Here is a 111949-nt window from a genome sequence, read left to right on the forward strand (position 1 = left end):
ACCGGCTCGGCGAGCTGGTGGCCGCGAAGCGTGCGCACCCCACCGACGACGTGCTCAGCGAGCTCACCGACAGCGACCTCTCCGACGAGGAACTGCGGGGCATGGCCCTGGTCCTGCTCGCCGCCGGCCTGGACACCACGGCGAACATGCTGGCGCTGGGGACCTTCGCGCTGCTGCGCCACCCGGAGCACCTCGCCACGCTGCGCGCCGACCCCGGGCTCGCCGACCGGGCCGTGGAGGAACTGCTGCGCTACCTCAGCGTCGGCAAGACCTTCATGCGGACGGCACTGGAGGACGTCCGGCTCGGGGACCACACCGTCGAGGCCGGTTCCTCACTCATCCTGTCCTACAACACGGCGAACCGGGACCCCGAGCGCTTCGCCGACCCGCATGTGCTCGACTTCGGGCGGCAGGACGGCGGGCACGTGGCCTTCGGGCACGGGATCCACCAGTGCCTGGGCCAGCAACTGGCGCGTGTCGAGATGCGCGTCGCCTTCCCCGCGCTGGTCAACCGCTTCCCCTCGCTGCGGCTGGCCGTGCCGGCCGGGGACATCGCGCTGCGTACGGAGCTGTCCGACATCCACGGGGTGAAGAGTCTCCCGGTCACCTGGGACGGGTGACCATGCGGATCGAGGTCGACGGCGAACGCTGCATCGGGTCCGGGATGTGCACCCTGACGGCGGGTGAGGTGTTCGACCAGGACGCGGACGACGGCCGGGCCGTCGTCCTGCTTGCCGAACCTCCCGCCGGCCTGCGGGAGGCGGTCCTGGAGGCCGTCGGGCACTGCCCGACCGAGGCGATCAGGCTGCGGGCCTCGGGCGCGTGACACCACCGTGCCGTGCGGAGCGGGGCCGGGGCTGCGTCCGGCCGCCCGTCCCCCGCTCCGTCCGTGCCCGGGCTCCGGCTCACCCCGCCAGGGGCCCGGAGCCGGCGGTGGCGCGCAGGGTGTCGGTGACGAGGGCAGCGATCTCCGGCTCGTGGTCGGTCAGGAAGAAGTGGCCGCCGGAGAAGACCCTCATGTCGAAGGTGCCGGTGGTGTGCTCACCCCAGGCGGACACCTCGTCGAGCCGGACATGGGAGTCCCGGTCCCCCGCGAGGGCCACGATCGGCGTGCCAACCAGGGCGTCGGCGCCGGTGTGGTAGGTCTCAGCAGCACCGTAGTCGGCGCGGATCGCGGGCAGTGCGAGCCGCATCAGCTCGGGCTCGTCGAGGACACGGCTGTCGGTACCTTCGAGCTCCCGGAGCACCTCGACGATGCCGTCGTCGTCGAGGAAGCGCACGCCTCGGTCGCCGGAGACCGACGGGGCGCGTCGGCCCGAGGCGAACAGGGCGCTGGGCGCGGCGGGACCCTCGCGTTCGAGGAGCCGGGCCAGTTCGAAGGCGACGGCGCCGCCCATGCTGTGTCCGAAGAGCGCGAAGGGACGGCCCACGACGCGTGCTCGGAGCTCCGCGAAGGCGCCCCGGGCCATTTCCTGGACGCTTTCGAGGCAGGGCTCGCGCAGCCGGTCCTGACGCCCCGGGTACTGCGCGGCGATGACCTCGATCTCGTCGGGCAGGCGTGCCGACAGCGAGAAGAAGGCCTGCGCGGCCCCTCCGGCGTACGGCAGGCACACCAGGGTCGTCCGGGCCTCCGGGCGCGGGTGGAACGTGCGGAACCACTGGCTCCGGTGCGGAACGGGGGGTGCCATGGTGGGGCTGCTCCTTTCGACTCGGCGGGTCGCCGTACCCGCCGACCTTTTCGGGCCGGGTTCGCCACGGCATCCGTGCATGCCACCGTTACGCGGCCGGTCGGGTCTCTCCCATCCCGCGACCGGACACGGAGGCACGCCCGTGTCCGCCGTCGGCACCGCGCGGACAGACGGCCGGTGGCGGTCCACCGGTCGGGCGCGCGGCCCGGAACCGCGGTCGCTGACCGGTTCACTCCGTTAGGGGCAGGCACTCGGCGAGCAGGGCGACGACGTCGTGCCAGACTCGCTGCGCGTGCTGTGGGTGGTGGCCGACGCCGACGACCACGGGGTGGTCGACCGGCGGGTGGTGGAAGGCGTGCAAGGCGCCGCCGTAGACCGTGAGGCGCCAGTCGACGCCCGCGGCCTGCATCTCGGCGGCGAACGCGTTGCGTTGCTCGGGCGGCATGATCGGGTCTTCCGAGCCGACCCCGGCCCACACCGGGCAGCGAATGCGCGCCGCCTCGCCCGGTCGGCCCGTGGTCAGCGCGTTGACCGTCCCGATCGCACGCAGGTTGACGCCATCACGCCCGAGTTCCAGCGAGACGGCGCCCCCGGTGCCGTATCCGACGGAGGCGATCCGGTCGGGATCGGTCCGCGGTTCGTTGAGCAACACGTCCAGCGCCGCATGGCCGATGCCCCGCATCCGGTCGGGGCCGGCGAGCAGCGGCGTGCAACGCGCCAGCATCTCCTCGGGGACACCCAGATAGCGCCCGCCGTGAAGGTCGAAGGCCAGCGCTACGTACCCCAGCTCGGCGAGCGCGTCGGCTCGACGCCGCTGAGCCCCGTCCCCTCCGGCCCCAGCAGCACCGCGGGCCTGCGGTCGACTCCGGCCGGGAGCGCGAGATGCCCGATCATCGTCAGGCCGTCGGCCGGGTACTCGACCGTGCGCGTGGTAACCGTCGTCATGAGGCGGGACCGCAGTGATCGTCGAGTCCGGTCGGGCCGGTGTTTCCGCTGGCAGAACGGCGGCGACTACTCCCACCCGCCGCCGGCCTCTGCGACCGCCCCCTGCGCGGGTGCCTCGGCGGTCTCAGCGGCCGTCTCCTGCGCGGCCCCCTCGGGGAGCGCCGCCTCGATCGCGGCTGCCTCCATGGCGTAGGCGAACGCCTCTGCCTGCGCGGGCGAGACGTAGTGCGTGTCGACGCGGATCTCGAAGCGCAGACCGCCCTCCGGGGTGTCGTCGACGTGGACGAAGAACCGCTCCGCCTGGGCCTCCTCCCGCGCGAACCAGCGGAAGACGGTGTCCCGGCGGGCCGCCCGGAGCTCCCGCGCCAGCTCCCCCGGGTCTGCCTTCTGTTCGGAGCCGGCCGGCGGGGCGTAGGTGCTGCGGTCGTTGAAGTAGGTCCTGATGTTCGCGTCCTCGCCGCGCTCGATCGAGACCCGCCCGACCAGCTCGTCCAGCGCCTCGGGGTCGAAGTAGGCGTGCCTGTACGCGGTCATGCTGCCCCGCCCGGCCCGCTCGACGACCTCCGCGGCGCTCGCCCCCGCGACGTCGACGGCGCACACGCCCGCCTGCGAGACCATGCAGACCACGTCGGCGAAAACCGCCCGGAAGCGGTTGCTGACCACCGGCCGCACCACCACGGGGCTGATGCCCGTGGCCCGGTACAGACCGACGGCGAACAGGCCCAGCAGGATCCCCGATCCCCCGGTGCCCGTCCGCGCGGTGATCGCCGGCAGCGCCGCCGTCAGGGCCGACGACTGGAAGTGCGCGCGCCAGTGCCGTGGCTCGCGCGGGTCGGTGGGACCGGGCAGTTGCAGCGCGGGCATCGTCCGCAGGACGCCCTCGAAGTGCCGCAGAGCCCGCTCACTCTGCCGCTGCCCTGCGGCGGACCGCTGCCAGCGCGCCTGCTCCAGTTGCTGCATGCCGCTGACCGGCGAGGTGTCCCGGGTCCGCATCTGGCCCAGCATGATCGCGCTGCCGAGGCCGTCGGTGACCAGATGGTGCATGACGGTGACCTGCTGGACCGGACGGCCGTGCCGGCGTACGACCGCGATCCGGACCGGCCACTGCCCGGCGAAGTCGAAGGGCTCGCTGCGGTAGCGTTCCTCGACCGCGGCGGCGACCTCCTGCGGGTCGGTGTCCGGAGCGGCGTCGTACACCTCCAGCGTGACGCGCCCGGTGGAGAAGAGCTGCTGGAGCGCCCGACCTCCCGGGGCGAAGCGCAGCCGGGTGCGCATCGAAGGGAAACGCTCCATCAGATAGCGCAGTTCGGCGGCAAGGTCGTCCAGCGTCGTGCCGGGCTCCACCGCGACCCGTCCTCCGATCGGCAGCTGGCTACGCTGTCGGCCCATCGCTTGCCAGATCTCCCACATCCCCCAGGACATCTCCTCCAGACCCTCGCCCTCGCCGGCGAAGTCCACCGCCACGCGCTCGGCGACGGCGGGCACGACGGGTACCGCCCGCCCGGCGGCCTCTTCGCCGGCGCCCGCAGCGGGATCGGCCTGCCCGGCAGCGCCCACCTCGGCGGCGTCCGCCGCCTCCTCCTCGGTCCGCATCTCACACCCTCGCCGTCTGCGCCCGGTGGCGCTGCCGCAATCAGGAACTTCCGCGCCTTACCCGTCGGCCCGGTGACCAGGTCCGCTTCCGAGATCACGAGCCCGCTGCGCAGCGTCGCCGCAGCGCCCGTCAGGGCGCCCCGCGCCGCGGCCGTACGGCCCAGGTCCGCGTCGGGGTGCAGCGCCCGTCACTGTCCGCCCTCCGACCTGCCTCCGCCGACACCACAGTGCAGTCGTGCATGTCGGGACAGGTGGCGAGGAAGCGCTCCTCGGACATGGTGGTGTACAGCCACTCACCGTCTCCCAGGGCGACGGCGTCCACCGCCCGGTCGACATGGAAGTATTACCCATCCGCGTCGCAGTGCACCAGATCCTCGGTCGAGTTCGGAGGGCGGGCCCTGCTTCCAGGCGGTGTTGTCGCTCAGGCCGGCCTTGGGCCGGTCCCTCATGCCTTGCTCGCCCTCTCGGTCAGCGAGCCGCCTACGGTCTTGGCGGTCCGCGCCGACCAGGGCCCACGAACCAGCCGACTCCCGCGCCCTCGACCCCCGTTCCCCGCCCTCGCCCCCGCCTGCCTTCGCCGGGGCGGGCCGGGCCAGGGGCGTGAGGAGCGGAGCAGTACCGGACGTGCAACCGTTCGGGGCCGGCAGGAGTCCAGCGATCGAAGGTCTGTTTCCTGTGAAGGACAACGTCCGTCTGCCGGCGTCCCACCGAGGGTTCCCTCCATGCCGACACCCCCACGCAACCGTCGCGCCTCCCGCGCCGCCGTCGCCGCTGCCGGCCTGATCGCGATGGCATCTGCTCCAGCGGCCTTCGGCGACGAAGCCGCACCCGAATTGGCCGTTGGAGGCATCGAGCCGATCAGCGGAGTGCAGCCTGGGAACAGCTTCGCTCTGCCGGTCACCGTGGCGAACAAGGGCATAGGTGCCGCCGACAAGGTATGGGTGTCCTACGCCGTCACCCGGGGACTCGACTTCACGGAGATTCCGCCCACTGCCTTTCACAGCAGGTCTGGTCCTACGACGAGATGCCCGAGAGGTGGCTCGCGGTGTGCGCGTTCGACCAGGCGGTGGAGCCGGGCGTCTTCTACACCCCCGAGAAGCCTCTGCGTATCAAGGCACGGGACCGCGCGCTCAACGACCGGCTGCGCGTGCAGGTCGGGGATGTCGATCCCGGAGCGGACGAGAACGGCACGGCGCCGAACTTCTGGTCTTCCCGGACGACCCCGACGGCCTGCCCTACGTCTGGCCGGCCTCGGACCGGGCGCGGTGCCTCACTCTTTCGGAGTGGCACGAGCGGCCGGGGAGGGGGCTGGCTTCGGAGAGGTCGGTTGCGGATTTCTGATCGCTCCTCGCGTTCGAGATCGACCGCGAAAATGCGCTGACGGTAGCTGGGATGTGAATTCCGACGCGCCCGGCAGCTCTGGGTGATCCAAGGCTTGATGGGCTGATCGGGCGCCTACTGGAAGTCGGTTGAGGGTCCTCCTCCACAAAGTAGGACCTGCGTGCCCGCCATGGTGGTACGGCTGATGATTGGGTACCCGCCGGGGTGTCCGGTCGCCCGTCCAGCGGAGGGTAGCGAGAATGTCGAGCAGGAAGAGTGCGGAGCGTGAGGGCGCGATGGCGGGTGAGCGGCCTCGGAGCCTCCAGCTGCCGGGGGTCATCCTCGGTGTGGGGCTCGGTGGCTTCGTGGACGGGATCCTGCTGCATCAGCTGTTGCAGTGGCACCACATGCTGACCAGCACCAATGACGACCGGATCGGGGTGAAGTACTACCCGGCCAACACCGTGTCCGGTCTGGAGATGAACACGGTGTGGGACGGGATCTTCCACGCGATCTGCTGGGTGGCGGTGCTCGCCGGTCTGGCGATTCTGTACGCGCGCGTGACGCACCACCGGCGCCGGGTGTGGACGTCTGCGGCGTTGTGGGGCTGGATCCTGGTTGGCTGGGGCCTGTTCAACCTCGTCGAGGGTGTCCTCGACCACCATATCTTGGGGATCCACCATGTCTACGCCGGTGACCAGCAGATCTGGTGGGACCTGGGCTTCCTGCTGCTGGGCGCTCTCCTGGTTACGTCGGGTTGGCTGATCCAGCGCCGGGCCGAGCCCTTCGACCCGGCAGTCGACGGGGCGGTACGGGAAGCGCGGCGCGCATGACCGGGCATCCGGCACATCACCACCAGGAGGCCGGTGGCCTGCCCGTGGATGTTCTGCTGCCGGCGGTGCTCGTCATGCTCCTGACCGGTGGATACGTGCTGCTGACGGTACGCGCGCGGCGGCGCAATGCGCAGGCCGGGTGGGGCCGGTGGCGCACCGGATGGTTCCTGGGCGGGTGCGGGCTGCTGGCGGCGGGGCTGCTGCCGCCGATCGCGCCGTGGGCGCACGGCGACTTCCGCGGCCACATGCTCCAGCACTTACTGATCGGCATGTACGCGCCGCTGGGCCTGGTGCTGGGTGCTCCCGTCACGCTGCTGCTGCGGAACCTTCCCGCCGAGCAGGGTCGGCGCCTGACCGGGCTGGTGCGGAGTCGGCCGGTGCACGTGCTGGTCAACCCGGTCACCGCGCTGACGTTGAGCGTCGGGACGCTGGGGCTGCTGTACTTCACGCCGCTGTACAACGCGATGTCGGCGAGCACGGGGCTGCACTGGCTGCTGCACGTGCACTTTCTGCTCGCCGGGTGCCTGTTCGCCTACGTCATCGCCGGCCCCGACCCGGCCCCGACCCGACCCGGTGTTCCGGTGCGGTTGGTGGTGCTGGGCGTGGCGATCGCCGCGCACGCGGTGATCGCCCAGCTCATGTACGGCGGCTTCGGCATCAACATCCATGCTCCCATCGACCAGGTCCAGGGCGGGGCTCAGATCATGTACTACGGCGGCGACGTGGCGGAGCTGCTCCTGGCCGTTGCCCTGGTGGAGACCTGGCGCCCGCAGCCCTCCGCCCGCCGGGCCCCGCGTCCGCGGCGTGGAGCGGATACCACCCGGCCCGCGGTGCTCTGACGGCCCGCTCCCGGGGCAGCCCGCGGGTGCGAGGGCGGGCCGGTCGAGCAGACGGGCGGTGTGAGCGCTAAGAATTCCTGAGTGAGCGCCAACTCACGCACCCTAAGGAAGCACCACCTACAGCACCTGACACGGCTCCGACGCCGCGCAGGAATCGGAGCCGCGGACCGCGCAGGACCCAATGCGGGGGTCCAGCTCCGTGCACGTGTCGAGGTCGAGGCAGAAGCCTCTGGACAGGGTCTCAGGCCCGGCTTGCAGGCGGCTAGGCGGCTGTCGACCTTGACCAATGCCTCGGTTCAGGAGCGCTTCCACAGGGTCACGGCAGCGGCAGGGTTCCAGCTGACGTTCGAGGTGTCTTCGGCCTGCCGACCGAAGGGACGAGCAGAGCAAGCCGACCTCCACGCTCCCCACTACGGACCGGGGAGAGCCCGGCCATTCGATGCAGCCGTGAGGGGTGGGGCCTGTTCCGACCATACTGTGCGCGTTGATGGTCCAGTGAGGATGGCGCTCTGCTTACTGCGTATCAAGTTCTTGCAGCATCTTCTGCTGATGGCGGTGTCCGATCGTCTCGTAGCCGACCACGGTGACGAACGGCGCGAGCATGACGACCAGCAGGCATACCGCAATGTCCACGCCGGCGGCGGCCAGGAGGACTGCCGTGAGCAGTACGGCGATGGTGAGGGCGACCAGAAGGATGTGGAAGCGGTCGGCCGTGGACAGCAGCAGGGTGTGCAGGAGGTAGATCATGAGCATGTAGAGGCCGACAGGCAGCGCGAGGGCGAGGACGACGGCGGTGCCGGAGATCTTGGCGTGATGTTCCATGTACAGGCCCGCGACGTGGAGCCCGGCGCCGGCTGCGGCGACGCCGATGAACAAGGGGATGTGGCCGTAGCCGAAGAGGTATCCGCGCTTGCGTCGGTGTACCAGGATGTCGCCGAACGGCGTCAGGAAGTACATCCACCACATACCGAAGGTCAGGCCCACACCAGCGATAACCACGGCGATGGCGTTCCAGGTCCAGTGAGTGCCGTCCCCGCCGCCCAGGAGATCACCGGAGGAGGCGACTGTACCGACGACCCCCTCGCCGAGGACGATGATCGCGAAGAGTCCGTACCGTTCGGCGACATGGTGCGGGTGCCAGGGCGTGCCTCCCGCGGAGCCCTGCGTCAGCACCGGCAGGACGAGTTCGAGGGCGCCTAGGATGCCGAACGCAACGAAGACGACGGCGATCGGCATGTGGACGAAGGCCACGACGATCCAGCCTGCCTGGACGATCAGCGTCCAGCGGATGTTGGCCATGCCGACATCGTGGAACGAGGGGGACTGCCGGGCGGCGCGCCACCACTGGAGCACCATCGCGATCCGCATCACGACGTAGCCGATGACCATGGCGCGTAGTTCGAGGTGACTGCCCTCCTCGACGGAGTGGAACATCGCGGGCAGGCCGAGCGAGAAGATGACAACGCCGATCATCTGCAGCATCGTCAGGGCCCGGTAGAGCCAGTCGTCGGTGGCGAAGGCGGAGGCGAACCAGCTGAAGCTGATCCAGGCGACGCTGATCGCGAACATCGCCAGCACGAATGCGATGACCGCCTGGCCGGCATGCCCTTCGGCGACCATCTCGGCGAACTGAAACGCCGCTGTGCCGACGGCGACCACGAAGGTGAGGTCGAACAAGAGCTCCAGCGGTGAGGCGGTTCGTCCGTGCTCTTCCGGGTCACGGCCGGTCATGGGGACCAGCCGTCGCGACAGTCCGAGCTTGCCGGACGTGCTGGTGGGTCGTGGTTCATTCATGTGCAGCAGTATTTCTGACGCTTCTCGTGCCCGCCCGACCGCACTGCCGGGGCAGCGGCGAGGTTGTGTACCGGCGGGCCCACCATGATGGAGCCCTGGAGGAATCCTGCCCGCCGACGACCGGGGCAGGGAGGCGCATGGTTTCGTGTGGAGCTGACGTTGGGGGGCTTTGCGGTGGGCACGGTCGATGAGGTGCTGCGCAGCGCGGGCGATGCTTGCGAGAAGCAGCTGCGAGGATGGGTCGGTTCGCTTGAGGGGCCCGCCGCTCAGGTGGCTGCCTATCAGTTCGGCTGGTCGGGGGAGGGTGCACGGCAGGGCGGTAAGTACGTGCGTGCTGCCTTGACTCTGGCGTGTACGCGTGCGGTGGGAGGTGTGGGCCGGCGGGCGGTGCCGGCGGCCGCGGCGGTGGAGATGGTGCACAACCTGTCGCTTCTCTACGACGATGTGCTGGACGGTGACACGGTGCGGCGCCACCGTGCGGCCGCGTGGCAGGTCTTCGGCCCGTCGTCCGCAGCCCGGTCCGCGGACGCGATGATGCTGACCGCGTTCGACGTGCTGTCGGAGAGCGACGGGCCGGATGGGCCTGTGGCTCGTGAGGCGTCGGCCGCCTTGGTGGACGTGCTGATCCAGCTGGCCGTCGGCGAGAGCCTGGACCTGGTCTTCGAGGGCCGGACGCAGGTGACCTTGGCGGAGTGTCTGGAGATGGTCTCGGGCAAGACGGCCTCGCTGTTCGCCTGCGCCTGCCGCCTGGGCCCTCCACCGAACTTACGGGCCCGTGCCGTGGGCTGGTGCAACAGCGGCCTCGTCGCTTCTGCGACTCAGCTACGTGGCGAAGGGGGACCGCCTCGGCTGGCGCAGGTGCTTGCCACCTCGGGACAACAATCGGGCCATCGGCCTGTGCAGCCTCAGCCCACAGCACAAAATCGGCCCACTGACTCTGTCGGTGGACCGTCCGAAACGTCGAGGTCAGGACTCACTCCCACGTGCCGTCGGCGGCCCACATCCGACAGCCGATCACCGTGCCGCTCCGCCACCAGCTTCCCGCGCAGGGCCCTGCCGCAGGGCGGGACGGAGCCCTGCGCGGAACGCAGCACCGAAGGACAACGCAATCACTGCCGGGTGAAGTGCCACATCTGCGAAGTAGTTGGAGAGTTGGGGTTGGGCAGTTCACGCAGCGGTGCGTAGTTGTCCTCCCCGAACAAGCCGGTGACAGCAACGTCCTCGTTCAGGAAGGGCGACAGAACCCACCGTGCAGGGCTCTCGTCGGTGGACCTGAGGATCCACCATTGGGACTTGTTCGTCGTGCACGCGGCCAGGTACACCGAGCCCCCCGGCTCTCCGGCCCTGGCGTCGGCGCAGTTCCCGGTTCGGGCACTCTTCCAGTGGAAGATTCCGGGACGCCCGTTCACCTGCTCGAACTGGAATGTGCGCGGGAAGGGATGGTCGTGCCGGTAGTAGACCTGAAGGAAGGTGCCGGCGTTGCCGACCGTGTCGTCAGGGACCAGGTAGTTGGTGTGGGCGTCATTGGTGATGACAACGGACCCGGAGGGGACGGGTGCGGCGGCGGGTGCGGCTTGAGCGGACCCTGTCAGGACTGCGACGGAAGAGATGGCGGCCGCGGCAGCGGCCCAGCGACGGATAGTCATACGGGCGATCTTGACGGGCCGAATTTGTGCCCAACCGTTTTTTCGCGAGATGATCACCCGATCGAGGAGAGCCAGCTATCCGGGGTGGGCCGGAGCCGCTGTCCGGCTCGGAGCTCTCCACGGCGGGTGGAGTATCGGTACTGGCCCAACCTGACAAGCAGGATGCCACCGCGGCCTGAAGAAGACATATGGACGCGCCCCGCTGAAGGGGCTTCGTCGACCCCAGAGCCGGTGGTCGCCCGGCTGCGGCCTGGTAACGCGGGCAGCACACCACGCCACCGACCGAAACGACAATCTCTACGGACGGACGGCCTCGGGCCCGGAACCGGGGACGCCTGTATGACGTGGCCTGTCCGCTGGAGCTCGGCGGCCAGCCAGGCCGGGAGCGGGGCAGGGGCCCGGACGGCTCCCAGGGGAGCGTAAACACCAGCTGTCGTACGGGCGGTGGGGGCCACGATGTATCCGCCGTGGGCCCGCACGTCGACCTGCCAGGCCAGCGCGGTCCTGGGGCTGGATCCGGTGGAGGAGCGATAGCGCACAGCGGGTTCGAAGTTGACGTACCAGATGTGCAGCCCACCGGACGGCGTGCGGACCCGCGGTGTCCTCTCGTCACACCTTCCTACCGACTCGGACACGCTTACGGCGGTGCGGGGCCCAGCCACTGTGTGTGGCACCTGACGGCCCTGTCGGGGAACGAGGAAGCCGAGCTGTCCGGCTGGGAGGCTGCCTTCAGGAAGCACCGTCGGGCGCGCGACGAGTTCCACCGCCACGCCCGTCGTAGTCCGGGAATTGCGGGTGTCGCCGTGTCGCACGACCGGATGTGGCCACCACGCCCGCGTCGGACCCCGTCATGACGGAGGCACCTCCGTGCTCCCGCAGAGTGCGGATCCTCTGGCTCAGCCGGCCGAGAACGAAGACGCACCGGCCGGCCGGCGGAGCACGAGTCCACAGAGGTGCGGCTGGTGTCGAGGCCCTGTGTCCCCTTCTCAGCGACCTGCCGGGACGAGCCGCACGCCGGGCAGCGGCGTGTGCCGTTCAGAGGTCGCTGTCGATGCCCGTGACGGCAGGAGTTCCCAGAAACGCGTCCTCTTCGGCGAAGCCCGTCTCGTTCAGTGCGGTGGCGACGAGTCCTACGGCGTTCAGTTCCGCCTCGTACCGGTCTGCGGCCTGGACCTCCAGTCGAACGGAGAAGGTGCCCTCGTCGTTGAGGGTGAGGAGATCGAGGCCCTCGCCCTCGCTCAGGTCCGTGTGCTGCGTCGCCAGCTTGCGTTCCAGGGCTGCCCGAGAGGTCTCTGCGACGTCGACGACGAAAGTACCGGGGACGGTGATGACAAAGGTGGTCATGACAGCTCCTGACGTCTGGTGCGAACGCTTCCGTCTCGTTCCGGCTTCCCACATTTTCGGGAATCACCGCAGAGCCCGCGGCCCCTCGGAACAACGCTCCGGTCGTCGGGGCCCACGCCGTGCGAGGAGTCATCGTGGCCATGGCCCGGCCCTGCGCGGAATGAATGTGCAGGACGGGGGCGGATTCTCCCGCGGTCGCCGGGGGTCCGCGGCGGGCAGGGCGTAGCCGGACGAGAGCGGCAGAGTCGACGGCTTCGTGCACGGAAGCAGTCGGGGGCTTCCTGTTCACCTACGACGAACCGTTCGGACCCGAGGTGGCAGATCGAGGTGAAGCCAGGATGACCGGTCCCGCCCGCGAGTGGAAGCTCCTCGACGGCAGTACCCTCCTCGGTACGGTGACGGTCGTGGAAGCGGACACACCCCGGCACCGAGGAAGCTTCCTCGCAGAGGCCGCCTTCAGCCAATTCGGGCCCTGGTTCGACGAGCTCAATGCCGTAGTGGAGTCCGGGGAGTTCGAACGGTTCGACGATGCGTACGGGCGCATCGAACGTGCCTGCCCCTGGTGTCACCGTCGGGGCCTGTTGCCGCGTTCCTCCTCCATGTCGACCAGGACCGGGCCCGGTTTCGCCGGGATGCCGGGCTCTGAGCACGTGAGGGCCCGCGAGGGCAGCGCCCGGCCGGCCCCCGGCCCGGTTCCCTCCTGGCCTCGCAGGAGATTGCGCCGATCCCCCGTCCCTCTCGGCCGGCAACGGCCGGTGCCACCCGCTGGACAGGGGGAGGAACACTCGCGGTCACGCCGCCGCAGGGTGTCACGGCCGTTCCGTGTGACGGGTGGTGGCGGGAACTGCCCCCTGGGCGAGCCGCGTACCTCCGGAGCCTGTTGTCCGCGGGGTGTTGCCCGTACGCTCCCACCCAGCCGCTGACGTGGGCGGGTCCGCCGCCAGGGGCATTCGTTCGCCTGCTGTAAGGCCTGGTGCCACGGCCCCGCCCCCGCCCGGTACCCCGGGACCGCTGTCCTTGGGACGCCCCCCACACCCCCCCATAACCCCAGAGGTCGTCACCCATGACAGAGCTCGACCGTCGTAGGTTCCTGCAGATCGCCGGAGGCACCGCGGCCTTCGCGATGCTGAACGAGAGCATCGCGCGGGCCGCCGCCATTCCGGCGCAGGGCAGCACAGGAACGATCCAGGACATCGAGCACATCGTCGTCCTGATGCAGGAGAATCGTTCCTTCGACCATTACTTCGGGGCGATGAAGGGCGTGCGAGGCTTCGGGGATCCGCGGCCGGTGCTCCAGGACAACGGCAAGTCCGTCTTCCATCAGTCCAACGGGTCGAAGGACATCCTGCCCTTCAACCCGCAGGTGGCGGACCTCGGGATGCGGTTCCTGGAAGGGCTGGACCACGACTGGGCCGGCGGACACGAGGCCTACAACAATGGCAAGTACGACAAATGGGTGCCTGCCAAGACGGCGACGACCATGTCGCACATGACGCGGAACGACATCCCGTTCCACTACGCGCTCGCCGACGCCTTCACCGTGTGCGACGCCTACCACTGCTCCTTCATCGGGGCCACCGACCCCAACCGCTACTACCTCTGGTCGGGGCACACCGGCAACGACGGCACGGGCGGCGGCCCGGTCCTGGGCAACCAGGAGGCCGGCTACGACTGGAAGACCTACCCCGAGCGGCTGGAGGCCGGCGGGGTCCCGTGGAAGATCTACCAGGACGTCGGCGACGGCCTGGACGCCGCCGGCTCCTGGGGCTGGATCAACGACGCCTTCCGCGGCAACTACGGCGACAACTCCCTGCTGTACTTCAACAGCTACCGCAACGCCCGGCCGGGCAGCGCCCTGTACGAGAAGGCCCGCACCGGCACCGACGTCAAGACCGGCGGCACCTACTTCGACCGGCTGCGCACGGACGTGGTCGACGGGACCCTCCCGAAGATCTCCTGGATCGCGGCCCCCGAGGCCTTCAGCGAGCACGCGAACTGGCCGACCAACTTCGGCGCCTGGTACATCTCCCAGGTCCTGGACGCGCTGACGGCGAATCCGGCCGTGTGGGCGAAGACCGCCCTGTTCATCACCTACGACGAGAACGACGGCTTCTTCGACCACGTCGTCCCGCCGTATCCCCCGGCCTCCGCCGCCCAGGGTCTGTCCACGGCAGACGTGTCGAAGGACCTGTACGCGGGTGGCGGGGGTTACGCGGCGGGAACCTACGGGCTCGGCCCACGGGTGCCGATGGTCGTGGTCTCGCCGTGGAGCAAGGGCGGCTACGTCTGCTCCGAGACCTTCGACCACACCTCGGTGATCCGCTTCATGGAGAAGCGCTTCGGGGTGCGGGAGCCCAACATCTCACCGTGGCGCCGCACCGTCTGCGGGGACCTGACCTCGGCCTTCGACTTCACGCGCGCGGACACGGCCCCCGCCGCGCTGCCCTCCACGGCCCCGTACCTGCCGCCGGACAAGAACCGCCACCCTTCCTACCACCCGACCCCGCCGGCCACCGGCCTCCTGCCGCGGCAGGAGGCCGGATCCAAGCCGACCCGCGCTCTCGGCTACGACCCGTACGTGGACGGGCGGGCCACCGTCTCCACCGGCAAGTTCACGCTGACCTTCGCGGGCGGACCCACTTTGGGCGCCCACTTCCACAGCACCTCGGGCAACCGCACGGACGGCCCCTGGCCGTACACCGTCGACGCGGGCAAGACCCTCTCGGACACCTGGAGCACCAGCAGCTCCACCGGCAACCAGATCGACCTGACGGTCTGGGGCCCGAACGGCTTCCTGCGCGCCTGGCGTGGGCCCGCGAAGAAGGTCGGCCCCGAGGTCACGGCCCGCCACGGGGCTGCCGACGGCAACCTGACCCTCAGTATGAGCAACTCGGCCGCGGCCGCCGTCCATCTGACGGTGACCAACGCCTACGGCGGCGCGGCTCAGACCTTCAAGGTCAATTCCGGTGCGAGCGTCTCGCACACCGTCGATCTGCGCGGGAGCACCCGCTGGTACGACGTCAAGGTCGTCTCCGACGCCGACGCCACCTTCCTGCGCCGATTCGCCGGTCATGTGGAGACCGGCGCTCCGGGCATCTCCGACCCGGCGATCAGTACGGTCTGACGCAGCCCTGCGTGCGCTCGGCAGCCGCCGTTCCAGGACCGGCAGGTCCACGGGACGGCGGCTGCGTGCTGTCGTGGCGTTCCGGTACCTCCTTGTGGAGCACTGGTGTGTCGGCGGAGGTACTGGTGGGCCGGATGCTCCCACGGATCGTTCCGCAACACGCCCCCGCGCGCAGCTGATTGATTGATTTTGTTCGTAACGCCGTTCCTTCGAGCATCTATTGACACACCGCTGGCGTCACGGCCAGAGTCGTCCCCGCCAGTGCCGCCGGTCACGCATCGAGGAGTGTCTCGCCATGCCCGATATCCCTGCCGTCTCGCGCCGTCTGCTACTCGGAGGAACACTGGCCACAGGAGCCGTCGCAGCCGGCCTCGGCTCGGCCACCGGCGCGGCGGCGGCCACGAGTGAGGCGCCCTCGCCGGCGGACGGGGCCGCGGCCCCGTCCCGCCGCTCCGGTCAGAAGTCGATGATCAACGTGCCGTTCGAGCCCCACAGGACCGTCCGGGTGGGCGTGATCGGGCTGGGCAACCGGGGCTCGGGCATGACCACGGGGTGGTCCGTCGTTCCCGGCGCTCTCGTCACTGCCGTCTGCGACATCCGCGCCGACCGGGCCAAGCGCTCGGCCGACGGCCTGGCGGCCGCCGGCAAGCCCCGCCCCGCGGAGTACGGCGGGTCGGAGGACGCCTACGCCAAGATGCTGCGGCGCGACGACATCGACCTCGTCTACATCGCCACGCCGTGGGAGTTCCACTACGAGCAGGGCAGGGCCGCGCTCCTCTCCGGAAAGCACGTGGTCGTCGAACTACCCATAGCGACCGAACTCCACGAGCTGTGGGACCTCGTGGACACCTCGGAGCGCACCCGCAGGAATCTGATGCTGTCGGAGAACTGCAGTTACGGCCGCAACGAGCTGGCCATGCTCAAAATGGCGCACGAAGGCCTGTTCGGCGAGGTCACGAACGGGCACGGCGGATACCTGCACGATCTGCGCGAGCTGCTCTTCTCCGACACGTACTACACCGACGCGTGGCGCAGGCGCTGGCACACCCGGAGCACCGCTTCCTTCTACGCCATGCACGGTCTGGCACCCGTCGCCGCCGCCATGGACATCAACCGCGGTGACCGCATGACGACGCTGAAGGCCACCGCCACCGCTCCGAAGGGGCTCGCCGACTACCGGGAGCGCTTCGTGCCCAAGTCGCATCCCTCCTGGCGTGAGACGTACATCAACGGCGACCTCGTGAGCTGTGCGATCGAGACGGCCAGGGGCAGGACGATCAGGGCGGAGCACGACGTGAGTTCGCCCCGCCCTTACAGCCGCATCAACTCGCTCGCCGGCAGCCGGGGCATCTTCGAGGACTACGCCGGTACGTCGGCGACGGGCGGTCGCATCTACGTCGAGCCGGATCACAGCGGCCACTCCTGGCGGGACTTCGACACCTACCTCAAGGAGTTCGACCACTGGCTGTGGAAGAAGATCGGCGACGACGCCGCGAGCAACGGCGGGCACGGCGGCATGGACTACGTCCTCCAGTGGCGCACGGTGCAGCTGATGCGCGCCGGACTGGTGCCTGACATCGACGTGTACGACTCGGCCTCCTGGTGCGCTCCGGTCCCCCTGAGTGTCATGTCTCTGAAAAAGAAGGGGCGTCCGGTCGACGTCCCGGACTTCACCCGGGGCAGCTGGGTCAACCTGCGTTCCGGCCTCGACTCGCGCAGCACGGACATGCCGCCGGTCTCCTGACCCCGTGGGCAGGCGCGGGCACGCCGGGTGCCAGGGGCATTCGGACAGTCAGTCACTCGAAGGAGCAACGATGAGATCAGCACAACGAGCGGGTGGGATCAGAACCCTGGCGGTGGCCCTCGCCACGGCGGGGGCCACCGCCCTCGTCCCCGCCCAGGCGTCGGCGGCGCCCGGGGCCCCTGCGGCGGCCACCGAGGTCACCGTCTCGCCGGTGGACCTGGACGGCCCGGCCATCTCCACCGTGAAGGTCACGGTCAGGAACACCGGCTCCCAGCGGCTCCGATCCCTCAAGGTCGCGTTCGCCGGACCGACGGGCTGGGCCGTGCAGCCGTCCGTCCAGAGCGTGGACGGGTCCCTCGCGACAGGCGGGTCGGCCGACGCGACGTTCCGGATCCAGGTGCCGGAGAGGCGCCCCGGCTTCGTCATCAGGACGTTCACGGCGATCGCGACCTACCGGGGCGGCGACGGCCGTGGCACGGCCACCGGGACCCGCACCGAACGCTCCGGGTCCCCGCAGGCGAATCTGGCGGCGGCGTACAACAACGTCGCCGTCACGGACGAGTCCGCGACCGGCCCGGGAGACTTCGACGGGGAGGGGAACAGCTTCTCCGCACAGAAGCTGGCGGCCGTGGGCCTGTCCCGGGGGGCGGCGGTCGAGGCCTTGGGCGCCCGGCTGACCTGGCCCGACGTGGCGGCCGGGACCAAGGACAACGTGGCGAGTGCCGGGCAGGCGGTGAAGCTCGCCGGCAAGGGCAGCAAGCTCGTCCTCCTGGGTTCGGGCGTCACGAGCGGCGCGACGGGAACGGCCACCGTGTACTACACGGACGGCACGGCCGGCACCGGTGTGTTCGGCTTTCCCAACTGGTCCTTCGACCCGGCCGACGCACACGGCGCGACGCTGGTGAAGTCGACGGGCGGGCGCAACCGTCCGGACGGTTACGGCAACGCCACGGTGCAGTACCGGGTCTTCGCCCACGCGATCCCGCTCGACCCGGCCAGGACCGTCGATTTCGTGGTCCTGCCCTCGAACGCCAACATCCACGTCTTCGACATCGCGATCGCACCCTGACCGTGCCGCACGACCGGGCCGGGGGCGCACACCCGCCCCGGCCCGGTCGTGGCGTCCGGCCCCGCCGGCCGACAGCGACCAGGATCCTGCGGGAGACACGGGACCTGGACACCGACGGGAAGTATGATCAAGCGATGGCTGACATGACGGAAACCACGCCCGGCTGGCTCACCACCGACGAACTGGACATGGCCAGGGCGCGGATGCCCGTCCTCTACGTCGAGGCCGTGCCCGTGCGCGTGGACGAGAGCGGTGAGGTCACCAGCATCGGGCTGCTCCTCCGTATCGGCGCCGGTGGCACCATCAGCCGCGCCCTCGTCTCCGGCCGTGTGCTGCACCACGAGCGAGTCCGCGACGCGCTGCTGCGCCATCTGGAGAAGGATCTCGGTCCGGTGGCGCTGCCCCACGTGCCGGCCTCTCTCCAGCCCTTCACCGTCGCCGAGTACTTCCCCACCGCCGGCGTCACCCCGTTCCACGACCCGCGCCAGCACGCGGTGTCCCTCGCCTACGTCGTGCCGGTGACCGGGGACTGCCGCCCGCGGCAGGACGCCCTGGACCTGGTCTGGTTCAGCCCTCAGGAGGCGGCCTCGCCCGCCGTGCAGAACGAGATGCCGGGAGGCCAGGGGGTACTCCTCAAGCAGGCTCTCGCCCATATGGGACAGGCCTACTGAGGACCTCCGGGTGGCCGGATCGCCGGCCCTCCGCGCGGCGGCTCATTCGGCAGCACCCTCCAGCAGCGCCCGGCCGAGCCCCGTGCGGTGGTGGAGCACCCGTACGCCCTGGCGCTGCGAGAGCAGCAGTCCCGCCTCGCGGAGGACGGTGGCGTGCCGGCTGGCCGTCGACGGCGCGAGGCGCAGCGCCGCGGCGATGTCCATGGTGGTCATCGGGCGCTCCAGCATCCGCAGCAGTTCGGCACGCGAGGCGCCGATGAGCTGTGCGACCGGGGCGTCCCCGCCGTGGCGGCTGCGTTCGAGCCAGCCGGGCGCGGGCGACAGGGGGTGGACGAGGACCGGTGGCAGTTCCTCGTCGACGAGGGCGAGCGGGGCGCGTACACAGAAGAAGGCCGGGACCAGTGTCAGCGTCCGGCCCCGTAGGCCCAGTTCACGCTCGACGGGGTACGGGGCGCGCAGGCTCCTGTTCCGGTAGCGCCAGCCGGGCAGATGGTCGTATCCGGTGAGCAGGCCCTCCGCGCCGTGGGTGAGGACGGCCTGGGCGCGTACGGTCCGGTCGGCCGTCGCCTGTGTGCGCATGGTTCTCAGGTAGGGCTCGACGGCCACGTGGTGATAGGCGCGCAGGGCGGTTCCCAGACGGTGCAGGGCCTGGGGGCGCCCCTCGGCGAGTGTGCGCAGGCCGGCCGGGACGGGGCCCGCGGTGTGCGCGTGCAGCCGGGCGATCTCGGCACGCAGGCGGCGCCGGGGTGTGGAGAGCATCCGGTCGAGCCCGGTCTCCAGGTCCGTGTCCCCCCGGCCGGGTGTCAGGAAATCGGGGAAGTAGGAGCCGTCCGGGCAGAGTCGTGTGAGGGCGCGGGTCACGGGGACGAGGCCGGATCGCCGCAGTGCCGCACCCACTTCCCTGCGCCATGCTCCGAACGCGAGCGGTGCTTGGCGGTTCTGGAGGAGGTGCAGGCTGAGCGCGGTCTCCCAGAGCGGGTCCACGCCTGGTGCGACGCGCAGGCGGGCCAGCTCCTGGCTCGTGAATTCCACCCGTAGCACAGCGCACCCCCGGTGGTGACGGGCGCTCGGTGACGCCCGTCCAGCGGCACTCTACGCGCATCACGAGTGTGACGCATGCATGTCATTCACTTGTGCGGGCCGGTGCGCGTTCGGCCGGAATCCACGGCGGCCCGACCGGATTTCACCCCCGGCCGGGCCGCTGCGCACCACTGTCAGGTTCAGCAGAGCGGTACGCCGGGCAGCTTCGCGTCCGGATGGTCGATGTAGATGTTGCTGATGAAGCCGTTCTGGTCGCGCAGCTTGCTCCACCAGTTGTTGCTGTACCCCTCGGCGTTGACGGTGTCCCCCTGCTTCTGGCACAGCACGCGCACCGCGGTCGGCCCGGCGAGGGTGGTGACGACTGGCGCGCTGACGCGGGCGTCGGCACGGACGTTCACGCCGCTGCCCCAGGTGCTGAACGGGACGCCGCTGCCACCGCAGCCGTTGTCACTGGTGAGGTAGGCCTGGTTGTAGCTGCCGGGGTAGGAGAGGCCGACGCCGTTGATCACTATGTTCTGGCCCACGCCGTTGAGCAGTTGCTCGTAGTGGATGTGCGCCCCGGAGGAGTTGCCGGTGCTGCCGGTGACGCCGATCTGCTGTCCCTGGGCGACGTACGCGCCGCTCGCCACGGAGTAGGCGGAGAGGTGGAAGTAGTACGTCGTCCACCCGCCGCCGTGGTCGATGGCGATGTAGTTGCCGGCACCGCTGGGCTGTGAGTACCGGGTGGCCGTGCCGGCAGCGGAGGCGAGCACCGGAGTGCCTGCCGTCGCACCGCCGTCGGAGCGCACGAAGTCCAGCGCCCGGCGGACTTCGGCCGAGTGGTGGCTGTATGTCCATCGCTGGCCGCAGGGGTAGGGCGCCTTGAAGACGGGCGCGGCCGTCGCACCGGCCTCCCCGGCCTGTGCCGGGGCGACGGACAGCCCGGCCAGGGCCATCAGGGCCGCGACGAACAGGGCGGGGAGACGTCTGAGGATCCTCACGAATGCTCCTAGGTGGGGGAGGCGGCCCGGACTGAGCCGGGCCGAGGCGCGGTGAGACGTCGGGAACGTAGCTGGGGCCCGTACCGCTGACAAGCGTGCGCCGGTCTCCTTCGACCAGGAACGAATTCCTTGCGCCTCGCGCCCGGCTCCCTCCACCGTGGCGTCCACGTGCCACAGCGTCACCGGGCCGCCCGGCCCGGTGCGTCCGTGCCCCGAAGGAGCCCCACCTCCATGCCTTCGCGTTCCGCCCGCCGTCCGTCCTTCCTCGGCATCGCTCTCGCGGCCGTCGGGCTGCTGCTCGCGCCGGCCGTTCCCGCGGTGGCCGCACCGGTCGTGACCGCCCCGCCCGCCACTCACGACGGCCTGTCCGCCGCCTCGTCGGTGGCCCACTCCGGGTCAGGAGGTGCACCGGCCGGAACGGAGAACCGCAGCGCCGCGGACATCCCCGCCGACGTGACAGCGGGCGTAGCCGTGTTCGACCGGGTCACCGGCCGCCTCACCGAATCGCTCCAGGCGGACCGAGCCTTCCGTTCCGCGTCCGTGGTCAAGCTGCTGCTCGCACTGGACTTCCTGTGGGACCGGGGCCCGGACCACGACCTGCCGCAGGCGGACCGGGAGCGGATCGGGGTGATGCTCAGCAGCAGCGACGACGCCGCCGCGAACCACTACTGGTCCACGGGTGGCGGCAGCGCCGTGGTCTCCCGCATGGTGCCTCGTCTGGGCCTCACCGGTACGGCGCCGCCCCCGTCCGGCTACCCCGGTTACTGGGGATACACGGCGACCACCGCCGCGGACACGGTCCGCGTCTACCGCTACCTCCTCGACGAGGCGCCTGCGCCGGTCCGGGACCTCGTCATGGGCGCTCTGCACCGGTCCACGCGCTGCGCCACGGACGGCTTCGACCAGGGGTTCGGGCTGCCTTCCGCCTTCGACGGGCCGGGTGCCGTCAAGCAGGGCTGGTCGGGCTTCACCTCCGGGGGCTGTGTCGCCTCCGGTACACCGGGAACGGCGCGCGGCGCCGCGCCCGACTCCGGTTCGGCTCCGACTCCGGCTCCGGCTTCGGCTTCGGCTTCGGCTTCGGCCGGGGTCTCGGCGCCCGCGGTGGATCTGACGTCCGAGGCACTGCACACCACCGGAACCGTGGGTCCTGACGACCGCTCGGTGGTCGCCGTCCTGACCTTGCACCCCGACGGCACGCCCTACGGAACCGCCTACAGCAAGGTCACCGCCCTCGCCGGTTCGCTGAACGTGCCCGGAGCCGTCCGCCCCTCCGGCACCCGGTTCACCACCTGGGGCAGTGGCGTCCGTGTCCGGGCGTCCGCGACCACGTCCTCCGCCGCTCTGACCACGCTGCCCGCCGGAGTGGACGTCCTCGTCGGATGCCAGCAGCAGGGCGGACAGGTGTCGGTCCCGCCGTACGTCAACGACTGGTGGGCGTATCTGCCCCAGTACGGCGGCTGGATCACCAACATCTACCTCTCCTCCCCCGGCGACACGCTCCCTGGCGTGTCCCGCTGTTCGTGAGCCCTTCCCCGCCCCCACCGAGAAGGAGGCGCACCGTGCACCGCAGCCAGAGACCGAACACCCACTCCGTTCCCGTCCGCCGGGGGCCGGCCGTCGCCGTCTCCCTGCTGGCCGTCGTGGGTCTGACACTCACCGCCGATCCCGCCGCCGCCCGCGGTGCCGACCCCGACGACGCCCCGCTCGGGGGCATCAGCTGGCGGGCGGACCTGGCCACTCCGGCTGCGGACGTGACCAACGTCAGCCGCACCGAGGGTGGTCTGCGTCTCCGCGATCCCCGTCCGGGGCCGGCCTCGTCCCGTTCTCCCCAGGGGCAGGGCACGGTCCTGCTGCCCGAACGCGTGCTGGGCCGTGCCGTCGACCGGATCACCCCCGACCTCGAGGCCACCGTCCCCACCGGCGCGCAGGTCGCTGTCGACGTGCGCGGACGGGACGGGCTCGGGCGGTGGACCGAGTGGCGAGAGGCGCGCGACGACTCGCCCGCCCTCCTGCCCCGGGCCGTCACCCGCGTGCAGACCCGTCTCACCCTGGTCACCGCGCCGAACGGCAGCGCGCCGACGGTCAGCGGTCTGCGTCTGGGTGCCGAACTCGACGACACACCCGTGCGGGCCGAGGCGGCGGAAGCCGTCACGGCCAGCGTCTACGCGACCCGTGAGGGCCTGGTCGGCGGCACCACCGCGAACGGACACGTGATAGTCCCCAACGATCACTTCGTTGCACTGCCCTCCCGGCGCGGCCTCTCCCCGAAGGGCAGCGGCGAGTACTCGGTGCGCGTCTGTGGCCCCGCACGCTGCGAGACCGCCCCGGTGTGGGACGTCGGCCCCTGGAACACCCGCGACGACTACTGGAATCCGTCCTCCGTCCGCGAGAGCTTCAAGGATCTTCCGCAGGGCACACCCGAGGCGCAGGCCGCCTACCAGCAGGGCTACAACGGCGGCCTGGACGGGTCCGGTCGCCGGGTGCTCAACCCGGCCGGGATAGACCTGGCCGACGGGACGTTCTACAACATCGGCCTGAACAACAACGGCTGGGTCACCGTCACCTACCTGTGGACCGGTACCGGTGCCCCGACCAAGTCCTTCCCGACGTGGGGCACGGCCGTCAACATCCGTCAGCAGGCCACCAGTGCCTCCACCCGCGTCGCGCAGCTCCCGGGTCCCACGACGGTGCGGGTGCAATGCCAGGTGCACGGCCAGCTCGTCGAGGCCGACGGCCACAGCAACGACGCCTGGTCCTACCTGCCGGACTACGGCGGATACATCTCCAACATCTTCATCGACGTGGCGGACAGCTGGCTTCCCGGCGTTCCTAACTGCTGATCGCACCGGGCCGGATCCCACGGGCCCGCACACCTTGTGCGGGCCCGTGGGGCAGGGGCTGCACGCAGCCGTGGCCGGGCCTCCGCCCCCGGTGAGCCCGGGGAAGGCACGTAGACCCAGCCCGACAACCGCTGGGAGCTGCCGGTCACCGTCCCCTCGGAGAAGAGGCTCACGTACTCCTTCAACTACCAGCCAGACCAGCCAGACCAGCCAGGTGACCATACCCACCTACCGCTGGACTGCCTCCTGAGCCGCCCGCTCCCGTGCCCTACACCCCCACCACGGAGAGTGCGGCACGCACATGCTGATCGGACGACCACTCAGGGCCGCGCTGCGGCCCGCGGCCACCGCGGCTCTCGCCGGGCTGTGATCTGGCCTGGAGCCGCGAACGCGGAGGCCACCACCGGCGCGGCGACCCCGTGCACCGATCGTTCCGAGCCTGCGGCCGAGTGGCCGCAGGCCCTTCAGGGCCCAGGTGCCCGGGGGTGTCCGACACCGACCTGCGGGCCGGGACACCCGCGAGGGGTACGGACGCCAGGCGTCGGCCACGGTGGACGAGCGGCCTGCGCCGGGACGTCGGCCGCTCCGGTTCACTCGTCGATCGACGTACCGAAGAGCGCGTCGGTACCCGAAGCACCGAGCGACCCTCCGCCGTACGACCACGAGCCGGTGCTCACCGTCCCTGTCGTCGACGCGGCGAGCCACCAGACCACCCCGTCCGACGTGTTCTCGCCGGGTGCGGCGGCCAGGAGCTCGGAGCGGCCGTCGGCATCCGTGTCGGCCAGGCGGACCTGTCCGCCCCAGCGGTCGCCCTTCTCGGCCGTGCCCGGTACGCCCGGTGCGTCCTGGTCGAAGGACTTCGCACCGGTTGCGGTCAGCCCCTCGTCCGACCCGCGCAGCACCCGCACCCCACCGGCGTCCGCCACCGAGCCGATGTCCTCACCCGGCACACCCACAGCGAGGTCTTCGTAACCGTCCCCGTCGATGTCGGCGAGGGAGACGTCGGCGCCGAACCCGTCGCCGAGCTCGGCCGTGCCGGGTACGCCGGGGGTGGCCTGGGTCCATACCTGTGCCGGTGTGCCCAGGTCGTCCACGTCCGCCATTCCCGCAGCCGTGCCGAGGAAGACGCCGACGACGCCGCCGGTGAGTGGTTCGTACACGTCCTGCGGCCTGTCGGGCCGGCCGAAGACCAGGTCGTCGTAACCGTCACCGTTGATATCGCCCGAGGCGTTCGCGGTGCCACCGGCAAGATCTCGGGCGAACACAGGTCCGTCGGCGCCGCCCATGAACACGGCGGACCAACTCCTGCCGTCCTCTTCCAGGCTGCGACCGGACACGACGAGGTCGGCGTATCCGTCACCGTCGTAGTTCCCTGTCGTGAGGGAGGCCGGCCGAATCGGTTCGTGCCCGGGGACGCCCTCGGTGTCGAGGCGGCCCGTCAGTTGCAGCGAACCCGCCCCGTAGGTGAAGAGGGTGACGCCGGAACGGCCGGCCACGGCGAGCTGGTCGCCCGGCGTCGCCCCGCTGAGCCGCGCGGCGCCGAGGGCGAGGCCGAACCGGGCGTTCCCCTCGGGTGCGGCGGACCGGAGTGCGGCGCTGCGGGCAGCGGTCAGGCCGTCCTTCGACCCGTAGAGGACAACCACCCGGCCCGCGTCGCTCACCGAGCCCTCGTCCTCACCTGGCGAGGAGACGATCGCGTCGTCGAATCCATCGGCGTCCAGGTCGCCCGTGGCGACGGCGGTTCCGAAGCCGTCACCGGGTTCGGCCGAACCCGGTACACCTGCGGTCGACTGGCCGAAGACCGCCGTCCGGACACGCGGAACGCTCGTCGCGGTGCCGATGCCGCTTGCGGAGCCGTACTGCACGGTGACATACCCCGCGCCCTTCTTCCCGCCGTCGGTGCCGCCGGGCGCGCCGGTGAGTACGTCGTCGTAGCCGTCGCCGTCGAAGTCGCAGTTGCGGTCATCGGCATAGGTGCCGCCGGGTGTTCCGGCGAAGGCGCTGGGCGCGGCGGTGATGACGGCACCGCCCAGCAGGAGGAACGTTGCGGCAGCAAGGGTTCTGGAACTCCTGTGGGTCACGGTCTGCTCCCTGGGGCGGATCGGAATCGGGTCCTGGCATGGGTTGGATGCACGACACCTTGGGGAGGTTGCGGCCCGACCTGTTGTCTGTGGCAGATCGGTGACAAAGAAAGGCGAATCGGCTGCCGAACGTCTTCCGGAACACGAATCTGCGGTCCGGTCGGAGAACGAGCGAATCGGTGAAGCCGCCTTCGGGTTCACGACGTCGATATTCGTGACGTTTGTCGAGCGCATTCGTGGCGGGTGGCCGCATCTACGCCCCGACGCTCATTCCGCTGCCGCACCACCCATCACGCCCGGCAGGCTTCCGGGCGGGGCGAGCCGGGGCGGCCTGGGCCGCATCTTGCCGATCGGGTGCCGGTGACGGCTCCGGCTCCGGCTCCGGCTCCGGCTCCGGCTCCGGCTCCGGCTCCGGCTCCGGCTCCGGCTCCGGCTCCGGCCAAACGGTGGGCCCGCGTCCCGCATGCCCCGGAGCACCGCCGGTCCGCGGAAGCCACGCCGCCTCGCGCGCACCTCCGCAGACGGAAATCTCGGACACGAACCGGGCGTCGTCCGGTCCGGCGGGATCATCGCGCCGACGAGCTCCTTCGACCTCGGGCCGAGGGGGTGAGGCGAGGGACCATCGCGAAGATCACACTGATCGGACTCCCCTCCATCTGAGGGCTCACTTACTTTACTGCGCCGCAACCTCTGAAATACCTCAGATTTGTTTTCGTCAGGCGGGGTGCACTGCCAGAATCGCAGGGTTCCTGATCATGCGCCTTCGAGCCATGGCCGGGCCCCTCCCCCACGGGCCCGGTCGGGACCGACCATCTTCCCCTCACAAAGGCGACCCCCCTCCATGAGTGACGGCAGCATCACAGCAGCCGATCAGCCGGCCGCTGACGCGCCGGCGGCGAGCTCCCCCCACGTGGACGCCGGCGACGCCGGCTACAGCAAGGACCTCAAGTCCCGCCACATCAACATGATCGCCATCGGCGGTGCCATCGGCACCGGGCTCTTCCTGGGCGCGGGCGGGCGTCTGGCCGACGCCGGGCCCTCGCTCGCCATCGCCTACGCCGTCTGCGGTGTCTTCGCGTTCTTCGTCGTGCGCGCGCTGGGTGAGCTGATCCTCTACCGCCCGTCGTCCGGCGCCTTCGTCTCGTACGCCCGTGAGTTCATGGGCGAGAAGGGCGCCTTCGCGGCCGGGTGGCTGTATTTCCTCAACTGGTCGACCACCGCGATCGCGGACATCACGGCGGCGGCCACGTACGCCCATTTCTGGGGAATGTTCAGCGATGTCCCGCAGTGGATCCTCGCCTTGATCGCCCTCGCCGTGGTGCTCACCGCGAATCTCATCTCGGTGAAGTACTTCGGCGAGATGGAGTTCTGGTTCGCGATCATCAAGGTGGCGGCCCTGGTCGCCTTCATGGCGATCGGTATCTTCCTCGTGGTCACCCAGCATCCGGTGGACGGCCACACCCCGGGGCTCTCCACCGTCTCGGACACCGGCGTCTTCCCTGTCGGCACGCTTCCGATGCTGCTCGTGATCCAGGGCGTCGTGTTCGCCTACGCGTCCGTCGAGCTGTGCGGTGTCGCCGCCGGCGAGACGGAGAACCCCGAGAAGATCATGCCCCGGGCGATCAACTCCATCATGTGGCGGGTCGGCCTGTTCTACGTCGGCTCGGTGGTGCTGCTCGCGCTGCTGCTGCCGTACACCTCCTACTCCGGTGACCAGAGCCCGTTCGTCACCGTCATGGACAAGCTCGGCGTTCCCGGCGCTGCAGGCGTGATGAACCTGGTCGTGCTGACCGCCGCACTGTCCAGCCTGAACTCCGGTCTCTACTCCACCGGGCGCATCCTGCGGTCCATGGCCCTGTCGGGTTCCGCGCCCCGCTTCACCGGCCTGATGAACAAGGGGCAGGTGCCCTACGGCGGCATTCTGCTGACCGCGAGCTTCGGCGTGCTGGGCGTCGGGCTGAACTACGTGGTGCCCGGGCAGGCATTCGAGATCGTGCTGAACTTCGCGTCGATCGGGATCCTCGGAACCTGGGGCATGATCATGCTCTGTTCCCTGGTCTTCTGGCACCGCTCGCGGAGCGGCGGAGTCTCAAGGCCCGCCTACCACCTTCCATGGGCCCCCTACACCCAGATCGTCACGCTGCTGTTCCTAGTCGGTGTGGCCTTCCTGATGTGGTGGGGCGGCGGAGTGGGCCGGACCACGGTGATGTGCCTGCCGCTGATCGCGGCGGCGCTGGTCGGCGGCTGGTTCCTCGTCCGCGGCCGGGTACAGGAGATGGCTCGGGCACGGCAGGACGTCTGACCCGTCCTCGCCGCCCCTCGATCTGCGAAAAGGCTGTGGCCCCCACCTCCGGGTGGGGGCCACAGCCTTTTCGCCTTCCGCTGGAAGGGACCGGAAAATCGATGGAGACGTCACCCCGGACGGTCTACGTTGGCCGGGTCCAGGATCCATGCTTTCGAACGAGGTGTCTCTGATGACGGTCCGAGCAGCGGCGGTCGATCCCGGTCGGCTGTCCTCCAGGAACGCCATGACCTCATCGAACCCAGGGAACACCTCCAGTGGATCTTCCACGCATCTTCAGCATCCGCGAAAGCAGCCACCGCATTCACAACCCGTTCACGCCTGACAAACTCGCCGCCCTGGGCCCGTGACCACCGCATCACCGGGACCGGGGTGGACATCAGCACGGTGTTCACCGAATCGGCTCGCGGCCGAGCCGCTGAACTCGGCGTCGCCGACCAGGTCTCCTTCGTTCACGACGACGCCTCCGGCTTCGTCTCGGACGAACCGGTCGGCCTCGCCGCGTGCGTCGGCGCCACCTGGATCGGTGGAGGCGTCGCCGGCACCGTCGAGCTGCTGAGCAGGAGTCTGCGTCCCGGCGGCCTCATGCTGATCGGCGAGCCGTATTGGCGCCGGGACGTGCCGGACCAGAAGACCGCCGAGGCATGCCACGCCGGCGGCAAGGACGACTTCCTGGAACTGCCCGAGCTGATCGAGCAGTTCGGCGGTCTCGGGTACGACGTCGCGGAAATGGTGCTGGCCGACCAGGACAGCTGGGACCGCTACCAGGCGGCACAGTGGCTCAATCTCCGCCGCTGGCTGGACGGCCATCCCGATGACGAGCTGGCCGCCGAGGTACGGGCCGAGCTCACCACCGGTCCGGCCCGCTACGCGCGGTACCAGCGCGCATTCCTCGGCTGGGGAGTATTCGCCCTGATGCGCCGCTGACGGTACGGCGAGCGCGGGTCCGGGCATCACACCGCCCGGACCCGCGCGTTCTCAGGATCGGTGCCCGATTCCTCTTCGCCGACCTCGACGACGGCGGCCTGGCAACTCCTGGACATGCGAAGCTGCGTTCGACTCGGCGCAAGGGGAGACGTGGGACTGATCTACAGCTACGACATCTACCTGCCGCCCCGAAACCCCGCCAAGGCGGAGCACCTTGTGCCGGATCGCACCCGGCTCCGGCCGGGACGGTCGGCGCCTCACCCCGCACGACCACTCATTCCGGTGACTTTCTGTCATCACACGTGGCCAGGGAGTTAGAGTTTCCGTGTCGGTGGATGACGTGCACGGGTTCGACACCATGGAGCCATGGCGTCAGGCGAGTAAGCCATCCGCCGGCTGCCTATAGCCGTGGCCCGCCGTGAGGAACGCCTGTGAAGCTCCCCCTGACCCATGTTCATCGCGTCGCATGCGCGGTAGCTGCGAGCACCTTCGTCGCCACTGCGGTGATGACGTCCACGAGTCCGTCTTTCGCCGGATCCGCCCGCGGCCCGGCGGCGCAGCAGACGACTGTGAACGCAGCCGTACCCTGCGGATTCTTCCGGTACAGCGTGCGAGAGTCCCGGTTCGCCGCATACAACCACTGCGGAGAGACGACCGTGCGGATCCATGTGGACGTCAGAGGGGGCGGCAGTTCGAACGACTTCCATCTCTGCGTCAGCCCTGGCCGTACCCAGCTGCCGGGCGCGGGCCCGAACTACCTCAACGCGTACTACATCGGCGGGGCGGGGTGCCGGAGCGGAGAGCGCACCGGGCACACATCCCACTGAGATGCGAGACAGCGAATGACGGACTCGTGTCCACCACGGGCCTGTCGTCCCCGGACGGTGCGGGCGATCCCGATGACCTCCAGGGCTCCTGGTGTGCCCCTGGAGCGGCACCGCCTCACGCGGCCGGCCCTGGGGCGCCAGGCGCCGACATCCGTGCCGGAATCCGCTGCCGCGCCCCGAGTAGGGCCGGCTCGGCAGGTCCGGAGCACAGTCGGCCGAGGGCCACGCTCCACCGGTGACGTACGACCAGCGGCGAGCATGAGCATGGACCCTGCGCCACGACGGACCCGCCCTCACGGAGCGGGCGCCCCGCGCCCCCAGGGCAACATGAGTCCTACCCGGTCGACTCGTCCGGAGTGGGGTGCTCCGGGTGGACACCCGCGTTGCGGGCGGAGTTGCGGCCCGAGCCCGCCTCGTCGGGGTCGGCCTTCTCCGCAGCGCGCCCGCCGTCCGGCTCCCCTGCGGGGTACTCCACACCCGGCGGAAGAGTCACGTCGAGCGCGTCCTCGCTCTCCTGGACCTGCTGATCGGGCATGTCGGCGGGTATCGGCGGCGGGCTGGCCTTCGCCCCGGTGTAGGCGATCCCTGAGGGCCTGCGGTCAGTCATGCCATCACTCCCGTCGGTGCGCGCCCGCTCCCGTACGAGGGCGGGCAGGTGTCGGACCTCGCGTACCCCGCACCCACCGTACGACGCATCACCCACCGGCTGCGCTCCATCCGCCGGCTCGGGCGGCCCGCAGCGACGGGCCCACGAGCGCGTGCCGCCCGAGCAATCGACCTACATCGCGAAGGTTACGGCCGTATTGGCCTTGCAGGCACAAACTTACGGTTGTAGCGTTACACCCGTAAGCCAACGAGGGAAACTCTCAGGGGGACGTCATGGCCGACACCACTATCCGCACCACCGAGGTCGTACTGCCCGGACGCGTCGAGCCCGACGGTCTCGAGGTGCGGACGCGCGAGCTGCCGGCTCCGGCCAGGGGCCAGGTCGTCCTGCGGATGGACGCGACCGGCGTGTCGTTCGCCGAGCAGCAGATGCGTCGCGGCAAGTACTACGACCAGCCGCCCTTTCCCTTCGTGCCCGGCTACGACGTGGTCGGCACCGTGACAGCGGTCGGCCCGGAGGTGGACATCGCGCTGACCGGAGGCCGGTTCGCCGCGGTCGTCAAGACCGGCGCCTGGGCAAGCCACCTGCTGGTCGAAGCCGCGGACCTGATGCGCGTACCGGACGGGGTGGACCCGTCCGCGGTGGAGAGCGTGCTCGTCAACGGGCTCACCGCCTGGCAGATGCTGCACCGCACCGCCAAGGTCCCCGCAGGCGGGGTCGTCGTCGTGCTGGGCGCCAACGGAGGTGTCGGCTCCACCCTCGTGCAACTGGCCCGCCTCCGGGGGATAACCGTGATCGGCACGGCGTCGCCCCGCCACCACGCGACCGTGCGCGAACTGGGCGCCAGCCCGGTCGACTACAACGCCCCGGACCTGTACGCGAGGATCCGGGAGATGGCCCCGGAGGGCGTGGACGCGGTCTTCGACCACGTCGGCGGCGCCGCGGTGGAACAGTCGTGGCAACTGCTGCGCCGGGGCGGAACGCTGGTCTCGTACGGCACTGCGGTGAGCAAGAACGAGGAGGGCAACTCGCGGTTGCCCGTGCTGAAACTGTTCGGACGCCTGGCAGCGTGGAACTCCCTGCCCAACGGCAGGAGGGCGCACTTCTACAACTTCTGGGCCGGCAGGCGCCGCCACCAGGCGTCCTGGCAGCGGCGGATGAACGACGACCTCGCGCAGGTGCTGCGCCTGGTGGCCGAGGGCTCGCTGGTCCCGCAGATCGCCGCGCAGATCCCGTTGACCGAGGCTTCGTCCGCGCTCGCCCTGGCCGAGTCCCGCACCGTCGCCGGCAAGGTCGTCATCGTCCCTGGAACGTGACAGCCGCACGTCGTCACCCGCACCGCCCGCCCCCCGACCGCGGATGCTATCTGTCACCGAAGGCGCGCGGCGCCGCAATCCGCTCCGCTCACTGCGCCACGGCGCCGCCTCGGCGCCTGGCTCATCGCGACCTCGACAGCCGAGCTCCTCCTCGGCGCCCCTGGCTAGCCCCTACCGGGCCCTCGCCCGCGCCGCCGTCCTTGAGCGCCGTCGGCTCCACGCACACCCTCCGGCACCCGGCCCGAACGCAGGCCGCCGCCCCCGCCACTTCGCACAGTGGCCCCGCCCGCCTCAGGCGGGATACCACGCGACACCGCCGCGCAGAGGCGCGCCGCCGGCAGCCACCTTCCACTGCTCAGCCGTCCGATGTCGATCACCCACAGAGCGAGAGGAACACCATGCCCAGCGAGAGCCCTTCACGCCTTCCCGGTCAGCCGATCCGGAACCGGTCCCGTGTGCGTGTACGCATCGCCGCCGTCACCGCCTCCCTCGTCACCGCCGGCATCATCGTGAGCGCCGGCCCGGTCCAGGCCGCGCCCGCTCTGGCCGGATCAACCCCTCAGACCGGTGCGCTCCAGTGCCGGGGGAAGGGCGTCGACCCCGGCGCCGCCGTCCGCTACCGGTCCGACATCCTGATCAAGGCACCGCTGCGCAGCATCTTCACACTGCAGACCGACGTGGAGCACTGGCCCACGTGGCAGGCGCCGGTCCTCTCCATGAAGCGCCTCGACCCCGGCCCCCTTCGGAAGGGGTCGCAGTTCCGGTGGACGACCCCGGCGCCCGCCACTCCCACGACCCCTGAATCCACCCTGGAGATCACCTCCACCATCAGGCAGTTGGAGAACGACTCCTGCATTCGGTGGACCGGGCCCGCGGTCGGTGACGGGCTGCGCATCGACGAAGGTGTGCACGTGTGGACCTTCACCGAGGTCAGGGGCGGTGTGCGGGTACGTACCGAGGAGAGCTGGACCGGAGCCCAGGTCGAAGCGGACGTTCCCACCGCGACGTCCCTGCTCGGCGCCGGACTGGACCAGTGGCTGCGCGAGCTGAAGGCGGCCGCGAAGGCAGGCGGCGACGGACCGTGCCGGTGACCGGTCGGGCTTCGACGTGCAGGCGGTCCAAAGCTCCGAGCGGCTGACCTGCGGACCGCGCGAGGGACGTCGGCTGTCGGGCTGAGCGCATGTGCGTGCCGGCGGCACAACCGCGGCACGCACACCGCAGGAAGGGAAGTTGACCCCGAGGCACCATGCACGCGACAGATACAGCGGTAAACTTCACGGCGTAAGGTGACAGTATGGAGAACAACGCAGCAGCGGCCTCGGCGCCGTCCGGACCGACCCGCACGCGCAACCGTCGCGGCGAGGGCGGGCGCCTGCGGGACGACATCGTCGCCGCGGCGGTGGAGCTCCTCGACCAGACGGGCGACGAACGCGCCATCACCCTGCGGTCGGTCGCCCGCAGGGTCGGGATCGCCGCCCCGTCGATCTACCGGCACTTCCCGGACCAGCCGGCCATCATGCTCGCCGTCGTCCAGCGGGAGTTCGCCGATCTGGGAGACAGCCTGCGCTCCATGGTGGAGAAGGCGGGCAGCGACCCTCGGCGACGGCTGTACGCCGTGTGCACCGCGTACCTGGACTTCGCACAGCTCCATCCGCAGCGCTACCGCACGATGTTCGGCGGCCTCTGGATTCCGGATCTCGACAGCAGTTCCCTGACCGAGGCGGACATGGCCGCGCTCGGCGACGGAACCATGGAGATCCTCGTCGCCGCTCTCGCCGACTGTGCCGCCGCCGGACAGTGCGCCAGCACCGACCCGCCGGGTGACGCGGTCGCCCTGTGGCTGGGGCTGCACGGACTCGCGCATCAGCGTGCAGTGAGCCCTTCCTTTCCCTGGCCCGACGGCATCGCCGACCGCATCATCGTCGCCTTGGCCCGCTTGAACGACGGCGACGTCTGACCCGCGGGCCGTGGGCAGGCAGCAGTTGTCGGTTTGGGGGCGGCCGATCCCTCGGAGCGTTCGGGTCGTCGGCCGTCCTCGGTCGTATCCCCCGGGCTCTCGGCTCCGGTTGATCTCGGAGTGGTCGACGCGCTCTCCGATCGGGACCGTGCGCATGACGGTGTTCCTCAGGATCGCGTCGGTGCGCTCGCAGACGTGGTTGTGACCGTTGATGACCAGGTCCGCCTGGTGCTTCTCGGACGGCGGGACCCAGGCGTCACGCACACCGCCGTCCGAGGCGTGCGCGTTGGTCGTGGAGAGCGCGCAGTGGTGGGAGGACACCACGACGAAGTCGATGTCGTGACGCGCGTCGGAAGCCGGACGTCACCCGTTGGTGAGAACCATGCGGAAGCGAGCGGCGCCCGAGAGCATCTTGCGGTACGCCTCACCGACCTCGGTCAGGGGCACGGTCTCCACTGTGGGGCGGATGCCGTGAAGGGCACTGAAGTCCAAGGTGTCCTGGACGTCCTGTGCCGTGCCGGACGGGTGGCCGCGTACGCTCCTGCCCGGCAGAATCAGCTGGAGCGGGCTGATTCCCAGAGGTTCGGGCGAGACTCCGATGACCACGAGTTCGCCCCGGTGCGTCAGCCCGTCGACGGTTGCGGTGATGGCCTCGGAGTTACCGGCGGTGGCCAGCACCACCTTGGCACCGCCCAGGGCCCGCAGCGCGTCCGCGACCGAGGTCGCCGCCGTGCTGTCGATGTAGTGGTGTGCCCCGAACCCTTCGGCCAGAGCGGCCTTTTCGGGCCCCCTCGCGATGGCCACCGTCTCGAATCCCATGGCCACCGCGAACTGCACACCGAGGTGCCCCAGACCGCCGAGTCCCACCACGGCCACCCGGTCGCCCGGCATGGCGGAACTGCGCCGCAGTCCGTTGTAGGTCGTGACCCCCGCGCAGGCCATGGGTCCCGCATCAGCCGCCGAGAAAGCCCCGGGGATCCGCGCCAGCGCGTCGACCGGCGCGAGCATCGTCTCGGCGAAACCCCCGTCGTATGCCCAGCCGGGGACCTTGAGGTTCTCGCAGACGATGAAGTCGCCCTGTCTGCACGCGGTGCAGTGTCGGCAACTACCCCCGAACCAGCCCACCGTCACGCGGTCCCCCACGCTCCAGCCGGCGTTCGCGGCCCCCTCGCCCAGCTCCGCGACACGCCCGGCGACCTCGTGCCCCGGAACAAGTGGGAACCGCACTCCGGGCAGCCCCCCGCTGACGAAGGAGTCGTCGCTGTGACAGATCCCGCAGGCTTCGACCGACAGACGTACGTGATCAGGCCCTGGTTCGGTCGTTCGGCGCTCGACTATCTCGAATGATCCGTTCGCGGTAGCGACCTGCGCGGCTCGGTAGGTGCCCATAGGTGTCTCCGTGATCAGGAAAGGGAGGCGCCGGTGTGGCGGACAGCCATACCGGCGGAGCCGTACGAGGACTCGCCTCGGGGCTCAGGCTCCAGCTGTCGGGCGCCGTCCCGGGGGGGCGCGGGTACTCGTGGCCCGGCGCTCACGCTCTCCCGCGGTCCGTCGCTTGACCGTTCCATCCCACCACTGCCTGCTCGGCCCGGCAACAGATGGGCGGTGAAAGCGCCCCCTGTCGTCCCGTCTGCGTCGAGGTGACGGAGCACCGCCCGTGCACGGCTCAGTAGCCCCGCCAGACGTTGTCGAAGGCCGCGCCTTCGATCGATCGGCGTTGCCGTTCGGCGGCCAGCTGTGTGATGGCGTGATGGACTCCGGTCAGCACCGCGCCCTGATCGTCCTCCAGGCCGGCGAGCGTGTCGTCCGACACCTCCCCGATGCCGGCCGCCGCCGCGAGGACGGCGAGGACGGGTTCCCCGGCGGTCCAGCGGTCGTTCGCGCGGTGCAGCGCGGCGGTGTCGGTCCCCGCCGGCCGATCCTTTCGGAAGGGATGGCGGTGGGACCGCGCCGGTGCAGCGAGTCCCGCTGCCTCGAGGGCACGTCGATAGCGATCGGCCAGCTCCGGGCCCCGGCGCCACAGCCAGTCCTCCACGGTCTCGTAAGGAGGCCGCCCGCTGAGGGCCGATGCGGCATCGAGCAGCAGAGCGTCCTCGGTGCGCGGCGCCGCGCCGGGCACGAGCCGGTCGCCGTCGAGAGCCACGGCCCGGACATCCATGAGGTCGATCAGTTCCGCACCCGCCAGCGCGAGCGAGAGGTCGCCCCTCTCCAGGCTCGGGTCGGCGTCCGGAGCGGCGGCGATGATCGAGAGGTCCTGGGCTGTGGTCATGTCGACTCCAGGTGGGCGGGTACGGCGATGGTCCGGAACGGCACGGGTGTGCGTCTCGCGGCGTGGTCCCGAGGCGTCCCCGGCTCCCCGGCTCCCCGGCTCCCCGGACCACGATAGGCGCAGACCTGCCCGTGGTTCGCTCGAACACGTACACGGCGCCTCCGATGCCGCATGGGGTGAAGTCCCCGGCTGACCGTCTGTGCATGCACACGTCCCGGGACGTTCGGAGGCAGACGGTGCGACGGGCCGTCGCGAGCGGCGCCCACCGATGCGGGCGGGTGCCACTCCACGGGCAGCCGGGAGGAGCCCAGGGCCACCGCCGGCAGCTTCGAACCACTCCCACCGTGAGCGTTCGGTCGGGGCCGAAGGGACGTGACGGGGACGTCCCGCCACGCAGCTGTCCTACGAGTTGCTCGTCAACCGGATCCGGCTCCCGGTGCCGATTCGGCCCGGCCGGGGTGTTTCCCGTCCGGCCGGACCGGCGACCGTCCAGAGTACTCCGTATGACGACACCCGCAGAGCTGCTCCGCTCCTTCGCCCGTACCCGTGCCTCGCTCGGCGGCGAGGAGGTCACGTACTGGTGGTCCGGTGATGTCTACTCCTGGGCTCCCGACGAGCCCTATCAGCGCGCCTTCGGTTTCGAAGGGCTCAACGTCTCCCGTCTGGTGCAGGACGCCGAAGCCGGACCGGGCGGCTACCGACTGCTCACGCGCGAGGCCGCCTTCTACCTGGACCCCACCACGCGCGACATCCTGGAGAGCTGGCAGGACCTGCCGGTGGTGCACGTCTGGAACGACCCGGCGAACCAGACGTGGCGCCCCTTCCCGATCCCGACGACGGAGCTCGGCGGTCAGATCTGCTTCAGCATGGAGATCCCCCTCGCCTATCCCTCGCCGCTGCCCGTGGCCCAGTACCCCGCCCACTCGGCGGGCGACACGTACAAGGCCCTGGAGCTCTTCCAGTTCTTCGCCGACCGCGCCGACCTGGCCGGGCCGGATCCCAGCGTCCCCGCGACCATGTCGTGGTCCCGTATGTCCCCGTGGCTCCCGTGGATGGCACGCGGGCAGCGTCCCGGCGGTCTGACCTTCCACTGCAGGGGCCGCAAGCTCGGCTCCTACGCCGAGGTCCCCGAGCGCACCCGCGCCTACATCGCCGGCCACCACCCGGAGTTCGCCCACGCACCGGACGAGTGGAGCGAGCCGAACGAGACCAGCTGGACGTACTTCCGGAAGCTCAATCCGCCGACGGCAAGCGGCCGGTAGCGGCTCTCCGCCATCGGGAGATCGTGGCATTGATCAGGACACCGGGTCGACGGCGCTGCCGATGCCTGCGGCTCCGCGCCCCGGCGCCTTCCCGCGGCAGGGCCGGCGCATCCGTCGACCCGGACGAGAGTCCGTCGCTCACCCGACTCGGCTCCTGCTCAGGGCCGTTCGCCTCCGGTCAGCGCGGCTCCCGGATGCCGTCGATGATCCGGGTCCAGTTGTCGCCGCCGTGTCCGTCCTTGATCGCGTGTCGGTAGTGGGCCTGCACGGCCAGGGGGAGTGCGAGATCCAGGCCGAGGGCCGTGCTGGTCTCGACGATGTGGTCGGCCGTCGCACCCATCATGGTGACGGTGCTCAGGTCGCCGGGATGTTCGCCGGCGTCGAGGGCGACGCCGGGGTTCTCCTCACCGGCCCTCATGATGTCGCCGATGGAGTCGGCGGCGGAGAGCAGCTCGGGCAGTGCTTGCCTGGCCGTGATTCCCGCGGTGCCCAGCATCGCCGTGGCGTGCATCAACGCCGACAGCGTGGTGAGGAAGACCGCGAGCTGGGCCTGGTACATCATCTGGGCGAGACCGGGGTCCTCCCCCAGGTGCCTGGGAGTTCCGAGCAGTGCCAACGTCGCCAGATGGATCTCCGAGGCCTTGTGGCGTCCGCTGTAGTAGACATACGCGGCCTCCGTGCCGACCATCGGCGCGGGGGTCATGACACCTCCGGTGAGGAAGCCGGCGTGGTGGGTCTCCGCCCAGGTCGCCGCCTCGCGTGTGCGATCGGGAGTGTCGGAGCTCAGGTTGACCAGCGTCCGCCCTGCGAGTGATGCGGTGGCGCCGTCGAGGACGTCGTACATGGCCTGGTAGTCGGTGAGGCTGAGGATCACGAGGTCACTCGCTTCCACCGCCTCTCGGGGTGTCCCCGCGAGTGTCGCTCCGTCGGTGACGACGCCGTCGGCCCGAGCGGCGGTGCGGTTCCAGACGGTGACCGGATGGCCGGCCGCGAGGAGGGTGCGTGTCATCGCCTGGCCCATCGGGCCAAGGCCGATCACGGTGACAGGACTGTTCTGACGGGTGGTGAGGTTCGGTTGTTCGTTCACCTCTCCATGGTCGGAGAGGGCCGCTAGTCTCGGAAGTACCCACTATTTCCTGCGGTACTTACCTTTTAGTAAGGGGCTTCGTGATGGCCAAGGCGCCGAGACGCGGGCCGTACATCTGCGGGATCGACGCCGCGCTCGACGTGGTGAGCGGCAAGTGGAAGGGGTTGATCCTCTGGGAGCTCGACGCACACCGCGTACGCCGCTTCGCCGAGCTCCGTCGCGGTCTTCCGGGCGTGAGCGAGAAGATGCTGACGCAGCACCTGCGCGAGATGGAGGCGGACGGTCTCGTGCACCGGCAGGTCCACGTCGAGGTGCCACCGCGCGTGGAGTACTCACTGACCGAGCACGGGCGCACACTCAATCAGGCCCTCGGGCCGCTCGGCGCCTGGGGGGTCGCACGGATGAGTCGCGAAGGCCACGAGGCCGTTGACATGGAGACCTCACTCGGCTGAGCATCGCTGACCTGGCCGGGTCGTGAGCGCGGTGCCGGCCGTCCCTCCTCGGACAGCGGCAGGTCGCCCCTCAGACCGGCCGCTGTGCATCCGGAGACCGTCCTGCCTGCCGATGCCGTACGCCGTGGCCGGAGCCGGTGCGGGCACCAGGTCCTTCCCCGTGCGAAACGTCGCCGGTGCCGTTGATGGCGCCGTCGGGCGACCTGATGTGCCGTCCGTACCTCACCTCGTACGCCGATCGCCTCGTCCGGCGCGGGCGGGTCGTCGACAGGCACCGCGGTGCCCTGGGCCACGTCATCCGGGCGGCGACGTGAGAGTCGCGGGAGCCTCGCCGGCGGTCAGTGACGCGGCGCCGGGTACGAGGTGGGCAGAGGCAGGCCGCGGGCGGCCATGATGGCCCGCACCCGGTCGGGGTAGTCGGTGATGATCCCGTCGATCCCCAGGTCCATGAGCGCCTCGATGGTGTCGGGGTCGTCGCAGGTCCAGGGGATGACCTTCAGCCCACGGCGGTGAGCGTCGCGGATCATCTTCCTGTCGGGGTAGAACCGGAAGTGCGGGTCCACGACTGTTCCGTTCTGCGGGAATCCGTAGTTCGGGGACAGGGCGGTCACACCGGGAACGGCATCGGCTGCCCTGACGAAGTCTCCGTCGTAGTCGTCGACGTCGATACCGCCGAGCCAGGGAGAGGCTCCGTCCTTCCCCACCTGGAGGAAGTCGTAGTTGGTCAGTGCCACCAGGGGGTACGTCGGCGCCAGCTTGTGCATCGCCTTCAGCGCCCCCCAGTCGAAGGACTGGACGGAGACCTGCTTCTCGATCCCGGAGCGGTGGATCTCCTCGAAGACGCGAGTGACGAACAGCTGCCTCGGCGCGGTCTGTTCGGGCGCTCCCGCCTCCACCTTCGTCTCGATGTTCAGCGTGACCCGCTTGGCTCCGTACTCTCGCACCAGGTCGAGGACGTCCCGGAGCTCGACCATCCGGAAGCCCTTGATCTGCTCCTGCTCCGGGTAGCCGGGCAGTTGCTGGTAACCGCAGTCCATGGTCTTGATCTGCGCGAGCGTCAGGTCCTTGACGTACTTCCCGACGTACGGATACGTGGGGTCGTCCGGCGTCAGCGGGCCGGTGTCCTCGCACTTCTGCGCACTGACCTGCCGGTCGTGGTTGACGACGACTTTCCTGTCCTTGGTGATCTGGGTGTCCAGCTCCAGAGTGGTGACACCCAGGCGGAGCGCCTTGGCGAAGCCTTCGAGGGACTCCTCCGTGGTCAGTCCGAGACCTCCGCGGTGAGCCTGGAGGTCGAACGCGGACCGGCCGACCGGCCGGTGCCCGTGCCCGTGCCCGTGCCCGTGGGGAGCCGTGGCCGCCTGCGCGGTCGCGGGGACGACGAGCGCGGGAAGAAGGGCCAGGACGGCGACTGTGTGCCTCAGGGACATGCGTGCCTCGTCTGTTGCATCGGGCTGGACGCCGGGAAGCCAATCCGGTGGATCCGGCTCACACGGGGACCGCAGGTGAGGAGACCGTGAATCTCCGCGGAACGGTCGCTCGCGGAGGGGCCGCCGGACCACTCCCGGTCGCCTGGTGCTCCGGTTGCGGCTCCGGCCCCGGCGAGCCGTGCCGAGAACATGCCCTGCGATGCCGCCGCTCACGCAGCCGGGCCTCGGCCGCTGCATCCGTGGCGGTTCCGGCGCGTCGGCTCACCGGCCGCGGCGCCGAGCCGGGGCTCACCGGCAGGAGTGAGGGGCGTCGGCTCTGCCGGGCCGGACCTGCTCGGCCGCCCGGGCGGCCCGGATGGTACGAAGACCGGTGTGAACGAAGAGACCCGTCCCGCGACCGTTCGTGTGTTCATCGCCCTCGCCCCGCCCGACCACGCGAAGGAAGAACTCGCCCGGGCGCTGCGCCCCGCGTACGACACGCACCCCCGGATGCGGTGGAACCGCATCGAGGACTGGCACATCACTCTGGCGTTCCTCGGGGAGCTGCCCGCCGCCACCGTCCCGCTCCTGCGTCCGCCTCTCGCCGGACTCGCAAAGGCCCATCGGCCGCTGTGCCTGGGCCTTCACGGCGGCGGGATCTTCGACGACCGGGTGCTGTGGAGCGGGATCGAGGGGGACCTCGACGGGCTGCACACGCTCGCGGCCGACGTACGGGGCGTGGTCAGGGGGTGCGGTGTCACCTTCGAGGAGCGGCCCCTGCGTCCCCACCTGACGCTGGCCCGCGCCCGCCGGGGCGACCGTTCCTCGGCCACGGAGATCGTCGCGGGGTTCGCCGGGTTCACCGGTGTCCGATGGCCTGCTGAACGTCTGCACCTGGTCGGGAGCAACGTCGGCCGCAGCAGCGGGCCGATCCACTACCGCGACATCGAGTCCTGGCCCCTCGGCGACGGCAAGGTGACTGCCCCGTAGACGGACCCGTCCCGTGGACCGGACCCCGTTGAGCAGCCACACATCCGCCGGGGCGGGAATCCGGCTTCTCAGGCACCCCGGCGGGAGGGCGGACGGTCTCGGCGGAGCTACGCCTGAGGGCTTTCCGGGCCCTCCTGCGCCCCGAGGGGCAGGACGATCCGGGTCAGGGCATCGGCCGTGGTGGGCGCGGTGGGTATCAGGTCGCCGATCCCCGTGATGTCCAGCAGTCTCGTGAGGTGGGGTGGTGCGGCGGCCAGGGACAGCGACCCGTGCCGGTCCTTGGCGTACCGCAGGATGCCGATCATGGTGTTGAGGCCGGAGGAGTCGCAGAACTCCACGGGCGCCAGATCGAGGACGAGGTGAGGTCTTCCCTGTCTGATCAGGTCCAGGGCTCTGGACCTGAGGACAGGCGCGCTGTCCACGTCGATCTCGCCGGCGACATTGAGGACGGCGATCGAGTCCGCCGGATGCCGGACGGTGAGAATGAGGGTCGAGCTGTGCGTCATGGGTGTCAGTACTCCAGGCCGGTGGGCGGTCGCCGTCACGGCGGAAGCGACGGTGACCGCCGGAAGATCACGCATCGGATGTCGACCGTGAAACCGTACCCCATGACAACTGTTGTCATGAGGAAACATACTGGAGGCTGGCCGTGAACCCGGACGCCGTTGCGGACGGGGGTACGATATTCGGGGCCACGGACGTGTCCCGGAACCTTTGTCCTGGCTTTCCGTACGAGCGCATCGGATGCCCGGCTCGCTTGCTCGGTCCGGTGGCCAGACGGACGAGTGAGACGATCCGGATCGGAGTGTCATCAACATGGGCCTGAGCCCCGAACCCGACCATCGGTCCCGGGATGCGGCCCGCGAGGGATCCGAGTTCGTCGAACTCCTCGAAGTCCTCTGGGAACACGGCCGCGAGGCGGTCCCGACAGGCCCGGTCTCCCCTTCCCAGCTTCGCGTGCTTTACACGCTGGACCGGGAGGAGGGAATCAACCTGCGGATGCTCGCGGAGGCCCTGGGGTCGGCCTCCCCCTCGGTCAGCAGACTCTGCGACCGCCTGCAGGCCACGGGACTGGTGGAGCGCGCACCGAGCCCGGTGAGCCGCCGGGAGCTGGAGCTCCGGCTGACCAGCCATGGCAAGGCGTACCTCGTCGACCTGCGTATGCGCAGGGAGAAGGTGCTGATGTCCACGATCGACGCGATGCCGGCCAAGGCGCGGCGGTCGCTCCTCGAGGGACTCAGAGCTTTCCGCAATGCGGCCTCGGGGCAGGACAGCGGCGGGGCGAGACCCCTGCGGTCGACCGGATAGTCACCGGTCGACCGGCCGGCCGAGAGCCGGAACGGGTCACTCGGACGTGGCGCCGGTGGAGGGCTGCCGGCCGAACCAGTCCAGGCAGACCACGAGAGCATCGTCGTCCAGCGGCGCCGAGGAACGGTACTCTCGCAGATCGCGCAGCACCGCGAGCGGGACCTGCTCGCACGGCAGCAGGCGGTGAGCGGAGAGCGACCGCCCCAGAGCACGCTCCCCGTAGCGCTCCCCGCCCTCCGACGCACTGTCGTAGACACCGTCACTACCGATCAGCAACCGGTCACCCGGCTCCACGCGCAGGCGCTCCGCGACGTACTCGGTCTCTTCGAACATGCCCAGCGGGAGCTGCGCGTCGAAGTCGACGGACTCCACGTCCCGCCCCCGCAGGCGCCACATGCGGGGGGACCCCGCGTCCACGACCTCCACCTCACCCGTGGCCAGGTCGAAACGGAGCAGCAGGACCGACGCGTGCAGCGCACCACGGTGCTGGGCGTAGACCGCCTGGTCGGCGAGGCTGGCCTGGCCGGGAAGGTCGAGGCCGGCGCGCCGGGCGTTGCGCAGGGCGTTGACGACGAGATTGGTCAACAGTGCTGCCTCCATCCCCTTGCCCATGCCGTTGGTGACGGTGAGCGTGAGGTGGTGGGCCGACACCGACCAGTCGAAGTTGTCACCGAAGATCGCGTACGCCGGTTCGAGATGGGCGCCCAACGAGAATTCGGGCCGGGCCACGGAGCGGCCGGGCAGCAGCTGCCACTGCATCTCCGCGGCGAGCGTCAGCCGCGTGGCGCGGCGCGCGAGGAGATAGAGGTCGGTGTCCCGTTCGGCGACCAGGATCTCGTGGCCGAGGGCTTCGCAGATCTGCTGCATCTCCGCGAGGCCCACCCTGGAACAGCTGGCCTCCGGCCCCGTCACGCTGAGGACGCCGAGCCGGTCGCCCCGGACGGTCACCGGCAGGTGCACGGTCGCCGGGCCGGGTGCGATCCGGGGCTCCACATAGGGTTCCTGGGCGCCGAACGCCCGCCCCTGGGGGCTGTCATGGACGGCCACCGGCTCGGCGAGAGGCACCTCGGACACCACCTGGAGCGTGGTCATGCCGTAGTCGGCGAGCCGCAACTCCACGCTTTCCATGTCGTACTGTCTCCGCAGAGCCGCCGTGACGACGTCGACGAGCAGATGAGGTGCGGCCTTGCGCAGCTCCCGCTCGACGGCAGCGAATCTGTCCACGTGATCCTGTTTCTCATCGTGCCGAGCCGAGACCCGGACCGCCTGAAAGGCCCCGGCCGTCGGCCTCCAGCGTACGGGGCCTGTGCCCGGTCCAGCGCGGCGCGCCCAAGAGGTCGCACCGGTGGCAGGCGCTGCTCATCTTACGATGTCCGGAGACAACTGTTTCCACACAGCAAGAAAAATCGAGGTCATCGCGCATGGGCCACCCGAGGCAGGGCAGGGGCTCGTCACTAGGCGCGTTCAGCACGAGCAAGGGTGGGAACGAAATGACCGCTGAACAGACTGCAGGGACCATATCGACGGACCGGGCGCAGGATACGGGGACCACGCCCGAACGCGTCGGTGAGCTGCCCTGGATCGAGGACACGGGCAAGGTGACGCCGAAGGACGCCCGCGCTCTCTCGACGCTGTTCTTCGAGCAGTTGCAGGTGCTGGAGGAGGGCACGCACGAGTACCAGTACGCGCGCAACACCCTCATCGAGATGAACATCTCCCTGGTCAGATTCGCCGCGCGGCGCTTCCGCAACCGGGGCAGCGGTGACATGGAGGACATCACCCAGGTCGGGACCATCGGCCTCATCAAGGCCATCGACCGGTTCGAACTCTCCCGGGAGGTCGAGTTCGCCACTTTCGCCGTCCCCTACATCGTCGGCGAGATCAAGCGCTTCTTCCGTGACACGACGTGGGCCGTCCACGTCCCCCGGCGGCTGCAGGAACTGCGCGTCGAACTGGCCAAGGCCAAGGACGAGCTCGCCACTGTCCTGGACCGTGACCCGACGGTCAAGGAGCTGGCGGAACACATGGACCTCACCGAGGACGAGGTCATCGAGGGCGTCATCGCGTCGAACGGTTATACGGCCGGTTCCCTGGATCTGCCGACCAGCACCGGCGAGACCACGGGCACGGCGTCGCGCACCTTCGCCGACATCCTGGGCGAGCCCGACTCAGCGATGGAGACGGTGGAGAACCTTCACGCTCTGGCCCCGCTGATGGAGGAGCTCGACGACCGTGAGCGCCGCATCATCGAGATGCGCTTCGGCCAGGAGATGACGCAAGCACAGATCGGCGCCGAACTCGGCGTGTCCCAGATGCACGTGTCCCGCCTTCTCACACGCACGCTCGGGAAGCTCCGTACCGGCATGCTGGCCCAGTAACCGCGGAGTTCACACGCTCCGCCACAGGCGATTCGTCCGAGCCGACTCGGACGAATCGTGGTCCCCGCCCCGCGCCGTCAGGACCACAGAGGTCTGCGGCGTTCCGTCCCGGTTCGGTGTCGCGACGGTGGCGAAGTTCCTCGCGTCCACAGCGTGCACGTCTGTTCGTCTCACACGATTGGCACAGCGCGGACGAGGACGCTGGTGATCAGGACCGAGTTCTCCGTCCGACGACTGGGGCAGCGCGGAATACGGCACGGCGGCGGCCCAGATGCCCCAGATCGCTGGTGATAGAAGCGATGAGGCGGCAGGGACCTCTAGCGAAACGGCACTCACACTGCGGGGAGCCCAGACGCCGGGAGCCGGACCGGTGACCACGGGGTGGACGGGGCTTGCATGAGACCCTGTGCCCATGTCACCGACCTCTCCGTCAGCATCCGTTCCACTGTCATCACCCCTTCCTCGTACTATGCGGGCCGTCGTTATCACCGGCCACGGAGACCTCGATGTGATCAAGGAGCGCGAGGTGCCTATGCCCCGCCCGGGGCCGGGCGAGGTGCTGGTCCAGGTACACGCGGCAGGTTGCAACAACACCGATCTGTGGACCCGCGAAGGCTCCTACGGTGCTGCAGAGGACCCGGATGTCAAGACGGGATGGCTCGGTCCGCTCGACTTCCCGCGCATCCAGGGAGCCGACGTGGCCGGCACAGTAGTGGCCTGCGGCGATGAGGAAGCCACCGGACTCGTCGGGAAGCGGGTGCTGGTGGACCCGGCCGAGTACGACGGTCCGGGACCGGACGCGCGCCCGGCCGACGTGCTCGGGAGCGAGCGGGACGGGGGGTTCGCCGAGTACGTCGTGGTACCGAGCGCACGAGCCCACTCCGTCGAGGGGTCACCCCTCACGGACGTGGAGCTGGCTGCTCTTCCCATCGCCTATGGCACCGCGCTGGGCATGCTCGACCGCGGGGCCGTATCGAAGGGCCACACCGTGCTCGTCACGGGTGCCTCGGGTGGTGTCGGTCTTGCCGCGGTCCAGTTGGCCCGCTCCCGTGGGGCCCGGGTCGTAGCAGTGTGCGGCGGTGACAAGGGGGAGGCCGTCCGCAGCGCGGGTGCCGATGCCGTGGTGGACCGGCGGCGGGGCGAGGTGCTCGCCGACGCGGTCGCGGCAGCACCGGGGGGCTACGACACGGTCATCGACGTCGTTGCCGGCGCAGCCCTCGGCCTCGGATTGCTGAGGGCCGGGGGACGCTGGGTGGTTGCCGGTGCCCTCGCCGGCTGGGCTGTCAACATCGACGTGCGGCGGCTCTACCTCGCCAATCTCTCACTGGTGGGCTCAACCATGCACACACCGCGGATCTTCGACCGCCTGGTGGAGATTGCCCGACGCGGCGACGTCACACCGGTCGTCGCCGCAACCTTCCCACTCGGGCAGGTAGGCGAAGCACAGGCTCAACTCGCCCGGCGCAGCCACGTAGGAAAACTGATCATCGTCCCCTGACCCGAATCCTCGGGCCCAGCCGCCCGAACCGTCCTGGATCGCCCCGGAGCTGGAAACCTCACGCCACAGGGCCCACGACTGACGGACGATCCGGCCCAGGGTCGAAGGGTCTCTGGTGCCCATGGAACATCGGCCCGTCGACGGTCTCGGGGCTGGTGGGCTCGCATGTTGTGGTGTCGCGTGTTCGGGAGCCGCTCGACGAACCGGGCACGGTGAACCGCCCAACCTCTGTCTCAGTCCGAGCTCGGGCGCTGTCGAGACAACTGCGGTGACGATCCGCGACCGCTCCCCAAGATCTGTGCCAGAACCCAAAACTCGTGAACCTCACCCGACCGTGGATCCGGGTGCCTCCCGCACCCATGAACATCCAACGGCGCTACTCCTGAACAGAGCCATATGCATCCTTCCTGCAGCGAAGGGTGAGGGGCCGACGCTCCAGCAGTACCCCTGTGACCCCACCCATGGGTGGGGTCACAGCGTCCACCGCCCCACACGCGGCATCTCCCCACCGCACTCCCGCCCCGAGGCCGGACAGGCACGGACGGCTGGCGTGCGGGCAACGGATCAGGCAGGCTCGCCCCCATGGTCTCGGTGTTGCAGAACGTGGCGATCGATTGTGCGGATGCCTATGAGCTGGCCCGGTTCTGGAGTGAGGTGACCGGCCGTCCGCTGCATCCGGAGGACAGGCCGGGCAGCAGGGAGACCCAGGTGATGCTGGCTGAAGGTCCGATGCTGTACTTCAGCCAAGTACCGGAACCCAAGATCACCAAGAACAGGCTCCACCTGTGCCTGCGCCCCGAGACCTCGCGTGAGGAAGAGGTCGAACGGCTGCTGGGGCTGGGTGCCACCTGGATCGCGGACCGCCGTCATCCTGACGGCTCGGGGTGGGCCGTCCTTGCCGACCCCGAAGGCAATGAGTTCTGCGTCCTGCGCAGCGAGTCGGACCGCGCCGCGATGCCCGCCTGACTCCCGGGGCACGGCGTGGGCCGATGCTTCGACGGGCCGAAGGGCACGGGCGAACCAAGGCCGGTGCGCCGGAAGCTGACGAGGGGCCGAAGTCCCTTTGCCGGGCGCCCTCAGAGCTCGTGGTCCTGTGCCAGGTCCTCCCACCGGATTCCGCGAAGCGCAGGATCGGCGTCCTCGCCCGACGGGACGTCCGGAGCGGACTGGAACCAGGCCACAGCCAGCGTGGAACGGTGCAGGACCGGGTCGAGCTCAGGAGCGACCGCTGTGGACCGGAAGACCCCCACGCAACTCACCGGCGGCAGCACCTCGACAGGTCCGAAGGCTCCGGCGGTACTGTCCGGATACTCACGCGAGGGCTGGACGAGATGGATTGCCGTGAAGGAGAACGCCTTCTCGGCCTGGCTCCGGAGCCCACGGACCTTCATGTCGTTGATGCGTCGGCACGGGTAGCCCTCCAGCATCCCCCCGTAGGTCGACGACATCCGCAGCTCGGTGAGCTCGATCGCGCGACCGGACAGAAGGACTATGTGGCCCAGTGACATGGTCACACCCTATGCACAAGATCCATTCTCGGTACCCGGCCTTAGGGTTCACGGATGCGCATGTGCGCCTCGCGCTCCTCGACTACGTCGTCGTCGCTCACATCGACTGCCCCGGACACCCCGAGTCTGAGGTCCTGGGCCAGGTCGCCGAGGCCTACCGGACGTGCGGGACGGCCCACCAACCACTCCGCGACGGCCAGGTGATCGTGATCGACGGCGAGAGCGCCGAGGTCCGCTGACGGCTCTCACCGGCCTGCCGGGCGGGCCGTGACGGGAGCCGGCCGGTGCAGAACGCCCGGGCGTCCAGGCCCCGCCCCGGTGTGTGAGCCGGAGCGTTCGCGTTCGCGGCCGCTTCCGGAGATCGGGGCGCGTCGGCCGGAAGCCCTGCTCCTCGCGTGCCCTGTCGGGGAAGAGCTCTGGAGCGGCGGACCGTTCCCACCGTACGGTGACGCCATGAGTGATCGCTCCGGAGCACCTGTCGAGGTCGGCGTACCCCTGCTCCGGGCCGTGCTCACCGCAGTGCCGACGCCGGACCGGTTCTGCCGGAACGAGACGACGCACGCGGGGAGGCCTGGCTGCCGGACGGCCGGATTCCGTAGCGGAGCATCGGAGCGGCCCGCGGGCTGTCCGGCCGTCTCCGGTCCCGATGCCCCAGGCTCGCCTGTCCCCCACCCGATCGCACGCAAGGACGACAGATGATCCACGGACCAGACCTGCCCGCGGGTACGCGCCGGGTCCCCTACGACGACCCGGGGCTGCCGGATCACCGGAGTCCCCTGCGGTTCCTGTGGTGGCTGACGAGAAGTCAACGCGGGCGGGTCCTCCTCGGCACCACGTGGGGCAGCGCATGGATGTGTGCGCTCATGCTTCCGCCGTACCTGATGTCGAGGACGATCGATGACGGGCTCAGGGCCCGGGACACCCGGGCCCTGCTCCTCTGGATCAGCGCCGTGGTCGTCACGGGGGCAGGGATCGCGGTCCTCGGCATCCTGCGCCACCGCACCATGACGCTCGTTCGTGTGGACGCGGCCTACCGCACGGTGCAGGTCGTCACACGCCACGTCACCCGCCTGGGATCGGCGATACCCAGGCAGGTGTCCGCCGGTGAGCTCGCGCACCTCCAGGCAGGTGACATCGGCAGGATCGCCCAGACGCTGACCGTCACGGGTCCCGGCGTGGGTGCGGCCGTCGCGTACGTCGCGACGGCCGTCCTGCTGTTCCGGATATCCGCCGTTGTCGCTCTGGTCGTTCTTCTCGGGGTCCCGGCCCTGGCCCTGACGGTCGGCCCCCTGCTGGGGAAGCTGCACGGCGCCGAAAGCCGCTACCGGGAGGATCAGGGCGCCCTGACCGCTCTCGCCGGCGACATGGTGGCCGGCCTGAGTGTCCTCAACGGAATCGGCGGCAAGCCCATGTTCGCCGGACGGTACCGGGAACGCTCGCAGGCCCTGGTGCCCCTCGGATACCGCGTTGCCGCCATGACCAGTTGGGTCCAGGCGCTCACCGCGTGTCTGCCCCTGGTCTTTCTCGCGGTCGTGACGTGGATCAGTGCTCGGATGGCTGCCGCCGGGTCCATCACCGTGGGGGAACTGGTGGCGGTCTACGGATACGTCGCCGCCCTGCTGGTCCCCGTCTCGGCCTTCATCGAAGGGGCGGACGATCTGCCGCGCGGGCTCGTCTCCGCCCGGCGGGTGGTCGACATCCTCGCGCTCGAGCCGGCTCCCGAGGAGCATCGGACCCGACTGCACGCACCGGACTCCCCCAGCCGGCTGCACGACCCCGAGTCGGGCCTGGTGGTGGTTCCCGGGAGGGTGACGGCTCTGGTCGGCACGCGCCCCGAGGAGACGCGCGCAGTGGTGGAACGGCTGGCCGGCTACACCGACTCCGGCGTCTCGTGGGGCGAGACCCAGCTGTCCGACTGGGACCGCACCGCTCTCAGAGCGAACATCCTGCTCGCGGACAACGAGGCGTACGTCTTCGCGGGTTCCCTGCGTTCCGTCGTCTCCGGCGACACAGACCGGTCCGACGAGGAGATCGGGCGGGCGTTGCGTGCCGCCGCCGCGGAGGACATCGTCGAGACGCTGCCCGACGGGCTCGACACCCGCCTGCAGAACCAGGCCCGCAACGTGTCGGGGGGACAGCGTCAACGGCTGCGGCTCTCGCGGGCCCTTCTCGCGGATCCACCGGTGCTCCTGCTGATGGAACCGACATCCGCGCTGGACGCGCACACCGAGGCGACCGTGGCCACCCGCGTGGCGGAGTACCGCCAGGGGCTGACGACCCTGGTCGTCAGTTCGTCGCCGCTCGTGCTCGGCCAGGCGGACGAGGTGGTCCACCTGGTGGACGGGAAGGTGCGGGCGACCGGCACGCATGGCGAACTCCTGGCACGCCACCCCGGATACGCGGCACTGGTCTTCCGCGGCAGCACCGATATCCGTGACGAAGCCGCCGCGGCTCACCAGGGGGAAGGCGGTCCTCGATGAGTCGGTCCCACGAGACCCCGCGCCTGCCGGTCGCCGACGCGCGGACGGCGCGCCGGGCCGCCTGGCAGCTGCTGAAGGACGACCGGGGGGCCATCCGCGGAATCGTGCTGCTGGCCTGTCTTGCCGCACTCGCCGGCGCGACAGGTCCCTGGCTGCTGGGCCTCATCGTCACCGGTGTCGAGGCCGGAGAGATGACCGTGTCCCGGGTCGACGGACTCGCCGCCGCCACTCTGGGTTTCGCTGCCGCCCAGTTGGTCCTCATGCGCGCCGCGCGAGGCCTCTCCCACCGCTTCGGCGAGCGCGCGCTCGCCCGGCTCCGTGAGGAGGTCATCGACCGGAGCCTCGCACTGCCGGGGCGGATCGCCGACGAGGTGGGCACCGGCGATCTGGTCACCCGTTCCACCCTGGACGTCTCCACCGTGGCGGCCACCCTGCGCAACGCGGCCCCGGACATCTTCATCGCCGGTGTCCAGGTCGTGTTCGTCTTCGCCGCGGTCTTCCTTCTGGACCCGCTGCTCGGGCTCTGCTCGGTGGTCGGACTTCCGCTCATATGGGGAGTGAGCCGCTGGTACCTGACGCGCTCCCGTGCGGCCTATCTCGCCGAGGGCGCGGCCGCCGGTGAGGTCTCCGAGATCCTCAACTCCACTGCGCTCGGCGCACGCACCGTCGAGGCCTACGGGCTGCGCGCACACCGGAACCGCGCCCTCGACACGGCCGTGGACGCCACCTACCGCGCCCAGGTGCGCACTCTCTCCCTGCGGACCGTGCTCTACCCGGTCACCGAGTTCGCGCACACCCTGCCCCTGGCGCTCGTCCTCCTCGTGGGCGGACTCCGCCACCTCGATGGGGCGATCCCCCTGGGCACCGTGGTGGCGGGCGGCCTGTACATGTGGCAGCTGGTCGACCCGCTCAACCAGATGCTCGTCTGGGTCGAGCAGCTACAGCGCAGTGGGGCCTCGTTCGCCCGGGTCAAGGGCGTCGGGCTGGTCTCGCGCACCTCCGACGGCCCCGTCCCGGTCCCTGCGGACGACCTCATCGAGGTCAGCGGCGCGGGGTACTCGTACGTTTCCGGACACGAGGTCCTCAAGGACGTGGAGCTGCGGGTACGTCCCGGCGAACGGCTGGCGGTGGTGGGCCGGTCCGGTGCGGGCAAGTCCACCCTCGGCAAGCTGATGTCGGGGGTGGACGCCCCGGACGCCGGTCGCATCCTGGTCGGCGGCGTGCCGGTCGCCGACCTGGCGGCAGCGGGTGAGCTGGGCAACCGGGTCATCCTCATCACCCAGCAGCACCACGTGTTCATGGGCACCCTGCGCGACAACATGACCATGGCCGCGCCCGAGGCCGACGACGAGGCCGTCCTCGCGGCGCTGGCGCTGGTGGAGGCGGACTGGGTGGCCGAGCTGCCGGAGGGCCTGGACAGCCGGCTGGGTTCGGGCGGGATCGAACTGGAGGCCGCGCAGGCGCAGCAGCTCACCCTGGCCCGGGTGCATCTGGCGGATCCGCACACCCTGATCCTGGACGAGGCCACCTCGCTCCTCGACCCGAGGACGGCCCGGCAGGCGGAGCGGGCGATGGTCGCCGTCCGGTCGGACCGCACAGTCGTCTCCATCGCCCACCGGCTCCAGACCGCGCATGACGCCGACCGCGTCGCCGTGATGGAGTCCGGCCGCATCGTCGAACTGGGCACGCACGACGAGCTGGTGGGCGCTGACGGTGTGTACGCGGCGCTCTGGCGGTCGTGGAACGGCGAAGGCTGAGGCTTCGGTGCCCCGCAGGCCGTGGTCTGCGGGGCTCCCGGCCTACTCGAAGAACTTCAGGCTCCAGCCGGTGTCGGTGTGCGCCCCGGGGACGTTGGCCCGGGTGTAGGTGGTGTTGCCCCACCAGGCGAAGGTGCCGGTGTACCAGTACCGGTTCTCCCACGCGTACGGCGTCCCCTTCGGCACCGCGTGGAACATCGACGGGAACGTCGGACCGGCGGGCGGGCTCGTGCCGATGTCTCCCTTGAGCAGGACGAAGCTGTGGTGGCCGGGGCCGTTGACGTTCAGTGTCGGGTCCCAGCCGGACATCATCGTCGCGCGGTTGGAACCGAACAGGCAGCCGTTGGACTTGTACCAGTCCCACACGTACGTCGGGTCGCCGCCTGCGCGCAGCCTGAGGTCGGCCAGGCAGTACTGGTCGCTCCAGCTGCCGTTGGCGGAGTACACGATGTGCAGCTGCCCGTTCGGGTCCTTGATGGGTTCGGGGCCCTCGTTGATGAACGGGTTGCCGACGACGCGCTCCCAGCTCTCCCGGGGCTGTGAGATGAGGTACCGCGCGCCGGTCGGCGTGGTCGGGCTGCTCATCCTGGCGACGTAGAGGTTCTGCTCGACGTTCGTGTCGCCCGCCCAGCCGGACCAGACGAACCAGCGCTGCCCGTTGAAGGTGAACAGGGCTCCGTCGATGGCCCACCTGTCGTCCGGCAGGGCGAGCTTCGTCTCGGCGGTGTACCCGCTGTCCGGGGCCGGGGAGCTGATCACGTACATCCGGTGGGCGGCGCCCCGGCCGGCGGAGAAGTAGATGTAGTAGCGGCCGCCGTCGACGACGATCTCCGGTGCCCAGACCTCGCCGAGGCCACGGGTGTCGGACCAGACCTGCCGGGCGGCGGCCGCGGCCAGCCCGGCCGTCGACGACGCCTGTCGCACGGCGATGCCGCCACCGGTCGACTGCACCGAGACGTAGGTGCTGCCGACCCGCAGCACGCTGGGGTCGGCCGCCCGGAGGCCGGTCTGTTCGGCCCGGGCCGGTTCCGCGTTGGACACGGACATCACCAGGAGAAGGACGCCGGACAGCACGAGGGCCGCGGCAGCGTACAGACAGCGAGAGAGTTTCATGGCCTCGTTCCCGGGTTGGCCGCCGCCGCTTCGACGCCGACGTTTACATCGATGGAAGAGCGCCGTGACATCATCGTTACTGGCCCTGAACATGTCAACTCCTTCGCTGTTCCCCTGCCCTGCCCGCCCGGTTCCGCGGTCCGGCGCCGACGGCTGCGGCTCCGGCCTCCACCCGGTCCGCCGGTGGCCCCTTCCCGCCGCACCGCAGCCAGGCCCCCTCGCCGGCCGGAGCCTCTCGACGAACGGCTTCACGACACGCCACCCCCTCGTTGTCCGGGTGGGGTGCGCCCGAACCGGGCGCTCCACGCCCACCGCCCGTCCCCCACGCAGCATCCGACGAAGCAGGACCGTCCTCGCCAACACGGAGAACGGGACCGGCCCGTGGTACGAGATCGAATCCCCCGTGCAGATCGACGATCCCGGGGTGAACCACTGCCAGAACTACAGCTCGCCCCTGCTTCCGTCGCCCGACGGGGCCCAGGTGCTGCAGATCGCCACGGACTGGGACGGCACCGTGTGCAGGCCCTACTTCGCGTCGGGCCGCACCACAGGGAGCGGTGACGCGGCGGGAGTGGCGGAGGGCGAGGTCCACCGCCTGGTGAACGCGAACAGCGGTCACTGCCTCGATGTGGCCGGTGACTCCCGGGCCGTGAGCGGCAACGTCCAGCAGTGGACGTGCCACGGCCTCCAGCCCCAGATCTGGCGCCTCGAACGGCGCTGAAGCGGGCCGGTCACGGCGGCCGATGAGTGGAGGCCTCCCCGTCGGCGCACGGGGGGCCTCCACTCGTGGCTACGCCGGGCCCGGGTCCTCCTCGATCGCCGCCCGGCGCAGCTGGGCCGCGCGGATGCGGGAGACGTCGAGCTCGGACCCCCGGTCGAAGCGGTAGACGCCGTTCTGCTCCTGGAAGACGTCGGTCAGCTGCGTGTAGCAGTAGCCGAACGTGGCGGGATCCCCGAGCAGTACGCCGGTGAGGCCGGCGAACCGCTCGTGGAACTCGTCCTCGTCCCGGAGGCGTTCGCCGTAGCCCCACGAGGCGGTGCGGTCCTCGCCCGACTGCGCGGCGGCGGCTTCCGGGTCCCACCAGATCCCGCCGAACTCGCTGACGAAGTACGGCTGGCCGCGGTACGGCTGCGAGTAGGCCCCGCCGTTCTCGTAGGCGTTGACGAACGGCTCGTCCTTGGCCAGGCCCGCCATGAGCTGCCGGAAGGCGGCCGGGTCCTGCTCGTAGGAGTGGGCGTCGTAGATGTCGGTCTCGGCGACCCGGTGGGCGTAGCCGGACGCGTCGATCACCGGCCGGGTGGTGTCCATGGCCTTGGTGGCCAGGAACATAGCCCGGGTGACGGAGTCGAGCTGGGTGATGCGGTCGTGCAGCTTCTGGTACGTCTCGTTCAGCGGGCACCAGCCGATGATCGAGGGGTGCGAGTAGTCGCGTTCCACGGCCTCCAGCCACTGGCCGAGGTACGAGGCGTCCGGCTGCTGGTTGTCGCCGGAGGAGCCGCCGGTCTCGCAGCCCCAGTCGCCGAACTCGCCCCAGACCAGATAGCCGAGGCGGTCCGCGTGGTGGAGGAAGCGCTCCTCGAAGACCTTCTGGTGCAGCCGGGCACCGTTGAAGCCGGCCTCCATGGCCAGCTCGATGTCGCGGACGAGCGCCTCGTCGGTCGGCGCCGTCATCAGGCCGTCCGGATACCATCCCTGGTCCAGCACGAGGCGCTGGAAGACGGGGCGCCCGTTGAGGGTGACGGCCTTGCCGCGCAGGCCGACGGCGCGCAGACCGGCGTAGCTCTCCACGCTGTCGAGCACCTCGCCCGCGGCGTCGAGGAGCTGGAGGCGCAGGTCGTAGAGGTGGGGATCCTCGGTGCTCCACTCCCGTCGTCTGGCGGCCGCCACGGGGAGGTGAAGGCGCGGTGCGAGGTCGAGGTCGGCGCGGGCCTCGGCACGGCCGACCTCGCCGTCGCCGTCGCTGAGGACGGCGCGCACGAGGTGGCCGGGCCGGTTGCCGGAGAGCGGCAGTTCGAGGTGGAAGGCAGATCCGGCGAGATCGGGCGTGATCCGGGGGCGCCGGAGGTGGACCTCGGCCACCGGCTCGGCCCAGACGGTCTGCCAGATGCCCGTCACTCGGGTGTAGTTGCAGTCGTGGTTCGCGTACTGGATGGCCTGCTTCCCCCGGGCCTGCGGGCCGGAGCGAGGGTCGCGGGCCCGGACGGTGACGACGACGACGTCGCCGGAGCCCGCGATGTCGCCGAGGTCGGCGGTGAACGGGGTGAAACCGCCCCGATGGCGCGCGACCTCGGTGCCGTCGGCCCATACGGTCGTGTCGTGGTCGACGGCGTGGCCACGTCCTGCTCGCTCTGGAGGGATGTGGCGACGGCCCAGACGAAGGGCAGCAGCCACAGCGCTGCCAGGACGGCCAGTCCGGTGCCGGCCAGGACGCGGGGTGTCCGGCCGTTGCCCAGAAGCAGCGGGGAACCCGCTCCCTCGCGCGGTGGCCGAAGGCGTCTGCGGGCTGCGGGGGCGGTGGCGGTGGCGGACATGGTCAGTCCTCCTTGCGGAAGAAGCGGAGCTGCGCGACGGAGATGATGATCACGAGCGCGAAGAAGAGGTAGGAGACGGCCGAGGCATAGCCCAGGCGGTAGCCGGTGAATCCGACGTCGTAGACGTACTCGAGGATCGGACGGGTGGAGCCGTTCGGTCCGCCCTTGGTGAGGATGTAGATCTGGTCGAACACCTTGAGCGAGGCGAGGATCTGGAGCATGGCCACCAGCACGGTGGCCCTGCGCAGTTGCGGCAGGGTGAGGGCGCTCATGCCGGACCGGCAATGGACCCCGGACCGAGCGGGTCCGCCGCACGCGGCAGATGGTTGGCGCACTGGCCGAAACAGTGCGGTGGCATGCTTTTACATCGATGTACATTGGCTGTAAAGGGTTCGGTACGCACGTCTGTCCGGAAGGACGGCAGGCGAAGGCGAGCCGGGTGGCCTGGTGCGTCCTCCACGGGCCGCTGGACATAGACTCGGCGGCGCACGAGGGAAGGGAGGGGTGTGGTGGCACGGCCCAGGATCAAGGACGTCGCCCGGCACGCGGGCGTGTCCGAGAAGACGGTGTCCAACGTGATCAACGACTACACCCATGTCTCCGAGCGCACCCGGAAAGTGGTCCAGGAGTCCATCGCGCATCTCGGGTACCGGATCAACCTCGCGGGCCGCCATCTGCGCAAGGGCCGCACGGGCATCATCGCCCTCGTCGTGCCCGAGCTCGACGTCCCGTACTTCGCCGAGCTCGCCCGGCATGTGATCCGCGAGGCGGGACAGCGGTCGCTGACGGTGCTGATCCACCAGTCCGGCGCCGACCGGGAGCACGAGATGGCCGCACTGGCAGGCTTCGGCTCCGACTTCGTCGACGGGACCATCCTCAGCCCGCTCGCCCTCACCGCCGACGACCTGCGCGAGCATCCGGGCGCTCCCCCGACCGTCCTCATCGGGGAGTTGCTGGAGGAAGGCGCCGACCATGTCGCCATCGACAACGAGAAGGCGGCACGCGAGGCCACCGAACACCTGATCGCCCTCGATCGTCGCTCGATCCTCGCTGTCGGCGGACGTGACGCCACCGGGCTGGGTACGGCCGAGGCGCGTACCCGTGGCTACCGCGCGGCGCTGGCCGAAGCGGGCATCGCGTACGACCCCTCCGCACTGCTGCCCGTCGAGTCCTTCCGGATGTCCGACGGCGCCGAGGCGGTGGCGGCCGCACTGCACCGGGGAGCCCGGCCCGACGCGCTCCTGTGCTTCAACGACCACCTGGCGCTCGGTGCGTTGCGCACGCTGCACGAGCGCGGCGTCCGCGTCCCCGAGAGCGTCGCCGTGATCGGCTTCGACGACGTGGAGGGCGGCCGGTTCAGCGTTCCGACGCTCAGTACGGTGGCACCGGACAAGGCGGCGGTGGCGAGGACCGCGGTCCAGCTCCTCCAGCACCGCATCGACGAGGCGACGGGCTCCTCCACGAGCGGCGGCGAGGCGGGGTCTGCGGTCCTGTCCCCGCAGGACCGCGTGGTGGCGCACCGGCTGGTCCTGCGGGAGAGCACCGAGGGACCGGCCGGCACCTGACCGCGCACCCCCTCGCCCCGAAGTCCCGGACGGTGGGAACCGGCAGGGTGCACGGGCCGGGCGCATCCACGAGCGCCCGTCGACGACCGGGCGGCGGCGCCCGGATGATCGGGACGCAGCCGGCCGGACGGGATGCGGAACCCCTGGCACAACACCACTTCGGGGCCCCGCGAGCGTGGCGGGCCGGGGTGCGGCCGCATGGGCACCCTCGCGTAGGCTGCACTCTCACCCGACGCATCGTGACGAGGATCAGCCCATGCCCGACAGCACCGCGATCCGTCTGATCGAGCCTGTCGACGCCGCCCCGATAGCGGCCCATCGGGTGCGGGACCTGGAGGCCTTCCGGCCGTGGGAACCGGCCCAGCCGGACGGCTTCTTCACTCCGGAGGGCCAGGAGAAGCGGATCGAAGGCCTCCTTGCAGGGTACCGGGCCGGCACGGTCTGGCCGGGCGTGGTGCTCGCGGACGACGAGGTGATCGGGCAGGTCACCGTGGGCGGCATCCTGCGGCAACCGCACCTGCGGCGCGGCTCCGTCGGCTACTGGATCGCCGGCGTCGCCCAGAATCAGGGGCACGCCGGAAGCGCCCTCGGGCTCGCGCTCCGGGTAATGACGGACGAACTCGGGCTGCACCGCGCCGAGGCATCCACCCATCTGGAGAATCTGCCGTCGCAACGGGTGCTGCGCCGCAACGGGTTCAGCCCGTACGGCGTCGCGCACTCCTCGATCTTCCTGGACGGGAGCTGGCGGGACGGGCTGCTGTGGGAGCGGATCCTCGGCGACTGAGGCTCCTCGACGAAGAAGAGGCCGAGGACGTCCCGACGACGGCGCACGTGGTCGGTGCGGGTGCAAGTGACGCGTCCGATCGTGGCGGACCGGACTGCCGCAGCTCCTAGGATCTGGGCATGGCAACACGACTCGTGCAGATCAACATGAAGGCCCAGGACGACTACGCGCTGGGCCGGTTCTGGGCGGAGGCACTCGGTTGGGGTGTCGACAGCGAGGGCCCCGGCGTCACGAATCTCGAACCCCTGGGTTTCGCCTACCCCGACCCCGTGGCCGTCTGCGTCGACATCGTCGCCCGCCCGGAGCCCAAAACGGTGAAGAACCGGGTGCACATCGATCTGGCCACCACCTCGACCGCCCATCAGGCACAGTTGGTCGCGCGCCTGAAGGATCTCGGTGCGACGCCCGCCGACGTGGGGCAGGGCGACGTCCCCTGGACGGTCCTGGCCGACCCCGAGGGCAACGAGTTCTGCGTCCTGGAGCCGCGCCCGGTCTACCGGGACACCGGGCCGATCGCCGCGGTGGTGGTCGACTGCGCCGACCCACGGGCGATGGCCCGGTTCTGGGACCGGGCGATGGACTGGACGCTGCACGAGGCCACCGACGACCGTGCGGTCATGCGGTCGGCCAAGGGCGTCGGCCCTTTTCTGGAGTTCATCCGCACCCCCGACACCAAGAGCGTGTGGAACCGCGTCCATCTCGATATCTGCCCCTACCCCGGCGACGACCTGGGAGCGGAGGAATCACGGCTGCGTGCCCTGGGGGCCACCGACCCCGGAATCGACCGGTCCGCGATCTCCTGGACGGTCATGGCGGACCCGGAGGGCAACGAGTTCTGTCTTCTCACTCCTCGCTGACCTCGGTCAGCCGATCCGGCGCAGTCCCTCGGCCCTGGTCCGCCTCGGCTCACGGGGCTCCGGGGCCCCGGGGCACAGTGCGTGGTCGATCAGTGAGCCGGCCGCGTTCTCCTGTTCCAGCACGTGCTCCGAGGTGTCGCCGCGCGCCTCGGACATGGAGACCACGGCGCTTCGTCTCCCGTCGCCGGTAACACCGTTGAGGGTGATGTAGCCACCGTCCCCGCCCTCGTGCCCCCAGTAGGTTCCGCCGCAGCTCAGGGGGCGTTCGATCAGGCCCAGACCGTATCGGCCGCCGGGCCAGAACAGTTGGAACTCCGGGCTGACGGGGACGGTATGTTTCATCTCCGCCATCTGCCGGGGCGGCAGGAGGCGTCCCCCGAGCAGAGCGCGGAAGAAGTCGTTCTCGTCCCGCGTGGTCGTGACCCACGAGAAGTGCTCGTGGCCCACCGGTATCTGGTCGGTGACGTCCACCACGGAACCGGGGCCGAAGAGCTGGTAGGCCCTGGAGTGCGGCCGGGGCAGGGAGGGCGATGCTCCCATCCACCGGGTCCGGTCCAGGCCGAGGGGGCCCAGGATCCGGTCCTCGATCTCCGCGTGCGCGGATCGGCCGGTGACCTTCTGGACGACCGTGCCGAGCAGGACGTAGCCGGTGTTGGAGTACTGCCAGCCCTCGCCGGGCGAGAAGTCCGGCGCGTGGGCCATGGCGCGGGCGACCAACTCCTCGGAGCTGTGGACGTCGTGGCGTTGTTCGTCGTACTCCTGTGGCGTGCTGTATCCGGGCAGGTCGTCGTGGAGGCCGCTGGTGTGCTGGAGCAGGTGGCGGATGGTGAGCGATCTGCCGTCGTTGCCGTTGCCCCGCACCACTCCGGGCAGCCAGTGTTCGACCGTGTCGTCCAGCGAAAGGGCGCCCTCGGCCACCAACTGGAGGACCACGGTGGCGACCAGGGTCTTGGCGGTGCTGGCCATGCGGAAGTAGCCGTCGGGAAGGACCGGGCGGCCGGTGTCCAGGTCGGCGGTGCCACTGGTGGCGACCGAATGCCGCCCGTCGGGCGCGATCACGAGGGCCTGTACACCGCTGACACCCAGGGCGTGTATGGCCTCGGTGTCCTCGCGTAACTGTTCCGCCCGGGAGGGCCCGGCGGGCCGGACGGCGGCGGGGGCCATCCCGGCGGCAAGCAGCGTAGCGATCCCGAGTGCCATGCCGAGGTGCTTTCGCAGTGTCGAGGTCATGACTGGACGCTAGTTTCGCGCTCGCCGGGTCGCGATCCTGCGTACCCCCGGAGTCCCGAGGGGGATATCCCCAGGCCGACGCTGGGAGCCCGAACATCAACGGCCCTGGAGTTCCGTCCGTCCGTCCGTCAGGTGGTCCGGGTCACCAAGGGCGGCGACCTGGTCAGGATCCGGCTCTCCAACGCCTACGGCACCTCACCGATGAGCGTCACCGGCGCGGTGATCGCCCGCACCGCACGGGGCGCGGCCGTCGAAGCGGGTTCGGTCCGCCGCCTCACCTTCGGCGGCAGCACATGGGCCGAGATCCCGGCTCACGGCGAACTCCGCAGCGATGCGACCGCACTGCGCCCGAATCGACTGGAGTCGGTCACGGTCACCCTCTACCTCGCGGGGAACACGGGCCTGGCGACCTTCCACTCACAGGACGGGCCGACACCTACCGGACGGACGGCGACCACCGGGCCGATACGGAGGCAAGCGCGTACAGCAGCAGAACGCAGTCCTGGTACTACCTCTCCGGTATCGAAGTGGGCGGTGCACCGAGCGGAACCCCTGCCACAGGATCCGGCCGGCGTACGGGAGATGCCGAATCCGAGGGCGGCATCGTGGTCTTGGGGGACTCCCTCACCGACGGCTTCGGCTCCACCCCCCGCACGAACCGGCATTACTCCGATGTCCTGGCCGAGCTCACCGGGCGGCCGTCGTCAACCAGGGCATCGGCGGCAACCTCGTGCTCAACGACTCGGCCTGGTTCGGCGAGCGGGCCACAGTCCGCTTCGAGCATGACGTGCTGGACCAGAAGGGCATCTCCACGGTCGTCATCCTCCAGGGGGTCGACGACATCGGTTTCAGCGAAGCCGCCAAGGGGCCCCACCCGCCCGTCGCCTACAAGCCGACCCCGGCCGTGTCGTCCCGCCGGCTCACCGCCGGCTACCGCACGCTGATCCAGGCCGCGCACAGCAAGGGCCTCCAGGCAGTCGGCGCAACCCTGTTGCCCTTCAAGGGCTCCGACCACTGGGGTCCGCACGCGGCGCGGGTCAGCAACGAGGTCACCGACTGGATCCGCCACTCGGGCGAGTCCGACGCCCACGTCGACTTCGACCGGGCACTCGCAGCGTCGTCCGCCCCGGACTGTCTCGACCCCTCGTGTGCGAGCGCGGACGCGCTGCGCCCCGATGACGACGGACGGATACCGTGTCATGGCGAACGAAGTGGCCAGGACACGGGGACGCTGAAGCGAAGGCCGACCGCCCTGTGTACCGTGCCGGCCGTCGGCGCCGGGACCGGTCCCCTTGTCCGGGCCCCGCTCCGGTGGACAGAGCACTCCGATGGGATGAACTCCCCGCCGGTCCGGGAATAGCAGGCACGAGGTGCTGTTGACGCCACCATGACTTCTGAGACGCGTGAGACGTTCGGCCGGGTCGGCATCTGGAGCACTGCCCTGCACCCATCGAGGAGAGACCACGCGGGACGGGTGGCGCTGGTGGAAGCGCTCGCCGAACTCGAAGAGCTCAACTACGGCACCCTCTGGATCGGGGGCAGTCCCTCGCCCGCAGACGCCGCCGCCGTCGTCGCGGCCACCCGCACGGTCACCGTGGCCACCGGCATCCTGAGCATCTGGGACCATTCCGCCGAGGAAGTGGCGGCGCGGATCGCCGCGTTCGACACGAGCGAGCGCGGACGGTTCGTCCTCGGCCTGGGCGTCAGCCACGGCCCGATGGTCCCGCAGTACGCGAAGCCGTACAGCGCGATGGTCGCCTACCTCGACGCGCTCGACGACGCGGCTGAGCCCGTGGGCCCGGGGCACCGGGTCCTCGCTGCGCTCGGCCCTAAGATGCTGGAACTCGCGGCGGACAGGGCGCTCGGCGCGCACCCCTACCTCGTCACGGCCGAGCACACCGCGGAGGCGCGCACGGCACTCGGCCCCGACGCACTGCTCGCCCCGGAGCTGTCGGTGGTACTCGACACCGATCCCGACCGCGCCCGCACCACGGCACGGAGCATGCTGGCGATGTACCTGCAGCTGCCCAACTACACCGACAACCTTCTGCGCCTGGGCTTCTCGGAGAGCGACTTCGACGGCGGCGGGAGCGCACGTCTGCTCGACGCCCTCTTCGCCTTGGGCGACGCCGAGCGCATCAAGGCCCGGACCCAGGAGTACCTCGACGCAGGCGCCGACCACGTCGCCCTCCAGGTCCTCACCGCCGAGGAGGGCGGCGGCGGTCTGCCACGGGCCGAATGGCGCGAGCTGGCCGGGGTCTTCGCGGACCTGTTGTAGAGGGATGCCCACCGGCCGCCGTGGCCTCGGTCCCCCGCCGAGACCGCAGCGGCCCGCCCCCGAAGGCCGGGCGCGTAGGCTCCGTCGACAGCGTGGAGATTGCTCTATCCGAGCTCGATGGTGGTCGCGGCGAAGACACCGGCCACATCGATATCAGGAACACCCCTGGTGTACATCCGGGCGCACTCGAAGGTCGGTTCGAGCCCCAGACGCTCCGCCAGCCTGATCGCCGGCGCGTTCACGTCGGGCACGTCGAACGCCACCGGTGCTCCGTTCCTGGATGCGGACAGAGCGTTCAGCAGTGCGAGAGCGACGTCCTCGGAGTCCGCGTAGAGAGGGCCGACGCGTGCGCCCGACCGCGCCGGTCGGACCACCCCGAAGCCGCTCAACTCCCCGTCCCGAAGAGCTACGAGAGCCGTGTGACCGGGCGCTCCGACCCACAGCGAGAGAAAGGCGTCACGCCGCGCCGGGAAGAAGCGGCGGTCGTACGACGCCAGTTCGCCGAAGGGAAGGGATCCGGCGTCGGCCAGGATGATGTCCGCAGGAGGCTCCTCCCTTCCCGGTACTCCCTCGTACCGCACGTGGTTCCAGGCGGTCCGGAATCCGGACGTGTAGTAGTTGTCCTGCTGGTCCACGACACCGTCGAGGCCGATGTTCCGGCCGTCCAGGAGCTTCATGGCCGCCCGCCACGCCCGGATACCGTAACCCTGGCCGCGCACCGGGGGCCGCGCGATGTAGAAGCCGATGAATCCGAAATCGTCTCCGTACCGTACGGCGGAGATGGAGGTGACCGGCTCGCCGTCCAGCCGTCCGAGGAGAAATCCGTGCGGGTCGGCGGCGTGGAAGGGGAGATGGTCCAGCTGCCCGGGGTTCCACTGTTCGTCGTGGGCCCACTCCAGGAACGTCGTCATCTCACGGACGCCGGCGGTCGTGATCTCGTACACTGGCATGTCCCTCTTTCACTCGATTCGGTGACTCACAGGCGGCGGGAACCGTCTCCCGCCCGGCCACGCCCGGTTTCCCGGCCGCGCGGCGCTGCATCGCCGTCGGCTGTCCGCCGTCCCCCTCGCACCGGGCGGACACGGCGATGCGGACCGGCGGACGCTCGGCCGGGCCGAGCCTCCCCGGCCATGCTCCCGTGTCCGCAGGGGCCCTGCCACCACGTCTCGCCGGGGCGAACACCGTGGCCCGGCCCGTCGGCGAGACCGTGTCCGCTCCGCCCTCGCCGGTCCGGCGACCGGCGCCGCGGGTGCGGGGCGCACCGTACTACCCTCCTCGCTCGTGACCGAGCCTTCTTCGCACCTTCTCGCAACGTCCGACGCCTACGACGCCGTTGCTGTCCTCTACGCCGAACTCGTCCGCGACGAACTGGACTCCCTGCCCCTGGACCGCGCGGTGCTCGCCGCGTTCGCCGAGCACGTACGGTGCACCGGCGCGGGGCCCGTGGCCGAACTGGGCTGCGGGCCGGGCCGGGTGACGGCACACCTGCGAGACCTCGGGCTGGACGTCTTCGGCGTCGACCTGTCGCCGGTGATGATCGAACTGGCCCGCACGGCCCACCCGGATCTGCGGTTCGAGGTCGGTTCCATGGACGCCCTGGACATGGAGGACGGCGAGTTGAAGGGCATCGTGTCCTGGTACTCGGTGATCCACGCCCCTCCGCAGGACGTCCGCTCCTACGTCGACGAGTTCCGACGGGTTCTGGCGCCCGGAGGCCATCTCCTGCTCGCCTTCTTCGAGTCGGAGGGTGAGCCGGTCACCGTGTTCGACCACAAGGTGGCGGAAGCCTACCGGTGGCCGATCGACGACCTCACGCACCTGGTCGGGGAAGCCGGGTTCGCCGAGATCGGCCGCATGCTGCGCGAGCCCCGTGAGGGGGAGCGCTTCCGACGGGGACATCTCCTCATGCGCCTCGACGGACCACCCGGATGACCGCGGTGCCCACGGCCGGTGGGCGATGCAGTACTCGCACGAAGCCCAGGCGGTTGACGGGGACGCGAGCCGAGCCGAGCGAGATGAGCTCGCCGTCGCCGAACGTGTCCCCGAGCGGATGAGCGAACAGCTCTCCGACGGACGCGCCGACGTCCGGACGGGTGGGCGGACGAACGGTGATGCTCATCCCGCACCGCACGCCGGACGGCGACGTGGGCCTTGGCCCCCGAGTCGGGCGTCGAGCCCGGGTTTCGCACTCGGTCGACCAGCCCTTTCGCCCCTCGAACTCGCGAATCCCCTCCCTCGCGGCGGACTCTCGAGCCGCCCGAGGTCGGAAGGAGGAACAAGCTCAGCTCCGTCGCCCGTGACGGTACGTCGTGGCGGGGCGGTGACGAGGCGGAGCCAGCTCTCCGCGATGCCGGCGGCGGCCCGCCGCCGCCCGTGCGTCACCGCCCCTCGACGATGCCGGTCCAGCCGTTGCGCCCGGAGCGGGAGGTTCCGCCGTAGGACATGTTGAGGTGTATTCGGGGCTGATGCCCACGGTCCGTGATGCTGGGCAAGAAGTCGTGCCGGTGGATCGGGTCTGGCATGATCGCGCGGTGAGTGACGCGAGGCTGTTGACCGTGGATGCCGTTGGGTCACACGTCCGCGACGAGACCGGTTGCAGAAGTATCCGTAGCGCTGCCGCCGTTGGGGACGCCCTATGCATGTGGGAGCAGCTACGCCCCGCCGCGAAGGTCCCTGCGCATGCAGACGCGTGGCCACCGGTCGAGACCGTGCGCGGCCTCCCTCCGGCGGATGTCCGCCAGCTCGGCCCCGAGTTCGCTGTCGTCGAGCGCGCGGAAGCCGCAGCGCACGTAGTACGGCGCGTTCCAGGTAACGTCGGTGAACGTCGTGAGGGTCAGAGCGGGGACGCCCCCGGCCGCCCCATGATCCGCCAGGCGGTCCAGCAGCGCACGTCCCACCCCACGACGTGCCTGGTCGGGGTGGACCGACACCTGTTCGACGTGGAGGTTCCCGTCGACGTGTTCAGCGATCAGATAGGCCCTGGGGGAATCTGCCGCATCGACGGCGGCCCAGGCCGTTCCGGCCGTCCGGTAGCGGGCCAGTACGTCGACGGGAAGCGGCTCGTCCTCGGCGATCTCGGGCATGCCGATGTCGCGGAAGCACTGACCTGCGGCTCTCTCGATGTCCTGAAGGAGCGGCAACTCGTCGACGTTCACCAGGCGGATGCGCATGGGCCCATTGTCCCGGAGGAGCCGGTCCGGCGTGTACCGGCCCGTGGCCGGGCTCCCCGCAGCGGGAGAGCGCGGCGGGCTCCGCGTCGTCGGACACGCGCGGGACCCATCGGCGGGCTCATCGGCTGTGCTCGGATCCGGCCGGCGTCAGGCCGCCACAGCTGTGCTCGCCGATCGGTCCCGCCGGGCGGGATACCGGCACACCCGTCGCCGGGTGGTCGGAAGCGCCTGTCGCAACCGGATGGCGACGGTCACCGTCGGCCGACACGCCGCCCGTTCGCGATGCCGGCGACATGCAGGGCCAGGAGGACCAGACCGAGCAGCATGACGTTCGTGGAGGCGAAGACGTCGTTCGTCGCTATATCAGCGGCATTGATCAGAAAAGCGATGAAGAACAGTACAGCGGCAGCAATTCCCAGCATGACGTGCTCCTTTGGTTGTTGGAACACATGTGCCCCTACATTCCTGGCTCAGACCTGGATGACGACATCCGTGTCGGAGCGCTTCGCACGGGCTCGTGCGAGGTGCGACCTGCGGTTCGGACACGGTGGGACTGCTGGCTCACCGCGGCCCGGCGCGGGTTGGCCTGGTATCCGGAGCAGGTGTGGCGTACCTGCCGGCCTGTCAGTGGCAGCGCATCGCACAGGAGGAGGCGTTCCCGACCCCCTGCTTCGATGTGCGCCGGCGGAGAAGGACCATCCGGCCCGGGGAGGCACACCTGCGCTCGGCATACGAAGACCGTCGCCTCACTGCAGAACACGTCCGGTCTCATCGCTCCGGTGAACCCCGGGCGTCGCCCCTACCACGCGTGCCCGTTGCTGGTCCCGCATGCCGGGCGTTTCGCGCACGCCCTCATGCATGCCGTGACGGACCCCGGCCTTCGGACGCTGCCACTGGTGGGAAGCGTGGACCAGTGGGCCGACAGCACGAACCTGCTCGACCAGTCGGACGCCGTCCGGGCTACTGTCCGCGCGATCCGGTGACGGCCGAAACGCCTTGCCGTGGCGACGTATCGGTTGCCATGCTCACCACCATGACCACAGTCCGCGGTTCCACCGGCTCCGTCGTCGCTCTCACCCTCAGTGTGCGGGACCTCCTGCCCGAGGACCTGCCCGCATGCTCGTGGTCGGGCTCGGCCACCCACGTGCGCCGGGTGGAGGAGGAGCTGGCGCGCGCTGCTGCCGGGGAGGTGGATTACCTGGCTGTGTGCACTCCGGCGGATCTGCCGGTGGCAATCGGCGGCGTCGACTACAGGGCCTCAGAGGGGGCCGGCACACTGTGGCAGCTCGCCGTGATCCCGGCGCTTCAGTCCTGCGGCCTGGGAACACTGCTGATCCGGTCCGCCGAGCAGAGGATCAGAAGCCGTGGCCTGCTGAGGGCCGAACTCGCGGTGGAGGAGAACAATCCTCGGGCGCATGCGTTGTACCGGCGTCTCGGCTACGTCACCTACGGCCGGAAACCGGATGCCTGGGACGCGGAGGAGCCCGACGGTTCGGTGCGTCGCCACGAGACCATGTGCGTTCTCCTGCGAAAGCACCTCGATCCCGTCGGTTGACAGCGGTGCGAGTGGGCGGCCGATCGCCCGGACGGGCCTACTCGCCCGGATTCCACCTGGGCCGTCTCGACCGCCCAACCGTCGGGGACGACGATCTCGACACCGCCGGCTTGCCCGTCCACCTCGACCTCCACGTCACGCAGCCGGCGATCCGTGGGTGAAGTCGAGCCTGGCGCCGCCGAGTCCGCCTGAGGCCGTGATCCTCTCAGGGACGCCCCAGACGCCGGCCCGCACCGCACCGGCGACTCCCCCTGGACGACCTGCGGCTGGGCCGACGGCATGACGGACGGGCAGCAGTCCGACGCGAGCGGGGCCAGGTCGTCCTGGGTCCTGGCGGTCAGGGCCACCTCCAGCCGCTCGCCCGACTCGTCCAGGTCGATGCGTCGGTCGGCCGCCTCTTCCCGCAACTCCACCACCCCTCCGCGGGTCCGCGTCGGAGGCATGCAGGGGAAGGGGACTTGAGGTCTCATCGCTCATGAAGCGATGACCATCAGGGGCGGCGGCCCCAACGCCCCGGAACTTCGCGCCGAGGTCAGCGCGCGTCCGGAACCCACTCGGCGACCAGGTCCAGCAACCCCGGGAAGCGGGCGTCGAGGTCGTCGACGCGAACGTGGCTGCGGCGCTCCAGCCCGTACTGCCGCTGTCGCGTGACCCCGGCCTCGCGCAAGGCCTTGAAGTGATGCGTGAGCGAGGATTTCGGGCGGTCGAGGCCGAACCATCCGCATGAGTGGTCGAACTGCTCCGACTCCACCAGCAGTCTGCGGACGATACCGAGGCGCAGCGGGTCGCTGAGCGCCCCCAGCACGGTCTCCAGCCTCAGGTCCTCGACCGCCGGCTCGGGCAGGGGGGCCGGCAGATCCGCAGGCTCCGGCAGGATCGCGAAGCCCCGCACCGCAGACGCCGTCGACAACGACATGACCAACTCCTCATCCCGGATGTCCCGCACGAGTCACCTTTTTGTACGAGTTCAATCGTACTGCATGCTAAGTTCGACTTTACTCGTACCGATCCGACTCGACACGTACTGCCCTTCGGAGGGACTCAGCCATGCCTGGAAGCCGAGAAGTGGTGTCCGCACCAGCGACTGGAGACCAGCGGCCCGCACGGCCGGAGGGGCCGTCGGGGGTGGAGGCCGCCCGGCCGCCGTCCTGGTGGATCTGGCTCGCCGCCTGGCCGGTCACGGCGGTCTTCGTCCTCTCCAACGCGGCGACCCCGCTCTACCAGCTGTGGCAGCGCGAGATCGGCTTCTCCAAGGGCACGTCAACCGTGGTCTTCGCCTTCTACATCGTCGGCCTGCTCGGTTCGCTGCTGGTCTCGGGGCTCACGTCCGACCGGCTCGGGCGCAAGCCCGTCCTGCTGCCCGCGCTCGCCCTGGGAGTGGCGGCCTGTCTGATCTTCGCGACCGCGACGACGGTGCCCGCCCTGATCGTGGCCCGGCTGTTCAGCGGGGTCGCCGTCGGGGCCGTCGTGTCGGCGGGCATGGCCGCCGTGACCGACCTGGCAGGCCCGGGACGCGAGCGGACGGCAGCACTTATCGCCTCGTGCGCCATGGTCTTCGGCGCGGGGCTGGGTCCGCTGCTGGCGGGCGTACTCTCCGAGACGGCGTCGGCCCCCACGGTCACGGTCTTCGTCGTCGAGACCGTCCTGCTGACCACGGCGTTCATCACGGTGCTGCGCATGCCCCTGCCCGGTCGCCCCGCAGCGGGGCCGGGCCCCTGGGTCCGGCTCCCCTCGGTACCTCACGGTGCCCGCATGCAACTCGCCCTCGGCATCGCCGTCTTCGCCCCCGGGATCACCGCGACATCGTTCGTCCTCTCCCTGGGGCCCTCGCTGCTCACCGGTCTGCTGGGGACGTCCAGCCGGATCACCGCCGGGGCCATGGCCTTCGCCATGTTCCTTTCCGCCACCGTCGTGCAGCTCTCGGTCCGGCGGCTGGGAAGGCGCACGATCCTCGTGACGGGGGCGGTGAGCACCGTGATCGCCATGCTGACCCTCGTCGCCGCCGTACGCGCCGCGTCGGTCCCGGTGCTCATCGCCGCCGCGCTCCTGGCGGGGGCCGGCCAGGGATCGGGACAGCTCGGAGGGCTGTCGCTCCTCAACTCCACGGTGCCCCCGCACAGGCTCGCCGAGGCCAACGCGGCGCTGAACGTGGGAGGTTACGTACCCGCGGGCATCCTGCCGGTGTCGGTCGGCTATCTCAGCGACGCGGCGGGCCTGACCACCGCGACGACCGTCTTCGCCACCGTTCTGACGGCGTTCGCGGTCATGGGCGGCCTCCTCGTCCTCGCCACCCGGCACCGCGCGCCGGGACACGGCTGACGGGCACGGTCCCCCGCTGCGCCGCCCGCCGCAGGCAGTGTTCCGGGGGTGCGCCCCCGGGGCCCTGGAGGGTCGGCCCCACTCCGGGGACGCCTGCCCGCTTCATGGGCTGCCGGAGGCGGCTCGACGCCAACCCCGAGTCCTCGCTCTCATGCGTCCGCCACGCCACAGCTCCCCGACGACCCGGCTCCTGAGCAGGCGGAAGGTGGATCGAACTCGCCGAGCTCTGTCAGGATGCGGACTTCCGCGCCTCGGTGCGGCGGACGGCCGAACACCAGGCGGCTGCGCGGGCCGAGGGCGACACCACCGGGCTGCACCACGAGCTGACCGAATCCGTACGCCAGGAGGTGTGCAAGGCGCTCGCTGCGGGAATCGAGGCGACGTCCGCCGGAGCGGCGCCGATCCTCGATTCCCCACCGCCCTCTGCGCCGAGACGTTCGCCCGCGCCGACGACGCCGAACTGCGCCGTTGGCTCATCACCCGGCTGGAAACGGGATCGGACCCGCGGGCCGAGCGCTATTGGCAACTCCTCGCCACGGTCGACGGATGGCCCGTGCCGGCCGGCCTGGCAGCGACCTTGACGTAATTCCTCACCGCCCTCCGTTCGAGAGCTGCGGACCCACTGCTCCGCAGTGACAGGCTCCCGAGGGTGGCGGGCAGCTCAAGGGCTGTCCGCCTCCCAGGCCCAGCGACCGGAGTCACCGGCCACGGGGCCGTACACGGCGCGTCCTCCCGAACCGAACTTCCCGAGCTCGGTGCCGAGGGCGGCCCCTACGGCCAGGCGCTCCCCGGGCCAGCCGGTCACGTCGAGGAGCAGCCCGTCCAGCGGACCGCCCACCAGCTCCACGTAGTCGTGTCCCTGCCGGGGACCAGGATCGGGGTCCTCGTGGTCAGCGCCGTAGACACGGCGCCTCATCATTTCGTCCATGTCTCCAGCATCACAGCCACCACTGACAGCGAGCGTCTTCAGGGTTGCTTCTCCAGGGCGGGGACGGCCGATGGCGACGGCGGTCATCCGGTTGGGGCTGATGCGGGTTCGGCGCGAGATCTGCCGGCATTTTCAGGTCTGCCTCGGCGCGTTCGCCCCGGACTCGCGCGAGGGTGCACCGGGTGGGGCGAGTTCTCCGCCAGGTCATCGTTCGACGCCGATCGTGACGTGGAGGCCCACGCCGGTGCAGGCGCGCCGCCGGGTTGACACCGTCGAAACCACTTCGCCGGCGCACCGGCCCCCTGCCGCTGCTCTCACGCTGCCTGCGTCAGGCCGTCGGTGGCCAGGCCGAGAATGCGCGTCCACAGCGTCCCCAGGAACAGCCGGGACGCACTGGCGTTTCACGACCAGACAAGTCGCCCCTCGACGACCTCGCAGACCGGATGGCTTCCGTCGGCGACCTTCGTCAGCATCTCCGCCACGGAGTCGAAATAGTGGGCCAGTGATTCGTACGCGCCCGTAACCGTGATCTCACCCACGAACCACGTGCCGATACGCCCGTCCCGCACGTCGATGAACTCCCCCGACCAGCCGTGCTGATCCGACAGGAACGGGATCCACTCATTGCGCCAGAACGGATTGTCCGGCCGGTCCGGGGGGTCGAATCCACCAGGACTGGAGCGGTTCGCGTAGAGGTTCTCCATCGCCCGGATACCGAGAAAGAAGCTTCCCTCGTCCGGGAACCCGGCGAATCCGCAGCATTGCACCTCGTCGTCCACATCTTCCTCAGGAAGATCGAGATTGTTCTGCAGCAGCCACGCCCGCAGATCCTGAGGGAAGGAGACACCCATCCGTTCCTCGGCCGCCGCGAGCATCTGCTCCGTAGCGGGCCCGGGCAGATCCGCGTGTCCGGCCGGGGCATGCTGCCGAAGCAGATCCATCACGCGGGACCAGCTCTCCACCACACTCATTCCCCCACTGCCCTCTCTGCGTGGACGCCCCGCAGGACTGCGCCGCTGCGGGGACACCGTTCGAAGCGTCGGCCCGGGTCGCCGTGGTCCCGGGGTGCGCCGGAAAGAAGCGTTGAGGCACGTCGGCCGGGAAGCCGCGCGGAGATGATACGCCGAACGGACCGCTGCCCCGCTCGGCACCTTCAGGCTCGCGTGCGAGACCGGCCGCCCGGCGAGGCGACGTGGACGGCCTGCCCGGCGCGGTACCGGACGCCGCACCTCTCATGTGGCAGCGTGGAGGCGCGCCCCCCGAATCACCCGGTGTGGTTCACCGTCAGAGGGAGGACGCAGGACGAGACAGAGGAGAGAGAACATGTCGAAGCCGCCGCTTCCCGACGCCGCGGTCGCCATGCTGCGCAAGCCCAACCCGGCCGTCATCGCCACGCTTCGTTCGGACGGCCAGCCGGTGTCCACGGCGACCTGGTACCTCTGGGACGACGGCCGGGTGCTGGTCAACATGGATGAGGGCCGCAAGCGCCTCGACCATGTGCGCCGGGACCCACGTGTCACCCTGACGGTGCTCGACGACTCCGACTGGTACACCCATGTGACGCTGATCGGGCGCGTGGTCGAGCTCAGCGAGGACGAAGGGCTCGCCGGCATCGACCGCCTGTCGCAGAACTACCTCGGCCGGCCGTACGCGGACCGGGAGCGTGGCCGCGTCAACGCCTGGATCGAGATCGACCGCTGGCACGGCTGGGGCGGCTTCCGGGACAGCGACCAGGCGGCGACGTAGCACGTCCGCCCGGGGCGATCACCCGGACACGCGTCCCAGGTGCACTGTCGGTCGTCGTGTCGAGTGCGGGCATCTGCCGGTGCTCCCGCGGCGGATCCCGGTGGCCGGGTCCGGCGTGACGCGGCCCGCGGGATGCACCGGTGTTCGAGGTACGGTTCGCGGCCTCCTGGCCCCTGACCCGGTGACTGGTCGAAGCACACCGCTTGCCGGCGTTTCGTGGCGCCCTGCGGCACTGTCCTGCGCCACGGTGGTTGTCCCTCGGAGTTCGCCGTGGCGCGCCTGCCGCCCCGGCCCTCCGGGGATCTTCCATCCGGCCAGTCGCACTGGCTCTGCTGAGGAGGCCCTATGAACTGGACGCTCGAGGTCGTTCCCGTCCCTGTGACCGACCTGGACCGGGCGAAGGCGTTCTACACCGAGAAGGCCGGCTTCAGGCTGGACCTCGACGACGAGGTCGCCCCTGGGATGCGCATCATCCAGATGACGCCGACGGGCTCACGGTGCTCGATCGCACTGCTCCAGGGGATGCCCCCGTTCCCTGGGGAGAAGGTGATGGCCCCCGGCACGCTGCACGGTCTCCAGCTCTGCGTGACGGACATCGAGGCGGCGCGCGCGGAACTGGTGGGCAGGGGCGTGGACGTCTCGCCGGTCCGCCACGTGGGCGCGACGGGGTGGGAGGAGGGCAGGGGCGACACCTGGAACTCGTTCATGTCCTTCGCCGACCCCGACGGGAACGGGTGGGTGGTCCAGGAGGCGCCTTCGGAGCTCACCGAACGCTGACCAGGCCGGCCCGGGTTCCTGAGCCGCTGCCGCACCGTCCCTGACGTCAGGCGTTCGGGTCGAAGGGAATGCCGGCGGGAAGTGCCTTCTCCAGGTGACCGGCGAAGTTGCCGTCCTTCAGCCCGAAGACCGCACTGCCGAAGTCGGCCTGGACGAGCTTGTCCCGCAGCCCGGCCGGGTAGCCGTTCCAGCCGACGAGCCCGGGGAACCGCCACACGCCGTAGTGGTTCTCCGGCGGCTCGTCGTTGGAGTTCGCGGGGCGGAAGCAGTGGGTGCCCACACCGTCCTTGTGGTAGACGATCTTGGGGTGGGTGCCGTCCCACCGGATCCGGTCACGGGTGTAGACGTCGAAGTCACCGTGCGCCGAGGTGGACACGAAGCGCGGCTCGTCGTTCTGGATCCAGACCACGACGTGCTCCCAGTCGTGCCGGTGCCCTCCGAGCCCGCTGCCGGCAACCGCCTGGTCCTTCTCGAAGTAGAGGCCGTACATGACGGCGCACCACCCGTTGTTGCACAGGGAGCGGGCGTAGCCGTTGGTGTTGTCGAGATCCGCGGCATCCCGGCAACTGCCGTTGACCGCGCCGGAGGTCTTGAGGCCGGCGGCTATGGTGCCGTCGGGTCCGATCGCCGGAGTCGGGTAGCAGCCGTCGGTGTCGTAGTCGTACGCCGGCTGGAAGGCCTGCTCCCTCGCGTCCGCGTTCGCGGGCAGCGCCGTCGGCGGAGCCGCCAGCGCGCTGGTCGCGGAGGCGAGTAACAGAGTGAGGGCACTCGCCACGACGAACGCGGCCCTGCGGATCGGTGCGCTGCTGTTCACTGCGTCCTCCCGGTCGGCGCGTGACGGGGGGGCACGCGCGCTACGCCTGACATGCCCATCACAAACTCTTTGAATCCCCCGGGCGGACGGGACGTCAGGTATCGGGTGGCGCGCGAGCCTCGGCGCGCCGATTCCCTCAGCGTCGGCGTACGGCTGCGGCGGCCGGAGCTGTCGCGGCAGGGGGGCCGGGCTGGGCGGCCTTGCCCGGCCGCAGTGTCCACGGGACCGGCTCGGTGTTCGTCAGCCACCCCTCGGCGATCAGCCGGCGGATGACGTGGATGCGCAGCTCCCGGGACATCTTGCCCCAGCCGAGTGCCTTGCAGAGCTGCTTGACGGACGGACCGTGGCCATGTTCCGCGCGGAAGGCAGCGGCGAACTCCGCAGCGACGGGCCCCTGGTCGGGGAACTTGGCCTCCCAGGCGCCGTAGGCCGTGCGTGTCCTCTCCTGGAACTGGGCGGGAACAGCCTTGCGCATGAAGGCCTCCGAGACCCTGGCCGTGGACAGCGCACACTCGGGGCACTGCTCGACGGCCTCCACGTGCCGCCGCAACGCCACGCTCGCACGGTCCTTCCACTCGTCCCAGCTCGGCATCTCCTCCTCGGGCTCACGCACGGCGGGCGGGGTGTCGGACGGGGGGCGCGTGCCCGACAGATGGCGTACGGCCTGGGCCAGCAGATACCGCCTGCCGTCCAGCTCCAGCAGGAATCCCCTGGCCAGCAGTTCGGGCAGGGCGGCTCCGCACTCGTCGGGGAGATGGGCGGGCACGGTCCCGTACGCGTCCGCCGGACCGTGGGCAGCCAGGAACAGCGCCGCCAGCCGCGCGGCGGTCGAGGTCTTCTTGACCGGCTTGGCGGCCAGGGTCCGGGTCGTCCAGCCCGAGACACGCGACCGCATCACCTTGCCGAAGGGCAGGCGCGGTTCCGGCCGGTCACCCAGGTCGGGCACGGTGACCTTGACGGGCGTGACGAGGTCCCCGCCGATCAGGGCGTCCTGGCCGTGCCACCCCAGCGGGGCGAGAGCGGCGACAGCCGCCTCCGTGTCGGCCAGGCGGAGGGACCTCAGATCCTGACCGGTGAGGTTGCCGACCCCTCCCCGGGCCGCCCGGACGGCGACGACCAAGGCGAGGAGCTGCGCGTCGGCCCCCTTCAGCGGCAACGAACCCAGGTACGCCAGGAGCGCGCGGGCGGCTTCTCCCTGGCGAGGCGTCAGGAGGAAGGGATTCGGCTTCACCGCCGGTGCGGCCGGGACGGAGGGCATGCTGCCAGCTGAGAGGGACATACCCTGTACAACGCGCGCGAGGGGCAGAGGTCACCGTTCGTACGGTCATACGATCCCGGCGCAGCACGGACGGGGCCACCCACCGGGCGAGGTGCAAGCCGATCTCGGCCATGTGGCGGACGAGTTCGAGCCGGCCCCCGGCGGTCGACCTCGCCGCACGGGGCCGTTCCGCTCACCGGCGGCTCGCGCATCACCGCGGTGTCGCGGCTGGGCGCAGGGCGCCCCTGCCGACGGGCCGGCCCGGGCTCAGTCCTTGCGCCCTGTCGCGGCGGCCCTGACCCCGAGGCAGATCATCGCGAGCCGCCGGCCCCTCCGACCAGGGAGAGCCGCCGAGGTGAGGGCCACGGCCACGACGAGTGCACAGGCGCCCAGTGTGTTCCCCACCACCGTGGTCAGCGCGGCGCGGCGCCCCTGTGCCAGGGCCCGCCCGATCACGAACAGCACGCTGGGTCCCGGGATCACGATCAACAGGAACGAGATGGCCGCGAAGGCAAGCACATGCTCGGAAGAGACCATGACGCCCATGGAAGCACGGACCGGGGTGGCCGCTCATCCCGATAAGGGCCGGTCCCACCCGGGCCGGCAACTCCCCTCTCCCCCGGTCGTCCCACGCCACGGCTCGGAGAACGGACTCCGGCGCACGGCAACGTCCGGGGCGCCGGCAACCACTGTCCTCCGTCAGCCGCCTCGTGAGCGAACCAGGAGCTCGTATGCGTATCGTCGGCCCGTCCATCGCGGTCGTTCTGGGAGCAGCCGTCACAGCCGTGCCCCACGGAGCGTCGGCCACCACCTCGCCCACCGTCGTGGCCGTGGACGGTGACGACTCCGCGGCGGGTACCCTCGACGCACCGCTGCGCACCGTCCAAGACGGGCCCGGCTGCGAACGGTCCGGAGGGGCCCGCCGAGTGACCCGGGACCCGCGCGGCAGCTCCTGGCGGGGCGAGGTCGGCCGTACGGGAACTCCCGCCCCGACGCGCACTGGGTAGGGTCGCCGCATGACCGTCCTGGAACGTCTTCGCCCCGATCACGCCCCGGCCCTGCTCGACTTCGAGCGGCAGAACCGCGCGTACTTCGCCGCCTCGATCCCGGACCGGGGAGACAGCTACTTCACCGGATTCGCTGAGCGTCACGCCGAGTTGCTCGCCGAACAGGCCGCCGGGATGCACCACTTCCACGTCCTGGCGGACGCAGGCGGGGCCGTGCTGGGGCGGGTCAACCTCGTCGGCGTCGCGGGCGGTTCCGCCGAGCTCGGGTACCGGATGGCCGAGGTGGCCGCCGGACGAGGGCTGGCCACCTCGGGGGTGCGCCGGGTCTGTGCGCTCGCGTTCGAGGAGTACGGCCTGACCGCGCTCCGCGCCGAGACGACGATGGACAACGCGGCCTCCAGGGCCGTGCTGGGACGCACCGGATTCGTGGAGGTCGGCGCGATCACCCTGATGGGGAAACCCGGACTGCGCTTCACCCGCGACCTGTCCGAGGCAGGACGCTGAGATCTGATGCCCGGCCCGGACATACGTCGGTGGCGTACCGCGCCGCGGTACGCCACCGACAGGTCCCCTCGTGCGGTGATCAGTCGTCGTGGACCTGCTCGTCCGTGATCGTGCCCTTGACGGCGTCCACGTCGAAGGTGGTCAGCTTCCAGTCCTTCGAGACCACGTCGACCTGCCAGACCAGGACCTTGCTGTCGTTCTCGTCGAGGCCGATCGAGGTGACCCAGCCCTGCTTCTCGTCCGTGGCGACCTCGGCCGCCTGCTGGGGCGTCTGCGTCGCCTTGGAGAGCTGGTCCGCCAGCTCCTCCTTGTCCGCGTCGCTCTGATCGGCGTCCGGGGCGGAATCGATGACCTCACCGGAGACCGCGTCGATGGTGACGTTGTGCGCCGTGCCGTCCTCCTCCGCGACCTCCGCGACCCACTTCGGGGCGGCGGCGCTGCCGCTCGGGCTCGGACTGCCCGACGGACTCGGACTGCCGGACGGGCTGGCGCTGCCCGACGGGCTCGGGCTGCCGCTCGCGTCGTCCTCGTCGTCGATTCCCTCGAGGTCAAGGTCGGTCAGCTTGCCACCGGACACCTCGCCGACGGCCGTCGTGGCGGCCTGGTCGAAGGTGATCTTGACGGTCGAGAGCAGATCCTTGCGCTCGGTCTGGTCCTCGCTCAGCTGCGCCGATTCCGAGGGACTGCCCGAAACGCTCTCGGACGGGCTGGTCGTCTGCTTCGGAAGGACCTTCGCGGCCTCGGAGGTCTCCGCAGCGGTCTTGTCGCCGCTGTCCTGACCACAACCGGTCACAAGGGTGGCTGCAAGAGCGGCGGCGCACAGGGCGCCGCCGGCGACGCGGAGCCGACGGGTACGCGGGGAGACGGTCTTGTTTCGACGGGGCTCAAATCTCATGCTGGCATCCCTAGCCGCCTCCACGAACAGTCATGTTGTCCGACCGGGGGGTGTCACCCGATCGACGGCGCCGTCGACCCATTCGGCGTGTCGTGCCTTCCGGACGCGGACGCGTCCGGAAGGGCGAAGGGCGCCGGCTCGACGGAGCCGGCGCCCTTCCCTGGGAGTCTGCGGTGTCAGGCGGTCAGCTGGACCTCGGCCGGCCCTGCCGCCGCTCCGAGCGATCCCGCGGACGGGACGGCGCTCAACTGCGCCGCTGCCGCCGCCAGGGCATCGGGCACGGTCCTCGTCCCGGTGGTGACGCAGAGCGTGTAGGAGACGTCGTCGAGTCGACGGCCGCTCTCGGAAGTACCCAGCCGCGCATGGGTGCTTCGCAGTGTCTCGTAGCGCTTGACGAGATTCCGCAGCGTTGCGGGATTGGCCATCAGCACGGCAGTTCCTCTCCACAGGGCGGCCGGGAGCCCGTGGGCCCCGCACCGACGAAGTCCGATCGCGCCGGCGGATCCGCCTGGCGTCACGGGTGGCCGTGCGAAGCTGTCAGCACGCGTCCGATCCCTTGCAGATGATGGTCGCTCCGCCTCGCCCATTCCGCATCCGCAGTCACGGAAGGTCACACGGTCGTACTCCCGGCGCGCCGCGCGCTCCGGTGGGAAACAATGGAGGGGACGGGCGAGCGGCTTCCGCCGCCCGGTCGGGAGGTCGGTCATGGAATACCCGGAGAGTTACGAACTCATCTTCCAGGCGGGCGGCGCGGAGGACGACGTGGTCGTCGTCCGTCTCACGGCCCGCTCCGGGGCGGGCGGTTATCCGGTGTACGAGGACGAGACCGGAATCGTGCGCGCCGAGATCAGCGAGCGCGGCGAAGTGCGCATGCAGGCGAGCGGCGGCCACCAGGTGCTGGGGGCGCCCCTGCTGGCCAGGCCGCTGAGTCCCGGGGCCGCGTCCCACGGCGCCGGCTGAGGGTCCCGCCGCTCCATCGCCACACCGCTGCCCATTCACACCCACTCACTGCCCGAATGTGTTTACTTTCCTGAAGTGTGTCCGTAGTCTGCCGGTGAATCCACAGACTCGGGCATGAAACGGATACGTAACCACATGTACGCACCGGAGCGGCAGCAAGAGATCCTCCGCATCGCCGGCGAGAGCGGCCGCGTCGACGTGCTGTCCCTGGCCGAGCAGTTCCAGGTGACCGCGGAGACGGTCCGTCGGGACCTGAAGGCTCTCGACCGGGCAGGCCTCCTCCGCCGGGTGCACGGTGGCGCCATCCCGGCCGGGCGGCTCGGTTTCGAGCCCGACCTGGCCGAGCGCGACACCGTGGCCGCCGACGAGAAGGACCGCATCGCAGCCGCTGCCCTGGGTGAACTCCCCGTCGACGGCAACATCATCATCGATGCGGGGACGACGACCGTCCGGCTGGCGACCGCTGTCCCGATCGACTCGCGCCTCACGGTGGTCACCCACGCCCTGCCGGTTGCCGCACGCCTCTCCGACCATCCCGGGATCGCGCTGCATCTGGTCGGTGGCAGGGTCCGGCACCGCACCCGCGCGGCCGTCGACGCCTGGGCGCTGAGCGCGTACGCCGAGATCAACGCGGATGTCGTCTTCCTCGCCACGAACGGCTTCTCGCCGGAAGGCGGCCTGACCACCCCGGATCTGGCCGAGGCCGCCGTGAAGCGCGCCGTCATCGCGGCGGCCCGCCGAGTGGTGCTCCTCGCCGACTCGGGCAAGTGCGGGCAGGAGCACTTCGCACGTTTCGGCGACCTCTCCCACGTCGACCTGCTGATCACCGATACGGGGCTGAGCCCCGAGGACGCCCGGGCCATCGAGAGCCGGGGCACGGAAGTGGTACGCGCATGATCCTGACCGTCACCCCCAACCCGAGCCTGGACCGCACGTACGAACTGCCGGGGCTCAACCGCGGCGCCGTCCTGCGGGCCGCCGGGGACCGTGTCGACCCCGGCGGCAAGGGCGTGAACGTCTCCCGGGCGATCGCCGCCGCCGGGCATCGCACGGTGGCCGTCGCGCCGTTGGGCGGGCCCGAGGGCGACCTGCTGGCCCGGCTGCTCGCAGAGCACGGCATCGAGGCCGCGGGGGTGCCGATCGCCGGCAGCACCCGTGTCAACATCACCCTGGTCGAACCGGACGGCACGCTCACCAAGGTCAACGCCGCGGGTCCCGAGATCGCCCGTGCCGAGGCCGAGCGTCTGCTGGAGACCGTCCGGGCGCGATCGGCGGGCGCCGACTGGATCGCCTGCTGCGGCAGCCTGCCGCGGGGACTGCCGCCGCAGTGGTACGCCGAACTGGTCGCCCTCAGTCACGGTGCCGGTGTCCGGATCGCCCTCGACACCTCGGGCGCCGCACTGATCGCCGCGCTGCCCGAGCGGCCTGACGTGATCAAGCCGAACGCCCAGGAGCTGGCCGAGGCCGTGGGCCGTCCCCTGGCGACGGTCGGTGACGCGCTCAAGGCCGCGCAGGAGCTGTGCGGGCTCGGGGCACGCTCCGTGCTCGCCAGCCTGGGGGCCGTCGGCCAGCTGCTGGTGGAGCCGTCCGGCGCGTACTTCGCCGCTGCACGGGCGGACGCGGTCCGCAGCGATGTCGGTGCCGGAGACGCGTCCCTCGCGGGCTTCCTGTCCTCCGGCGGACAGGGCCACACCGCTCTCCGGGCAGCGGTGGCGCACGGCGCGGCCGCCGTACAACTGCCCGGAAGCGTCATGCCGACGCCCGCCGACCTCGATCCGTCCGCGGTGGTGAGTACCGCCGACGTCCCCCTGGACCTGGCCCTCACGCGGCAGGCCCCATGACCGCCGCACGCCTGTCCAGCCGTTCCACTCCCCCGTCCCCCGCGCCGTCCCCCGGACGGTCCACGAGCAAGGAGCCCCGCGATGAGTGAGCTCATCACCGCGGACCTGGTCGACCTCGATCTGTCCGCCCAGTCGAAGAGCGAAGCCGCCCGTTCACTGGCCGGACGGATGGTCGCGGCCGGCCGTGTCACCGATCTCGACGGCTTCCTTGCGGATGTGGCGGCCCGCGAGGCCCGGATGCCGACCGGTCTGGACGGAGGCATCGGTATCCCGCACTGCCGGAGCGAACACGTCGCCACGCCGACGCTGGCTTTCGGCCGCAGCGCGCCGGGCATCGACTTCGGCGCCGCCGACGGGCCCGCGGACCTCGTCTTCCTGATAGCAGCGCCGGCCGGCGCGGACGACGACCACCTCACCATCCTGTCGAGCCTGGCACGACGTCTGATGGACCCCGAATTCACGGATGCACTGCGGGCGGAGTGCGATCCGGCCGCAGCCGCGGCACTGATCCGCGGTGAAGAGGCACCCGCGCCCGCCGCGGACGAGCCGGCCCGGGAGGCGGGGACGGTCGAACCCTTCCGCATCGTCGCCGTCACCTCCTGTCCGACCGGTATCGCGCACACCTACATGGCCGCCGAGTCCCTGGAGACGGCCGCACGTGCCGAGGGAGTCGTGCTGCACGTCGAGACACAGGGCTCGGCAGGGTTCCAGCGGCTGGATCCGGCGGTCGTCGCCGCCGCGGACGCCGTCATCTGGGCGCATGACGTCGAGGTACGGGAGAAGGCGCGGTTCGACGGAAAGCCGGTCGTCGACACCGGGGTGAAGGCGGGGATCAGCCGGCCGGCCGAGCTCATCTCCGAGGCCCGGCGCAAGGCCGGGCGAGGTGAGGCCGCCAGGCTCTCCGGCGCGGGCGAGGAACCGGGACCCGGGACGGGCGGTGCGGCGGGAGCGTCCGGGCACTTCGGTGTGCGGCTGCGCACCTATCTGATGTCCGGCGTCAGCTACATGGTGCCGTTCGTCGCGGCCGGAGGGCTGCTCATCGCCCTCTCGTTCGCCATCGGGGGCTACGAGATCGCGAGCGCGAAGTCGGTGGCCGACCACTTCGACTGGGGCGAGGCGGCCGGCTGGGCCGCCCTGCTGAACCAGATCGGCACGGCCGCCTTCGGCTTCCTCGTACCGGTGCTCGCGGGATACATCGCCTACGGGATGGCGGACCGGCCCGCGCTCGTCCCCGGGTTCGTCGGCGGCGCCATCGCGCTCACCATCGACGCGGGATTCCTCGGCGGGCTGGTCGCGGGACTGCTGGCCGGTGCGGCGGTGACGGCGATCCAGCGGGTGAAGGTGCATCCCACGCTGCGCGGCATCATGCCGGTGCTGGTGATCCCCCTGCTCGCGTCGATCGCGGTCGGCTTCCTGATGTTCATCGTGGTCGGCAAGCCGATCGCCTCGCTCCAGAACGCGCTCACCGACTGGCTGAACGGGCTGTCGGGCTCCAACGCGGTCATCCTCGGCGTCGTCCTCGGCCTGATGATGTGCTTCGACATGGGTGGCCCCCTGAACAAGGTGGCGTACGCCTTCGCGGTCGGCGGCCTGGCCGATCCGACGCCCGGCAGCCTCAAGGTCATGGCCGCGGTGATGGCGGCGGGCATGGTGCCGCCGCTGGCGATGGCCCTCGCCACGACGGTCCGCCGGGGCCTGTTCACCCGGACCGAGCGGGAGAACGGCCGGGCCGCGTGGGTGCTGGGCGCCTCGTTCATCACCGAGGGGGCGATCCCGTTCGCCGCGGCGGATCCGCTGCGGGTGATCCCGTCGGCCATGGCCGGCGGCGCGGTCACGGGCGCCCTTTCCATGGCCTTCGGCTGCACGCTCCGCGCTCCGCACGGGGGCGTGTTCGTCGTCCCCCTCATCGGCGAGCCGTTCCTCTACCTGCTGGCGATCGCCGCCGGCACCGCGGTCTCCACCGCGCTGGTCGTCGTCCTCAAGGGCGCGCGGCGCACCCCGGAGTCCGCCGCCCCGGCCGGTGAAGGTTCAGGCGTCGCCGTGGCCGCCTGACCCCGTCCACCCACCACCGAACCCTCTCCACCTCGTCCAGGAGTGAACCCGTGTACCAGCGCACCGTCTCCGTCGGCTCCCGCAGCGGCCTGCACGCCCGTCCCGCCTCGCTCTTCGTCCAGGCGGCCGCGCGTCAGCCGGTCCCCGTCACCGTCGCGCGCGAGGGAAGCAGCCCGGTCGACGCCAGGAGCATGCTCTCGGTGCTCGCTCTGGCGGCTCAGCACGGCGAACGGCTGGTGCTGTCGGCCGTCGGCGAGAACGCGCCCGACGCAGTCGACGAGCTGGCTACGCTCCTCTCCCAGGACCTCGACGCGAAGGAGTGAGCATGGCGGAGAGCTGGGATGCGGCGGCCGGGGGCATCCTGAGACTCCCCTCGGGACGGCTGGTCCGCGGCCGGGGTCTGAGACGGCCGCTGCCCGAGGGCCCCGCGCCCACCTTCGCGGTCCATCTGCTGGGCGGCCCCCCTCCCCCGGTCGTCTGGGAGTCGCGGTGGCTGCGCTGGCCCGACTTCCGGCTCCCCGTCGACGACGAGGCGGCGCGCACCGTGCTCGGTCAGGCGTGGACCCGGGCTCCGGCGGAGCGGGTCGAGGTCGCGTGCGGAGGCGGCCGGGGGCGGACCGGGACGGCTCTCGCCTGCCTGGCCGTGCTGGACGGTGTCCCGGCGGAGGAGGCGGTCGCCTACGTCCGGCGGAACTACCACCCCAAGGCTGTCGAGACGCCTTGGCAGCGGCGGTACGTGATGCGCTTCGCGGAAAACTGAACGGCTGCCGCGCCGTTCGCAGGGGTCACTCCACAGTGTGCGGAGCCGGAACCGTGGCTCCGCCACCGGCGCGTACGGCCTCCACCACGCTCTGGTGGAGAGCCCTGCTCGCCTCTTCGGAGGGGCACGGCACCGGACTGCCGGCCAGGGTGAACCAGTCCGAGGCGCCGCTGTACTGGACGGCGACCTCCGCCTGCTCCTGGGTCCACGTCGTGTGCACGGTCAGATCACCGCTCACGACACCTACTTCTTCGGTGCGTACTCCGCCGGTTCCCGCGAAGACACCGAGGGTGGTCCACGATGCCCAGTTCATGACCGTCGCCTTTCGGACAATGACACGCCTGTCTAGCGGACTGGTTTCGAGTATGGCACCGAGAACCGTCACTCGCACGGGTGTGTCCGTGAGTATCCGTCCGGTGACTCCGGGACGCGGTCAGGGGTGCATCGACGCGCCCTTGAGGATCTTGTCGACGGCGTTGCGCGGCCCGTACACGGCGAGGCCCACGAGGTCCATCCCATCCCTGTGCACCGCCCGGACGGCGGCCCTGTTGGCCTTGTCGTGGCCGGTCGAGAAGAGGTCGGACGTGAAGACGGCCAAGGTCGCCCCCCGTCCGACGGCCTTGGCGTGCGCGGCCGTCAGGAGCTCCTTGGATCCGGCGAACACGAGGACGGGCTGCCGGAACATGGGCAGGTACGGGGTGTCGTCGGCGTCGGCGTACGGCTCGCCGATCACCTCGGGCACCTGCGTGCCGAGCCCGCTCACCAGGAAGGCGGTGACGTTGAGGCGCTGCCAGGTCTCGAGGTCGTCACGGAGCAGCACGGCGATCTTGGTGTCGAAGCGTACGGGTGCGTTGTCGTCGTCGGTCATGTGCAGGAGTCTGCCGAGCCCGCCCACCGGACGTCTTGTACGAAGTTTGCGTGCCACGCCGACCTGGGGCGCTCTTGTACGATTCCCCCATGGGAGCCAGGCCGGACATCGCCGCGTGGCGTCCGCGCGTCGAGGGGATCGACGAGGTCTTCCACGCGCACTTCACCGACCACACCTACCCCATGCACACGCATGACGCGTGGACGCTTCTCATCGTCGACGAGGGAACGGTCCGCTACGACCTGGACCACCACGAGCACGGGGCGCCCAGTTCGGTGGTGTCCCTGTTGCCTCCGCACGTCCCGCACAACGGCGGTGCGGCGACTCCCGGTGGGTTCCGCAAGCGGGTCCTCTATCTGAACACCACGCAGATCGACGCGGACCTCGTCGGGCGCGCGGTGGACCGGCCCGGGCTCAGGGACCCGCAGTTGCGCCACCGTGTCCATCAGCTCCACCGCACGCTCGAGCACGCGGGGGACGAACTCGAGGCACAGAGCCGTCTCGCGCTCGTCTCCGAGCGTCTCGCCGGGCATCTGCGGGACGAGCCCGTCGCTCCGCAGGTGCCCGACCGCCGGGTCGCGCACGCCCTCCGTGATCTTCTGGACGAACACTTCGTGGAAGGACTGTCTCTCCGCGAGGCGGCGGAGCGGCTGCACACCCATCACACGCACCTGGTACGGGCCTTCGGCCGGGAGTTCGGCGTGGCTCCGCACCAGTACCTGACGGGACGTCGCGTGGATCTGGCCCGTCGCCTGCTGCTCGGGGGAATGCGCGGGCCCGAGGTCGCGGCCTCGGCCGGCTTCTACGACCAGTCCCACTTCTCGCGGCACTTCAAGCGCGTGGTCGGCACGAGTCCGGGACACTACGCGCGCACCGGAGCGGTGGCGGCCTAACGGCGCTCAAGCACGCCGCGGACGAAGGCCGCCTGGCCCGCGTGCTGCAGGTCGTCGGCGATGACGCTGACCAGGCGCACTCCGAGGGTCACGGGAGGCGACCAGGAATCGTCCACGACACGGTCGAGGGCCCGGCCGTCGAGTCCCCTGACGAAGTCGAGGGTGTAGTCGCTGACCGCGTCGAAGTAGCCGAGGAGCAGGTCGGCCGACGCCTGGACGGAGCCCACCTGCGCGCTGCTGTGGCCATAGCCGGTCGAGCCCTTCTCCAGCGGCAGTTCGAAGCGGGAGGCCCAGTCCTGGGCGAACCAGATCTGCTCGGTCCCCGCCGCGTCGGCGATGTGGTCGTCCTGGACGCGCGTGAGGTGCCACACGAGCCAGGCCACGGAATTCGCGTCGTCGTCGAGCCTGGCGTCGAGATCCTCGGGCGTGAGCCCGTCGACTGCGGCGTGCACCGCTTCGTGGATGCGCTCGAACGCGTCGGCGAGAATGCCTGCACTGTTCATTCGCCCACCATGGCCGGTGCTCCGACAGGGTCCCGGCTTCGACACGCGGCCTTCACGGGCGCACGGTGTGAAGCCACTTCGTCAGCAGGGCGTTGACCTCTGCGGGGCGTTCCTGCTGGATCCAGTGGCCGCACCCGTCCAGGATGTGCGAGGAGACCAGGCCGGGAAGGGTTGTGCGGTGCTCCGCGATGACGTCGGCCATCCAGGTGGTGGAGGAGTCGAGCGCACCGGCGACGAAGAGGGCGGGACAGCTGAGGCGGGCTCCGTCCCAGGCGGCCAGGTCCTCCCAGTCACGGTCGACGTTCCGGTAGCGGCCGAGAGCGCCGGTCAGGCCGGTCCGCTCGAACTCGGCGCTGAGGAGGTCCAGCTCCGCTTCACTGAGCCAGGACGGCAGGGCGCCGCCGGTGAAGCGGTCGCGCATGGCCGCTCCGGCGGGCACGAAGAAGGGGCTCTTGGATCCCGGCGGCGGCATCGTGTCGCCGGAGAGCGAGGTGTAGAAGCCGGCCAGCCACCCGCGTACGTCGGGTTCGATCTCCGCCTCGGCGCGGCCGGGCTCCTGGAAATAGCTGACGTAGAACTCCTCGCTCCCTCCGATGCGGGCGAAGCCCTCCGTGGGCCGGACCGCGCTCCAGGGGGCGTAGGGGACGCCGAGCATGGCGACGGCAGTGAACATGTCGGGCCTCAGGAGCGCGCTGTTGGCGGCGATGGGTGAGCCCCAGTCGTGGCCGATCACTGTCGCGGTCTCCTCACCCAGGGCGTGCACGACGCCGACGTTGTCGGAGACGTGCGCGGTCATCCGGTAGCCCTCCACGGGGCCGGAGGCCGAGGAGCGCCCGTAGCCGCGGACGTCGATCGCCACGGCGCGGAAGCCTGCCGCGGCGACGGCGGAGAGCTGGTGGCGCCAGGAGTACGACGTCTCGGGGAAACCGTGGATCATGAGGACCAAGGGGCCGGTGCCCTGTTCGAGGAGATGGATCCGGCCGCCGGGGACGTCCACCGAGCGGTGGACCGCCCCCGGGACGGTGGTGGAGTGCTCGGCGGCGGTAGCGGGCTGCGGCATGGGTCTCCTCGGGTTGCCGGGGCTGGTCAGCGTGACCATGATCCGGCGCCGTCGAGGCCCTGGGCAAGGGAACTTGCCGTTACGGCAAACATCCCGCGTCGCACTCGTACGAGCGGACGCGGGAGGTGTGACGAGCGGGGAGGGGTCAGCCGGACGGTTCCGCGTAGCGCACGGTGACCTTCTCGAATCCGAGCGAGCCGAGCAGCCCCTGGAGCATGGAGGCGGTGTTCTTCTCCGCCCGCTTCGTCAGACCGCTCTCCTCGGCAGCTTCTCCGATGTGCTTGACCGCCAGTTTGTTGACCGCCTGCTCGCTGCCGGGGTTGTCGGAGAAGAAGTCGCCGAGCCGGTCGAGGATGCCACGCTGCTTGGACACGGCATAGGAACGGTCGGGGTCGAGGGCGGGCTTGCCGAGCACCGCGTGGGGCAGCACGATCTCGGCCGTGGTGCGGTCCTCGTTGACGGTCACCCCGTCGGAGCCGACCTTGCCCAGGTCGACGGAGGATCCGACGGTGCCCGCGCCGACGTACAGCGTCCGGGTGCCGCGGATGGCGTCGGGCAGGTATTTGGCATCCTTCTCCAGGTCGACGACGACCTGGAAGTTGCCGGAGGCGGCCTCGTAGGCGCTCATGTCCTGGATGGACTTGAGCACCGCGGGGCCGGAGCGGTCCGTGGTCTCCTCCTCGAAGAGGCTGCCGAATCCAGGCAGCAGGCTGAGCCTGGACCCCAGGAACAGCAGGACCAGCGCCGCCGCGCACACCCCGGCGAACGGCAGGCATCCCCGCATGCGGCCACGGCGGCGCGGCGAGCCGCCCTGGCCCGGATCCCCGGTGCTGTCTGTCCTTACGTCAGTGGACGTCATACCTTCCGTGTGACCCGGTCCGGCGATTTCACTCCGTCGCAGTGCCGATTACGCCGAATCGTGTACGAGCGGCGTCCGTTGGGCCGTGTCAGGCGCCTGTGGAGCCGTCCAGCCGCTCCCTCAGCAGGTCCGCGTGCCCGATGTGGCGGGCGTATTCGGCGGTCATGTGGACGTACACCGTGCGCAGGGAGTAGTCCGTGCCGCGCCGGGTGAAAGTGGTGTCGAGCGGCACACCCGCCGCCACCTCGTCGGCGAGGCGGATCTCCTCGACGAGACGGGCGTAGTCCTCGGGGGCGCGGTCGGGGGACAGATCCTCGAAGTCCGCGTCCTTGCCCTTCTCCGGGTCGTACATCGGGGCCGGCCGCTGGCCGGCGAGCCCCTCGCGGAACCAGATGCGTTCGACCTTGGCCATGTGCCTGATCAGTCCGAGCAGGGTGAGGTTGGACGGCTCGACGGTCTGCTCGGCGAGCTGTCCGCCCGTCAGACCGGCACATTTCTGCAGGAGCGTGCTGCGGTAGAAGGCCAGGAATCCGGTCAGTGTCTCGCGCTCGCCGCCGGTGAGCGGTCCGGTGGTGCGGGTGGCCTCGGGGGCTGTCCATGTCATCGCATGATCATGCCTCCCGCCGCCCGGTCACGCGAGGCCCACGCGAACGACAGCGGTGTGTTCCGGCCGCCGGCTGGTCGCCGACGGCCGGAACACACCTGGTCCTGCGGTCACTCACTCCAGGAGGTCTGCGTACGCCCCCAGAGCCAGTGCGACGTCGGTCTGCGCCCAGAACCGGTGGTAGGTGAAGACCGGAGCGGCGCCGCCGTCCAGATAGGCCTGCACCTTCGGCCAGTTCGGGTCGTCCTTGTAGAACGACCGGATGGAGAGGAACGTCGAGTCGTTGTCGACGGTGTCCCCGTTGGGCATTGCGCCGGTCCAGCCGTTCGGCACGTACACCGGGTCGTCGAACCGGTTGTAGTCGGCACGGGTCTCCGGGACCGCGATCCCCGTGTCGTCCTGGTAGTGGCTCCACATGCCGTCGAGCAACCCCTCGGCCGTGGCCTTCGCCTCGGCGTCACCGGACTTGGCGGCGTAGTAGGTGAGCGTCCTGGCATAGGCGCCGGCCACCCCGACGTCGTTGGTGTAGTCGGCGACGGTGACGTGGAGTCCGGAGTTGGCACCGGGAGCCGACGCGTTCCAGGTGTCGGGCGAGCCCGACCACTTGAGGGTGGACGGCATGAGATAGGTGCCGTCCGGGTTGATGGTCGTCTCGGACAGCGCCCAGTCGACCCACTTGTCGAGCACGGCCTTGGCCTGGGCGTCGCCCGACTCGTGGTAGTACTCGGCGACGCGCTCCATGGACCACGCCTGGAAGCCGAACCACTGGTTGGACGGCGGGTCGTGGTAGACGGGCTTCTCGTCGTAGTACATGCCGTAGAAGGTGGGTGTGCCCGCCGGCGGCTGGGCGTAGCTGCCCTTCCAGCTGTTGGTCGCACCGCCGGCGATGGCGCCCTCGTCGGACTGGAGCCACTGGTAGAAGTCCATCTGCCGGTCCAGGCTCTTGGCCCAGTCCTGCTGCCCCGTGGCCGACTTGGGCTTCAGGTCACCGACCGCGCTCAGCGCGTAGGCGGCCATCGGGTTCTGGTAGCCGCCGTGGGCGTGACTGGATCCGATGCGCCAGGACCAGCCGGCCGAGGTGTCGGTCGCGCCGCCCCAGGCGTAGTACCAGGACATCAGGTAGTGCGCGCTGTCCTTGCCGCTGCCGGCCGGGCAGGTGGTCGGACCGACGCAGTTGCCGACCTTCTTGAAGTACTTGTCGAACATGGAGTAGCGGAGATAGTCGCCCATCTTCGCCGCCTTGCCGACGGTCGCCGAGACCTCCGCCGACTTGCCCTGCTCCTTGGCCCAGACGTCCGCCCAGTAGGCGGCCTGTACGGCACGTGCGTCCGCGTCCGGGGCATTGGTGAACTTCCACTGCTTGGCGTAGGAGGCGTCCCCGGTGAACAGGTCCAGGTAGCCGTTGTCACCGCCGTAGGTGAAGTTGTCGCAGGTGGGGTGGGTGACGGTCTCCCACACCGACTCCTGCGGCCCGCGCTGGAAGGTGTTGATGTAGGAGGGACCCGTCTCGGTTGGTCCGGCCGAGCACTTCCCGGGGGAGTTGCCGTAGCCGTAGACGTTGTCGACGTCCTGGATCCAGTGCATCCCGTAGATGTCGTCCGTGCCGTACGCGCTCTTCAGCTCGGAGGCGATCGGGTCCGCCCCGGACGTCGCCGATCCGTCGAGCACCGCCGGGTACTCGTTCGGTGTGTCGTGCTCCGGCGCGTAGGTGGCCGGCTTCGACGCGTTGTAGAAGGAGTTCGTGGGCTGGTCGGCGTGGGTGGGGATCATGTACTTCTCCATGGTGGCCCACGCACCGTTGAACTTCGCCCAGTCCCCGGTGATCTTCCCGTACATCGCCTGGAGCCAGATCAGATAGCTGTACGCCTCCGAGGTCGTCTCGTGCCCCTGGTCGGGGGCTTCGACGATCAGGGTCTCGACGGAGTGGTAGGGGATGCCCTCCGAGGAGAAGTAGCCGTTGGCCGGGTCGGTGATCTTCCCGTACAGGTCCAGGAAGCGGGCGTCGTACTCCTTGGCCTCCGCGAGTTGGGTGACGGTGACCTCGGCCTTGCTGTGACCGGGTGCGGTCACGGTGAAGGTCGCGGCGCCCGTTCCCGATCCGTCGGCCGAGACGGTCACCTTCTGAGGGGTGGACCAGTTCGACGTGGTGAAGGTGAGGCTCGCGCCACCGGTGACGCTCAGACCGGAGTTGCCGGCGCTCCGCGCCGCCGAGACGGTGACGGACGAGGCGGGTGCGGTGGACAACGAGACGTTGAACGTCCCCGACTTACCCTGCTGAACGCCCAGTTGGGCGGGGGTGGCGACGACGGCAGGGCCTGCGGCGACCGTGATGCCCGCGGGGGTCGACTCCGCGGAGGCGCCGAGACTGTCGTACGCCCTGGCGTACACGGAGTGCGCGCCGGTGGAGAGCCCGGTGGCGCTGTAGGTGTACGGGGACGTGGTGTCGGTGCCGAGGAGTTCCGTGTCGTCGTAGAACTCGACCTTGCTGATCCCCGCCCCGTCGGCGGCCGCCGCGGTCGCGGCCATGGGTACGGGATCCCCGGCGGAGAAGACGGCGCCCGCCGCCGGGCTGGTGAGGACGGTGATCGGCGGCTGGTGCGCGCCCACGCAGGCCGTGCCGTTGACGGCGAAGGCGGTCGGCGCGGTGTTGGTGCCGCTGTAGGAGAACTGCGCGCCCGTCGTGACGGCGGCCCCGGCGGCGATGGCGCCGTTCCATGCCGCGTTCTTGACGGTGACGGTCCTGCCCGCCTGGGACCAGGTCCCGTTCCAGCCGTTGGTGAGCTTCTGGTTGCCGGCGTAGTCGTAGGTCAGGGTCCAGCCGTCGATCGCGGCGGTGCTCCTGTTGGTGACGGTGAGTTCGGCGCTGAAGCCCGAACCCCAGTCATTGGCCTTGTAGTCGACGCTGCACTGGACTGCGGCGGCCTGGGCCGGCGTTCCGGCGGCGGCGGTCATTCCCAGCGGAAGGGCCAGCGCCGCCACCAATGCTGTCCACAGCCGTCGGTTCCCGGCTCCGGTTCTGCCCTGTCTTCCCGGTCTTGCCGGTCTTCCCGGTAACCAGGTTCTTCGTGCGCGTCCCGATGGCATGCGCAGTACCTCCTCGCGGCTCGGCGACATGGGGGGTGTGCGGGGTTGAGCACAAGCCTTGAAGCAGTGGGAGCGCTCCCAGCATGGGGATGAGGAAAATGGGAGTCAAGAGACGTGAAGAGTCGAATTATTTCGATACCAAGAGATCAGAACGGGTGTGTTGACCGACACCACTTGACGCTCTAACGTCAAGCCACACCAGTGGGAGCGGTTCCACCAGTCCACGTGCCGTAGGGGGCACGCCCGGTCTGCAAGGAGTCGTTCATGCACCACCCTCGCACCTGTCGCACCTGTTCGGACTGCTCGCCGGAGCAGTGCTCTGCATGGCACGCGGTGCTGCCGCGGCCATGGTCACACCTTCCGGATGCGCCCCCCGTACGCACGGTGGAGAACAGCACCGCGCATCAGCGGGGCGGCGTCTTCCGGTAGGTCGTTCCGCCGGCGACCGTCCGGTCGGGACACACGCGACGAGTGCACGCTCACCGGGCGGCTCCCCCTCCGGCGTGGGATCGCCCCTCGCGTCCGGTGCGTCCGGGCTCGACAGCACGCCCAGCACCACGGATCCGACCGGCTCCACCGGTCCGGCGGCTCCCCCGTCCCCGTAGCGGTACGCCCGAACCGGGCGTCCGGAGAACCGAGCTCGTCGAGCACGCCTCTGCGCGGGCCGCACACCCGTACCGCCCTCATGCACCCGGAGAAGGAGTACCCGTTTGGCCTGAGCACAGTGACCGCATCACGCGGACAAGAGGAAGGCATCCACGGACGCCCACCTCCCGGAGCCGGGACCAGTCACCGATCCCGGCCGAACAGGCCCTGTCCCAGGGCTGGTTCACCTCATCCCGACCAGTACGCCGGCGGCACCCGCCACCGGCTCCGGCCACCAGGACCGCGGGCGCGCAGGACCGCCCGTCACCTCGTGGCATGTCGACCACTCCCCCGTCCGTGCGAACGAGAACTGCTGCACCCTCCCGCTCGCACCGGTCACGCCGACACCCCCTCACCACGGGCGGGATCGGCGAGCTCCCCTGCCCCCACCGGCTTCGCCGACCGGGTCGCGCCGGGGTTCGACGACCGCGGGCCTCTCTCCACCGGACGGACCTGCAACACCTGGGACCTCTCCACGGCCCGTCCTTGATCAGCGACTACGACGGTACCCCCACCCCGTACGGAATCGGGCTGCGTGATCACCCGCGCGCCCTCGACAGCTGAGGAAACGGATTTCGCATGAGCCGCACGAGCCGCACCACCCTGCGCCGATCCCGGACGGCGCTCATCGCCGCGGGCGCACTCGTCGCCGCAGCCGCGGGCTCCGCCGCCGCGGTGGCCCCTTTCGGAGCCTCTGCCGCAGCGGCGGCAGGCTGCACCGTCGACTACAAGATCCAGAACCAGTGGAACGGCGGGCTCACCGCCGCGGTGAGCGTCACGAACACGGGTGACGCCGTCTCCAGCTGGCAGCTGGAGTGGTCGTTCGCCGGCAGCGAGAAGATCAGCCAGGGCTGGAACGCCACGGTCTCGCAGAGCGGCGCCGCCGTCACCGCGAAGAGCCTCTCCTACAACGGCGCTCTCGCCACCGGCGCCTCCGCCTCCTTCGGCTTCAACGCGTCGGGCGACGGCAACAGCGCCGTTCCCGCGACCTTCAAGCTGAACGGCGTCACCTGCAACGGCGGCACCACGGACCCGACCGATCCGACCGACCCCACGGACCCGCCCACCGATCCGCCCGCGGGCAGCCGCGTCGACAACCCGTACGAGGGTGCCAAGGTCTATGTGAACCCGGAGTGGTCGGCGAACGCGGCCGCCGAGCCGGGCGGCAGCCGGGTGGCCGATCAGCCGACGGGCGTCTGGCTCGACCGTATCGCCGCCATCGAGGGCGCCAACGGCACCATGGGCCTGCGTGACCACCTGGATGAGGCCCTGACCCAGAAGGGGTCCGGCGAACTCGTCGTCCAGCTGGTCATCTACAACCTCCCCGGACGGGACTGCTCGGCTCTCTCTTCGAACGGCGAGCTCGGTCCGACCGAGATCGGCCGCTACAAGACGGAGTACATCGACCCGATCGCCGCGATCCTGGCCGACTCGAAGTACGCCGGCCTGCGCATCGTCACCACCGTCGAGATCGACTCCCTGCCCAACCTGGTCACCAACACCGGCAGCCGCCCCACGGCGACCCCGGCCTGTGACGTCATGAAGGCCAACGGGAACTACGAGAAGGGTGTCGGCTACGCGCTCAACAAGCTCGGCGACGCCCCCAACGTCTACAACTACATCGACGCGGGGCACCACGGCTGGATCGGCTGGGACGACAACTTCGGCCCCTCCGCCGACATCTTCAAGATCGCGGCCACGTCCGAGGGCGCGACGCTCGACGACGTGCACGGCTTCATCGTGAACACGGCCAACTACGGCGCCACGAAGGAGACCAACTTCACCATCGACGACGCGGTCAACGGGACGTCCGTACGCCAGTCGAAGTGGGTGGACTGGAACCGCTACACGGACGAGCAGTCCTTCGCGCAGGCCTTCCGCACCGAGCTGGTCTCGGTCGGCTTCAAGTCCGGCATCGGCATGCTGATCGACACCTCGCGCAACGGCTGGGGAGGCACGAACCGGCCGACCGGGCCGGGCGCGACGACCAGCGTCGACACCTATGTGGACGGCGGACGGTACGACCGCCGCATCCACCTCGGGAACTGGTGCAACCAGGCCGGAGCCGGCCTCGGCGAACGGCCGAAGGCGGCCCCGGCGGCAGGCATCGACGCCTACGTCTGGATGAAGCCCCCGGGGGAGTCGGACGGCTCCAGCAAGGAGATCCCGAACAACGAGGGCAAGGGATTCGACCGGATGTGCGACCCGACCTACACGGGCAACGCCCGTAACGGCAACAACCTGTCCGGAGCGCTGCCCGACGCCCCGGTCTCCGGCCAGTGGTTCTCCGCCCAGTTCCAGGAGCTCATGAAGAACGCCTACCCGGCGCTCTAGGGTCCTCGGTCCGGATCAGGCCGGATCCGGGAGCCGGGCCCGGCGCGTGCCGCCGCAGGCGACGGACGACGACGCCTCGAACGCACGCGCCGGGCCCCGCGAGAGAACCTGACGATCCACTACCGCGCGCCACGTCGGCGGGCTCCGGGCGCTCCCCCGCCCGGCTACTCCCGGCGGGTGCGCCACCTGTCGACCAGAGCGCGTCCGCGAGCCACCGGCGCGGACGCGCTCCGGCGTGCGGCCGGCTCGTCGGAACTCCGGCCCAGCCGCGCCCTCACCCCGGTCTTCGACGGGGCGGCGGGCTTGGCCTTCGTACCGGACCGCGCCTTGGTGCCGGGCTTGGCCTGCGCCCCGGACGTGGCCTTCGCCCCTGCTCCGGACTTCTCTCCCGCGGCCGGCTTCGCCTTCCTCCTGGAGGCCGGCTCGGCCGTGTCCGAGGTCCGGGGCGCGGTCCTCGCCCCCTTCGCCGGCGCCGGATCGTCGGAGAGGGCATGGTAGCGACGGCTGACGCGCCGGCCGATCACGAGGTAACCCAGCAGCGCGCCGGACGTGTTGAGGATGACGTCATCGATGTCGAACGCCCGCCCCGCCACGAGCGCGCCCTGCGTGAGCTCGACGACCGCGATGACCAGTACGGTCAGCACGGTCATCCGGAGCATCCGGAGCCGGCGCGGCACCAGGATCGGCAGCAGGACACCGAACGGTGCGCCGAGCAGGAGATTTCCCCCCGCCTGTTTGCACGCGGCGAGGAAGGTGTAGTCCTCGGCGTACTGCCGCAGGGACCTCCCCGGCTTCAGATTGGACGTGACGATGTCCTCCGACGCGGGCGACGGCGTGAGCGTCACCTTCGCCAGGACCACCGAGAACGCCACCAGCGCCAGGAACGCCGCGGCCAACGCTGCCGCGCGCAGCAGAAGACGTCCTGTACCTCTGCGTCGTGCACTACCATTCGCCTCTGCTGTCATGGCGGAACGGATGCCCCCAACCCCGCCGGCCACACCCTGGGGGTGCGAGCATGTGCGCATGAGCGCACAGAAGAAGGACGAACTGCTGGCGGAGGCCGTGCGGCTGCGGGAACAGGGCCACCCGGAGCAGGCCAGGGAACGTCTCCTCTCCCTCACCGCCGCGTTCCCCGACGCGGCCGACGTCGCCTATCAGACCGCGTGGGTCCATGATGTGCTCGGCTTGGAGGCCGAGGCCGTGCCGTACTACGAGCGCTGCCTCCAGGGGGACGGGCTCAGCGGCGTGGACCGCCACGGGGCGCTCCTGGGGCTCGGCAGTACCTACCGCGTCCTGGGCAGGTTCGGTCAGGCCGTCGAGACGCTCCGACGGGGCGTCTCCGAGTTTCCTGACGACGGAGCTCTGCGGACCTTCCTGTCCATGGCCCTGTTCAACACGGGCGAGCATCACGAGGCCATGCAGCTTCTGCTGCGGCTGGTGGCGACCACGAGCGACAGTCCGGGGGTGCAGGCGTACCGGCCCGCCATCGAGCACTACGCGGCGGATCTCACGCAGACCGTGTGAGCGCAGACCATGGGGCGCGGCCGCGACCGGCGGCACCCACGGGCGTCGCGCCGTACCCACCCCGGAAAAGGGGGAGCCCCGGCCGGATCGGGGGAATCCAGCCGGGGCGGCTTGTGTGCGGGGGTGAAGGCGGACCACGTCCGGCCGGTCACTCCCACGTATAGGTGAACGATAAACCACCATCCACCGTTCCCGTGAACCCACCCCCCGCCATGTGATCCACACCACGACTACGCAGGCCGCGAGCTCGTTCGGTGGCGGGACGGCGATGACGTGGACGGTCAGCGGGCCTCACGGAACACGACGTGGCGCCCTGCGGCCGGGTCGAACTTGCGCAGCTCCAGCCGGTCGGGGTCGTTGCGCCGGCTCTTCCTCGTCACATAGGTGTGGCCGGTTCCGGCCGTCGACCGGAGCAGGACGACGGGCCTTGTCTCACTGCGCGCCATTGAGGCCTCCAGGGGGATGACGACCCCGACCCTGGATGGGAATGGGTGTCGTTTTCCTTTATGACTCACACAACGGGGGGAGGTGCGTCGGCATTCCCGCCGACGGGCACCCCCGGAGCGCGGCACCCCCGCCCCTCGCCCACACCCCTTCCGAACGAGCACTCGACACACACCCGGACCAGCGCCGAACACGCGGTCGACCTGGTCGCGCAACCGGTCGCGAAGGTCACCGATCCGCGGCCTCGCGCGACTCCGCATATGCCCTGCTCCCGGCCGGTGCGAGCCGTGCGGGACCGCACGCGCGGGCGTACGCCGGACTGCTCACGCCGGGTGACTTGCGTCAACTCCCCGCCAGGGGCAAGGGTGTTCGGCGGACCCACACCCCACCCCGCCGATGGCATATGCCGGAAGCAAGAACGTGTCGAGTGTTGCCAAACCCCTTACGGGGCCCCCCAGCCTGTGCCACAGTCGTGGTCGGTCCACCCCCACGAACCGGCCGTACCGCCTGTATCGGAGTACCAGATGCCGTCCCATCTGTTTGCGGACCGCCCCGCCCCACAACCTCCCGAGCGGGACGCCGTCGACGCGCTGATCAACCGGACGCGGCTCCTGCGCGGCGACGTGGACGCGGTGCGGCGCGACACCTCGGTGACCACCGACGACGACGATCCCCGGCTGCGGTGGCAGCGGGCGCTCTGCGAGCTCGCCGTCCACCAGCTCGACGACCTGGGCGAACATCTGGGGCAGCTGCGGGACGGGATCCCCGACTCGGCGGCCGCCGAGCCCACGGGAGAGGCTGGCTCACGGACGCCGTACGAGCCGCCGACGGGTTCGCTCCTCAGCCGCGTGGGCAGCGCCGAGTGGAATCTGCTCACCGACGAGGTCAGCTGGTCCGACGAGCTGTACCAGATCTTCGGCAGGGAACCGGGGACGGGAGCGCTGTCACTCGACGAGCTGCCGTCCGTCCTCCTCGCGGAGGACCAGCCCGTCCTGACGTCCATGGTCACCGACTGCCTGGTGGACGGCCGGCCGATAGACGGCGAATTCCGGATCCTGCTGCCCGACGGCGCCATGCGGACGCTGCACATGACGGGCGAGCCCGTTCTCGACTCCGAAGGCTGCACCGCCTCCATGTGGGCTGTCCTGCGCGATGTCAGCCGGCTGCGGCGCGGTCAGCACGTCGTGGGCCGGACACAGGACACGCTGCGGCGCCAGGAGCACATGGCCCGCGCCGAACACCGGATCGCGGTGGAACTCCAGGAGGCCGTTCTGCCGCCGTGGCGCGGATCTCTGCCGATACCCGGCCGGGGGGCGAGCGGCCTGGACGTCGCCGCTCACTACCTGCCGTCGGGTTCGAGCGAGCTGATCGGCGGCGACTGGTACGACGCGCTGCCACTCCCCGACGGCAAGACCCTGCTCACCGTCGGTGACCTCACCGGCCACGGGATCCCCGCGACCTCGGCCATGGCCATGCTGCTCGGCGCGTTGCGAGGCATGGCCATGGCGGGAGTGGAGCCGGGCCAGGTGATGGGCCATCTGAACCAGCTGATCGAATGCTCGCCGCAGCCTGCGTTGGGAAGCGCCGTATGCTGCCGCTTCGATCCGGCGACCGGCACACTCGTCTGGGCACAGGCAGGCCACCCCGCGCCGCTGCTGTTCCGCAACGGCGTAGGGCGTCCTCTGCCCGCGCCGGACGGAGTGCTGCTCGGTGCGGCATCCGGAGTGACCTACGAGCAGGACCACGTGGAGCTGCGGCCCGGCGACGTGCTCGTCCTGCACACCGACGGACTGACTCGGCAGAGCGACCGCGCCACCGGCCCGGACGCCCTGCTGGAGCTGGCGCCCCGCTTCGCGCAGGCCGACACGGCACAGGACTGCGCACGGATCGTGGTCGAGGAGCTCGGTGCGGCTGAACGGCTCGACGACGCATGCGTCCTGGTTGCCCGCGTCGAAGCCTGAGGGAGTGACCCGCCGTCCCGAAGCACCATGGTGGCGGCCCTTCAGGGAGTTCCGGAACGTCGAGCCCCTGATCGCCCACCGGCACAGCCGACCCGCCCACCGGGGACCGCCGTCGTCCCGCGCTCGGCCGGGGGACCCGGATCAGATCCGGGACTCCTTGGCCTTCTTGTTCGAGGCGCTCGGCGGCAGGGCGAGCTCGATCTCCTCACGCAGGTCCTCGATCTTGGCGTACCCGGCGAACTGGCCGGTGAGCCGGTACATCTCCCGCAGCCGGTCCCATGTGCGGTGCGATGAGGTCTCCCCCATCGACACCAGGGCGAGACGTGCGTACCGGTCGGCCTGCTCCGGGTCGTCGGCGATGAAGCACGCCGACGCCAGCGAGATGTAGTCGAAGATCTTGGATCGCTGGCGGCCGTTTATCCGCAGATCGAGAGCCTGCTTCGCGTGGCGCTGAGCGGTCGAGGCCGCGGCCGGGTCGTGCTCGGCAAGCGTACGAAAGGCCAGGGCCTGCATCCCGTGCATGTCCGCCTCGTCGAACATCTGCATCCAGCTCGGCGGCGGCACATCGCCCTTGTCCGACACGAAGAGCTCCTCGGCCTCGCCGAGTGTGCGCCGCATGGCCTGCCCACGGCCCATGGACGCCTGCGCCCAGGCCTCGATGGTGTGCAGCATCGCCCGGGTACGCGGCAGGGTCTCCTCACCCGAACCGGACTTGGCGAGCTTCATCAGGTCCAGCGCGTCGTCCGGCCGGCCGAGGTGGACCATCTGCCGGGCGGCCCGGGAGAGCGCCTCGCCCGCACGTGGCCGGTCGCCGCCCTCACGCGCCGCGTGCGCCGCGATCACGAAGTACTTCTGGGCTGTGGGTTCGAGGCCGACGTCGTGGGACATCCAGCCGGCGAGGACCGCAAGGTTGGCGGCGACGCCCCAGAGACGTCGCTGAAGGTGCTCGGGGTGGTGGTAGGCGAGCATGCCGCCCACTTCGTTGAGCTGCCCCACGACGGCCTTGCGCTGGAGTCCGCCGCCTCTCGAGGCGTCCCAGGCCCGGAACACCTCGACCGAGCGCTCGAGCGCCTCGATCTCCTCGGAACCGATGGGGGCGGCCTCGTAGAGGTCGAAGCCGGCGTTGTCGGCGTACATGGGGTCGTTGAGGCGTGGAGCCCGGGCCGCCGGAGCGGGCTCCGAGTGAAGCCAGTCGTACATGGCGCCGGTGAGAGCTGAGCCGGCGGCGAGCACCGCGCCCGCACCCACCAAGCCGCGTCGGTTGAGCATGAGGTCCATTCCCGTGAATTCGGTGAGGACCGCTGCCGTCCGTTCGGGCGCCCACGGCAATCCGTCGGGATTCTCTTCCGTCCCGGCATTTCGCCGCTTCCCCACACGCCCGCGCCGGCCGAACCCGAGGTCCTCGATGGTCACGACACGGCCGAGCCGCTCGGTGAACAGAGCTGCCAGCACTTCGGGCACGGGATCGCGGGGGGACTCCCCCATGTCGATCCAACGCCTCACCCGCGAGGTGTCGGTGGCCAGTTGGAGGTGGCCCATGGCCGCCGCCTGTCTGTTCACCATTCTCGCGAGTTCCCCCTTGGACCAGCCGGCGAGGCCGAACAGGTCGGAAAGGCGGGTGTTGGGTTCTCCGGTCACGTCAAGCCCCCAGGTTCTCGGCTGACTTGACCCTAGCCCCCTGGCGGATGCCCGGCGAATATTCGCCAGGGTTCGCCAGGGGTCGCTAGATGTTGTGCCACCCGCGCTCCGGTGTCAGGTAGGAATGCGCCACCCCGCCCGGCAGCCCTAGGTACTCCCCAGGGTGCCGAACGGCCGCCGGCCGGGGCGGCGCACGCAACTTGTCGGCGCACGAAGGGATCTGTCTCGCCCATGTACACAGCATCGTCCTCCGTGTCCGCCCCGCCCCGACCGCTCCGTCCCGCGGGGACGGGCGGCGGGCCGTACCTCGACCCCCGCGCCGCGTCTCCGGCGTCCGCCGCGGGTCGGACCCGGCGGGCGGCGGGGCCGGGCTCCCAACCGCTCAGCGGAAGACTGGACCTCTCGGGCGCCCAGGGCGCGCAGCTGCGGATGGCCATCGCCTCCGTGCACCGCATCTGCCCGGAGTTCAACCCGGTTCAGGTGCTGCGCCGCAGCGGCCGCTCGGTGCTCATCGTGGGCACCACCGGCCGCGCGACCGCGGTCGCCAAGTGTTTACTCGACCACTCCCCCGCCTGGACGGAGCGGTTCCGGCACGAAATAGCTGCATACCGCGCCTTCGTCAGGCACCGCCCACCGGTCCGGGTCCCGAGGCTCATCGCAGCCGACCCGGAGAACTGCACCCTGGTGATCGAGCGGATGCCCGGCCGGGTCGCGGCGCTGACGAGGCATCCGGCGGAGGCACCGCCCCGCGCGGACCTGCGGGCCGTCCTCGGAGCGGTCAGCCGGGTCAACGCCTGGAGGCCGCCGGCCGGTCTCTTCGACGCGCCGCTGGACTACGCCGCGCGCATCGCCCGTTACCACGAGTTGGGCCTGTTCACCGATCGCGACCTGGGTGACCTGCAGAAGCTGCTGCACGGTCTGGCCCATGCGGGCGGCCGGCAGGGCATGGGGCAGTTCTGCCACGGAGACGCCCTCCTCTCCAACATCCTGCTGCCGCCGACCGGTCCTGTGCTGGTCGACTGGGAGCACGCCGGCTGGTATCTGCCGGGGTACGACCTCGCGACGCTGTGGGCCGTGCTCGGTGACGCGCCGGCGTCACGGCGCCAGATCAGCCAGCTGGCGCAGGCGGCGGGAGCCGCGGCCCGGGACGCCTTCCTGGTCAACCTCATGATCGTGCTGACCCGGGAGATCCGTACGTACGAGACGGCTGTGCAGCGCGCCATGCGTGAGGGCGCGCCCGCCGGAGGCGGCCAGGCACGGCAGGGCGTCCTCTCCTCCAGCGAGGAACAGCGTCTGCTGCTGCGCAGGTTGCACGACGACTGCGCGATGGCCCGGCGGGCCGTCCGTGCCGCAGTGGGCACACGCTGACCACGCCGGGGCCGCCCGCCTGAAGGACGGGGGAAGCGCGCTGCGGGACCCATGCCGACACATGGGTCCCGCAGCGCTCGTCGACGGTCTCAGCCCCGGCTCATGAACCGGCTCGCACCACATCGACGTCGGACGCCTTCACGAAGCCGATCCGGTGGCCGATCTGGACCGTCACGTACTTCTGGCCTCCACGGAAGTACGTGTGGTCGTACGGCTTCGACGCGTCGATCGTCGGCGCGTAGTAGTAGCCGGTGGGTGCCTCGCCACCGCCAGGAAAGGCCTGCCCGGCCTTGATGGTGTAGACGAGTGGGCTGCCCACGGTCGGTTTGACGAAGTCCGTGGGGTACTCCCCCTTCTCCGGGTAGGCCACGCCGTACACCGGCACCTCGGCCTTGCCGGCCTTCGGCCGCACGACCCGGCCGGACGTGGGGCTGATGACCCGGGTGCCCTCGGGGGTCCGGAACCACGCCTTCTCCCCGTACCACCAGATCGCCGTCCAGCCGGGTGCCTTGCCGGCGACGACGGCCTGCTGGCTGGCGCTGATCTTGCTGCCCCAGTCCGCCGCACAGTTCGTCCCGGGCGAGCCGTCCGGATGCAGGCCCGGGTCGGAGAAGAGCGGTGAGTCCTCGGACGGTCCGGTGTGCAGGGGGACCGCGCTGCTGCCCTGCCGGGGCAGGTCGACGCTCTTCTCGCAGTCGCGGAACTCCTGCTGGTTCTTGGTGAAGTCCGCACTGACGGTGACCAGTTCGCTGCTCCTGGGGGCGCTCGGCACGGTAGGCCTGCCGAGCAGCGCCATGAAGCGGTTCCAGTCCCAGTAGGGGCCCGGGTCCCAGTGCATGTTCTGCGTGCCGGCCGCACTGGTGGGCGGCACACCGTCGTGGCCGAGGATGTGCTGCCGGTCGAGAGGGATGTCGTACTTGGCCGCCAGGTGCCGTACCAGCCGCGCGGTCGAGCGGTACATCTCGGGGGTGTACCACTTGGCGCCCTCGGCCGCGACGCCCTCCTGTTCGATGCCGATGGAGTGGGTGTTGAGGTACCAGTTGCCCGCCTGCCAGGCGACGTCCTTGTTCTTCACCATCTGTGTGACGTGGCCGTCCGCGGAGCGCACCACGTAGTGGGCGGAGGTCTGGTTGGCCGGGTTCTGGAAGATCTTCAGGGTGGTGTCGTAGTCGACCTCGGTGTCGTGCAGGACGATGAACTTGACGGCGTTGCTGTCGGGCCGGTCCGCCGTGTCGTAGTTTCCGTAGGTGTCCTTGTCCGCCGGGTCGCCGGTCTGCTGGTAGGCCGCGGGAACCCAGTCGCAGGAAAGACCGCGCGGGCAATCCGGTCGTACGGTGTCCGCGCCGGCGGCCGCCGGGGAGAGAAGCGCCACGCTCAGCGCCCCCGCCGTGGTCAGTGCGAGCGCGAGTCTGGTCCTCTTCTTCGACGTCATGACAACCCTTCTTGGGCCGGGGTGGCAGAGCTGTGCCCGGGGGCGCCTCCCCGCATTGATCGGTCGGCGCACACTCTGTGGCGGGAGGTGTCGGTGAGTCAAGAGTGCAGTGTGCAGGTAGACCTGAGCTTGTGTGACTATTCCGCGCTGTGCGTGCCCCGGATGGCCGAAGGGTAGTGCTGCCGCCGACAGGACCGGTCCGCGTGGACCGGGTGGAGTTCTCGGAAAGGCCCGACGCACATGGCACAGCCCTTCTCACTGCCGGACTTCTACGTGCCGTACCCGGCGCGTCTCAACCCTCATCTGGAGGCGGCCCGGAGCCACACCAGGGAATGGGCGCGCGGGATGGGGATGCTGGAGGGCTCCGGTGTCTGGGAGGCGGAGGACCTCGAGTCCCACGACTACGCCCTGCTCTGCGCGTACACCCACCCCGACTGCTCGGCCGAGGCGTTGTCCCTGGTCACCGACTGGTATGTGTGGGTCTTCTTCTTCGACGACCATTTCCTGGAGCTGTTCAAACGCACTCCGGACCGTGAAGGCGGGAAGCGGTATCTGGACCGGCTGCCCGCGTTCATGCCGATGGACCGGGGCGCGGTGATTCCGGAGCCGACGAATCCGGTGGAGGCGGGGCTGGCCGACCTCTGGGCCAGGACCGTGCCGTCCATGTCCGACGGCTGGCGGGCCCGGTTCGCCGAGGCGACCGAGAATCTGCTCAACGAGTCCCTGTGGGAGCTCGCGAACATCAACGAGGGGCGTATCGCCAACCCCGTCGAGTACATCGAGATGCGCCGCAAGGTGGGCGGAGCGCCGTGGTCGGCGGGCCTGGTGGAGTACGCGGCGAACGCGGAGGTACCCGACGCGGTGGCGGATGCGAGGGCGCTGCGGGTGCTGCGGGACGCCTTCTCCGACGGCGTGCATCTGCGCAACGACCTCTTCTCGTACCAGCGCGAGGTCGAGGAGGAGGGCGAGAACAGCAACGGTGTGCTGGTCCTGGAGAGGTTCCTGCGCTGCTCGACGCAGGAGGCCGCCGAAGCCGTCAACGACCTGCTGACCTCCCGCCTCCAGCAGTTCGAGAACACCGCCCTCACCGAACTCGGTCCGCTGTGCATGGAGAGGGGACTGACCCCGGACGGGACCGCCGCCGTCCTGGCGTACGTGAAGGGGCTCCAGGACTGGCAGTCCGGCGGCCACGAGTGGCACATGCGCTCCAGCCGGTACATGAACGGCGGCGGCGCGGGCGAGAGCGTGCCCGGCTTCGGCATGGCCGCCGCCTCGATCCGGCTCACCCCCCGTGCCGCGGCGTTCCGGCAGCGCAGCCACGCCCATGTTCCGTACCGGCGCGTCGGCCCTTCGCTGCTGCCGGACTTCGACATGCCGTTCAGCACGACGCTGAGCCCGCATCTGGACGGTGCGCGCGTACGGATCGTGGACTGGTCCCGCAGGATGGGGCTGCTGGAGGCGCAGCCGGGTGTGCCGGGCTCGCACATCTGGGACGAGGAGCGGCTCCTCGCCACCGATCTGCCGCTCTGCGCGGCGGGGCTGGACCCCGACGCCACCGCGGACGAGCTCGATCTCTCCTCGGGGTGGCTCACCTGGGGCACGTACGGTGACGACTGGTTCCCGGTGGTGCACGGCCGGACGCGTGATCTGGCCGGGGCGCGGCTGGCCAACGAGCGGCTGTCGCTGTTCATGCCGCTGGACGGATCGTCCGTGCCCGAGCCCGTCAACGCGCTGGAGCGGGGGCTGGCCGACCTCTGGCGCCGGACGGCTGGTCCGATGGACGAGGGTGCGCGCCGCACGTTCCGGGACGCGGTGGAGTCGATGACGGCGAGCTGGCTGTGGGAGCTGGCGAACCAGGCGCAGAACCGGATTCCCGACCCGGTGGACTACATGGAGATGCGGCGGGCCACGTTCGGTTCGGACCTGACGATGAGCCTGTGCCGGCTGGGTCACGGCAGGAAGGTGCCTGAGGCCGTCTACCGCAGCGGCCCGATGCGTTCCCTGGAGAACGCCGCAGCGGACTACGCCTGCCTGCTGAACGACCTGTTCTCGTACCAGAAGGAGATCGAGTACGAGGGCGAGGTCCACAACGGAGTCCTGGTCGTGCAGAACTTCTTCGGGGTGGACTATCCGACGGGGGTGGCGATCGTGGACGACCTGATGAACTCCCGGATGCGCCAGTTCCAGCATGTCGCCGAGAGGGAGCTGCCGGTTCTGTACGACGACTTCGAGCTGGACGCGGAGGCGAGGGAGGTCCTCGCCGGATACGTGCTCGAGCTCCAGCACTGGCTGGCGGGGATCCTGATCTGGCACCGGGACTGCCGGCGCTACCGCGAGCAGGACCTGCGGCGGGGCAACGCGACCCCGTGGCACCTCGGCGGCCCCACGGGGTTCGGTACGTCGGCGGCGCGGATCACGCGGCTGCTGACGGCGCAGGGACGTTTCAGCCCTGCTGGAACAGCTCCGCGGGAAGTGGCTTCAGCAGGGCGTACAGGTCATCCGTGATCGGCCGGTCCCAGCTGGCGATGGTGACGAGCACGCCGTCGCTCCGGTCGAACTGGACGCAGGAGATCCGGCTCTCGGAGAGCTTGACGCGGCGCACGATCAGCAGGCTGTCCCCCTGCATGACGGGCACGTCCTCCGAGCCGGTCACCTCGACCGGCTCGTCGTTCTCGAGCGCGAGGAGCAGCTGGGCGACCTCGAAGGGGACCTGGCCGTCCTCGGTCTCGCGGGCCGGTGAGCCCTCCGGCAGATTGCCGATGATCATCGCGGGGCCGCGTCCGCCGAACAGGTCGTAGCGCAGGAAGACACCCTGGCAGCTCCCGTCGGGAGCGGGCAGGAGACCGGCGCCGAGGTTGCCGGGCCAGTCCCCCGGGTCCATGGCCAGGACGTCGAAGTCCGGGCCCGCGGGTGTGGCGGCGCTACGGCGGCGGAGGAAGGACATGGGGCCATGTTACGTGTCCCGGCTCACGTTGCGGAGCCGGGCACTCCTACCCGGACTCGGCGGCCAGCGCATCGAGGACCCGCACCGCGTCGGCCGCGCGCCCGTACGGCACGAACAGGTGGTCGTGGTGGAATCCGGCGACGACGTTGCAGCTGATCCCCGCGTCGGTGAGGGCCAGGGAGACCGCGGCGGTCAGTCCGACGGCGTCCAGTGCGGAGTGGACGCGGAGCGTGATCCACCCGGCCGTGAAGTGGTACGCGAGCCCTGCCTCCACGGCATGCGCCTCGGGGACGACGAGCGTCAGCCCCTCCTGCTCGGTGACGGTGACCACCGGGGTGATCCCGCTGGGCACCTCACCGCCGGGCAGGGTCGTGTAGACGTAGCGGCCGGGCTGCAGCTCCGGTCGCATGCTCCGCAGCAGTGTTCGAAGATCCCGCTCACCTGTCATGGGGGTCACGCTACGGCGGCCGGCATCCGCCCGCACAGCTGGTCGCCGCGGACGGGATCCCGGCGGTCACGACGGCGCGCGCCCCGGTACGCGCAGGCATGCGGTGAGCCGCCGCACGGGCTCACCGTACCTCGGCGGACCGTCCGTCCCGGTCGTCCGGGAGTCCGGGGCCGCGACTCGTGCGGCGGGCCGCCCGAACGCGCTGGGTGACGGGCGCCGTGGCCGAGTAAGCCATTCAGGCACGCCTTGTATCCATACGCTCACCTTGCGTGGCACCGGCGGATGATCGCCCATAGCTTCGGCTCATGAGAACAAGACACATGAAATGCCTGGCGGGCATCGCCGTCGTCACGGCCACCACGCTCGGTCTCGCGGCCGTCCCCACCGCGGCGTCCGGACACCGTGATCACACCGTGCACCCGGGCCAATCGATCCAGGCCGCTGTGAACGCCGCGCACCCGGGCGACACGATCGTCGTCATGCCCGGGACGTACCGCGAGAGCGTCCTGATCACGAAGCCCGGCCTGACCATGCGCGGAACCGGCGAGCGCACGGTGATCAAGCCGGCTGCGGCCAAGCCCGCCAAGTCCACCAAGCCCGCCAAGGGCGCCGAGGCCGCCAAGGGCCCGAGGGCGGCCAACGCCTGCGCGGCCGGCGGGAACGGCATCTGCGTGATCGGGACCAAGGGCCACACCGTCGACGACGTCAGGATCCGTGCGCTGACCGTCTCCGGCTTCAGCAAGAACGGCATCTGGGCGTCCTGGACCGACGGTCTCTCCGTCCGCAGGGTGACCGCCACGAAGAACGGCACGTGGGGCATCGCCCAGGAGCGCTCGACCCGGGGCGACTTCCGGCGCAACACCGCCACCTCCAACGGCGACGCGGGGATCTTCGTCGCCAACTCGGTCAGCGAGGAGGGCGGGGCCACGGACACCGGCGGCACGCTCGTCGTGGAGAACTCGGTGTCGGGGAACCGCATCGGGGTGACCGCCCGCCGGGTCAGGAACCTCGTGATCGACGGCAACACGCTCACCGGCAACTGCAGCGGGGTGTTCGTGGTGGGCGACGAGTCCAAGCCCGCGGCCGGCGCGATGACGATCAGCGGCAACCGGATCCTGAAGAACAACAAGTTCTGTCCGGCGACCCCGCGCCTCTCCGCGATCCAGGGGTCCGGCATCGTCCTCACCGGCAGCGAGAGCACGATCGTGCGTTCCAACGTCATCCGGGGCAACGTCGGCTCCACCCCGCTCTCCGGCGGCATTGTGCTGTTCAAGAGCTTCGTGGGCGCGCTGAACACCGACAACACCGTCAGCGACAACCTCGTGCGCGGCAACAAGCCGGCCGACCTCGCCAACCGCGACACCGCGGGCAAGGGCAACACCTTCCAGAGCAACACGTGCGGGACGTCCGTCCCGGCCGGCATGTGTGCCGGATGACGGCGCACCGCCGCACAAGGAGAAACGAGACGGTATGACCACCGTGAGTCCCACCCCCGAGACCACTCCCGCCGCCACCTCCCTCGCCGCACCGCACGTGTCCGTCGGGCAGACCCCGCCGCCGTCCATGCGGCTGCGGGAGCTCGCGTTCGGAGCGGCCTGCGCCGCGGCCGTGCGCGCGGCGGCCAGGATGGGCGTCGCGGACGCGCTGGGCGAGACGCCGGCGTCGGCCGCCGAGCTCGCCCTCGTCGTGGACGCCGAGCCCGTCCCCCTGCAGCGGCTCCTGCGGGCGCTGTGCTGCTACGGGATCTTCAGCGAGACGCCGGACGGGAAGTTCGTCCACTCCGAGATGTCCCGGCTGCTGCGGGAGGACGACCCGAACAGCCTTCGCTACATCGCCCTGTGGTGCACGGAGCCCTGGACCTGGGAGGTCTGGCCGCACCTCGACGACGCGGTGCGCTCCGGCTCGAGCGTCTTCCCCGAGACGTTCGGCAAGGGCTTCTTCGAATACCTCCACCAGGACGCGGGCGAGTCCGCGCAGGTGTTCAACCGGGCTATGACCACCTCCAGCGTGCAGTCCGCGCAGGACGTCGCCGACCTGCTGGACCTCACCGGGGTGACCACGGTCGTCGACATCGGCGGCGGTCAGGGACACGTCCTCGCGAGCCTGCTGGAGAAGCACCCGTCGGTCCACGGCACCCTTCTGGACCTGCCGGGTGTCGTGGCACGTGCGGACGCACGGCTGCGCGACGGCGGCCGGCTCGCGGACCGCGTGCGGATCGTGCCCGGGGACTGCCGTGAGGACATCCCGGTCGAGGCGGATCTGTACATCATCAAGAACATCCTCGAGTGGGACGACGAGAGCACCCGCAGGACGCTTCGCAACGTGGTGTCCGCGGCCCGTTCCGGTGCTCGTGTGGTGATCATCGAGAACCTCGTGGACGACAGCCCTTCGATGAGGTTCACGACCGCCATGGACCTGCTGCTCCTGCTCAACGTGGGGGGCGCGAAGCACACCAGGGAGAGCCTGGTGGGGCGCATGTCCGACGCGGGCCTGCAGGTGGGCGAGATCCACCCGGTCAACGCGTACCTGCACGCGTTCGAGTGCGTCGTGCCGTAACCCGGCGCGAGGGCGCACGGAAATCGCCCCGGGTCCGGCACTCAGGTGCCGGACCCGGGGCGATCGACTGTGTGTCAGGCGGAGCCGTCGCGCTGCCAGCGGTAGAACTGCTGGGCCATCGCGTCCTTCGGACCGCGCCAGGTCTGCGGGTCGTAGGGGCTCACGAAGGCGGTCAGCCGGTCGCTGATGGCCTTGAACTCCGGGTGTTCCGTCACCTTGGCGATCTCCGGGCCCGGGGGACGGTCGGACTCGATCAGGTGCAGGTACACGTCGCCGAACTGGAACAGGGTGCGCCTGTTCACGCCGACGAGGTGGGGCAGGTCGGTGTCGTCGGAGGCCGCGAACAGCTCCGCGATGTCCGGAGCGGACTCGGGTGCCATTCGGGCGACGATCAGTGCGTGGTGCATCTGGCTGCCTTTCGGGACCTCAGTTGGCGGTGACCGAGGCGGTGCGGCGTTCCCGGTCACGCTGCTCGATCTTGTCGCGGATGAGTTCGAGCTGGACGCGCGAGTTGCGGTTGATGTTGTCGGTCATCCACGCGTCGTCGACCGGGGCGTCGGGGCGCATCGCGAAGTCCTGGCGCCAGTGCATGCGCGTGCCGCCGGGGACCTCCGAGTACTCCCACCGGATGTCCATGTGCTGGAACGGACCGGGCTCGACCCGCCGGGCGCGTACGTTGCGCCCCTGGCGGTCCGTGGTGCGCTCGGAGACCCAGCTCCAGACCTTGCCGTTGTCGTCGGGGTGCATCGTGAGGCGGAAGGTCGTCTTCTGCCCCTCGCGCTCCATGACCTCGACGGCCGCGTACTCGCTGAAGAGCTGCGGCCAGTTCTCGAGGTCGTTCGTCATGTCCCAGACGAGGTCCAGGGGTGCGGCGATCGTGATCTCGTTCTCGGTGTGTCCGGACACGTCAGACTCCTGTCACTGGGGTGTTGTTCACGAGGTCGAGGAACTCGCCGGGCGTCCTGCACCGGTCGGCGTCGGCCGGCAGCGGACGGCCGTACCGGTTCTCCAGCGCGGCGACGATGCCGAGCAGGCCGAGCGAGTCCAGGCCGTACTCGTCGAAGGCCGAGCCGGGGCGGCCTGCCATCTCCGACGGGTCGACCGTGAGGCCGGCGCCGCTCTTCATGAGCGCGGCCAGCTCTTCGTACGTCAGTTGAGCGTCCATGAGTAACTGCTCCTTCTCACACGGAGGGGTCGGTGGGGTACCGCAGCACCAGCGCCGCGTTCGATCCCATGAGTCCTCGGCTCAGCACGAGCGCCGTCCGCATCTCCGCGGGGCGTGCGCGTCCGGTGACCACGTCCAGGTCGTGGCACACCTCGAAGACGTTGGGCGTGGGCGGGATCAGGCCGTGTTCCATGGCGAGCACCGCGGCGGAGGTGTCGAGGACGGGTGCGCCGCAGTAGGCGCGGCCGGTCCCCGTCTTGGGCGCGGTCACCGGGACCCGCCGGCCGTGCGGGCCCAGGGCATCGGCGATGGCCAGGGCCTCGGCACGGTCCGCCGCGGGCACGCCCAGCGCGTCCGCGAAGACGACGTCGATCTCCTCCGGGGCGCAGTCCGCCTCGCGGAGCGCCCCTTCGATCGCCCGGGCCAGTCCCGCGCGGGACTCCTCCCACCGGGCCGCGCCGGTGAAGGTGGCCGCGTGGCCGGCCAGTTCGGCCCGGACCCTGGCCCCGCGTTCGCGGGCCGCCGTCTCCTCCTCGACCACCAGCATGGCTCCGCCCTCGGCCGGCACGAAGCCGCAGGCGTCCGCGGTGAACGGCCGGTAGGCGCGCGTGGGTTCGTCGCAGAGGCTGAGGTCGTCGTAGCCGAGCTGGCAGACGACCGAGTACGGCGCGAGGGGTGCCTCGGCCGCGCCGACGACGACGGCGTCCGTGCCCCGCCGGATGGAGCGTGCGGCGTGCATGAGCGCGTCGAGACCGCCGGCCTCGTCACTGGCCACCACGGCGCAGGGCCCCTTGAAGCCGCCCCGGATCGAGATCTGGCCGGTGCTGGCCGCGTAGAACCAGGCGATGGACTGGTACGGACCGACGAAGCGGGAGCCTTCTCCCCACAGCCGTTGCAGCTCGCGCTGGCCGAACTCGCCGCCGCCGGATCCGGCGGCGGTGACGACGCCCACCTTGAACGGCGCGCCTTCGTAGTCCGCGCGTCCGAGCCGTGCGTCCTCCAGGGCGAGGTCGGCGGCGGCCATGGCGTAGTGCGTGAAGCGGTCGGTCTGGACGAGGAAACGCTCCTCGATGTAGGCGACCGGGTCGAAGTCCCTGACCTCGCCGGCGACCCGCAGCGGGAGGTTCTCACAGCCCTCGCGGGACACGAGGTCGAGGACGCTGACGCCTTCCTGGGTCTGCTTCCAGAAGGCGCCGGCCCCCGTCCCGTTGGGGGCGACGACACCGATCCCCGTGATGACGGAGCGGCGGTGTTCCGGAGTTGCCGGGGTGTTCATGGGGTCCTCCCGCCTGATCGGGTCATGGCGACGGCGGACTGGAATCCGCCGAAGCCGCTGCCGACCGAGAGCACGCTGCGCAGCTTCAGGGGCCGTGCGGTGCGGGGTACGTAGTCGAGATCGCACTCGGGGTCGGCGGTCTCGTAGTTGGCCGTCGGCGGCACCGTCTGGTGCTTGAGTGCCAGGACGCACGCGGCGATCTCGATCGCTCCGATGGCGCCGAGGGAGTGGCCGACCATCGACTTGATCGAGCTCATCGGCACCTTGTAGGCGTGCGCGCCCAGGGCCTTCTTCACCGCCGCCGTCTCGTGCCGGTCGTTCTGCTTGGTGCCCGAGCCGTGCGCGTTGACGTAGTCGACCTGCGAGCCGTCGAGCCGGGCGTGGGCGAGGGCGGTGTTGATGGCCTCGGCCATCTCCAGCCCCTCGGTGGTCAGCCCGGTCATGTGGTACGCGTTGCCGAAGGTGGCATACCCCGATATCTCGCAGTAGACGGTCGCCCCGCGGGCCCGGGCGTGCTCGAGGTCCTCCAGCACGAGGACGGCTCCGCCCTCACCCATCACGAAGCCGTCCCGGCGGGCGTCGAACGGCCTGGAGGCGTGCTCCGGGTCGTCGTTGTTCGCCGAGGTGGCCTTGATCGCGTCGAAGCAGGCCACGGTGATGGGGGTGATCGGTGTGTCGGACGCCCCGGCGATGCAGACGTCGACCCTGCCCTCCTCGACGGAGTGGAAGGCGTACCCGATCGCGTCGAGGCCGGACGTGCAGCCGGTCGAGACGGTCTGCACCGGTCCGTGCGCACCGACCTCCTCCGCGACCGCGGAGGCGAGGGTGCTCGGTGCGAAGGCCCGCTCGAGGTGGGCTCCCGCCGGCCGGTGGTCGACGTCCCAGCGCGATCCGCTGCCGCTGACGGCGACGTAGTCGTGCTCGAGGCGGGTGGTGCCGCCGACCGCGGTCCCGAGGGAGACCCCGATGCGCCAGGGGTCCTCCTTCTCGAGGTCGAGGCCGGCGTCGCCCAGCGCCTCCCGGGCTGCCACCAGCGCGAACTGGATGTACCGGTCCGAGCGTGCGATCAGTTCCGTGTCCAGGCCGTGGGCGACGGGGTCGAAGTCGCACTCGGCGGCGATACGCGAACGGAACTGGGCCGGATCGAACAGCGTGATGCCGCGTGTCGCGGTCCGGCCGTTGGCGAGCAGGTCCCAGAACGCCGGGGCTCCGATGCCACCGGGGGCGACGACGCCGACCCCGGTGACGGCAACACGCCGGGTCATGAGGCGGCCCCCGTTCGTTCTGGCGGCGCGTAGCCGTCACTGGGGTCCGCGGCTTCCGTGACCTCGGTGTCCACGTGGCCGAGTTCGGGGCGCGGGGCGAGCGGGCCGAGGTGGAAGACCATGCGCGCTTCCACGTCACCCACGTTGCGGAAGCGGTGGCGGACGTGCGGCGGGATCAGCAGGCCCTGGTCGGGTCGCATCGGGTGCGACTCGCCGTCGAGGTCCACTTCGAGGAGCCCCTCCACCA

Annotated in this window: 103 protein-coding genes and 8 pseudogenes (2 of these 111 only partly in view); 55 read left to right on the forward strand and 56 right to left on the reverse strand. The window is 70.4% G+C overall.

The window, feature by feature from the left end; genetic code table 11:
* Positions 1–620, forward strand: the 3' portion of a protein-coding gene (locus B9S57_RS09170; RefSeq protein ID WP_103515031.1) for a cytochrome P450. The gene continues 586 nt to the left of window position 1, outside the view; 620 of the gene's 1206 nt are visible here — the last part of the coding sequence; the start codon falls outside the window, past its left edge; the stop codon is at positions 618–620.
* Between the two features lie 2 nt (positions 621–622).
* A complete protein-coding gene (locus B9S57_RS09175; protein ID WP_103515032.1) occupies positions 623–826 on the forward strand; it encodes a ferredoxin in 204 nt (67 codons plus the stop codon).
* 79 nt (positions 827–905) lie between these two features.
* Here B9S57_RS09175 and B9S57_RS09180 read toward each other — a convergent pair whose 3' ends face one another.
* The 3 genes and pseudogenes from B9S57_RS09180 to B9S57_RS09190 form a co-directional block, all read right to left on the reverse strand.
* On the reverse strand, positions 906–1688 hold the full coding sequence (locus tag B9S57_RS09180) for a thioesterase II family protein (protein ID WP_103515033.1): 783 nt from the start codon (positions 1686–1688) through the stop codon (positions 906–908).
* 229 nt (positions 1689–1917) lie between these two features.
* A pseudogene (locus B9S57_RS09185) lies at positions 1918–2633 on the reverse strand (dienelactone hydrolase family protein).
* 66 nt (positions 2634–2699) lie between these two features.
* Positions 2700–4226, reverse strand: a complete 1527-nt coding sequence (locus B9S57_RS09190) for a condensation domain-containing protein (RefSeq protein ID WP_103515034.1) — start codon at positions 4224–4226, stop codon at positions 2700–2702.
* Between the two features lie 1580 nt (positions 4227–5806).
* Between B9S57_RS09190 and B9S57_RS09200 the strand changes: the two genes are divergently transcribed.
* Both B9S57_RS09200 and B9S57_RS09205 read left to right on the forward strand, forming a co-directional pair.
* Complete coding sequence (locus B9S57_RS09200; protein ID WP_258036317.1) at positions 5807–6379, forward strand: DUF2243 domain-containing protein; 573 nt, start codon at positions 5807–5809, stop codon at positions 6377–6379.
* On the forward strand, positions 6376–7218 hold the full coding sequence (locus B9S57_RS09205) for a cytochrome c oxidase assembly protein (RefSeq protein ID WP_258036319.1): 843 nt from the start codon (positions 6376–6378) through the stop codon (positions 7216–7218). Before B9S57_RS09200 ends, B9S57_RS09205 begins: the two co-directional genes overlap by 4 nt.
* 513 nt (positions 7219–7731) lie before the next feature.
* On the opposite strand, the gene B9S57_RS09210 is transcribed toward B9S57_RS09205, so the two are convergent.
* On the reverse strand, positions 7732–9012 hold the full coding sequence (locus B9S57_RS09210; protein ID WP_258036320.1) for a low temperature requirement protein A: 1281 nt from the start codon (positions 9010–9012) through the stop codon (positions 7732–7734).
* An 87-nt stretch (positions 9013–9099) separates the two neighbouring features.
* On the opposite strand from B9S57_RS09210, the gene B9S57_RS36335 reads away from it, so the two are divergent.
* Entirely contained in the window at positions 9100–10197 is a 1098-nt protein-coding gene (locus B9S57_RS36335; RefSeq protein WP_374935926.1) for a polyprenyl synthetase family protein, read from the forward strand.
* Here the strand turns inward: B9S57_RS36335 and B9S57_RS09220 are convergent.
* From B9S57_RS09220 to B9S57_RS09230, 3 genes and pseudogenes are all read right to left on the reverse strand, one after another.
* Positions 10122–10658 carry an RICIN domain-containing protein gene (locus B9S57_RS09220; protein ID WP_103515037.1) on the reverse strand — a complete coding sequence of 179 codons (537 nt, stop codon included), beginning with the start codon at positions 10656–10658 and terminating at the stop codon, positions 10122–10124. The genes B9S57_RS36335 and B9S57_RS09220 overlap by 76 nt on opposite strands.
* 308 nt (positions 10659–10966) lie before the next feature.
* A pseudogene (locus tag B9S57_RS09225) lies at positions 10967–11269 on the reverse strand (bifunctional DNA primase/polymerase); the annotation flags it as partial.
* Between the two features lie 424 nt (positions 11270–11693).
* The gene (locus B9S57_RS09230) at positions 11694–12002 is read right to left on the reverse strand and encodes a hypothetical protein (RefSeq protein ID WP_103515038.1); all 309 of its coding nucleotides are present in this window, start codon (positions 12000–12002) and stop codon (positions 11694–11696) included.
* A gap of 1063 nt (positions 12003–13065) precedes the next feature.
* On the opposite strand from B9S57_RS09230, the gene B9S57_RS09240 reads away from it, so the two are divergent.
* From B9S57_RS09240 to B9S57_RS09255, 4 genes are all read left to right on the forward strand, one after another.
* The gene (locus B9S57_RS09240) at positions 13066–15126 is read left to right on the forward strand and encodes a phosphocholine-specific phospholipase C (protein WP_103515039.1); all 2061 of its coding nucleotides are present in this window, start codon (positions 13066–13068) and stop codon (positions 15124–15126) included.
* 295 nt (positions 15127–15421) lie between these two features.
* A complete protein-coding gene (locus B9S57_RS09245) occupies positions 15422–16870 on the forward strand; it encodes a Gfo/Idh/MocA family protein (RefSeq protein ID WP_103515040.1) in 1449 nt (482 codons plus the stop codon).
* 70 nt (positions 16871–16940) lie between these two features.
* The gene (locus tag B9S57_RS09250; RefSeq protein WP_103515041.1) at positions 16941–17939 is read left to right on the forward strand and encodes an NEW3 domain-containing protein; all 999 of its coding nucleotides are present in this window, start codon (positions 16941–16943) and stop codon (positions 17937–17939) included.
* Between the two features lie 143 nt (positions 17940–18082).
* Positions 18083–18610 (forward strand): NUDIX hydrolase family protein, encoded by a 528-nt coding sequence (locus B9S57_RS09255; RefSeq protein ID WP_103515284.1) that lies wholly within the window; start codon positions 18083–18085, stop codon positions 18608–18610.
* Positions 18611–18652: 42 nt separating this feature from the next.
* On the opposite strand, the gene B9S57_RS09260 is transcribed toward B9S57_RS09255, so the two are convergent.
* Both B9S57_RS09260 and B9S57_RS09265 read right to left on the reverse strand, forming a co-directional pair.
* Entirely contained in the window at positions 18653–19642 is a 990-nt protein-coding gene (locus B9S57_RS09260) for a helix-turn-helix domain-containing protein (protein WP_258036322.1), read from the reverse strand.
* A 188-nt stretch (positions 19643–19830) separates the two neighbouring features.
* A complete protein-coding gene (locus tag B9S57_RS09265; RefSeq protein WP_103515043.1) occupies positions 19831–20631 on the reverse strand; it encodes a M23 family metallopeptidase in 801 nt (266 codons plus the stop codon).
* A gap of 231 nt (positions 20632–20862) precedes the next feature.
* Here B9S57_RS09265 and B9S57_RS09270 point away from each other — a divergent pair, with 231 nt between their 5' ends.
* Positions 20863–22155 (forward strand): hypothetical protein, encoded by a 1293-nt coding sequence (locus B9S57_RS09270; protein ID WP_258036323.1) that lies wholly within the window; start codon positions 20863–20865, stop codon positions 22153–22155.
* Positions 22156–22190: 35 nt separating this feature from the next.
* A complete protein-coding gene (locus B9S57_RS09275) occupies positions 22191–23471 on the forward strand; it encodes a hypothetical protein (RefSeq protein WP_103515044.1) in 1281 nt (426 codons plus the stop codon).
* Between the two features lie 590 nt (positions 23472–24061).
* Here B9S57_RS09275 and B9S57_RS09280 read toward each other — a convergent pair.
* Positions 24062–25552, reverse strand: a complete 1491-nt coding sequence (locus tag B9S57_RS09280) for an FG-GAP repeat protein (RefSeq protein WP_258036324.1) — start codon at positions 25550–25552, stop codon at positions 24062–24064.
* A gap of 841 nt (positions 25553–26393) precedes the next feature.
* Between B9S57_RS09280 and B9S57_RS09290 the strand changes: the two genes are divergently transcribed.
* The 3 genes and pseudogenes from B9S57_RS09290 to B9S57_RS34155 all read left to right on the forward strand — a co-directional run bounded on the left by B9S57_RS09290 (position 26394) and on the right by B9S57_RS34155 (position 29608).
* Complete coding sequence (locus B9S57_RS09290) at positions 26394–27854, forward strand: amino acid permease (RefSeq protein ID WP_103515047.1); 1461 nt, start codon at positions 26394–26396, stop codon at positions 27852–27854.
* 257 nt (positions 27855–28111) lie between these two features.
* A pseudogene (locus B9S57_RS09295) lies at positions 28112–28781 on the forward strand (SAM-dependent methyltransferase).
* A gap of 569 nt (positions 28782–29350) precedes the next feature.
* The gene (locus B9S57_RS34155; protein WP_146057741.1) at positions 29351–29608 is read left to right on the forward strand and encodes a DUF6355 family natural product biosynthesis protein; all 258 of its coding nucleotides are present in this window, start codon (positions 29351–29353) and stop codon (positions 29606–29608) included.
* Between the two features lie 334 nt (positions 29609–29942).
* On the opposite strand, the gene B9S57_RS09300 is transcribed toward B9S57_RS34155, so the two are convergent.
* Positions 29943–30215, reverse strand: a complete 273-nt coding sequence (locus B9S57_RS09300) for a hypothetical protein (RefSeq protein WP_103515048.1) — start codon at positions 30213–30215, stop codon at positions 29943–29945.
* Between the two features lie 272 nt (positions 30216–30487).
* Here B9S57_RS09300 and B9S57_RS09305 point away from each other — a divergent pair, with 272 nt between their 5' ends.
* The 3 genes from B9S57_RS09305 to B9S57_RS09315 all read left to right on the forward strand — a co-directional run bounded on the left by B9S57_RS09305 (position 30488) and on the right by B9S57_RS09315 (position 33488).
* The gene (locus B9S57_RS09305) at positions 30488–31531 is read left to right on the forward strand and encodes a medium chain dehydrogenase/reductase family protein (RefSeq protein WP_103515049.1); all 1044 of its coding nucleotides are present in this window, start codon (positions 30488–30490) and stop codon (positions 31529–31531) included.
* 398 nt (positions 31532–31929) lie between these two features.
* Complete coding sequence (locus B9S57_RS09310; RefSeq protein ID WP_103515050.1) at positions 31930–32622, forward strand: SRPBCC family protein; 693 nt, start codon at positions 31930–31932, stop codon at positions 32620–32622.
* Positions 32623–32825: 203 nt separating this feature from the next.
* A complete protein-coding gene (locus B9S57_RS09315) occupies positions 32826–33488 on the forward strand; it encodes a TetR/AcrR family transcriptional regulator (protein WP_103515051.1) in 663 nt (220 codons plus the stop codon).
* Positions 33489–33611: 123 nt separating this feature from the next.
* On the opposite strand, the pseudogene B9S57_RS35320 reads toward B9S57_RS09315, so the two are convergent.
* The 3 genes and pseudogenes from B9S57_RS35320 to B9S57_RS09330 form a co-directional block, all read right to left on the reverse strand.
* A pseudogene (locus tag B9S57_RS35320) lies at positions 33612–33836 on the reverse strand (phosphoesterase); the annotation flags it as partial.
* Positions 33837–33851: 15 nt separating this feature from the next.
* Positions 33852–34877, reverse strand: coding sequence for an alcohol dehydrogenase catalytic domain-containing protein (locus tag B9S57_RS09325; RefSeq protein ID WP_103515052.1), 1026 nt, complete (start codon positions 34875–34877; stop codon positions 33852–33854).
* 277 nt (positions 34878–35154) lie between these two features.
* Positions 35155–35757 (reverse strand): GPP34 family phosphoprotein, encoded by a 603-nt coding sequence (locus B9S57_RS09330; RefSeq protein ID WP_103515053.1) that lies wholly within the window; start codon positions 35755–35757, stop codon positions 35155–35157.
* Between the two features lie 503 nt (positions 35758–36260).
* On the opposite strand from B9S57_RS09330, the gene B9S57_RS09335 reads away from it, so the two are divergent.
* Complete coding sequence (locus B9S57_RS09335) at positions 36261–37019, forward strand: DUF1838 family protein (protein ID WP_103515054.1); 759 nt, start codon at positions 36261–36263, stop codon at positions 37017–37019.
* Between the two features lie 178 nt (positions 37020–37197).
* Here the strand turns inward: B9S57_RS09335 and B9S57_RS09340 are convergent, their stop codons facing one another.
* Positions 37198–38106, reverse strand: a complete 909-nt coding sequence (locus B9S57_RS09340) for an NAD(P)-dependent oxidoreductase (protein WP_103515055.1) — start codon at positions 38104–38106, stop codon at positions 37198–37200.
* Between the two features lie 83 nt (positions 38107–38189).
* Here B9S57_RS09340 and B9S57_RS09345 point away from each other — a divergent pair, with 83 nt between their 5' ends.
* On the forward strand, positions 38190–38558 hold the full coding sequence (locus tag B9S57_RS09345; protein WP_103515056.1) for a helix-turn-helix domain-containing protein: 369 nt from the start codon (positions 38190–38192) through the stop codon (positions 38556–38558).
* A gap of 338 nt (positions 38559–38896) precedes the next feature.
* Here the strand turns inward: B9S57_RS09345 and B9S57_RS09350 are convergent, their stop codons facing one another.
* Entirely contained in the window at positions 38897–39988 is a 1092-nt protein-coding gene (locus B9S57_RS09350) for a glycerophosphodiester phosphodiesterase family protein (protein WP_103515057.1), read from the reverse strand.
* Positions 39989–40360: 372 nt separating this feature from the next.
* Between B9S57_RS09350 and thpR the strand changes: the two genes are divergently transcribed.
* Positions 40361–40957 (forward strand): RNA 2',3'-cyclic phosphodiesterase, encoded by a 597-nt coding sequence (gene thpR / locus B9S57_RS09355; RefSeq protein ID WP_103515058.1) that lies wholly within the window; start codon positions 40361–40363, stop codon positions 40955–40957.
* Between the two features lie 107 nt (positions 40958–41064).
* Here thpR and B9S57_RS09360 read toward each other — a convergent pair whose 3' ends face one another.
* On the reverse strand, positions 41065–41538 hold the full coding sequence (locus tag B9S57_RS09360) for an STAS domain-containing protein (protein ID WP_258036326.1): 474 nt from the start codon (positions 41536–41538) through the stop codon (positions 41065–41067).
* A gap of 235 nt (positions 41539–41773) precedes the next feature.
* Here B9S57_RS09360 and B9S57_RS09365 point away from each other — a divergent pair, with 235 nt between their 5' ends.
* On the forward strand, positions 41774–42265 hold the full coding sequence (locus B9S57_RS09365) for a MarR family winged helix-turn-helix transcriptional regulator (protein WP_103515060.1): 492 nt from the start codon (positions 41774–41776) through the stop codon (positions 42263–42265).
* A gap of 36 nt (positions 42266–42301) precedes the next feature.
* Here the strand turns inward: B9S57_RS09365 and B9S57_RS09370 are convergent, their stop codons facing one another.
* Positions 42302–43489 (reverse strand): PP2C family protein-serine/threonine phosphatase, encoded by a 1188-nt coding sequence (locus B9S57_RS09370; protein ID WP_103515061.1) that lies wholly within the window; start codon positions 43487–43489, stop codon positions 42302–42304.
* A 266-nt stretch (positions 43490–43755) separates the two neighbouring features.
* Here B9S57_RS09370 and B9S57_RS09375 point away from each other — a divergent pair, with 266 nt between their 5' ends.
* The 3 genes from B9S57_RS09375 to B9S57_RS09385 all read left to right on the forward strand — a co-directional run bounded on the left by B9S57_RS09375 (position 43756) and on the right by B9S57_RS09385 (position 47107).
* A complete protein-coding gene (locus B9S57_RS09375; protein ID WP_103515062.1) occupies positions 43756–44643 on the forward strand; it encodes a SigB/SigF/SigG family RNA polymerase sigma factor in 888 nt (295 codons plus the stop codon).
* A 412-nt stretch (positions 44644–45055) separates the two neighbouring features.
* Entirely contained in the window at positions 45056–46141 is a 1086-nt protein-coding gene (locus B9S57_RS09380) for a zinc-binding dehydrogenase (RefSeq protein ID WP_103515063.1), read from the forward strand.
* A 582-nt stretch (positions 46142–46723) separates the two neighbouring features.
* Positions 46724–47107 (forward strand): VOC family protein, encoded by a 384-nt coding sequence (locus B9S57_RS09385; RefSeq protein WP_103515064.1) that lies wholly within the window; start codon positions 46724–46726, stop codon positions 47105–47107.
* Between the two features lie 110 nt (positions 47108–47217).
* Here the strand turns inward: B9S57_RS09385 and B9S57_RS09390 are convergent, their stop codons facing one another.
* Positions 47218–47649, reverse strand: a complete 432-nt coding sequence (locus tag B9S57_RS09390) for a hypothetical protein (RefSeq protein WP_103515065.1) — start codon at positions 47647–47649, stop codon at positions 47218–47220.
* A gap of 62 nt (positions 47650–47711) precedes the next feature.
* Here B9S57_RS09390 and B9S57_RS34390 point away from each other — a divergent pair, with 62 nt between their 5' ends.
* From B9S57_RS34390 to B9S57_RS09405, 3 genes are all read left to right on the forward strand, one after another.
* The gene (locus tag B9S57_RS34390; protein ID WP_181011290.1) at positions 47712–47888 is read left to right on the forward strand and encodes a hypothetical protein; all 177 of its coding nucleotides are present in this window, start codon (positions 47712–47714) and stop codon (positions 47886–47888) included.
* Between the two features lie 456 nt (positions 47889–48344).
* Positions 48345–50129: an ABC transporter ATP-binding protein gene (locus B9S57_RS09400; protein WP_103515067.1), complete on the forward strand. Its 1785-nt coding sequence runs from the start codon at positions 48345–48347 to the stop codon at positions 50127–50129.
* Positions 50126–51886, forward strand: a complete 1761-nt coding sequence (locus B9S57_RS09405) for an ABC transporter ATP-binding protein (RefSeq protein ID WP_103515068.1) — start codon at positions 50126–50128, stop codon at positions 51884–51886. The genes B9S57_RS09400 and B9S57_RS09405 overlap by 4 nt, the downstream gene beginning before the upstream one ends.
* A 42-nt stretch (positions 51887–51928) precedes the next feature.
* Here B9S57_RS09405 and B9S57_RS09410 read toward each other — a convergent pair whose 3' ends face one another.
* Positions 51929–52999, reverse strand: a complete 1071-nt coding sequence (locus B9S57_RS09410; RefSeq protein WP_103515069.1) for a glycoside hydrolase family 43 protein — start codon at positions 52997–52999, stop codon at positions 51929–51931.
* Positions 53000–53402: 403 nt separating this feature from the next.
* On the opposite strand from B9S57_RS09410, the gene B9S57_RS35325 reads away from it, so the two are divergent.
* Positions 53403–53720, forward strand: a complete 318-nt coding sequence (locus B9S57_RS35325; protein ID WP_308457388.1) for an RICIN domain-containing protein — start codon at positions 53403–53405, stop codon at positions 53718–53720.
* A gap of 69 nt (positions 53721–53789) precedes the next feature.
* On the opposite strand, the pseudogene B9S57_RS09420 reads toward B9S57_RS35325, so the two are convergent.
* From B9S57_RS09420 to B9S57_RS09430, 3 pseudogenes are all read right to left on the reverse strand, one after another.
* Positions 53790–55355: pseudogene (locus B9S57_RS09420) on the reverse strand (glycoside hydrolase family 2 protein); the annotation flags it as partial.
* A pseudogene (locus B9S57_RS35330) lies at positions 55328–55531 on the reverse strand (carbohydrate ABC transporter permease); the annotation flags it as partial. The pseudogenes B9S57_RS09420 and B9S57_RS35330, both read right to left, overlap by 28 nt.
* Before the next feature lie 2 nt (positions 55532–55533).
* Positions 55534–55797: pseudogene (locus B9S57_RS09430) on the reverse strand (carbohydrate ABC transporter permease); the annotation flags it as partial.
* 243 nt (positions 55798–56040) lie between these two features.
* Here B9S57_RS09430 and B9S57_RS09435 point away from each other — a divergent pair.
* The 3 genes from B9S57_RS09435 (at position 56041) to B9S57_RS09445 (ending at position 58737) form a co-directional block, all read left to right on the forward strand.
* Positions 56041–57096 (forward strand): LacI family DNA-binding transcriptional regulator, encoded by a 1056-nt coding sequence (locus tag B9S57_RS09435; RefSeq protein ID WP_103515286.1) that lies wholly within the window; start codon positions 56041–56043, stop codon positions 57094–57096.
* A gap of 256 nt (positions 57097–57352) precedes the next feature.
* Positions 57353–57880, forward strand: coding sequence for a GNAT family N-acetyltransferase (locus tag B9S57_RS09440; protein WP_103515071.1), 528 nt, complete (start codon positions 57353–57355; stop codon positions 57878–57880).
* Positions 57881–57999: 119 nt separating this feature from the next.
* Positions 58000–58737, forward strand: a complete 738-nt coding sequence (locus tag B9S57_RS09445; protein WP_103515072.1) for a VOC family protein — start codon at positions 58000–58002, stop codon at positions 58735–58737.
* Positions 58738–58743: 6 nt separating this feature from the next.
* Here B9S57_RS09445 and B9S57_RS09450 read toward each other — a convergent pair whose 3' ends face one another.
* A complete protein-coding gene (locus tag B9S57_RS09450) occupies positions 58744–59967 on the reverse strand; it encodes a serine hydrolase (protein ID WP_103515073.1) in 1224 nt (407 codons plus the stop codon).
* A 730-nt stretch (positions 59968–60697) separates the two neighbouring features.
* Between B9S57_RS09450 and B9S57_RS09455 the strand changes: the two genes are divergently transcribed.
* Together B9S57_RS09455 and B9S57_RS09460 are read left to right on the forward strand one after the other, a co-directional pair.
* Positions 60698–61327, forward strand: coding sequence for a hypothetical protein (locus tag B9S57_RS09455; RefSeq protein WP_103515074.1), 630 nt, complete (start codon positions 60698–60700; stop codon positions 61325–61327).
* A gap of 27 nt (positions 61328–61354) precedes the next feature.
* Entirely contained in the window at positions 61355–62245 is an 891-nt protein-coding gene (locus B9S57_RS09460) for an LLM class F420-dependent oxidoreductase (protein ID WP_103515075.1), read from the forward strand.
* Positions 62246–62349: 104 nt separating this feature from the next.
* Here the strand turns inward: B9S57_RS09460 and B9S57_RS09465 are convergent, their stop codons facing one another.
* The gene (locus B9S57_RS09465) at positions 62350–63195 is read right to left on the reverse strand and encodes a GNAT family N-acetyltransferase (protein WP_103515076.1); all 846 of its coding nucleotides are present in this window, start codon (positions 63193–63195) and stop codon (positions 62350–62352) included.
* Between the two features lie 331 nt (positions 63196–63526).
* Between B9S57_RS09465 and B9S57_RS09470 the strand changes: the two genes are divergently transcribed.
* Positions 63527–64177: a class I SAM-dependent methyltransferase gene (locus tag B9S57_RS09470; protein WP_103515077.1), complete on the forward strand. Its 651-nt coding sequence runs from the start codon at positions 63527–63529 to the stop codon at positions 64175–64177.
* Here B9S57_RS09470 and B9S57_RS34395 read toward each other — a convergent pair.
* The 3 genes from B9S57_RS34395 to B9S57_RS34400 all read right to left on the reverse strand — a co-directional run bounded on the left by B9S57_RS34395 (position 64149) and on the right by B9S57_RS34400 (position 65837).
* The gene (locus B9S57_RS34395; RefSeq protein WP_181011291.1) at positions 64149–64364 is read right to left on the reverse strand and encodes a hypothetical protein; all 216 of its coding nucleotides are present in this window, start codon (positions 64362–64364) and stop codon (positions 64149–64151) included. The two genes, B9S57_RS09470 and B9S57_RS34395, sit on opposite strands and share 29 nt — an antisense overlap.
* Positions 64365–64896: 532 nt before the next feature.
* On the reverse strand, positions 64897–65415 hold the full coding sequence (locus B9S57_RS09475; RefSeq protein ID WP_103515078.1) for a GNAT family N-acetyltransferase: 519 nt from the start codon (positions 65413–65415) through the stop codon (positions 64897–64899).
* 251 nt (positions 65416–65666) lie between these two features.
* Positions 65667–65837 carry a hypothetical protein gene (locus tag B9S57_RS34400; protein WP_181011292.1) on the reverse strand — a complete coding sequence of 57 codons (171 nt, stop codon included), beginning with the start codon at positions 65835–65837 and terminating at the stop codon, positions 65667–65669.
* A 611-nt stretch (positions 65838–66448) separates the two neighbouring features.
* Here B9S57_RS34400 and B9S57_RS09480 point away from each other — a divergent pair.
* Positions 66449–66970 (forward strand): GNAT family N-acetyltransferase, encoded by a 522-nt coding sequence (locus B9S57_RS09480; RefSeq protein ID WP_374935922.1) that lies wholly within the window; start codon positions 66449–66451, stop codon positions 66968–66970.
* Here the strand turns inward: B9S57_RS09480 and B9S57_RS34035 are convergent.
* Both B9S57_RS34035 and B9S57_RS09485 read right to left on the reverse strand, forming a co-directional pair.
* Positions 66862–67440 carry a DUF1707 domain-containing protein gene (locus B9S57_RS34035; RefSeq protein ID WP_308457389.1) on the reverse strand — a complete coding sequence of 193 codons (579 nt, stop codon included), beginning with the start codon at positions 67438–67440 and terminating at the stop codon, positions 66862–66864. The two genes, B9S57_RS09480 and B9S57_RS34035, sit on opposite strands and share 109 nt — an antisense overlap.
* Positions 67441–67502: 62 nt before the next feature.
* Positions 67503–67886, reverse strand: coding sequence for a helix-turn-helix transcriptional regulator (locus B9S57_RS09485; protein ID WP_103515287.1), 384 nt, complete (start codon positions 67884–67886; stop codon positions 67503–67505).
* Positions 67887–68017: 131 nt separating this feature from the next.
* On the opposite strand from B9S57_RS09485, the gene B9S57_RS09490 reads away from it, so the two are divergent.
* Complete coding sequence (locus tag B9S57_RS09490; RefSeq protein WP_103515080.1) at positions 68018–69289, forward strand: MFS transporter; 1272 nt, start codon at positions 68018–68020, stop codon at positions 69287–69289.
* 349 nt (positions 69290–69638) lie between these two features.
* Positions 69639–69875, forward strand: coding sequence for a hypothetical protein (locus B9S57_RS34405; protein ID WP_181011293.1), 237 nt, complete (start codon positions 69639–69641; stop codon positions 69873–69875).
* A gap of 75 nt (positions 69876–69950) precedes the next feature.
* Here the strand turns inward: B9S57_RS34405 and B9S57_RS09500 are convergent, their stop codons facing one another.
* Together B9S57_RS09500 and B9S57_RS09505 are read right to left on the reverse strand one after the other, a co-directional pair.
* The gene (locus B9S57_RS09500) at positions 69951–70217 is read right to left on the reverse strand and encodes a hypothetical protein (RefSeq protein WP_103515081.1); all 267 of its coding nucleotides are present in this window, start codon (positions 70215–70217) and stop codon (positions 69951–69953) included.
* 401 nt (positions 70218–70618) lie between these two features.
* Positions 70619–71188 carry an SMI1/KNR4 family protein gene (locus tag B9S57_RS09505; RefSeq protein WP_103515082.1) on the reverse strand — a complete coding sequence of 190 codons (570 nt, stop codon included), beginning with the start codon at positions 71186–71188 and terminating at the stop codon, positions 70619–70621.
* Between the two features lie 352 nt (positions 71189–71540).
* Here B9S57_RS09505 and B9S57_RS09510 point away from each other — a divergent pair, with 352 nt between their 5' ends.
* Positions 71541–71963, forward strand: coding sequence for a PPOX class F420-dependent oxidoreductase (locus B9S57_RS09510; RefSeq protein WP_103515083.1), 423 nt, complete (start codon positions 71541–71543; stop codon positions 71961–71963).
* A gap of 345 nt (positions 71964–72308) precedes the next feature.
* Positions 72309–72740, forward strand: a complete 432-nt coding sequence (locus B9S57_RS09515; RefSeq protein WP_103515084.1) for a VOC family protein — start codon at positions 72309–72311, stop codon at positions 72738–72740.
* A gap of 46 nt (positions 72741–72786) precedes the next feature.
* On the opposite strand, the gene B9S57_RS09520 is transcribed toward B9S57_RS09515, so the two are convergent.
* From B9S57_RS09520 to B9S57_RS09530, 3 genes and pseudogenes are all read right to left on the reverse strand, one after another.
* The gene (locus B9S57_RS09520; RefSeq protein ID WP_103515085.1) at positions 72787–73554 is read right to left on the reverse strand and encodes an NPP1 family protein; all 768 of its coding nucleotides are present in this window, start codon (positions 73552–73554) and stop codon (positions 72787–72789) included.
* 136 nt (positions 73555–73690) lie between these two features.
* On the reverse strand, positions 73691–74812 hold the full coding sequence (locus B9S57_RS09525) for a hypothetical protein (protein WP_258036332.1): 1122 nt from the start codon (positions 74810–74812) through the stop codon (positions 73691–73693).
* A 357-nt stretch (positions 74813–75169) separates the two neighbouring features.
* A pseudogene (locus B9S57_RS09530) lies at positions 75170–75349 on the reverse strand (LysE family translocator); the annotation flags it as partial.
* Between the two features lie 194 nt (positions 75350–75543).
* On the opposite strand from B9S57_RS09530, the gene B9S57_RS09535 reads away from it, so the two are divergent.
* The gene (locus B9S57_RS09535) at positions 75544–75819 is read left to right on the forward strand and encodes a hypothetical protein (RefSeq protein ID WP_103515087.1); all 276 of its coding nucleotides are present in this window, start codon (positions 75544–75546) and stop codon (positions 75817–75819) included.
* Between the two features lie 9 nt (positions 75820–75828).
* Positions 75829–76323: a GNAT family N-acetyltransferase gene (locus tag B9S57_RS09540; protein ID WP_103515088.1), complete on the forward strand. Its 495-nt coding sequence runs from the start codon at positions 75829–75831 to the stop codon at positions 76321–76323.
* A 79-nt stretch (positions 76324–76402) separates the two neighbouring features.
* Here B9S57_RS09540 and B9S57_RS09545 read toward each other — a convergent pair whose 3' ends face one another.
* Together B9S57_RS09545 and B9S57_RS09550 are read right to left on the reverse strand one after the other, a co-directional pair.
* Positions 76403–77218 (reverse strand): PepSY domain-containing protein, encoded by an 816-nt coding sequence (locus B9S57_RS09545; protein ID WP_103515089.1) that lies wholly within the window; start codon positions 77216–77218, stop codon positions 76403–76405.
* Positions 77219–77394: 176 nt separating this feature from the next.
* Positions 77395–77649 (reverse strand): DUF5133 domain-containing protein, encoded by a 255-nt coding sequence (locus B9S57_RS09550; RefSeq protein ID WP_103515090.1) that lies wholly within the window; start codon positions 77647–77649, stop codon positions 77395–77397.
* A 274-nt stretch (positions 77650–77923) separates the two neighbouring features.
* Here B9S57_RS09550 and B9S57_RS09555 point away from each other — a divergent pair, with 274 nt between their 5' ends.
* The 6 genes from B9S57_RS09555 to B9S57_RS09580 all read left to right on the forward strand — a co-directional run bounded on the left by B9S57_RS09555 (position 77924) and on the right by B9S57_RS09580 (position 82831).
* On the forward strand, positions 77924–78178 hold the full coding sequence (locus tag B9S57_RS09555; protein WP_103515091.1) for a DUF6296 family protein: 255 nt from the start codon (positions 77924–77926) through the stop codon (positions 78176–78178).
* A 135-nt stretch (positions 78179–78313) separates the two neighbouring features.
* Complete coding sequence (locus tag B9S57_RS09560; protein ID WP_103515092.1) at positions 78314–79075, forward strand: DeoR/GlpR family DNA-binding transcription regulator; 762 nt, start codon at positions 78314–78316, stop codon at positions 79073–79075.
* Positions 79072–80019 (forward strand): 1-phosphofructokinase, encoded by a 948-nt coding sequence (gene pfkB, locus B9S57_RS09565; protein WP_103515093.1) that lies wholly within the window; start codon positions 79072–79074, stop codon positions 80017–80019. The genes B9S57_RS09560 and pfkB overlap by 4 nt, the downstream gene beginning before the upstream one ends.
* Before the next feature lie 81 nt (positions 80020–80100).
* The gene (locus tag B9S57_RS09570) at positions 80101–82071 is read left to right on the forward strand and encodes a fructose-specific PTS transporter subunit EIIC (protein WP_103515094.1); all 1971 of its coding nucleotides are present in this window, start codon (positions 80101–80103) and stop codon (positions 82069–82071) included.
* Positions 82072–82121: 50 nt separating this feature from the next.
* A complete protein-coding gene (locus B9S57_RS09575; protein ID WP_103515095.1) occupies positions 82122–82394 on the forward strand; it encodes an HPr family phosphocarrier protein in 273 nt (90 codons plus the stop codon).
* A 2-nt stretch (positions 82395–82396) separates the two neighbouring features.
* Positions 82397–82831, forward strand: a complete 435-nt coding sequence (locus tag B9S57_RS09580; protein WP_103515096.1) for a protein phosphatase — start codon at positions 82397–82399, stop codon at positions 82829–82831.
* Between the two features lie 25 nt (positions 82832–82856).
* On the opposite strand, the gene B9S57_RS09585 is transcribed toward B9S57_RS09580, so the two are convergent.
* Both B9S57_RS09585 and B9S57_RS09590 read right to left on the reverse strand, forming a co-directional pair.
* The gene (locus B9S57_RS09585) at positions 82857–83144 is read right to left on the reverse strand and encodes a hypothetical protein (protein ID WP_103515097.1); all 288 of its coding nucleotides are present in this window, start codon (positions 83142–83144) and stop codon (positions 82857–82859) included.
* 120 nt (positions 83145–83264) lie between these two features.
* Positions 83265–83699: a DUF2000 domain-containing protein gene (locus B9S57_RS09590; protein WP_103515288.1), complete on the reverse strand. Its 435-nt coding sequence runs from the start codon at positions 83697–83699 to the stop codon at positions 83265–83267.
* Positions 83700–83788: 89 nt separating this feature from the next.
* Here B9S57_RS09590 and B9S57_RS09595 point away from each other — a divergent pair, with 89 nt between their 5' ends.
* Complete coding sequence (locus B9S57_RS09595) at positions 83789–84592, forward strand: AraC family transcriptional regulator (RefSeq protein WP_103515098.1); 804 nt, start codon at positions 83789–83791, stop codon at positions 84590–84592.
* Here B9S57_RS09595 and B9S57_RS09600 read toward each other — a convergent pair.
* The 5 genes from B9S57_RS09600 to B9S57_RS09620 all read right to left on the reverse strand — a co-directional run bounded on the left by B9S57_RS09600 (position 84589) and on the right by B9S57_RS09620 (position 90702).
* On the reverse strand, positions 84589–85095 hold the full coding sequence (locus tag B9S57_RS09600) for a DUF664 domain-containing protein (protein ID WP_103515099.1): 507 nt from the start codon (positions 85093–85095) through the stop codon (positions 84589–84591). The two genes, B9S57_RS09595 and B9S57_RS09600, sit on opposite strands and share 4 nt — an antisense overlap.
* 52 nt (positions 85096–85147) lie before the next feature.
* Positions 85148–86155 (reverse strand): alpha/beta fold hydrolase, encoded by a 1008-nt coding sequence (locus tag B9S57_RS09605; RefSeq protein WP_103515100.1) that lies wholly within the window; start codon positions 86153–86155, stop codon positions 85148–85150.
* A gap of 145 nt (positions 86156–86300) precedes the next feature.
* Positions 86301–87014: a DUF4230 domain-containing protein gene (locus tag B9S57_RS09610; protein WP_181011294.1), complete on the reverse strand. Its 714-nt coding sequence runs from the start codon at positions 87012–87014 to the stop codon at positions 86301–86303.
* Positions 87015–87102: 88 nt separating this feature from the next.
* On the reverse strand, positions 87103–87618 hold the full coding sequence (locus B9S57_RS09615) for a DinB family protein (protein WP_103515102.1): 516 nt from the start codon (positions 87616–87618) through the stop codon (positions 87103–87105).
* A gap of 114 nt (positions 87619–87732) precedes the next feature.
* Positions 87733–90702 carry a glycoside hydrolase family 48 protein gene (locus B9S57_RS09620; protein WP_103515103.1) on the reverse strand — a complete coding sequence of 990 codons (2970 nt, stop codon included), beginning with the start codon at positions 90700–90702 and terminating at the stop codon, positions 87733–87735.
* Between the two features lie 1224 nt (positions 90703–91926).
* Here B9S57_RS09620 and B9S57_RS09625 point away from each other — a divergent pair.
* Positions 91927–93681 (forward strand): glycoside hydrolase family 6 protein, encoded by a 1755-nt coding sequence (locus B9S57_RS09625; RefSeq protein WP_308457390.1) that lies wholly within the window; start codon positions 91927–91929, stop codon positions 93679–93681.
* Between the two features lie 164 nt (positions 93682–93845).
* On the opposite strand, the gene B9S57_RS09630 is transcribed toward B9S57_RS09625, so the two are convergent.
* Complete coding sequence (locus B9S57_RS09630; RefSeq protein ID WP_103515104.1) at positions 93846–94646, reverse strand: VanZ family protein; 801 nt, start codon at positions 94644–94646, stop codon at positions 93846–93848.
* Positions 94647–94704: 58 nt separating this feature from the next.
* On the opposite strand from B9S57_RS09630, the gene B9S57_RS09635 reads away from it, so the two are divergent.
* Positions 94705–95205: a tetratricopeptide repeat protein gene (locus B9S57_RS09635; RefSeq protein WP_103515105.1), complete on the forward strand. Its 501-nt coding sequence runs from the start codon at positions 94705–94707 to the stop codon at positions 95203–95205.
* Between the two features lie 281 nt (positions 95206–95486).
* On the opposite strand, the gene rpmG is transcribed toward B9S57_RS09635, so the two are convergent.
* Positions 95487–95651 (reverse strand): 50S ribosomal protein L33, encoded by a 165-nt coding sequence (gene rpmG, locus B9S57_RS09640; RefSeq protein ID WP_103515106.1) that lies wholly within the window; start codon positions 95649–95651, stop codon positions 95487–95489.
* A 522-nt stretch (positions 95652–96173) separates the two neighbouring features.
* On the opposite strand from rpmG, the gene B9S57_RS09645 reads away from it, so the two are divergent.
* Positions 96174–97610 (forward strand): PP2C family protein-serine/threonine phosphatase, encoded by a 1437-nt coding sequence (locus B9S57_RS09645; RefSeq protein ID WP_103515107.1) that lies wholly within the window; start codon positions 96174–96176, stop codon positions 97608–97610.
* Between the two features lie 141 nt (positions 97611–97751).
* Here B9S57_RS09645 and B9S57_RS09650 read toward each other — a convergent pair whose 3' ends face one another.
* Positions 97752–99248 (reverse strand): hypothetical protein, encoded by a 1497-nt coding sequence (locus B9S57_RS09650; protein WP_103515108.1) that lies wholly within the window; start codon positions 99246–99248, stop codon positions 97752–97754.
* Between the two features lie 231 nt (positions 99249–99479).
* Between B9S57_RS09650 and B9S57_RS09655 the strand changes: the two genes are divergently transcribed.
* Positions 99480–100616, forward strand: coding sequence for an aminoglycoside phosphotransferase family protein (locus tag B9S57_RS09655; protein ID WP_103515109.1), 1137 nt, complete (start codon positions 99480–99482; stop codon positions 100614–100616).
* Between the two features lie 100 nt (positions 100617–100716).
* On the opposite strand, the gene B9S57_RS09660 is transcribed toward B9S57_RS09655, so the two are convergent.
* Positions 100717–102048, reverse strand: a complete 1332-nt coding sequence (locus tag B9S57_RS09660) for an N-acetylmuramoyl-L-alanine amidase (RefSeq protein ID WP_103515110.1) — start codon at positions 102046–102048, stop codon at positions 100717–100719.
* 240 nt (positions 102049–102288) lie between these two features.
* On the opposite strand from B9S57_RS09660, the gene B9S57_RS09665 reads away from it, so the two are divergent.
* Positions 102289–104553, forward strand: coding sequence for a Geosmin synthase (locus tag B9S57_RS09665; RefSeq protein ID WP_103515111.1), 2265 nt, complete (start codon positions 102289–102291; stop codon positions 104551–104553).
* On the opposite strand, the gene B9S57_RS09670 is transcribed toward B9S57_RS09665, so the two are convergent.
* Both B9S57_RS09670 and B9S57_RS09675 read right to left on the reverse strand, forming a co-directional pair.
* Positions 104492–104992, reverse strand: coding sequence for a hypothetical protein (locus B9S57_RS09670; RefSeq protein ID WP_103515112.1), 501 nt, complete (start codon positions 104990–104992; stop codon positions 104492–104494). The genes B9S57_RS09665 and B9S57_RS09670 overlap by 62 nt on opposite strands.
* Positions 104993–105038: 46 nt before the next feature.
* Entirely contained in the window at positions 105039–105440 is a 402-nt protein-coding gene (locus B9S57_RS09675; RefSeq protein ID WP_103515113.1) for an ACT domain-containing protein, read from the reverse strand.
* 305 nt (positions 105441–105745) lie between these two features.
* Between B9S57_RS09675 and B9S57_RS09680 the strand changes: the two genes are divergently transcribed.
* Together B9S57_RS09680 and B9S57_RS09685 are read left to right on the forward strand one after the other, a co-directional pair.
* The gene (locus B9S57_RS09680) at positions 105746–106876 is read left to right on the forward strand and encodes a nitrous oxide reductase family maturation protein NosD (RefSeq protein WP_258036334.1); all 1131 of its coding nucleotides are present in this window, start codon (positions 105746–105748) and stop codon (positions 106874–106876) included.
* 34 nt (positions 106877–106910) lie between these two features.
* Positions 106911–107996: a methyltransferase gene (locus tag B9S57_RS09685; protein WP_103515115.1), complete on the forward strand. Its 1086-nt coding sequence runs from the start codon at positions 106911–106913 to the stop codon at positions 107994–107996.
* Positions 107997–108070: 74 nt separating this feature from the next.
* Here the strand turns inward: B9S57_RS09685 and B9S57_RS09690 are convergent, their stop codons facing one another.
* The 6 genes in view from B9S57_RS09690 to B9S57_RS09715 are tightly spaced (at most 19 nt apart) and all read right to left on the reverse strand, a layout consistent with a single transcriptional unit that may run on beyond the window.
* Complete coding sequence (locus B9S57_RS09690) at positions 108071–108403, reverse strand: TcmI family type II polyketide cyclase (protein WP_103515116.1); 333 nt, start codon at positions 108401–108403, stop codon at positions 108071–108073.
* Between the two features lie 19 nt (positions 108404–108422).
* The gene (locus B9S57_RS09695; RefSeq protein ID WP_103515117.1) at positions 108423–108902 is read right to left on the reverse strand and encodes an SRPBCC family protein; all 480 of its coding nucleotides are present in this window, start codon (positions 108900–108902) and stop codon (positions 108423–108425) included.
* A gap of 1 nt (position 108903) precedes the next feature.
* Positions 108904–109161, reverse strand: a complete 258-nt coding sequence (locus tag B9S57_RS09700; protein WP_103515118.1) for an acyl carrier protein — start codon at positions 109159–109161, stop codon at positions 108904–108906.
* A 16-nt stretch (positions 109162–109177) separates the two neighbouring features.
* Positions 109178–110437 (reverse strand): ketosynthase chain-length factor, encoded by a 1260-nt coding sequence (locus B9S57_RS09705; protein WP_103515119.1) that lies wholly within the window; start codon positions 110435–110437, stop codon positions 109178–109180.
* Complete coding sequence (locus B9S57_RS09710; RefSeq protein ID WP_103515120.1) at positions 110434–111702, reverse strand: beta-ketoacyl synthase; 1269 nt, start codon at positions 111700–111702, stop codon at positions 110434–110436. Before B9S57_RS09710 ends, B9S57_RS09705 begins: the two co-directional genes overlap by 4 nt.
* On the reverse strand, positions 111699–111949 hold the 3' portion of the coding sequence (locus tag B9S57_RS09715) for a cupin domain-containing protein (protein WP_103515121.1). Its footprint extends 193 nt past the window's final position; only the last 251 of its 444 coding nucleotides appear in the window; its start codon lies beyond the right edge, outside the window; its stop codon occupies positions 111699–111701. The genes B9S57_RS09710 and B9S57_RS09715 overlap by 4 nt, the downstream gene beginning before the upstream one ends.

This window comes from Streptomyces sp. SM10 (genome assembly GCF_002910915.1).
Classification (GTDB): domain Bacteria; phylum Actinomycetota; class Actinomycetes; order Streptomycetales; family Streptomycetaceae; genus Streptomyces.

Bases quoted from the DNA above. Each gene is read 5' to 3' on its own strand.
- B9S57_RS09175 (WP_103515032.1), top strand. From the start codon at position 623: ATGCGGATCGAGGTCGACGGCGAACGCTGCATCGGGTCCGGGATGTGC.
- B9S57_RS09180 (WP_103515033.1), bottom strand. From the start codon at position 1,688: ATGGCACCCCCCGTTCCGCACCGGAGCCAGTGGTTCCGCACGTTCCAC.
- B9S57_RS09190 (WP_103515034.1), bottom strand. From the start codon at position 4,226: ATGCGGACCGAGGAGGAGGCGGCGGACGCCGCCGAGGTGGGCGCTGCC.
- B9S57_RS09200 (WP_258036317.1), top strand. From the start codon at position 5,807: ATGTCGAGCAGGAAGAGTGCGGAGCGTGAGGGCGCGATGGCGGGTGAG.
- B9S57_RS09205 (WP_258036319.1), top strand. From the start codon at position 6,376: ATGACCGGGCATCCGGCACATCACCACCAGGAGGCCGGTGGCCTGCCC.
- B9S57_RS09210 (WP_258036320.1), bottom strand. From the start codon at position 9,012: ATGAATGAACCACGACCCACCAGCACGTCCGGCAAGCTCGGACTGTCG.
- B9S57_RS36335 (WP_374935926.1), top strand. From the start codon at position 9,100: ATGGAGCCCTGGAGGAATCCTGCCCGCCGACGACCGGGGCAGGGAGGC.
- B9S57_RS09220 (WP_103515037.1), bottom strand. From the start codon at position 10,658: ATGACTATCCGTCGCTGGGCCGCTGCCGCGGCCGCCATCTCTTCCGTC.
- B9S57_RS09230 (WP_103515038.1), bottom strand. From the start codon at position 12,002: ATGACCACCTTTGTCATCACCGTCCCCGGTACTTTCGTCGTCGACGTC.
- B9S57_RS09240 (WP_103515039.1), top strand. From the start codon at position 13,066: ATGACAGAGCTCGACCGTCGTAGGTTCCTGCAGATCGCCGGAGGCACC.
- B9S57_RS09245 (WP_103515040.1), top strand. From the start codon at position 15,422: ATGCCCGATATCCCTGCCGTCTCGCGCCGTCTGCTACTCGGAGGAACA.
- B9S57_RS09250 (WP_103515041.1), top strand. From the start codon at position 16,941: ATGAGATCAGCACAACGAGCGGGTGGGATCAGAACCCTGGCGGTGGCC.
- B9S57_RS09255 (WP_103515284.1), top strand. From the start codon at position 18,083: ATGACGGAAACCACGCCCGGCTGGCTCACCACCGACGAACTGGACATG.
- B9S57_RS09270 (WP_258036323.1), top strand. From the start codon at position 20,863: ATGCCTTCGCGTTCCGCCCGCCGTCCGTCCTTCCTCGGCATCGCTCTC.
- B9S57_RS09290 (WP_103515047.1), top strand. From the start codon at position 26,394: ATGAGTGACGGCAGCATCACAGCAGCCGATCAGCCGGCCGCTGACGCG.
- B9S57_RS09300 (WP_103515048.1), bottom strand. From the start codon at position 30,215: ATGACTGACCGCAGGCCCTCAGGGATCGCCTACACCGGGGCGAAGGCC.
- B9S57_RS09305 (WP_103515049.1), top strand. From the start codon at position 30,488: ATGGCCGACACCACTATCCGCACCACCGAGGTCGTACTGCCCGGACGC.
- B9S57_RS09310 (WP_103515050.1), top strand. From the start codon at position 31,930: ATGCCCAGCGAGAGCCCTTCACGCCTTCCCGGTCAGCCGATCCGGAAC.
- B9S57_RS09315 (WP_103515051.1), top strand. From the start codon at position 32,826: ATGGAGAACAACGCAGCAGCGGCCTCGGCGCCGTCCGGACCGACCCGC.
- B9S57_RS09325 (WP_103515052.1), bottom strand. From the start codon at position 34,877: ATGGGCACCTACCGAGCCGCGCAGGTCGCTACCGCGAACGGATCATTC.
- B9S57_RS09330 (WP_103515053.1), bottom strand. From the start codon at position 35,757: ATGACCACAGCCCAGGACCTCTCGATCATCGCCGCCGCTCCGGACGCC.
- B9S57_RS09335 (WP_103515054.1), top strand. From the start codon at position 36,261: ATGACGACACCCGCAGAGCTGCTCCGCTCCTTCGCCCGTACCCGTGCC.
- B9S57_RS09345 (WP_103515056.1), top strand. From the start codon at position 38,190: ATGGCCAAGGCGCCGAGACGCGGGCCGTACATCTGCGGGATCGACGCC.
- B9S57_RS09350 (WP_103515057.1), bottom strand. From the start codon at position 39,988: ATGTCCCTGAGGCACACAGTCGCCGTCCTGGCCCTTCTTCCCGCGCTC.
- B9S57_RS09360 (WP_258036326.1), bottom strand. From the start codon at position 41,538: ATGCGTGATCTTCCGGCGGTCACCGTCGCTTCCGCCGTGACGGCGACC.
- B9S57_RS09365 (WP_103515060.1), top strand. From the start codon at position 41,774: ATGGGCCTGAGCCCCGAACCCGACCATCGGTCCCGGGATGCGGCCCGC.
- B9S57_RS09375 (WP_103515062.1), top strand. From the start codon at position 43,756: ATGACCGCTGAACAGACTGCAGGGACCATATCGACGGACCGGGCGCAG.
- B9S57_RS09380 (WP_103515063.1), top strand. From the start codon at position 45,056: ATGTCACCGACCTCTCCGTCAGCATCCGTTCCACTGTCATCACCCCTT.
- B9S57_RS09385 (WP_103515064.1), top strand. From the start codon at position 46,724: ATGGTCTCGGTGTTGCAGAACGTGGCGATCGATTGTGCGGATGCCTAT.
- B9S57_RS09390 (WP_103515065.1), bottom strand. From the start codon at position 47,649: ATGTCACTGGGCCACATAGTCCTTCTGTCCGGTCGCGCGATCGAGCTC.
- B9S57_RS09400 (WP_103515067.1), top strand. From the start codon at position 48,345: ATGATCCACGGACCAGACCTGCCCGCGGGTACGCGCCGGGTCCCCTAC.
- B9S57_RS09405 (WP_103515068.1), top strand. From the start codon at position 50,126: ATGAGTCGGTCCCACGAGACCCCGCGCCTGCCGGTCGCCGACGCGCGG.
- B9S57_RS09410 (WP_103515069.1), bottom strand. From the start codon at position 52,999: ATGAAACTCTCTCGCTGTCTGTACGCTGCCGCGGCCCTCGTGCTGTCC.
- B9S57_RS09440 (WP_103515071.1), top strand. From the start codon at position 57,353: ATGCCCGACAGCACCGCGATCCGTCTGATCGAGCCTGTCGACGCCGCC.
- B9S57_RS09445 (WP_103515072.1), top strand. From the start codon at position 58,000: ATGGCAACACGACTCGTGCAGATCAACATGAAGGCCCAGGACGACTAC.
- B9S57_RS09450 (WP_103515073.1), bottom strand. From the start codon at position 59,967: ATGACCTCGACACTGCGAAAGCACCTCGGCATGGCACTCGGGATCGCT.
- B9S57_RS09460 (WP_103515075.1), top strand. From the start codon at position 61,355: ATGACTTCTGAGACGCGTGAGACGTTCGGCCGGGTCGGCATCTGGAGC.
- B9S57_RS09465 (WP_103515076.1), bottom strand. From the start codon at position 63,195: ATGCCAGTGTACGAGATCACGACCGCCGGCGTCCGTGAGATGACGACG.
- B9S57_RS34395 (WP_181011291.1), bottom strand. From the start codon at position 64,364: ATGAGCATCACCGTTCGTCCGCCCACCCGTCCGGACGTCGGCGCGTCC.
- B9S57_RS09475 (WP_103515078.1), bottom strand. From the start codon at position 65,415: ATGCGCATCCGCCTGGTGAACGTCGACGAGTTGCCGCTCCTTCAGGAC.
- B9S57_RS34400 (WP_181011292.1), bottom strand. From the start codon at position 65,837: ATGCTGGGAATTGCTGCCGCTGTACTGTTCTTCATCGCTTTTCTGATC.
- B9S57_RS09480 (WP_374935922.1), top strand. From the start codon at position 66,449: ATGACCACAGTCCGCGGTTCCACCGGCTCCGTCGTCGCTCTCACCCTC.
- B9S57_RS34035 (WP_308457389.1), bottom strand. From the start codon at position 67,440: ATGAGACCTCAAGTCCCCTTCCCCTGCATGCCTCCGACGCGGACCCGC.
- B9S57_RS09485 (WP_103515287.1), bottom strand. From the start codon at position 67,886: ATGTCGTTGTCGACGGCGTCTGCGGTGCGGGGCTTCGCGATCCTGCCG.
- B9S57_RS09490 (WP_103515080.1), top strand. From the start codon at position 68,018: ATGCCTGGAAGCCGAGAAGTGGTGTCCGCACCAGCGACTGGAGACCAG.
- B9S57_RS09500 (WP_103515081.1), bottom strand. From the start codon at position 70,217: ATGGACGAAATGATGAGGCGCCGTGTCTACGGCGCTGACCACGAGGAC.
- B9S57_RS09505 (WP_103515082.1), bottom strand. From the start codon at position 71,188: ATGAGTGTGGTGGAGAGCTGGTCCCGCGTGATGGATCTGCTTCGGCAG.
- B9S57_RS09510 (WP_103515083.1), top strand. From the start codon at position 71,541: ATGTCGAAGCCGCCGCTTCCCGACGCCGCGGTCGCCATGCTGCGCAAG.
- B9S57_RS09515 (WP_103515084.1), top strand. From the start codon at position 72,309: ATGAACTGGACGCTCGAGGTCGTTCCCGTCCCTGTGACCGACCTGGAC.
- B9S57_RS09525 (WP_258036332.1), bottom strand. From the start codon at position 74,812: ATGCCCTCCGTCCCGGCCGCACCGGCGGTGAAGCCGAATCCCTTCCTC.
- B9S57_RS09535 (WP_103515087.1), top strand. From the start codon at position 75,544: ATGCGTATCGTCGGCCCGTCCATCGCGGTCGTTCTGGGAGCAGCCGTC.
- B9S57_RS09540 (WP_103515088.1), top strand. From the start codon at position 75,829: ATGACCGTCCTGGAACGTCTTCGCCCCGATCACGCCCCGGCCCTGCTC.
- B9S57_RS09545 (WP_103515089.1), bottom strand. From the start codon at position 77,218: ATGAGATTTGAGCCCCGTCGAAACAAGACCGTCTCCCCGCGTACCCGT.
- B9S57_RS09555 (WP_103515091.1), top strand. From the start codon at position 77,924: ATGGAATACCCGGAGAGTTACGAACTCATCTTCCAGGCGGGCGGCGCG.
- B9S57_RS09560 (WP_103515092.1), top strand. From the start codon at position 78,314: ATGTACGCACCGGAGCGGCAGCAAGAGATCCTCCGCATCGCCGGCGAG.
- pfkB (WP_103515093.1), top strand. From the start codon at position 79,072: ATGATCCTGACCGTCACCCCCAACCCGAGCCTGGACCGCACGTACGAA.
- B9S57_RS09570 (WP_103515094.1), top strand. From the start codon at position 80,101: ATGAGTGAGCTCATCACCGCGGACCTGGTCGACCTCGATCTGTCCGCC.
- B9S57_RS09580 (WP_103515096.1), top strand. From the start codon at position 82,397: ATGGCGGAGAGCTGGGATGCGGCGGCCGGGGGCATCCTGAGACTCCCC.
- B9S57_RS09585 (WP_103515097.1), bottom strand. From the start codon at position 83,144: ATGAACTGGGCATCGTGGACCACCCTCGGTGTCTTCGCGGGAACCGGC.
- B9S57_RS09590 (WP_103515288.1), bottom strand. From the start codon at position 83,699: ATGACCGACGACGACAACGCACCCGTACGCTTCGACACCAAGATCGCC.
- B9S57_RS09595 (WP_103515098.1), top strand. From the start codon at position 83,789: ATGGGAGCCAGGCCGGACATCGCCGCGTGGCGTCCGCGCGTCGAGGGG.
- B9S57_RS09600 (WP_103515099.1), bottom strand. From the start codon at position 85,095: ATGAACAGTGCAGGCATTCTCGCCGACGCGTTCGAGCGCATCCACGAA.
- B9S57_RS09605 (WP_103515100.1), bottom strand. From the start codon at position 86,155: ATGCCGCAGCCCGCTACCGCCGCCGAGCACTCCACCACCGTCCCGGGG.
- B9S57_RS09610 (WP_181011294.1), bottom strand. From the start codon at position 87,014: ATGACGTCCACTGACGTAAGGACAGACAGCACCGGGGATCCGGGCCAG.
- B9S57_RS09615 (WP_103515102.1), bottom strand. From the start codon at position 87,618: ATGACATGGACAGCCCCCGAGGCCACCCGCACCACCGGACCGCTCACC.
- B9S57_RS09620 (WP_103515103.1), bottom strand. From the start codon at position 90,702: ATGCCATCGGGACGCGCACGAAGAACCTGGTTACCGGGAAGACCGGCA.
- B9S57_RS09625 (WP_308457390.1), top strand. From the start codon at position 91,927: ATGAGCCGCACGAGCCGCACCACCCTGCGCCGATCCCGGACGGCGCTC.
- B9S57_RS09630 (WP_103515104.1), bottom strand. From the start codon at position 94,646: ATGACAGCAGAGGCGAATGGTAGTGCACGACGCAGAGGTACAGGACGT.
- B9S57_RS09635 (WP_103515105.1), top strand. From the start codon at position 94,705: ATGAGCGCACAGAAGAAGGACGAACTGCTGGCGGAGGCCGTGCGGCTG.
- rpmG (WP_103515106.1), bottom strand. From the start codon at position 95,651: ATGGCGCGCAGTGAGACAAGGCCCGTCGTCCTGCTCCGGTCGACGGCC.
- B9S57_RS09645 (WP_103515107.1), top strand. From the start codon at position 96,174: ATGCCGTCCCATCTGTTTGCGGACCGCCCCGCCCCACAACCTCCCGAG.
- B9S57_RS09655 (WP_103515109.1), top strand. From the start codon at position 99,480: ATGTACACAGCATCGTCCTCCGTGTCCGCCCCGCCCCGACCGCTCCGT.
- B9S57_RS09660 (WP_103515110.1), bottom strand. From the start codon at position 102,048: ATGACGTCGAAGAAGAGGACCAGACTCGCGCTCGCACTGACCACGGCG.
- B9S57_RS09665 (WP_103515111.1), top strand. From the start codon at position 102,289: ATGGCACAGCCCTTCTCACTGCCGGACTTCTACGTGCCGTACCCGGCG.
- B9S57_RS09670 (WP_103515112.1), bottom strand. From the start codon at position 104,992: ATGTCCTTCCTCCGCCGCCGTAGCGCCGCCACACCCGCGGGCCCGGAC.
- B9S57_RS09675 (WP_103515113.1), bottom strand. From the start codon at position 105,440: ATGACAGGTGAGCGGGATCTTCGAACACTGCTGCGGAGCATGCGACCG.
- B9S57_RS09680 (WP_258036334.1), top strand. From the start codon at position 105,746: ATGAGAACAAGACACATGAAATGCCTGGCGGGCATCGCCGTCGTCACG.
- B9S57_RS09685 (WP_103515115.1), top strand. From the start codon at position 106,911: ATGACCACCGTGAGTCCCACCCCCGAGACCACTCCCGCCGCCACCTCC.
- B9S57_RS09690 (WP_103515116.1), bottom strand. From the start codon at position 108,403: ATGCACCACGCACTGATCGTCGCCCGAATGGCACCCGAGTCCGCTCCG.
- B9S57_RS09700 (WP_103515118.1), bottom strand. From the start codon at position 109,161: ATGGACGCTCAACTGACGTACGAAGAGCTGGCCGCGCTCATGAAGAGC.
- B9S57_RS09705 (WP_103515119.1), bottom strand. From the start codon at position 110,437: ATGAACACCCCGGCAACTCCGGAACACCGCCGCTCCGTCATCACGGGG.
- B9S57_RS09710 (WP_103515120.1), bottom strand. From the start codon at position 111,702: ATGACCCGGCGTGTTGCCGTCACCGGGGTCGGCGTCGTCGCCCCCGGT.